The organism is Pseudoalteromonas sp. Angola-30 (assembly GCF_028599215.1).
Lineage (GTDB): Bacteria > Pseudomonadota > Gammaproteobacteria > Enterobacterales > Alteromonadaceae > Pseudoalteromonas > Pseudoalteromonas atlantica.
Map to the genome: position 1 here is coordinate 1 of NZ_JAQREI010000017.1, position 100,795 is coordinate 100,795.

Genomic DNA, 100,795 nt, shown 5'->3' on the forward strand with positions numbered 1-100,795 from the left:
ACGTTGCGATTAAAGCGTTAAACTTTATCTCGCTAGGGCTGCGCATCTTACGCTTTCCTATTTTTTTGTCAACACTTAATTTTGTTAAACTTGAAAGTTTTTAAAACTAAGTTTTACTCGACTCACTGATTAGCTCGTGCCTCGCTATGCGTTGCGCTCTGCCGTCTCAGTGGGGTCGCATTATAGGGAGATCCGAAAACGGATCAACCCTTTTTTGAAGAAAACTTGAAATAAATGACTGTTCGCGTGAAATTGAAGCAAAGTGGTTACTTTAAACACTAAAAAGGCCCTTACGGGCCTTTTATATTAGTTTACGATGAGTTTCCAACCGAGTTTACTTTGCAATTTAGACTCTTGTTGTAGCTCACTAGCCATAAGAGGGTGTTCTTTTAACCAGTTATTGGCAAACTTTAAGTCTAAGGTGTCTTTTTCTACAGATAACTCTATTTTAGGAAGTACGTCGTCTTGTCGGCGCATCGATAATATTACGGCAATTCTTAATAACCTAACTAAGTATTGGGTAAGTGTACTATGTGCACCTAGAGCGTCGAAGCTGCCTTTTTGAATATCGGAGCGATGTGCATTAGCAACAGCTGCAATCACTTTATGTTCAGATTGTGAAAAACCTGGCATATCGGTGTTTTCTATAATGTAGGCTGTGTGCTTGTGATATTGCTTGTACTCTATTAATAAACCAATTTCGTGTAGTTGTGCTGCGGCTTTTAAAAGCGGCAACGCATTTTCACTAACAAGCGGCCAGCTTTCACCTACTTGTTCTGCCAGTTGAATAACTAAGCTCGATACACGATTAGCTTGCTTTTGATCAACATGGTAACGGTCCATAAACCCATCAACGGTGCGTTTACGAATGTCGTTGTTATGAAGCTCGGGCACCATACTGTAAAGCACACCTTCGCGAAGTGCACCGCCAGCTAATCCCATTTTTTCAATTTCAAGCGATTCAAATAGCGCAATTAAGATAGCTAGGCCAGATACAAAAACTAATCTACGCTCTTCGCTTAGACCAGGTAAGTCTAGTGCAGCGATAGTGCTAAACGTTATTGATTGCTCTTTTATTTTATTTAGCTTTTCTAGGGTGAGTAGTTCATCTAAGTGTTGCGCAACCATTATTTCTTGAATGGCTTGCACTGTGCCAGAAGCACCCGATGCAATTTGCCAACCTGCTTGTTTATACTCAGGGGCAATTTCATCAATAACTTCGTGGGCAGCTTTGATGGCAGCGTTAAAGTTTGCTTCACTTAATTGGCAATCTTTAAAATAGCGTTCTAAATAAGTAACGCACCCCATATTTAAGCTTTTATAGTGCAGTGCCTCAAAACCCTTACCTATAACGACTTCGGTACTTGCACCACCAATATCAATAACTAGCTGCTTGCCAGTGCATGATGAAGTGTGTGCTACGCCTTTATAAATAGTGCGTGCTTCTAGCTCACCACTTATTACATTAATAGTATGGCCTAAGATTTTTTCGGCTTGTGCTTTGAAAACATCGGCATTCGTCGCAAGACGTAATGTGGCCGTTGCTACTATGGTTATATTTTGTTTTGGAATGTCTTGTAGGCGCTCAGCAAAAAGTGCAAGGCACTCCCAGCCTCGCTGCATTGCCTCAGTGCTTAATACGTTATCTTTATCAAGCCCTGCGGCTAATCTTACTTTGCGTTTAACGCGGCCTATAGTTTGTAGGCCGCCAGCAATTGATTTAGCAATTAGCATATGAAAGCTATTTGAGCCTAAATCAATGACTGCATACACATTTTTTTGCGGTTTAAATTGCCCCACCGTTCAAAAACCTCTAGTTACTACTACGTACAGTAACGGCCGAGTTACGACCGTCCTTTTTGGTAACTATTATTTGGGCGACGTCCGTTATTATTACTACGATTACGTGGGCCTGTAGAATAGTTGCGCTTTCTTTGAATAGTAGGCTTTGTTAAATCATCTAGCAATGCGGTTTTATCATAATGTGATAAAGGAATGCTGTGCTCTATATACTCTTCTATTTCATGCAGGTTATAAGCGTACTGCTCACATGCAAAGCTAATTGCATGACCTGATGCGCCCGCACGACCTGTACGGCCTATACGGTGAACGTAATCTTCACAATCATCTGGCAGGTCAAAGTTAAATACATGACTTACCTCAGGGATATGTAGCCCACGTGCTGCCACATCGGTTGCCACTAAAAAGTCTAATTCGCCTTTGGTGAATTGCGCTAATATAGATTGGCGTTTTTTCTGGTTTACATCGCCAGTGAGCATACCTACTCGGTGGCCATCGGCTTTTAACCAGGCATACACTGTTTCACAGCTGTGCTTTGTATTGGCAAACACAATGGCTTTGTCTGGCCATTCTTCCTCAATTAAAGTTAATAGCAGCTTAATTTTATCTTCTTGAGAAGGATGAAATAGCTCTTCTTTAATTCGCTTACCTGTTTTAACGTCTGGCTCGATTTGAACGTGCTCAGGGTTGGTCATATGTTCAAAGGCAAGTTCTTGCACGCGATAAGAAAGCGTGGCAGAAAATAATAGGTTTAATCTATCTGCTGTATCTGGCATACGGCGGAACATGTAACGAATGTCTTTTATAAAGCCTAAATCGAACATACGATCGGCTTCATCAAGCACAACTACCTCAATTTCATTAAGGGTGTAACAGCCTTGCTTGTACAAATCGATTAGTCGACCTGTAGTACCAATTAAAATATCAACGCCTTTTTCTAATTGTGCACGTTGTTTTTCGTAATCTTCGCCACCATATACTAAACCTAAGTTAAGATTACAGTGCGGCGCTAAAATTTTAGCATCTTTGTGTATCTGAATCGCAAGCTCCCGAGTCGGGGCCATGATCAGGGCTCTTGGATGTTTACTAGGTGCTTTGCTAGATTGTAATAACCGATGGCACGTGGCAGTTAAAAACGCCAACGTTTTGCCCGTACCTGTTTGTGCTTGGCCCGCGATATCGCGTCCGTCACAAATAAAAGGTAGGCATTTTGCTTGAATGGGTGTGCAATATTCAAACCCACTTTCGGTTAAACCGGCAACCACTTCCGGTGCGATAGCAAAGTCTGAAAACTTTTTATCGGTCAAATGTGTCTTAGTCATAGCGTTTAAGCATAACGTTTAAACTTGCAATAAGAAACAAGAGTGTTTAAATACGCACTAAATATTTCGCCTAACTAAATCGGAGAGCGCAATGAGCGAGAAAATAATCCAAATTACTGACGATAGCTTTGAAGCTGACGTATTACAATCAGACAAGCCTGTACTAGTAGATTTTTGGGCTGAGTGGTGCGGACCTTGTAAAATGATCGCCCCTATCCTTAATGAAGTAGCTGATGAATACGAAAGCCGTGTAACAGTTGCTAAATTAAACATCGACCAAAACGCGGGTACACCGCCTAAATTTGGTATTCGTGGTATTCCTACTCTGCTTCTTTTTAAAGACGGCCAAGTAGCTGCAACGAAAGTTGGTGCGCTTTCTAAAACTCAACTTATTGAGTTCTTAGAAAACAATATCTAAGTAAAAATTAAAAAAAAGGGCGTTTTTGCCCTTTTTTTGTGTTTATTTTGTATAAAGACTGGACGCTATGCCAGTGAACTGCTAGTTTATAAAGCCAACTAATCCTTAGTTATATTCAACAAACCTCACTCAACTATCAAAGCGATTTTGAGTATGACAATTGTAATAAAGAACCCACCAATATGCATTTACGCGAATTAAAAGACAAGTCTATAAAAGAACTTGTAAACTTAGCTGAGTCCATGGGGCTCGAAAACGTAGCCCGCTTAAGAAAGCAAGATATCATTTTTGCCATTCTTAAAGCACACGCCAAAGGCGGAGAGAACATCTTCGGTGGCGGTGTACTAGAGATTTTACAAGATGGTTTTGGTTTTTTAAGATCATCAGAAGCATCTTACTTAGCTGGCCCAGATGATATTTATGTATCTCCAAGCCAAATTCGCCGTTTCAGCATGCGTACTGGCGATTCTATTTCAGGGCTTATTCGTCCACCTAAAGATGGCGAACGCTACTTTGCTTTATTAAAAGTAAATGAAGTTAACTTCGATAAACCTGAAAACTCTCGCACTAAAATTCTTTTTGAAAACCTTACCCCACTACATGCAAACGAACGTTTTCGTATGGAACGCGGTAACGGCAGTAAAGAAGACATTACCGCTCGTGTACTTGATTTAGCATCTCCAATTGGCCGTGGCCAACGTGGTTTGTTAGTAGCACCGCCTAAAGCGGGTAAAACAATGCTATTGCAAAACATTGCACAATCAATTACTCACAATCACCCAGATGTTACATTAATGGTTTTACTTATTGATGAGCGTCCGGAGGAAGTAACCGAGATGCAACGCCTCGTTAAAGGTGAAGTTATTGCATCAACGTTTGATGAGCCAGCTTCTCGCCACGTACAAGTTGCAGAAATGGTTATTGAAAAAGCAAAACGTTTAGTTGAGCACAAAAAAGATGTGGTTATCTTGCTTGATTCAATCACCCGTTTAGCGCGTGCTTACAACACTGTTATTCCTTCATCAGGTAAAGTACTTACCGGTGGTGTTGATGCTAACGCATTGCACAAGCCTAAGCGCTTCTTTGGTGCTGCACGTAATGTTGAAGAAGGCGGTAGCTTAACGATTATAGCTACAGCTCTTATCGACACGGGCTCTAAAATGGATGAAGTTATCTACGAAGAGTTTAAAGGTACCGGTAACATGGAACTACACTTAAATCGTAAGATTGCTGAAAAGCGTGTATTCCCTGCCATCGACTTTAACCGCTCTGGTACGCGTCGTGAAGAACTACTTACTAAGCCAGATGAGCTACAAAAGCTGTGGATTTTACGTAAGATTGTTCATGAAATGTCAGAGATTGATGCAATGGAATTCTTAATTGATAAGCTTTCTATGAGCAAAACGAACGATGAATTCTTCGATTCAATGAAACGCCAATAAGCGCGTTTTCGTTACATAAAAAAAGCGCCTAGGGCGCTTTTTTTATGTGTAAACGACTAATACCAATCGGCTTAGATATTTAGCCTTTCTAGCATGCGAAATAAAGCGTTAATGGCGTTATAAATTTCTTATGTAGAGCAACTTCGTGTCAAAATTCATGCCTTCTTACCACTCTATTTATCTGTCGCTATAAATGTCTAATAACCTAACACGATTGGTATAATTAACTCTCGTTATATTTTTTAAGTACACGCTGTAATTCATCTACAAGCTTTTGAATGTGTTCTTTACTTTGGCTTTGTTTATTGAGTAAAGCCATATCGAGATTTTTAGCGGCTTTGGCAATATCGTCTAACGCAAACATTTGCGCAGCGCCTAATATACGATGGCTGTCTTTTTGTAGTGCTTCTAGGTCATTACTATTATGGTGCTGACTTATGGTTTCGCTTTCAAACGTGAAGCTTTGCTTAAAACTTGTTACTAAGTCGCTCATGTCTATCTTAGCTGTATAGGCTGCCTCTTGTTTAGCTTCACCTAAATGCTGGGCAAGGGTGTTATAAAACGCGTTTTTATCTAATGGCTTACCTAAATACCCTGTAAAGCCTAGGGCAAGATAATCATCAACTTCATGGCTCATTGCATTGGCCGTTAAAGCAAAAATAGGCGCTTGAAAGCCGCACTGTTGCAACAACGAAAACGCAGCACGCCCGTCCATAATAGGCATTTGTATATCAAGCAGCACGAGGTCTGGGTATATTTGTAGGCACTTCTCAACCGCTTGCTCGCCATTTTCTACCGCAATAACTTCAAGCCCCATAGAACGTAAATAACGACTTATGAGTCTGCGATTGTCGGGATGATCCTCAGCCAGTACTACACGCCCGGTTAACTGCTTAACCTGTTCAGCGGCGCTTACATGTTCGTACTCATCTAGCTCTTTTTCAACTTCTATACAGGGTAAAAACAGCGAAAACTGACTTCCGCGTTTAAACTCACTTTGTACGCTAATGTAGCCGCCCATCATAGAAGCTAGCTGTTGAGACAAACTAAGCCCTAATCCGGTGCCACCAAAGCGGCGACTAATACTGTTATCGGCTTGGCTAAAGCATTCAAATATTTGTTTTAGCTGTGATGAATTCATGCCAATACCGGTGTCTTTCACTATAAAAACAAGCCCTTGCTCGGTTTTGTTTAAAGACACAACAACCTGCCCCGCCTGCGTAAACTTAACGGCATTAGCACATAAATTAATGAGTATTTGCTTCACCCGCATTAAATCGAGCTTGGTATAAAACGCATTGCCTACATGGTTATCAAAACGAATTTGTAAATGCTTCGCCTTAGCCTGCGTAATAAACATGGCATGTACATCGCTAACTAGCTGCACTATGTCGAAGCACGAAATATTAAGCTCTAATCTGTTTGCTTCTATTTTACTTAAATCGAGTACGTCATTAATTAAACTTTTTAAGTGATCGCTATGTCGTTGAATTATTTTTAATTCATCTTGTAGGTTTTCAGGCTCGTACAAACCATTAATTAAATCATCTGTTTGGCCTAAAATAGCGGTGAGCGGGGTTCTAATTTCATGGCTAATATTTGCCAAAAACTGGCTTTTAACATCATTTGCTTCTCGCAACTCTTGGGCAATAGCTTGTAGCTCTGCTGTACGCTGCGCAACTTGTTCTTTTAATAACTGCTTAGCACGCTTTTCGGCGCCCCGACGATAAAGCGCGGTGCCCGTTACAATTACTAAAAATAATAAAACAAAAATAAAAACCGTAAGCTGCGAACGTTGGCTCATTTTTAACTTTTGTACTTTTCGTTCTTGCTTCAGCTTTTGAATTTCTTGATTTAACTGAGTAGCTTTAAATTGATTTTGTAATACAGCTAAGGCGCTGGTAATTGTTTCGCTATTTATACCGCGCTGCTCTGCTACAAACTTTTCGTGCAGAGTTAATGCCTCAGCGTAGTTGCCTTTGCTTGCCTCTAGGAGCGAGCGTGTACCAAAAGCATCGCGCTTTATACGCACACTATTATATTGTGTGGCCAAATCGGTTGCTTTATCTAAGCTTTTTTGCGAATCAGCAAGCTCGCCTCTCACAAATTGTATTTTAGCCAGTGCATGTAAGGCGTTGAGCTCTAAACTGTGATTAGCAATTTTAAGGGCATTTTGTACCCCCAATTTAGCTTGCTCGTAGGCAACATCCACGTTATTAAGAATTAAATTGATGTTTGCTAAATTAGTATATTGGGTAGATAACTTATTATAATCATTGGTAGAAATATAATAGCGCAGTGCCATTTGATAATAATGCAGCGCTAAATCAAATTGCGAACTTTCGTAGTAAGCAACCCCTAAATTATTGTTAACTTGCGCTATACCGCTGGTATCAGCTAATTTTTGATAAACTTTAAGTACTTCTTTATAAAATAAAATGGCGCTTTCGTAACGCGATAACCTAATGTACACCCCTGCTATATTTAGCAAAATATCAGCTTGGTCTTGAGCACTGCCCTTTTTCTCATAAATCTCTTTTGCTTTTAAATAATATTCGAGCGTTAGCTCCATATTATTCATTTCGAAGTACGCTAAACCAATATTACTTAGCAGGTTTGCAAGCTCTACTTGCTTATTGTTTTTTTCAACAATCACCATGGCGCGGCTATATTCAACAATAGCTTGCTGAAAATACCCCTGAAAATAAAACACAACGCCTTGCATTTTAATGGCTCTAAAATGCATATCTGGTAGGTAGTTTAAGGAGGTGTGCTGTTCTAATTTTTTAAAATACAGCAGGGCATTTTCAAAATCATCTGAGGAGAAGGCTAAATCGGCAAGTTCAGAATACACACTGACCTTTTGGGATTCTGTAATATTTTTTGCTTCAAGCAGTGCATTACCGAGCGTGAGTTTTACGTCCCACTGCTGCTCTTTTTTAAATTCATCAAATAAAGATACACTATTTTGAGCAAAGCTTGGCAGTATGAACACACAACATAAAACAAATAAAAGGCACTTCAATTTGCCTTGCATAATATTATTCCTTCAAACTTTAGCTTTAGTCAGTGTAATCTTTATTGAAGATACACAACAAAACGAGTGCAAACAATGCTTAACCCCCTGATTGATGAGATTTTTGAGCTACTTTTAACTCAGCGTGTTTGGAAAGTTCATACCTTAGCTGCAACGCTCGCTCACCAAGGGGTGTTACCACCTTTAGATGCAAACCCTGAGCAAAATTTATTTAAAAAGAATTTTTTAATTATGAATGCTTTATTTGAGCTACAAACACAGCTATTACCCAAGCACTTAATTATATCGTCATTACATATTGAACTTACAGAGCCAAGTAGCAATATAACAACGCAATCCCATTTAAAAAGTTACTATTTAAACTGGGAAAACTACGACACCAGTGCCAAAGACATAGAGGCATTATTAGATAGTTTTTGGCAGCAATTTAACCCACTAATTAAGCAACCAGTTGAGCAAATTGAGCCATTACTTAAGGCTTGGCAACTACCGCCAAACTTTAGCCTGGCTATGCTACAAAAGCGCTGGCGGCAATTGGCATTAAAACATCATCCCGATAAGCAAACTGGGAGTGCATGTCAATTTAGACAAATAAGAGCCGAGTATGAGCAGCTAAAGCTAGCTGCTCAAAACAGGTAATTAACGGGTAAGGCGACGGGCACGAATTTTACGCCCTTTAATATTGCCCTCGGTTAATTTACGTAGCGCAGGTTTTGATGCATTGCGCTCAACGGCTACAAAGGCAACGTTATCGAGTACATTTATTTTACCTACTTGGCGTCCTGCAACACCATCTTTGCCAGTAAGTGCACCTAAAATATCACCAGCGCGCACTTTTTGCTTTTTGCCCGAGTCAATCATTAGGGTAACCATTTCAGGCTTGTAAGGCGGCTTTTCTAACAAGCTAAAAGCAGGCATTGGCTCTGGCAAAAAGTCTCGTTCGTAATGGTCGCCTATTTGCGCCACTTTAAACTGCTCAGCCTCACCGTAAATAGAACACGCAATGCCTTTTTTACCCGCTCGGCCTGTGCGCCCTACACGGTGCACATGGGTTTGTGGGTCGTGTGCTAAGTGGTAATTTATTACCATGTCCATGTCGTCAATATCTAAGCCACGCGCGGCAACATCGGTAGCAACTAATATTGAGGCACTTTTATTAGCAAAATGAATTAACGTACGTTCGCGATCACGCTGCTCTAAATCACCGTGCAACGCCACTGCACTAAAGCCTTCACTTGCTAAATCATCACAAACTTGTTGTGTTTCTACCTTGGTATTACAAAAAACAACACAGCTTAGTGGTGTAAATTTAAGTAGTAATAATTTAAGTGTTGAGTAACGCTGTTTGTTGTTATCCATTTTGTAAAAGTATTGCTTTATTGTGCTTTTTTCTTGCTCTTCTTCTACTTTTATCATCTCTGGATTTTTTAATACGCGCTTTGCAATAGCTTCAATTGCACGCGGAAAGGTTGCACTAAATAACAACGTTTGACGATTTTGCGGTATGCGCTCAATAATGGCATCAAGGGTATCTTGAAAACCCATATCAAGCATTTGATCTGCCTCATCAAGTACCAGCGTTTCAACATCGTCTAAACGCAGTGTACCTTTACGAATATGATCGTCCACTCGCCCAGGTGTACCCACAATAATGTGCGCGCCATGCTCAAGCGAGCCTATTTGTGGGCCAATAGAAACCCCGCCACACAAGGTTAAAATTTTAATATTGTGAATACCGCGGGCAAGTTTGCGCATTTCTACCGCCACTTGCTCGGCCAGCTCGCGCGTAGGACAAAGTACAAGCGATTGAATACGAAAACGTTTTACATTTAATTTAGCTAACACACCTAAACTAAAAGCAGCTGTTTTACCTGAGCCCGTTTTTGCTTGCGCAATTATATCTTTACCTGCCAAAACCGGCGGTAAGCTTTGCGCTTGTACAGGCGTCATTTGCGAGTAGCCAAGTGTTGATAAATTATCAACTAAACCAGCAGGTAAAGCCAAAGATGAAAATGCAGTAGAAGTCACAATTAATTCCAAAATAATAAAAACAACACAGGGCTTAGCCCCAAAATATGAGCTGTATAATAGCAGAATTCAGATAAGGCAACCATTAATACCCGATGACCATTATTTTACGATGCGTCAATCCTTGTTAATAAAAAAGTTGCAAATGATACTAGTTTTCATTAAGATCCCCAAAAATTTTAACACCCTAACACTGGATGTAATTGATGAAACTAAACTCACTGTACGTAGCACTTGTTGGTGCCATTAGCACAAGCGCCTTTGCCGCCCCTACTGACTTAGAGCGAATTGAAGTTAAAGGTAGTTATTTTAACGACTACAAAGTCGACAACGCCAACGGAGCAATGAGAACATCAGCGTCATTGTTAGAAACAGCGCAATCAGTCACTGTTATTAGCGATACAATCATTAGCGAGCAATTAGCAACGACCCTTGGCGAAGTACTTACTAACGATGCAAGTTTAACTGCCGGCTCTCAACAACGTAACCGTGAAGTATTTAACTTACGCGGCTTTGAGCTTAGCTCTTCAACAGGCTACTTACGTGACGGACACCAACATTGGTCTCACTACCAGCAACCGATTGAAATTCTACAACAAGTAGAAGTTATTAAAGGCCCATCAAGTATTTTATACGGACAATCAGGTCCAGGTGGCTTGATAAACATGGTGACAAAAAAGCCTACGGCAACCACATTATTTAACGCCAGCGCAGATGTAGACCAACACGGCTCTACCCGCTTTATGCTAGACGCAGCTGGTGCACTTACCGACGCTGAAGATTTACGCGCACGCGGTATTTTAGTAAAACAAGATGTTGATTACTGGCGCGAATACCAAAACGGCGAAAACCGTGAACGCGACCGTTTTTTAGGTGCTGTAATTGTTGATTACGATTTAAGCGACAACGCATTAGTACGTGTACATTACGACCGCACAGACGACGAAGCAGGCCTTGATACAGGTGCTTGGATAGATGACAACGCCAATGTGATTGGCGATGACAAAACCATTCGCGATATGTCTTGGGCGTTTACCGACATAACGGTAGAAAACTTAGGCGTAGATTTTGAAGTGTACTTAAACGATCACTGGCAAGTTAAGCTTGGTTACAACGAGCAAACATTTGAGCGCCAGCGTTTTGAGTCATCTCCTAGTCGAAATTCTTACATCTCACAAACGAATACATACACTTCGAACCCATACGATCGTTTTGATGATTGGCAATTCACCACTGCATTTATTGATTTTATTGGTGAATTTGAAACGGCTGGCATACAACACCAATTTCTAATCGGTGCGAACTCGCTTGACTACTATTATGGTCAACTACGCACATCTGCTGATTCATTTAGTTTTACAGCAGGCCAAAATGAACCTGCCCGCCCAGATGTCAGCTATAAAACTGATCTCACTAAAAGCGAAACTGAATATGACTACTACGGTGTATACGCCCAAGATTTAATTACTTTTTCACCACAATGGCAAGTGTCTGTTGGCGGTCGCTTTGATAAGCAAACACGTGAAGGACAAAATAACGAGTCGTTTTTGCCTAAATTCGGCGTACTTTATCACCCGAATGCATCTGCAACTATTTATGCCAGTTATACAGAAGGTTTTGAGCCACAAAACGAAACCATTACTAACGAAGAAGATATCAACTTTGGTATGAAAATAGATGCTGTCACCTCTAAACAAAGAGAGCTTGGTATTAAATGGCAGCTATTTGATGAGCGTTTAATGCTTAGCGGTGCTATTTTCGATATAAGTAAAAATGGAACCTTAGTTACAGAACAACTTGAAACACCTATCGGCTCAATTACCACTGAAACAAACCAAGTTGGTGAACAGCGTCATAAAGGTTTTGAAATGGCAGCACAAGGTGCAGCAACTGACCGTTTATTTGTTATGGCATCTGCAATGTATTTAGATGCTAACTATGAAAGAGCGAACGAAAATCTACAAGGTAAACGACCTACCGATGCCCCTAAATGGTCTGCATCACTTTGGACACGCTATGAGTTAAACGACACCATTGCGTTTAATGCCGGTGCTTTTTATGAAGGTGAACGCTTTGCAGATAGCGATAATTCTATTACCAAAGATGCCTATACACGTATAGATGTTGGTGCAACTTATAAGTTTAACATGAGTAACACCGATATAAATCTTCGCCTTAACGTTGAAAATCTATTTGATACTGATTACTTAGGTGGCGGCGGTAATGGTAATGTAACTATTGGCGAAGGCACCAATGTACGCCTAGCAGCTCAATTTAGCTTTTAAGTTATAAAACTTATACTTATAAAGCCCGCACAATAATAATTGTGCGGGCTTTTTACTGCCTATTAAAAACACCACTGCATTCATCTCATCTATTTTTTAAAGCCTTTAAAAAGTGCTCTAATGCACTTAATTATAAAAAGGCTTACTCTATATGAAAAAAATTATTACAGCGCTACTAATGACTAGCAGCCTCAGCGTTAGCGCAAACAATGCAGAATTCACCACAACGCAATTACAACAGGTTGATGAGGTGCGCACGGCTGCACTTAAAAGCCATTTAAGCTACGAGCTACTCGAGTCACTCACAACAGAAGTTGGCCCTCGCTTACCCGGCACTGAAAACGATAAAAAAGCAGTAGCATGGGCTAAAGCAAAATTTAACGAACTTGGTTTTGATAAAGTATGGCTTGAAAAAGCAACATTTCCAAAATGGCGCCGTTATAGCGAAAGCGGAAAAATACTCACCCCAAGTGAGCAACCTCTGCATTTAACTGCGCTGGGTAATAGTGTAAGCACACCTGATGATGGCATTAGTGCACCGGTTGTGTTGTTTGAAACATTGGATGAGCTAATTGCAGCACCAGCAAATAGCTTGGAAGGTAAAATTGCCTATATTAATTACCGCATGAACCGCGACATAGACGGCAACGGTTACGGCCCTGCAGTAAAAGCACGTGCCACAGGCGCAATTGAAGCTGCAAAAAAAGGCGCGGTTGCTTACATGATGCGCTCAGTGAGCACAGCTCACCATCGCTTTGCTCACACTGGCGGTAGTTACTATAAAGAAGGGGTTAAAAAAATACCTAACGTAACTATTGCCAACCCTGATGCGGATCAAATAGCGCGCTTAGTGGCTTTAAACAAAAAGGTAACGGTTAATATAAATGTACAAACACAAAGCCTAGGAGAAGGCACAAGCTATAACGTTATAGGCCAATTTAATGGCACCGAAAATCCAGAACAATACGTGTTAATTGGTGGCCACCTAGACTCGTGGGATTTAGGCACTGGCGCATTAGATGATGGTGCAGGTGTTGCGTTAACAATGGCTGCGGCTAAACACATTAGCGATGTTAAACGCCCTAAGCGCAGTATTCGTGTTGTACTGTTTGCAGCAGAAGAGCTTGGGCTTTGGGGTGCAAAAGCTTACTTTGCACAACACAAAAGTGACTTTCACAATATAGTTGCAGCTGCTGAGTCGGACTTTGGCGCCGATGTAGTATATGGTTTTGAGTCAAATGTTAATGCGGCTTCTCTGCCAGTAGTGCGTGCCATAGCAAAAGAGCTGGCTGCGTTAAACATTGAGTACATTGGTAAAAACCAGGCTAACGGCGGGCCGGATTTAATCCCCTTAAAAAAAGCGGTGTCGGCACCTATATTTGAGTTGGCCCAAGATGGCACTGATTACTTTGATTACCATCACACAGCTGATGACACACTCGATAAAGTAACGCCTGCTAAACTGCGCCAAAATACCGCTGCGTATGCTGTATTTGCGTTAATGGCAGCAGATGCCAAAACAACAATTCAACCGAAAGCGCAGGCTAACTAATAACTGACATACTTACTTACAGTTTGTCGCTTTGATAAACGCACTCCTTGTTTTACCTTTATATAAATTAAATAAAACAAGGAGTGTGCGGGCATGTTGCTTTTCAATACGAGTCACTCGTTTCCTCATTTTGCACAAACACAGTGCTGCCCTAACTGCCATAGCCGCGCCTATCACCTAATAAACCAAAGTCGTTTTTTACGCTTTACGGTTATTCCGGTTCTACCTTTAGCACTAAACTATAAATACGAATGCTATCAATGCGGCCATAATGCGCCTGTAAAGTTAAAGCAGTTACCGATGTTTGAAATTTTCACTCTACCTAAATACTTTATAGGGGTATTTTTAGCGTTATGGGTGGGGCTATTTTTTTACCAACAACACGCTGCAGCGCAAGCGCAAAAGCAAAGCTACTTAACTAACCCTAAAGCCTACGATACGTATTTAGTACACGCTGATAAATTTACTCATGAGCCATGGACACTCACCAACTTAAAAGTTGCGCAAGTTTTAAGTTTTGACGAGCAGTTTATTACGTTTCAAGTAAGTAACTACAGCTATAAGCGCAACAAAGGCATTACTACTGCAATGCGTACCAGCTTATTAGTACAAAGAGGTTACTTCTCAGATGACAAAATTACTTTGCCTCGTAGCGAAGTAAAAAGACTTTACAACGACGGGGTGATTTACGACGTACTGCGCCCCTCAGCAAATAGTTTATATGGTGGGTTTGTTATGTTTCCGCCAAAACCAAAACCGCTATATAAAGGCTTAAAGCTCGACAAAAATAACCAACAGGGCATTACGTATTTTAAAAACGGACAGTATAGCGATGCGCTTGAGAGTTTTACTCTAGCCGCAAATACCGGCTCGCAATGGGGGCAGCTCAATCTTGCGCAAATGTACCGAGATGGACAAGGCGTGACTCAAAATGTACAAACAGCAAAACATTGGTATGAGCAGGCAATAGCGCAAGGTAATAGCAAAGCTAAAATAGAATTAGAGGAAATGTGCGATAAAGCAAACTGCAAATAAAAAATGGCCAGTTTAACTGGCCATTTTCAATCTTCATTCATACTTATAATTAGAAAGTCATATGCTCATCTAAAAAGTTAAGTACTTGCTTGTAGTAGCGCGTTCTGTGCTCTGCTTTATAAAAGCCATGCCCTTCATCTTCAAGTAACTCGTATATGTAAGGATGGTTTTCTTTTTTTAGCGCTGCAACTAAAGACTCAGCTTGCTCAATTGGTGCTCTTTCATCCTGCCCACCATGTACAATTAAAACTGGCGCTTTAAGCTTGTCTATGTTGTAGCTAGGTGAAAAACGCTTTAACAGTGCCTCATCAGTACCAAGCGCGCTTTTAAGATAGCGCTGTCCACGGTCACGTTCAGAGATATCGCCTTCTTCGAACATTAGCGGTAAATCGTACACCCCAACTACACCAATAGCACACTGAAACATATCAGGTTCTAAAATTGCACTTTGTAGTGCCGAATAGCCACCAAAACTTGCGCCCATTATACAAATATTATCTTTATTTACAGTGCCTTGCTCTATTAAGTATTTTACACCGTCAATAATGTCGTATTGTATTTCAGCACCCCATTTTTTATGTCCGGCATGTTCAAAGTTGCGACCAAAGCCACCAGAGCCTCTAAAGTTAACTTTTAGTACTGCAATGCCTCTACTGGCTAATAGCTGAGCTTCGCTCTCATAGCCCCACCAATCTCTTGGTCCATGAGGCCCACCATGAGGCATAACAACTAAAGGTAAGTTTTTCTCATCAGTATTATTAGGGATGGTTAAATATCCGTATATTGTTAAGCCATCACGCGCTTTATAATTTACAGGTTTGGTTATAGCCATTTCACTTGGCTTGATCCAGCTTTTAGTCGCAAACAAAAAGCGTAAGCTATTCTTTTTGGCATCGAACAAGTAGTAACTGCCAGGGTTAGTATCGCTTGACGCAAAAATAATACTCTTCTCACCATCTTCAGTACTACTAACAAGCTGAACTTGCTGCCCTTGAAGGGATTGTATTAATGCCTTTAAGCGCTCACTTTTATGTGAATTATTTATAAAAGAATAGGCTGGATAGCCAAGCTCATTTTCAATTGCGAATAATTCTTTAGAAACTTCATCTACCCACACTTTTTTTGGAGAGACCTGTGGTTCTTTATGCAAAAGCTCAAACTTTTTGCTCTCTAAATTTAGTTTATAAAGCCCCTTTGCTTCGCCATTTTCTGACGCTGTAACATAAACAGAAGCACCCGTCCTATCAAACGCATGGAGGCTAACATCAGTGTATTTTAGCTCTCCTAAATCAAGCTGTTGCCATTCACCACCTGACTTCTCACGGGTATAAATTTTTTGATTAATATAATCATCGTTTGAAACAGCAACACGCACATTACCATCATGATCTGTTAAAAAGCCTGCCATTCTTGATGGTGAGCGAGTGACTCTTTTTCGCTTTCCGCTGTAAATATCAACTTCATAAACTATTGTATTCGGCTCATTTGAAGCGCTCCATGGGTAGGTCAGAATCAGCATTTTACGCCTATCATGAATAAGCGGGTCTAGTACATAAGAAGTACCAAGTATGGGTGTCGCTTTTTTTATACGGGTTCCTGTTTGCATTTCACCTTGGTAACCCACTAGGTATTTGCCTTGGCTACCATCAGCATTTACACCAAAAAGCTCACCATGAAATTCGGGATGGTCTTTCCAACCTTTAATGTACTCTTTGGCCAATACAATTCTTTCATTGTTTACCCAGTAATAATTGCCAACTTGGGCATTATTAGGAAACCTAATTGCATGACTTACTTTAAATGTATCAGTGCTTAGCACCATTAATACATTTTTTCCTTCAGGGCGAGTAATTACAGCTAAGTATTTTCCATCAGGTGAAATTTTCACACCTGCAAACTCTATATCTTTACTAAAGCTTTCTATCGGTACCAAGGCGTTACTTGCTGTAGTATGTGAGCTAAAAATACTAGCCAGTAATAAAGACAGACAAGCCAAAAACTTATTCATTAAAGTTCCTTTTATTTATTTTTGATTGAGCTTTTATGTTACATACTTTTAACAAAAATATACACCATACTTCTTCCCTTTATGTAAACAGGCGTAAATTAATAGGGTTATAAATCTAATGCTTAGGGTTAGTAAGCTTACTCCAAACTAAATGCAGAATAACAATGCATAGCCCTGCTACTACTCCTAGTAATCCGTCAAATATAAGGGGAGCTAGTGTTTCGCCGGTGCCATTTAATAACGACTTACCTATGGCTATTACTTCTAATTGCCAATGATGTAGTAGCTCAATACCATGGGATAAAATGCCGCCACCGACTAAAAACATGGCTACTGTGCCGGCAAAGGCTAAAAATTGCATAAGCCTTGGTGCTGCAGCTAATAGCCCCTTACCAAGCATCTCTTTAAATTTATTAGCCGACACCTTTGATTGATTAAGCAAATACAACCCCGCGTCATCAAGCTTTACAATACCGGCTACAAGGCCGTATACACCTATGGTCATTAATACGGCTATAACACACAGTACAAGCGCCTGATTTACAAGTGTGGCACCTGCAACCGTTCCTAAGGTGATCACTATAATTTCGGCTGAGAGAATAAAGTCGGTGCGTATGGCTCCTTTTACTTTTTGCTTTTCATACTCAGCTGGGTCTAATTGTAGCGACTCATCAGCCTCTTTTTCGGGGTGAGGTAAAAACCGAGCAAATACTTTCTCAGCGCCTTCAAAACATAAAAATAAGCCACCGATTATTAGCAGCGGGGTTATTAACCAAGGCAGCCATACACTTATGAGCAATGCACCAGGCACCAAAATGGCTTTATTTAAAAATGAGCCCTTTGCCACAGCCCAAACTACGGGTAATTCGCGGTCGGCTGTAACCCCTGTAACTTGCTGAGCATTAAGTGCTAAGTCGTCACCAAGTACACCGGCTGTTTTTTTAGTGGCGACTTTACTCATTGTGGCAATGTCATCAAGTAAAGTGGTTATATCATCAAGTAATGTTAAAAGGTTAATGCCTGCCATGTTGCTTCCTAGCTAAAAAATAATGCTATCAACATAGCGTAATCCGTAATTTTCACCAACGGTTAATTTTGCTTTGTTATGCTGATTAAACGCACTGATTTTTATCAATGGCAAACTTACTTAGGGGATATAAATGAAAGCATTGGTGGTTATTTTTACAAGCATGCTGGTTTTATCAGCCTGTAGTAATGAGTCTAAAAGTACCCACTACTTATGCAACGAGCGCGTAGTAGAATTAGCCCACCAAGGAGCGGGGGCAACACTTACTTTAAATGAGCAAACATATACGCTTAATAAAGAGCCGAGCGCATCAGGGGTAAAGTATATTAATGAGCGAGTGCTATTTTGGTCTAAAGCCGATGAAGCGATGTTGATTGTTTCAGGTAATAAATACCACTGCCAACTTCAACAAGCAGACGCCTTATAATTTTGTCGTTCGCGATTTAAACTTTTTCTTTTTTCTCATCGTAATAAATAGCCTGTTTTTACGCTAAACAACTGCACATGCATTTGTTGTTTAGTTGGGTATAATACTTTCACTTTTTGCTTAGTAGCGGCCTACCATGAAATATAAAGATTTACGTGATTTTATCGATTTGCTTGAAAAAAAAGGCGAACTTAAACGTATTACTCAAGAAATCGACCCGTATCTTGAAATGACCGAAATAGCCGATCGTACATTACGTGCTAAAGGCCCCGCATTATTGTTCGAAAACCCAAAAGGTCACAGTATGCCTGTGCTTGCAAACTTATTTGGTACTCCTAAGCGCGTTGCTATGGGCATGGGCCAAGAAGATGTAAGCGAGCTGCGTGAAGTTGGCAAGCTACTCGCTTTTTTAAAAGAGCCCGAGCCACCAAAAGGGATTAAAGAAGCACTAGGGCAAATCCCGGTATTTAAACAAGTACTCAATATGCCGGCTAAAGAAGTTAAAAAAGCACCGTGCCAACAGGTTGTTCTAGAAGGTGACGAGGTAGATTTAGCTAAGTTACCAATACAGCACTGCTGGCCTGGAGATGCCGCCCCCCTTATTACTTGGGGTTTAACTGTTACCAAAGGGCCTTATAAAAAGCGCCAAAATTTGGGTATTTACCGCCAGCAGCTATTAGGTAAAAATAAAATAATTATGCGTTGGTTATCGCATCGCGGTGGCGCACTCGATTTTCAAGAATGGTGTAAAGAAAACCCCGGCGAACCGTACCCAGTTTCGGTTGCATTAGGGGCTGATCCTGCCACTATTTTAGGTGCGGTGACACCTGTGCCAGACACGTTAAGCGAATATGCCTTTGCTGGCTTACTGCGCGGTAGTAAAACAGAAGTGGTTAAGTCTATTTCAAATGACTTACAGGTCCCTGCCAGTGCCGAAATAGTACTTGAAGGCTACATTATGCCTGGCGAAATGGCTCCCGAGGGGCCGTATGGCGACCACACGGGTTATTACAATGAAGTTGATGACTTTCCTGTGATGACAGTGACCCATTTAACACACCGTAAAAACCCAATTTACCATAGTACATTTACCGGCCGTCCACCTGATGAGCCAGCTATTTTAGGTGTGGCATTAAACGAAGTGTTTGTGCCTATATTGCAAAAGCAGTTTCCAGAAATCGTCGACTTTTATTTGCCACCCGAAGGCTGCTCTTACCGTATGGCCGTGGTAACCATGAAAAAACAATACCCAGGCCATGCTAAGCGCGTAATGATGGGCGTATGGTCGTTTTTACGTCAGTTTATGTACACTAAGTTTGTTATTGTTTGCGATGATGATGTAAATGCCCGTGACTGGAACGATGTTATTTGGGCCATCACTACCCGTATGGACCCTGCGCGCGACACCACATTAATTGAAAACACGCCAATAGATTACCTCGATTTTGCATCGCCTGTATCTGGGCTTGGCTCAAAAATGGGCATGGATGCAACAAATAAGTGGCCAGGTGAAACCGACCGCGAATGGGGCGAGCCAATTGTCATGGATAAAGCGACAAAAGATCGTGTTGACGAAATTTGGCAAAGTCTCGATATACTTTAAGCACGCTTAGTGAATATAAACAGGCTATAAAATAACCCCGCAGATATGTTAATATTGCTCCACTTAACTGCATATCTGCGTAAACGCTGCTAAAAGGTAAAAAATGCAAACATTAAAAGCTGAAGTTGTTGCCATCAGCCCACTTACAGAATTTGTTCATAAAGTAATTTTAAAGCCTCAACAACCTGTTACGTTTGAAGCTGGCCAATACATGCAACTTGTACTTGGCGAAAAAGACAAGCGCGCATTTTCGATTGCAAGTCGTCCATCGCAATGTGATGAAATAGAGCTTCATATTGGCGCATCTAAAGCCGATTCATACGCAATGCAATCGCTTGAGCATTTGCGTAATGCGCATCAAAATAATACACCGGTAGATATAGAAGCCGGCCTTGGTGTATCGCAACTACGCCTACAATGCGAGCGCCCTATTATTTTATTGGCTGGCGGCACTGGTTTTTCTTATGCAAAATCAATGGCTGATCACTTAGCTGAAATTAACTGCGACCGCCCGGTATTATTTTACTGGGGTGTTAAAGAAGAGTCTGCATTGTATGCTCACAGCGAAATGCAAGCATGGGCAGAGAGTAACGAGCACTTTAAATTTATTCCTGTTGTAGAAAACCCATCTGCTAATTGGCAAGGCCACACCGGGTTTGTACACAAAGCAGTCATGCAAGATATTGTGTCGTTAGAACCTTACGACATTTATATGGCTGGTCGCTTTGACATGATTGGCATTGTCCGTGATGACTTTATTGCTCACGGTGCTGTTCGCGAAAACATGTACGCCGATGCATTCGCGTTTATAAAATAAATTTTTATTTATAATACAAAGGCGCCCCATGGCGCCTTTGTTATTTCTATCAAATTTAAGCTATTAATTGGTATAACCTATTACTTTAATCAGTATAAACAATTTCCTAAATTCCTATCTATAAACCATACTTTGTATAGAACATCAGCGGGAGAGACCCAAATGTTAAATACAAAAGTAAAAGATTTTATGCAACGTAAGTTGCCACACATTACCCCAAATACCGAAATGACCACCGCCATTAGTGAGCTGCAAAAGTTTAACTTATTAGGTGCACCAGTATTTGATGACAATAAATCGCTGGTTGGCTTTATATCTGAGCAAGAGCTGTTAAAACCATTAATGCGAAGCAGCTATTTTTGCGATGGCGTTGTAAAAGTTTCGCAGCTTATGCAAACCGATGTTGTAACCGTTAATGCCGATACCAACATTATCGAGCTTGCTGAGCAAATGAAAACAGGAAAGCCAAAAAACTACCCCGTTGTTGAGGGTGATACCGTGATAGGGCTGATTGGCCGAAGCGATGTATTAAAAGCACTGTTTGATAATTACGTGAGCTGCCAAACAAAAGTAAGCTAACATAAAAAATGCCGCTAATAAGCGGCATTTTTTGTATTAAGCGTGTTTAACGTGCTGCAGCAAGCGCAGTTAATGCGTTTTTATCGCTGTCGCTTAAAAATGCAATCTCTAAGGCATTAGCTTGTGCCTTATGCATATCGGCTTGTGTTAAACCCGCCTTTGGCGCAGCCACTAAATATTCATGCTCAATTTCAATGCCCTCTACAGCCGGATCGTCGGTATTAATACACGCTAAAATACCGTGATCTAAAAACTGTTTAAGAGGGTGTTTAGCTAAATCGTTTACGGTACTGGTTTGAATATTACTGGTTAAGCACGACTCAATACCAATGCGGTTATCGCGCAGGTAGTCCATTAATTTAGGGTCTTCAATTGCTTTTACCCCATGACCTATACGGCTTGCACCTAATTCATTAATGGCTTGCCAAATACTCGCTGCGCCCAGCGCTTCACCGGCATGAATGGTAGCGGCCAGGTAAGCGTCTCTTACTTGCTTAAATTGTTCGACAAAAAGCTCTCCCGGAAAACCAATTTCATCTCCGGCTAAATCAATCGCCACTAAATCATTTTTAAAGGCAAGTAATGCGTCAAGCTCCTGCTGGCAGGTTTTAACACCGTAAGTACGCGACATAATACCAATTAAGTTTGCTTTAATATTGGCGCCTTGAGTAGCCGATTTAATACCATCAACCACGGCCTCAACCACCCCTTGCGGGTGTAAGCCTTGGCTTTGTGCCATATAATACGGGCTAAAGCGAAGCTCTACATAATCAAGTCCCTGCGCTTGAGCATCTTCTATGTTTTCAACTGCAATGCGTCTACAGGCGTCGTAGTCGCCCAGTACCGTTACACCCCAGTCGAGCTTTTGCAAAAATGCCATTAAATCAGGCTCAGGATCAATAACTTGCACATGAGGGATAAGCGCCTCTACGTTATCAGCAGGTAGCGTAATATTAAACTGTCGACCAAGCTCTAGTATGGTTTGCGCACGTACATTGCCATCTAAATGACGATGAATATCTAGCAGAGGTAATTTTTTATTTATCATAATAGCGACTCGGTTAGGTTAAAATTGCGCGCATGATACGCAGGTACAGTTATTTTTCAAGTGTAGAGCAGTTAAAGTAAATATTAGCGGTCATATGTCTGCTTTTTACTCAAAAAGTGAACAAAATTAGGTTTTTGTTCACTTATTTTGATGAGCTAAGTGATGCCAGAGTGTTTTGAATAAGGTATTTGCTTCAATGGGTTTAGTAATATAATTATCCATACCGCTGGCAACTGCTTTTTTAACATCGTCATCGTGGGCATTAGCAGATAAGCCAATAATAGGTAGGTCAAACAAACCAAGTTCATTACGAATAACTCGCGTGGCTTCAAGGCCATCCATTTTTGGCATTTGTATATCCATAAGCACAATGTCGTAGGTATGCTCTGTCAGCTTTTCAATCGCCTCAAAACCATCATTAGCAATATCAGCAACGCACCCTTTGGTTTTTAAAATAGCGCTCGCGACGTGCTGATTTAATGGGTTATCTTCAACAAGCAATAATTTATAATCTGCAAAAGAAAGCGTACTAACATCTATCTCATCATATTGTTGCTTTATTTGCTCAGCCTTTGGTAGCGGCGAATAAATTGGCAGGCTAAAAGTAAACGTAGAACCGTGCCCTTCGTGGCTTATTAAATCAATTTCTCCGCCCATCAACTCTACAAGCTTTTTGCATATACTTAAACCTAAGCCCGTGCCGCCATATTGACGCGAGGTAGAGCTATCTGCTTGTGCAAACGGTTTAAATAGCTGTTTTTGCGCCTCTTTACTAATACCAATACCGGTATCATTAACGCTAAAGTAAGTCATTTTTTTAGATTGCCACACTTTAAGCGTGATGCTGCCTTTGGCTGTAAACTTAATGGCATTATTGATTAGATTTAGCAAAACTTGTTTTAAGCGTATTGGGTCGGTGTTGATAACCAAGTTACTTGATTTATCGTAATCAAGCATAAATTCTAGCGACTTTGCTTCTATATCAAACTGCAGTAAATTAGCCACTTCTTCACTGAGTGTGCCTACATCAATTGGCTCTTGAATTAAATCAAGTTTGCCTGCTTCCATTTTAGAAAAATCGAGCACATCATTTAATACTCTTAGCAATACGCCCAGTGCCCCATCCGCTTGTTCAATATAACTGCGAGCTTGCTGCCAATCGTTTTGCTGTAGGGCTAAATAATGCAGCCCTTTAATACCATTAATAGGCGTGCGAACTTCGTGGCTCATATTTGCTAAAAACTGGCTTTTTATTTCATTGGCTTCATCGGCCTTTTGCTTTTCTAAGCGTAAAATTTTTGTTTGTTTTGCTACCTGCTCACGTATACGAATATTGGTACCCGTTACCGATATTAAAAAGGTAATAAGCAGCCAAACAAATAACATGCCTGCTATTTGTGCAAGCCAGTAAACTAACCATGACTCTCGTTGCATTGGCTGATGCAGCTCCACCTGCCACACCCGCTTACCTACCAATAACTTATAGTCTTTTAACGGCAATAGTTGTTGATGATCGGCAATAAAAATAGGCTGTGCATTATTCTCTGTTGTGGTGTCTGTAAAGCTCACTGCAACGCCGTTGTTTTGATCAAATAACACCGCGTTTGATAGTCTTTCTAAACTAACAACGGCTACCACAAAACCTTTAAAATCGTCTTCGGTAATATTGTTGCCAAACACCGGATGAAAAAACAACACGCCGCGCTCAGCTTCGTTTTGTACTAAATTTATTGGCTCACTGATCACCAACTCATTTAACACTTTTGCTTTTATTAATGCAGATCGCCTTACCTCATTTGAGGCAAGATCAAAGCCAATTACATCTTCATTTCCCGACAAAGGATGTGCGTATTGTACGGGGTAGTAAAAATCTCGTGGGGGTGCGGCCTGCCAACTGCCATCTTTTGCTCTTTCTTTTAAGCTATATTTAGCCAGCTCTGTGTTGTTATTAGCCTCTATATACTGAGCTAGGTTTTCACTTGGTAAGTAGGGCACCCACTCAAATGCTAAAATTTCTTCGCTGTAACTAAGCTGCTTAGAAGTAAACTGCTTAAATTCAGTAAAGCTCACATCGTCACTACTAGAAAAAAAGGTCGCCAGTAAGGCGAGGTGTGCTGTTATTTCGTTAATTTTATTGTTGATAGCATCTTGAGTGGCTAATATTTTCAGCTCTTCTTTTTGAATGTTTTTTTCTTTTTTTACACTGGCCGCGCCATAAAAGCTAATACTTATAACCATATAAATTAACAGTGAGGGCAGTATAACTTGTAGGCGATAATTTACCTGTGAATAGTTAAATGCCGCTAGCATAAGCGGAGTAAAAACAAGCACTCCAATACTGTCGCCTATCCACCACGCTATAAACGTATCCCAACCGGCTTGAGACACAATAACGCCATTAAAAATTAATAAGCTGGTGCCTACACCTGCAGCTATAACACAGCACAATGGGCCGGCAACAACGAGGCTTTGAATACAGTGCTTTAAAGAAGATAAGTCGAGTGGTGCTTTAATCACTTTAGTGACCAATTGGCTACCTACCCATGCTTGTAAAGTAGCAGCAAAGGTAACAGCCGCAGCATGCATAAATACACTTAATTGAAATATCGCTGAGGCGCTTTCTAAATGAATGAGGTTAGTAAAAAAAGCCCCTAAAACAATACCTAGTAAGCTCTTTCTGCCCCAAATTAAAAAGCCAGCAAGCGCAATTCCCGAAGGCGGCCACACAGCCACTGCGTAGCCATCTATCGCTAATAGTAAATTACTAAAATATCCGGTAAAAAAGTAAGCGCACGCTAAACTTACAGTGACAATAAAAAAGTGTTTCAACCCAATGCTCCCGAATATCAAAGCTGCAAAAGTATAAGTGTAGCCTTTATTGATACAAAACGAGTGCTTTATCGGCTTGTGCGGTATTTTTATAGCTAAGCGCTGCTTGCTGAGCAAATTGCTTTTTGTTTTCGATATTCAAGGCTTTATCAAAAACCTTTGCGGCTAACTCATAATCGCCTTGGGCATTAGCTAAACACGCAAGCGAGAGTAATAATGCGTTGTTTGCATCATCTTTTTTCAGGCGCTCTTGAATACTACTTTGAAGCTTTACAGCCTCTGCCGAGGTGGCGTTACTTAATATATTAGCCAGCTGAGCATGTTGCTCGTCGTGCTTCACCATTTTAATTAAGTCACTTTCAATCGCACTTAATTGGCCCACTTTAGCCATTTGCATTAAGTAAGCTGTATTAGCATGAGCTTGTAGCTTTTTAGGAAGTTGTTTATATTTTTCAGTGATTTTATCGCTAGCTTGTGCATTAAAATAGGCATTAAACAGCTGTGTCCACTGCGCATCGTTAAGGACTTTTTTACGAAGTAAACGCGGTAAAAAGTCTTCAAGCGCACTAAAGTGCTGTTGCTGTACAAGTATTTCGGCGTATAGCTTAAGCTCAAGTGGTGTCGCTTTTTTTGAATCGCTGTTAGCACGCATTTGCGATTCTATTGCACTGCTATCGCCACTGGCTATCCAAAGTTTAGCAACGTTAAGTTGCTGCTCTGGGCTAATTTCAAATAAACGCTCTAGAGCTTTGTCAGTTTGGTTATTAGCAAGCGCTGCTTTTGCTAATAGCGCTAAGCGTATATCTTCAAACTTACTGGGTACACTATTACCTGATAACGTTTGCTCTACAAGCTCGTAATCATCGTTTATCGCACTCCATAAGGCTTGCTCTATAGCTGCTTGCTTTCGCTCTTCGCTACGCGCAAAAAAACCATGTTTAGTATTATGATAAATCGACAATAAATAGCGCACTAATTTGTAAGTTAAAAACAAAATAGTTGCACTAATTACCGCCATAATACAAAACGATACAATCGTGCCTTCAATCGTGGTGTTGTTAAACGAGATCAGCACATAGCCTTTTTCATCCAGTACAAATGGCGTAATCGCTAAAACTAAAACAATCGCAACAATTAATACTATAAGCCCTATCATTGCGCCCACTCCTTAACCTGCTGCGTACTTTGTAGGTTTACTTCAGGGTTAAAGTTTAATGGCTCTTTTTCTAGGCTAGTTAGTGCATTTATAACCACTTTTGTCGCCTCGTCATCTTGTTTAAAGTACTCATTAACAAGACGCTTTGCCTCACTTATGGCACTAAAATAAATGCTCGCTTGTTTGCTCATTAATGCATCTTGAGCTTGCGTCACATTTAATTTAATACGTTGATTAATTAAGTGGCGCTCCTGATCGGTTAGCAGTGGCTCTATAGCAACCCCTTCGTGCTGGCGAATAGTAATAAAGCTATCAACTAGCTTATTCCAGCTATTACTTAGGTTTTGCTGCCAATCGCTTACATCTTCACTCAAGGCATTTTTTTCAATTTCTGTTGCTTCTTGCGGTATGTTAACGGCATTAAATGCAAGGTTATCTATGTTTGATAACACGCTATTAAGTTTTAAGTAAATGGCTTCTGTTGGGATAGGTTTTAAGCTATCTAATGTTTGAATGTCTTGTGTTATTGCTTGGCGAACTGCAACAGTACCTGGGTGTTCACTCAATAAGGCATCTAAGCGTTTAAGTACAGCGCTGGCACCTTGGTAATCTTTTTCAGCCCACAGTTTAAACTCAGCCATACGTTGTAAGCTGGTTACTTCTTGCGGGTTTAGTGAAGCGCCTTGCTGCTGAGCTTGTTGCAATGCAGCTTTTAATTGTTGCTGGTTACTCTCTGCACTTTCATTAAGCGCAGCAGCCACTTTTTGTTCACTATTGAACAATGCTTGCTGAAGATTAGATTGTGCCGATTTGAGCGCCTGTAACTCTTGTGACAATAACGCGTTTTCTTCTTTTAGTTCATTAACAGCTACATTTTGGGCTTTACCTGCATTGAGTTTTTGGTAAAACTCATACCCCACACCGCACGCTACAGTAAGCGAGATGATCAGCGCAAGGACTGCCACTTTACTTATTTTTTGCTTATTATTCGTCACACTTGGTGCTTTTTCAGCTGCTTTTTTATCTGAAGACATTGTTGGCTTTGCTGAGGTTTTATTATCTGCCGTTACTGGCTTTGACTGTTCGCTCATCTTGCTACCTTGCTGTTTTATGCAGGAAAACATAGCGGTATCGCTTGCCCCTGCGGCAATGTGTATATTAGCCGAGCTTACCTGTTGCTGTTGTAAATAAGCGGCTATACGCTCGCTAGCAACATAAAATCGGCACTGTTGTAACCACTGTAACTGTTGTTCAGTCAGGTTATTAAATATTGCATCAACTGCTGCATTACTGGTTATGACTATACCTTGTACTTTCAGGCTTTGCCAGTGGTCTGTCCAGTTGGTTTTTTCAGCGCTTATTGGCTCGCGCTTGTATACCACACAGTTATTTAAAAATGCCCCACGCACCTTTAAGGTTTTGGCAATATCAGGGCGCCCCGCTTGGCCTTTTACTAATACAATATTGCTACCATCAACCTCAGCTAACGAGTTTAGCGCCAATAACCCTTCAGAATCATGCAGTTTAGGCACTGCTGCGCGCACGCCAAATAACGCATAAATAGTATCTGCAGTTTGCTGACCTACTGCGTAAAATTGCGCTTTGGTATTTATTGTTGGCTTTAATTGCGCAAGGGCAGTAACGGCATCTTGAGAGATAAAAATAATTTTATCGGCATTAATTAGCGGGCTTAGCTCGGCAGTAGAAGGCGTAAGGTAGGATATTTTTAAAACAGGAAATAATGACGCCTGATAACCCGCTTGCTCAAGTTGCTGAGCAAGGGCTGCGCCTTTTCCTTCGGGCCGAGTTATCAGGATATGTGTCATTTATGCGTCTCTATATACTTCTGCTAATATTTTGTCGGCGCCTTGCGCTAATAACTTTTTAGCTAGCTGCACACCGATAGCTTCGGCATCATTTATATGACCGGTTACTTCGTCATGTAAAATTTCACTACCATCTACTGCACCCACTAGGCCACGTAAGTGCACTTGCTCGCCATCAACTAATGCGTAGGCACCAATTGGTACTTGGCAGCCACCTTCTAAATGACGATTCATAGCACGCTCTGCATTTACACGAATACGTGTTTGGGTATGCTCAAGCGGGGCCAGTAAGGCTTTTGTTACTTCATCGTCAATACGACATTCAATGCCGACAGCACCTTGTCCGTTAGCAGGTAGAGATACCTCAGGCTCAATATAATCAGCAATACGCTCGTCCATTTTTAAACGTAGCAGTCCGGCTGCAGCTAAAATAATCGCATCGTACTGGCCATCATCTAGCTTAGCTAAACGGGTATTAACATTACCACGTAAGTCTTTAATGACTAAATCAGGGCGCAAAGCTCTAATTTGGCACTGACGACGAAGGCTAGAAGTGCCTACTACAGCGCCTTTTGGTAATTCGCTTAAATTGGCAAAGTTATTTGATACAAACGCGTCGCGCGGGTCTTCACGCTCACAAATTGTGTGCAGTGCTAAGCCTTCTGGAAATTCAACGGGTACATCTTTCATTGAATGCACTGCTATATCCGCGCGGCCATCTAACATTGCTTGCTCAAGTTCTTTAACAAACAAGCCTTTACCACCAATTTTAGCAAGCGGTGTATCTAAAATAATATCCCCTTGAGTAGACATAGGGACTAATTCTACGCGCACATCAGCATGAAAATGCTCAAGCTGTGCTTTTACAAATTCAGCCTGCCAAAGCGCTAAAGCACTTTTACGGGTTGCAATGCGTACTAACTTTGTTTTTTCTGTCATAGGGGTATCCAAATAGTTACAGCTAATAGCCAAGCTTAATTAGCTAAAATTCTAAATTCTTTTTGAGCAATTAAATTACCTTGCTCATCAACAACATCTACACGCCAATGGCCTGTTTGTGTATTCATAATATTTTTGGTTGAGTACGTTCTGTAGCGCGGCGAGGTAACATTAAGTGAAATCTCAGCCATGGTTTCACCCTCATAAGACCATACATGCTTTACTTGTTGGCCTTGTAGGTTTTTAAGCTCACTAAAAAACGAAAGTGCCTCTTCAAACTGATTTAAGCGGATATCTGCAGCAAATACATTAGTGGGCTCGCGCTTACTTACTTTGCGAGTAAGCACTGCACGGCTAATTTTACCTGTATCAATTTGTGCGCCTAACGCAACACTGGCAATGTGCGCATTAGATGAAAAACCTTCACTGCTAGTTAGCGATCCGTCGTCGTTTTCAATATCTGGGAACTGTTCATTGGGTGATGCGCTTAACTGCGTGCTTGTAAGCGGCTGATTAGCGATAGGCTCAGCGAGTTCAGTATCTGATTGCTCAATAACAGAAACTTGATTGCTTTGAACGTTAGCAATTGGCTCTCTATCCGTTTGCTCATTATTGCTTTGCGCTAACGAAGTATTATTAACGCTTTCATCTTCAAGCACCGCTGGCGCAACATCTGCTATATCATTTGTAAGCTCATTTGGGCGCGTTTGCTCGTCATTTACACTCACCGTGGGCTCGACATTATCTGCTGTGTTGTCGCTTAAATGTGAATACGGCGATTGCTCATTAGGTTGCTCGCCCTGCTCGGCATTTACCGAGCTAGTTAAGCCATACACAACCGCTGCCGAGGTCATTGCTACCAACATAGAAACACTCGCAATACGACGCCAATGCCACTCGTAGCTTACATTAGGTACACTATTTTGTGGTTCGCGTTTTACATTTGCTTTAATAACTATTTTTTGACTCATATTGACCTCAGCGGCTCCAAATTAGCTTAAACGGGCAATTAACCATTGGCGAATAGCTTGCAGTTCTTCTGCGCAAACCTGATGAGCCATAGGGTATTCTTGCCAGCTTACATCCATGTTATGTGCTGTTAATACTTCAAACGCACTTCTACCCGCGCTATGCGGCACTACATTATCTTGGCTACCATGAGCCATAAATACATTTAAATCAGTATGCTTTGCTTCTTGCGCTAGCTTTTCAGGCACGCACATATAAGTAGACAGCGCCATAACACCTGCAAGTTTGTGCTCAAATCGCGGCGCTAAATGTAAAGACACCACGCCCCCTTGCGAAAAGCCCGCCAAAATAATTTTATCGGCAGGTATACCATTTTCAATTTCTTGATTGATCAGGGCTTGCACTTTTTCGGCTGAATCTCTCACGCCTTGTTCATCGGCACGTTTGTCTAATTCTATAGATTTAATGTCGTACCACGAGCGCATTTCCATGCCACCATTTATGGTGACCGGTTGAATAGGCGCATGCGGAAAAATAAATCGTATACCAAGCTCACTGGGTAAGTTAAGTTGCGGTGCAACCGGAGCAAAGCCATCGCCCGAGTCGCCTAAACCATGTAACCAAATAACAGTGGCTTTGTGCTCACCTTGCGCTGGATATTGTGCAAACTCTAAACTCATAAGCTTGATTGCCACTTAATTTCTTGGCCAGCTTGGCGAGTAGACGCTTGGTTCATAAACTCCCAAAACTCTGCGCCAGAGCGGTTATCAATCCACTGGCCGTCACGCATTTCAAAATGGTGGCCATTAAATTTAGTCGCAACCCACACTTGATGCAAAGGCGCTTGTTTGTTAATTACAATTTTACTTTTATCAGGGAAAATTATTTCTAAAATACCCTCTGCCGATTCGTAGTCTAAATCTGCTTCGCAATCATCAACTTGCTCTTCAATTGTGAACATAAGAGCTTCGGCTAATTGGTGATATTCGTGTTCAGTCATTGTAATTTTCCTTTGCAGGCGAGCTGCCTAATATTGGGTACGGTTTATATACAGCTAGTGTAACAGGAATAAAATCATCCGCGAATAGCTGCATTTTTTAGATATTCTGTTACTCTGCGATTATAAAGCCAGCAACCGTATTAATCTAATGAAAGCGACACATACCTTACAATTAAAACGACTATATATAAGTACTTTACTGCTAAGTGCATTAGCTGGCTGCGGCCAAAGCGGGCCTTTGTATTTACCAGAGCAACAGGCTGAGCAAACCCCCCCCCCTAATACGGCACAGCCAACGCCCGTAAAAAAAACCAACACAGAGCAAGTGCAGGAGCAATAAATGGATTATTTTAACTATCAAAACAATCAATTATTTGCCGAAGATGTCAGCATTGCCACAATTGCTCAGCACTATGGTACGCCGTGTTATGTGTACTCGCGTGCTACTTTTGAGCGCCATTATTTAGCCTTTGCAAATGCCACTAAAAATCATAAAAGTTTGGTGTGCTACGCAGTTAAAGCCAATTCTAATATTGCAGTATTAAATATATTAGCGCGTTTAGGCTCAGGGTTTGACATAGTGTCTAAAGGTGAGCTGGCGCGTGTAATAAAAGCTGGCGGTGATGCCAGTAAAGTGGTGTTTTCAGGTGTGGCTAAAACCGCCGACGAAATTGCTTATGCACTAAAGTTAGGTATTAAATGTTTTAACGTTGAGTCGGCCTCAGAGCTTGAGCGTATTTCTGAGGTAGCGTGCGAGTTAAATTTAGAAGCCCCTATTTCTATTCGTGTAAACCCTGATATAGATGCCAAAACACACCCGTATATTTCTACCGGTTTAAAAGAAAACAAATTTGGTATCGATATTCAAACGGCTGTGAGCGTTTATCAGCATGCGGCGTCTTTACCTGGTCTAAAAGTCACTGGTGTAGATTGCCACATAGGCTCGCAATTAACTGAGGTTAAACCTTTTTTAGAAGCGCTTGATAAGCTAATGGCATTAATAGATGAGCTTAAAGCAAATGGTATTGAGCTTACTCATTTAGATATTGGCGGCGGGTTAGGCGTTCCTTACAATGATGAACAGCCTCCTCACCCAAGTGAATATGCTGCGCAAGTTACCGAGCGCTTAGCCAATTACAAACACCTTGAACTTATTTTTGAGCCAGGGCGCGCTATAGCCGCTAATGCTGGAATTTTAGTAACGCAAGTTGAGTTTATTAAGCAAAACCAAGATAAATTTTTTGCCATTGTCGATGCAGGTATGAACGACATGCTTCGCCCTTCGCTTTATCAGGCATGGCAAAAAATCATTCCTGTATCGGTGCGCGATGACGACACCCCAATACATAACTTTGATATTGTGGGCCCAGTGTGCGAAACCGGCGACTTTTTAGGAAAAGACCGCGAACTAGCCCTTAAACAAGGCGACTTATTGGCGCAGCGAAGTGCTGGTGCCTATGGTTTTACAATGAGTTCAAACTACAACTCTCGCCCACGCGTGGCCGAAATAATGGTAGATGGTGAGCAACACCACCTTATTCGCCAACGCGAAACCATCGAGAGCCTTTATCAAGGTGAGAAAATTTTACCATAAACGTTTTTGTTAAGGCGCTGCTCTGTGGCATGATTAGCGCAGAGCAAACCCGAATTAGAGCGCTATGTTAGTTAATTTTTCCAAAATGCACGGCTTAGGCAACGACTTTGTTGTAATTGATAACATTACACAAAATGTATTTTTGTCTCGCGATCAAATCAAAAAACTGGCTGATCGCCACTTTGGTATTGGCTTTGACCAATTACTTATGGTTGAAGCCCCTTACTCCCCTGATCTCGACTTCCATTACCGTATATTTAATGCCGATGGCAATGAAGTAGAACAATGCGGAAATGGCGCACGCTGTTTTGCCCGCTTTGTGCGCATGAAAGGCTTAACTAACAAGCACAAAATTAGTGTCTCGACTAAGTCGGGCAACCTCACGCTATACATAGAAAAAGACGGCCAAGTGACGGTAAACATGGGCCATCCTAATTTTGAGCCAGCTAAAATCCCGCTTAAAGCCAGCAAGCGAGAACTTACTTATATAATAAGAGCTCAAGAGCACACAGTATTTAGTGGCGCTGTGTCTATGGGTAACCCGCATTGTGTGTTAGAAGTTGACGATATAGCTACCGCACAAGTTGAGGTACTTGGTCCGCTGCTTGAAAACCACGAACGTTTTCCAAATCGTGCCAATATTGGCTTTATGCAAGTGGTATCGCAAGATCATATTAAACTTAGAGTGTGGGAACGCGGCGTTAGTGAAACCCTAGCGTGTGGCACGGGTGCCTGCGCAGCAATGGTAATTGGCCACATTCAAAGCAAACTTAACACCACGGTACAAGTTGATTTACCCGGCGGCACTTTACAAGTACGTTGGAGCGGCGAAGGTCACCCTGTCCGCATGACCGGCCCAGCCGAGCATGTATTTGATGGGCAAGTTGCCTTATGAGCGAGCTAACAAAAGAGCAAGTCGCTGAGTATTTAGCGCGCCACCCTGATTTTTTAATAGAACAGCCAGAGCTGCTTGCACAACTTGAGTTACACCACAAAACGCAAGGTGCCACCTCGCTTGTGCACATACAACAGCGCCAATTGCGCGAGCACAATACTCAGTTAAAAAATCAAATACACAGTATGAGCGAACACGCTACGCAAAATGAGCTAGTGTATCGCTTGTTTAGCCAATGCCATCGCCAACTGTGGACAAACTACGACTTTAATACGCTTGCCGCAAATTTGCGCAATATTATTTGTACCAGCCCACACATTAGCGAGTGTAGGTTGGTTAAATACAACAACACTTTAGATGGGCTTATTGAGCACCGCCTTAGCCAATTTGGGCACTACTTAGGACGCGTTAATCAGCAAGAGCGTGAGCTATTATTTTGCGAAAACACGCAATCTTCTGCTATTTACCTTATTGGTTACGCTGAAAAACCGGTCGCTATATTGGCCTTTGGCAGCCATGATGAAAACCATTTTGAACCCGCACAAGATAACCTATTCGTGCTTGATTTTGTTCATGCATTGCAACTTAGGCTGTTGGAATTGGCATGAGCGACGAGACGCCTAACACTGAGCAATTAAGTGAGCATTGGCGTACACCCATTCATTTATTTAGTGACTATTTAAAATACGAAAGACAGTACTCAGAGCACACTGTAAATCAATATGTTAGCCAACTAAACTTTGCCGCCCTGTATTTTAGTAAATTATGTGATGACTGGTTTGGCGTACAAGGCGAGCATATTCGCCGCTACAGCATGGCGCTTCGTTCAAAGCAATTAAGTGGGCGCACCATTAGTTTAAAATTAAGCTGCATTCGTAGTTTGTATAAATTTTTAAAAGCCAAAAACATTGCTCAGCACGCGCATTATCATAATCCGGCACAAGGTATTAAAGGGCCTAAATTTTCTAAGCCTTTGCCTAAAAATCTTGATGTAGATCAGATGGCAAGCCTACTAGAGATTAACGATGACGACCCATTAGCCATACGAGACAAAGCTATGATGGAGCTTATGTATTCATCTGGGCTGCGTATTAGCGAGTTAGTTGGCACCAACTTACGCGATATAAACGCCGCAAGCGGCGAAATATTAGTCAAAGGTAAAGGTAACAAAGAGCGCCTCATTCCCGTAGGTCGTAAAGCGCTCACAGCGTTAAAAAATTGGCTCAACATACGGGGGCAATTTGCAAAGCCTGACGAAATGGCGGTGTTTTTAAGCAGTAAAAAAAATCGTATTTCGGTTCGCCAAGTTCGCTTACGCATGCAAGAGTGGGGAATAAAACAAGGCATTAGCTCACAAGTGCACCCGCATAAACTTCGCCACTCGTTTGCCTCTCATATTTTAGAATCATCTGGCGATTTACGCGCTGTGCAAGAATTATTAGGGCACAGTAGTTTATCGGCTACGCAAGTATATACGCATTTAGATTTTCAGCATTTAGCAAAAGTGTACGACAACACTCATCCGCGTGCTAAAAAACAAACCGATTAGGAATGTAATTATGATCCGATTTAATCGTGCTCCTCGCCCTTTTTCAGTTATGAGCTTTGATTTAGACGACACCCTGTATAACAACCACCCTATAATAAAAGCCGCGGTTAAAGCCCAGCAAGATTATTTAAACGCGCTACCCAGCTACTTACAACAAGGCCCAAAATACTGGCAACAATGCCGCAACGAGGCTGTATTACAGTTACCAGAGCTTGCTGATAATGTAACTAAATGGCGCCAACATACGCTTCGCTTAGCCCTTTCAAAGCTAGATTTAAACGAGCAAGAGGTAGAGCATCATGCCGATGCTGCCTATAACGCCTTTGCCGATGCGCGCAGTAAAATAGTGGTAACCGACGACGTACTAAAGCTGCTAGATAACTTAGCCCAGCACTTTACGCTGGTTGCAATAACCAATGGCAATGTTGAAATTGAGCGCTTTAACTTACGCGATAAATTTGCGCTAGTATTGCAAGCTGGTATGCACGGTAAAGCCAAGCCCCACGGTACACTGTTTGATAAAGCCGCCGCGCATTTAAACGTGGCTAAAAGTGAAATTTTACATATTGGCGATAGCCTAGATACCGACGTACAAGGCGCTAATAATGCAGGCTGCCAATCGGTTTGGTTAAACGACCAAGGCGCGGCTTATCACTACAAAGGCCTTGCCGATGTTGAAATTGCGAATATTCATGCCTTAGCGCACTTTATCAAATAGCCTAAATAGAACGAAGAGGTTGCAATGAGCCATTATACCAAGCTAATTACCTTGCTATTAATAGGCTCGCTTAGCCTAAACGCTTACTTATTGTGGCCACAAAAACAGCCTGTAGTTGGCACACAAAAAATCCACAGCGGCAAGAGCATCAAAGCGCCAAAAAGTAACCTGCTCAGCCAAGCTCAACAGCAATTTACACAACACAAATTTGATGATGCTCTAAATACGTATCAGCAACTAAATCTAAGCGCTCCAAAAAAAGCACATACTTTATACGCTTCGTGGGTAGCACAACTAAAGCAATGGCTAAACACAAACCTACCGCTTAGCCAGTCATTGTTAAATGCACTTTTAAATAAAGACCCTTACAATACCGAGTTACTCACTTTACACGTAGATTACCTAGTAAAAAGCGGGCAACGGCAAAACGCAATTATTGCGCTATTTGAGCTCTACCCATTGTTAAATAAGCACCAACAAGGCCCTGTAGATAGGCGCCTTGTGCATTTAACGACTAACGAACTGCATAGTTTGAGTGAGCAGCAAAATTGGCAAACAATTATTGAACAAACTCAAATTTGGCTCGACTATCAAAACGACAATAGCCATTTTTTATACGCACTCGCGCATGCTTATTATCAACTAGAGGACTTTATTAGCGCCTTAACAACTATTGAGCGCATGCCATCAAATCACCCACTACAAGCCGAAGTAACAGCCTTACACGCAATGATAGAGAAAGCTCAATCGCAAGATGACTTTATTGCGCTTACCCCCTACGGCGCACATTACTTAATTAGCACCGAGCTAAATAGCTCAATCCAAACAGAGCTAATGATAGATACCGGCGCAAGTATTACTTCTCTTTCGAGTGACGTGCTTAACCAACTTTCACCCAGACCCCTGTATTTAGGCGATGTAACCGTAAACACGGCGAATGGGCAAATTAGAGTAAAACGCTACCAAATTGAGTCGTTTAAAGTAGGGATGCAAACTATTTACGGTTTTGAAGTGCTCAGTATTGAAAACACCCGCGGCCAAGGTTTGTTAGGAATGAACTTTTTATCTAGATATAAATTTAATATAAATCAACAAACAGATGAGTTAGAGTTGAGTGCTAAATAAACAAAAAATAATAAAAGGAAGTTTATGCGTACTCTACTATTTACACTACTTTGTTTTTGGCAATGTACTGCTCAGGCAACAAATTATTTTGTAAAAGACAAAAGTTGTGAGGCTATTTCACCCGAAATAGAAATAAGCCTTAGCGCTACACTGAGAGATTTAGATAACCATCAAAGAAAAAGACAAAACCTTAGACAAAAAGCGCTGAATAAGTATAGCGAACAGTACAATCAACAGCATGAGCAACTATATGTAGAGGAACGCTTTACTACAAATAGCAGCCACTCTGCTGAAACTCCTACAATAAGCAGAGCCCAAAAAAAATTACATTACCTTATTAAGCTCACCCCCTCAAAAAACTGCAATCAACAAGTCGCTATGACTAGCGAGCTATTTATTTCTGGAATGCACAAGCACAGCCTCTCAAATACCATTGAGGGGAATGCAATTGATGTCACTTTAGACATAAACAGTTCCCCTAAGTTTACTCAGTTTAACAACCCCCTCATCACCCCCACTAACTTTTTTGGACTCCAATTTGGCAGTAGCTATGAGCAGGTATTAACGTCTCTCGGACTTGCTAGTTTATCGCTAAGCGATAACAATAACGCAATACTTGTATATGGAAGGAATCATGCTTTTCACTTTAAAAACAATGTATTTATAGGTTATCAGTTCCATGAAACGCTACTACCTATGGTGATAAATAATGAGCTTTCTTTGGCAAATGAAAAATTACAAATAAGCACCGGTACAGATCAGGCTATTTTCTTAGATACAGATTTAACCCAACCAGCAATTAATAAATTAAAAAACAGTTTTGATGAAGTGGAAACCGCATCTTATAAAGTATCCATTAACAAGTCAGAGCAAAGAGTTGTTGGTATATCGCACGGTGAATTAGTTGAACATATAAAAAGCAACACTCAATGCTATAACGGCACAATATTGGCCGATGAATACTTAAAAAAACACAAAAATAGTAAAACGCTTAAAGTGGTTAATGAAGATCATGACAATATAATCATTACTCCTTGTTATGAGTTTATATATGAAGGCAACGGCTACATTTCTAAATTAAAGCTTGTGGAGCCCTTTTCAACCGCTAAAATTAAGCTCGCCGCATTAGCTGGCTATATTAACCAAAGTACACAGTGGAACTTATCAGGCGTAAAATACAACGACCCTGTTGCAAGCCTTGCTAAGTTAGGCGATTACGACGAGTTCTTTGACTCAGCAGAATTTACTTCTCAACACTGGGATGGCTATTTTTATATTTATGACGGAAAGCTTTTAAGCGCAGAGCTTACAAGCAATGACTATTAATTTTTCTCTTTGAATCTTCTGTTAGAAAAGGACAAACATGTTATTAAACGATTTTTTACAGCAACTTGCAGACAACCCTAAAAGCATACAATTTAGCGATACCATGGCGGTAATAGAAGCTAATTACGATTTTACCGCGTGTGGATTTAATAACCACGGCTTACTTAGCTCTGCAAGCGAGAACAATGGCTCGTGTAAAATTTTTGCGTTTGCTAAATTAAACGATTTAAGCAAGCAAAATACATTGGATTGCTTTGGTAAGTTTTACCGCGAAGACGTACTACAAAACCCTAAAGGCGATGATCACATGAACATTCGCACGTTTATGTTAGCGCCAGAAGCGACTCCATTTTTAGGCCTGAGCTTTGATGGTGAGCCACTAAAAGAGAAATAACACTAAGCTACTAAATTAAAGCGTTTTTTCCATAAAGTAACGCGTACCAGAGCGCGGATAGTTGTTAAGCTGATACTTAACCACGTATCCGCGCTTTTCATAAAAAGGCTTGGCCTGAAAATCGAGTGTATCAAGCTGAGCGGTCGTTGCACCTAGTTCAGCAGCTGATTGTTCAAGTGCCGTTAGTAACTTATCTGCAAGCCCTTGACCTCGCGCTACATCGCTACACCAAAGCCAACTAATCATCAGCCAATTTCCAAACACACACCCACTAATACCTGCAACAAGCTCACCTTGCTCATCAACAAATTTATAGCCTAATGGCACTCTTTGCGCATCAAAGTGCTGTGCGTTAAATTCAACTATTTTAGTGCGAAGCGCTGAGTTTAACGCATCGGTATTATCTGCTTTTAATTGATACATGTACCGCCCTTAAAGAAGCAGATACTAGCAAACAAACTTAATTAAAAAAGGTTATTTTTTCCATAAGGTACTTCTAGCAAATTGCTGCTTGTTTTTTCGGGTTGGCCGCACATTTCATCGTAAGCGCTAGTATGTCGTAGTACCATTTCGGCGTAGGCTATTTTTTCAAAACGTTTTTGAATATGCAGCGGGCTGAGCGCTTTAACAAACTCACCATTTTCCTCAGTAACGTAATACTCTACGTTATTTATAATGACAGACACCTGATATAGCGCCATTTCAAGGGAGTGCGCGACCACTTTTTGTAATGGTTCGTGCTTTTTTAACTCAGAAAATTTCATACCCATAACAATCGCCTTTTAATAAAAAGTAACTTTATAGATACGCACCTTTGCTATAATCGCGATCAAATTATTACATCACTGCCTTTTAAGCTTATGAGCAATAAAATTCGACTCGCTAAATACATTGCTCACGCTGGTGTGTGCTCACGAAAACAGGCATCGCGCTTAATAGATGAAGGGAGAGTAACGGTAAATAATCGCCCAGCGAATCATATTGATCACGTTAATGAGCAAGACGAGGTAATAGTTAATGGCCAAGCAGTTAAAGGGGCTGCCGATTTGGTTTATTTTGCGTACCACAAGCCTGTAGGTATTGACTGCAAATTAAATGAAAATGACCCTGCCAGCCTTATTCACCATTTACCTACCCTCACTCGGGTTTACCCCATTGGCCGATTAGATAAAGACTCTCGTGGCTTGCTTATTTTGACCAACGACGGAGATTTTTGTAATCAACTTATTCACCCTGACTTCCACCAGCCTAAACGTTATTTAGTCACGGTAGATAAACCTATTAATAACGCGTTTTGCGAAAAAATGGCCGCAGGAATCCCCGTAGATAAACAAGTAACCTTACCGTGTGAAGTAACAAAAATAGCTGACAACCAGTTTAGTATTATTTTAAAGCAAGGGCTTAACAGACAAATACGTAAAATGGCGCAGTACTGCGGCTTTAAAGTAATTGATTTATATCGGGCACAATTTAGCGAACTTGCTCTTTCAAGACTAAACCTACCTGAAAACCACTATATACAAATTAATAAAACAGATATTTCAAAAATCTAACCTTCGTTTAAATAGCGCACAAAAAAGTTAAAAAATAACCTTGCAAAAATAGATTACAGGTGTAGTCTTAATTTAAAGATTACATTTGTAGGCAATAAAATGATTGAGTTATCAAAAGCAGAATTCGACGTGCTTGATGCGCTTTGGATTAATTACCCAGCAACCGCCAGCCAAATTATTGAGCGCTTAAGCGATGACAAACAATGGCACGAAAAAACCATTAAAACCCTACTGGGTCGATTAGTTAAAAAAGGCGCACTGACCTTTGAAAAAGACGGCCGCCAATATATTTATACTCCTTGTATGGAGCGCGCCGACTACACATTAAAAGAAAGCAAAAACTTTATTGAGCGCTTTTTTAGTGGCCGCATAGCGCCGCTGGTAAGCGGGTTTGCTAAATCAGAGCAGCTTTCGCAGCAAGATATAAACGAGTTAAAAAAGGTCATTGATGACTGGGAAAAAAACCAAAAGTAAGGAGTGGCTATGGATATTCAAACCCTGTTTAACTGGTTACTAGAGCAGCAATTATTACTCAGCATAATGCTTGGCGGGTTTATTATATGTGAGCGTTTTAGTTTAAGGCTGCTTGGCCCAGGCTTTGTGTATAAATTAGTATGCCTAATCCCCGTATCGTTACTGGTTGCAAACTTACCAAGTAATATTAAGCCACTACAAAACAGCGCCATTAGCCATTATTTAATAACGCCTAACCAGCCCCATATTAATAACTTAGGCCTAAATTGGGCCGTGCTTTATGTAGTGGTTAGCCTAGTGCTGTTTAGCGTAGCGTTTGTTGTGCATATTCGCTTTATAAAAAACCTGCAGCTCAATTATTTAATTAATAGCGAACACACTCTAACCTCACACATTAAAACCTATACCAGTAACCATATTGCATCGCCAATGGTGGTAGGTATTTTGCAAAGTAAGCTCATACTGCCTAGTAATTACAAAACCCAGTTTGATAAAGCCACTTTGGCACTTATTTTAGAGCATGAGGCTGTGCACATAAAACGCAAAGATAACCTAATAAATGCCCTGCTGTTACTGACTACTATTTTAATGTGGTTTAACCCGCTCGCGTGGATGGCTTACGCAAGCTTTAGACGCTTGCAGGAGCTAACTTGTGACCAGCGGGTACTTGCCAATAAAACCACACAGCAACACATTTTATACAGCAAAGCCTTAGTTAACTGCGCGGCAGCAACGCCCGCAGGCCTAATGGCTTATTCACACTACGGAGATAAAAAAACCATGTTACAACGACTTACCAATATAAAGCACAGTGGCAATCACTCTCGCCTAGCCAAAGGTGGCTTACTGCTAATAGCAACAAGCATGCTTAGCGGCTTAGCCATAGCAAAACAGCCCCAAGCTGAAATAACGAAAGAGGATCATATTTCACCAACAATACGCATTGAACCTGTCTACCCAGCCCAAGCCGCTAAGCAAGGCATTAGCGGCTCGGTTGTATTAAAGTACGATATAGCCGCCAATGGCAGAACAAAAAACATTAGTGTCACTCAATCTAAGCCGTCAGACGTTTTTGATAAATCAGCTAAAGAAGCGCTGGCAAAGTGGGAGTATAAAATCTCTGAGTCAGGCTTTAATGATGTACTTGTACAGCTCGATTTTGCTATAAACAGTGAGGTTGCTAATACCGATTTAATAGAGCGAATTAAAGTATCGCATTAAGGCTAATGAGTGATGCAAGAGCACAAAGCAAGCGCCCTTTTAGGCCGCTTGCTTTGTGGTTTTAACAATAAAATTAAATACTCACTACAATCATGGCAATGGCAGTGCCTAAGCCAATAAACCATACAAGCGAACGTATAATATCTAAGTTCAACCAATAAAAAATGCAATACAAAGTACGCGAAACTATATGAGTAACCGCTAAGGTTTCGGTTACTGCATTTACCGAGTTAGTTCCTAGTACCACCGCAATAGCAACGGCAAACACTGCAAGTGATTCAAAACAATTTTGATGAGCAGCGAGCGTTCGCGCACCAAAGCCCGTTAATTTTGCTTGTTGAGAACGCGGGTGTTTATTGTCGTATTGGCCAAGCTTTGCCATTGCAATGGCCACTGGTATTTTTGCAAAATAAGGCATTAATACAGCAAGTAATGCGCATACTACTAATGTTGTCATAATTTATTCTCTTATTTTAAAACCTAGTTATTTAACCAATACATATAACACACATACACAAAAAAGCCGCCAACACGTTTTATGACATACGCAGGCGGCTAAACAATAACATCATACTTACTATAGCTAAGTTTACCTATAAAGCAGTGCGGCATAATGTCGCAGGTGATGAATATTCACTATCACCCTTAATGCATCGCATTAATAACTAAAGATTGTTAACTTATAGACCTTATTTTTTACCGACGACCCCTATGACCTGGATCTTTTTCACTTTTTTAGCCGCCTTTATGCAAGCATGGCGAAATGCCCTACAAAGTAAATTAAGCGCACATGCAAGTGTGGCTGGCGTAACCCTCTCGCGCTTTATTTTAGCCGGCCCTATTGCTGCAGTGTATTTGTATGGTCTTTATCAATATAAAGACACAGCCATGCCTACGTTTAATAATGCCTTTTGGGGGTTTGTTATTGGCGCAAGTGTTATGCAAATACTCGCCACCGGCTTAATGGTAAAACTGTTTAAAATGAATAATTACGCCATAGGTGCAGGGCTTGCTAAAAGTGAGGCGTTAGTAGCGGCTATTTTAGGGGTATTGTTTTTTGGCTCTGCGCTTAGCCTTCTTGGTTGGCTGGGTGTATTTTTAGGCGCTATTGCGGTGCTTTTACTTAGCGGCATAACCAGCGTAAAACACTTTGATGCTAAAACAGCGTTACTTGGCCTTGCCTGTGGTACCAGCTTTGCCCTTACATCGCTGTGGGTGCGTGAAGCGAGCTTAAATTCAGGGTTATTGTTTCCACACTCAGCTGCATGGGTTTTACTATTTGTAATAAGCCTACAAACGCTTATATTACTTGGCTATTTATTACTAAAAGAGCCACACACTGTTGGCAAACTTTGGCAATATAAAGGCACCACTGCCGCAATTAGTACTTTTAGCTGTGTAGGCTCTATTGGCTGGTTTAGCGCGATGAGTTTACAGCACGTAGCGTATGTTAAAACGCTGGGTCAGGTAGAGGTATTTTTTACCATGCTAATTGCTGTACTTTGGCTCAAACAGCCACTTAAAAAGCAAGATACCGCGGGCTTAATACTTATAGCCATTGCTGCTATTTTAGTAATGCTGCCCAATTGAGAACATAAAAAAGCGCAGGCTTTTAAACCTGCGCTACTATAGGCTGCTTATAACTTTTAAAGCGAGTATTAAGCGCTCCTTTTAAGAGCTAATTTTTAGCGTTATCACACCGCAAATGATCATGAGTACACCAGCAATACGGCCAAACGTGGCTGCATCACCGTAAAGTAATATACCCACTAAAAACGTACCCGCAGCACCTATTCCGGTCCATACGGCGTAGGACGTCCCCATTGATATTTGCTTTTGTGCAAGCCACAACATAAAACCACTGGCTGTTAAAAATGCAATTGCCATTACTATACCCTGCCAGCGTGTGTCGGGGTTTTGTGAAATTTTTAAACCAATTGGCCAGCCTATTTCAAGCAAGCCGGCAATGACTAAATAAACCCATGCCATTAAACATCTCTCTTTTTCAAAATTACGTCGTATAAATCTTCGCGGCGATCTTTTAAATTGCGCACCGTACCTTCGCTATGAAGAATTTTTAGCTTATCCATATCAAGGTCGCTAAATAGTAACATTTCAGTATTAGGTGTGGCTTCATTTAATGTTGCATCGTGCGGAAAAGAAAAGTCAGACGGGGTCAATACTGCCGATTGCGAGTACTGTACGTCTAGGCTTTCTACCTCAGGTAAGTTACCCACTGAGCCTGCAATAACCACATAACATTCGTTTTCGATTGCGCGCGCTTGCGCACAGTGACGAACCCGTAAATAACTATTTTTAGTATCGGTCCAAAACGGCACAAAGAGTATATCAAGCCCCTGCTTGGCTAATATGCGCGAAAGCTCTGGGAACTCTACATCGTAACAAATTTGAATACCTACACGCCCAGCATCGGTGTCAAACACGGCAATTTTGTCACCGCCTTGAATCACCCAATCATTTTGCTCATGCGGGGTTATGTGTATTTTTCGCTGCTCGTCTATTTTACCGCTACGGTGGCATAAGTAACTTACGTTATAAATTTTATCGTCTTCGGCAAGCGGCATAGAGCCGGTAATAATATTGGCGTTATATTCTATTGCCATACGCGACATCGCGTTTTTAAATGTTTCGGTATATTCGGCTAAATAGCGGATAGCTTCGGTTTGATTATTCTGATCGCCTAAACCCATAAGTGGCGCGTTAAAAAATTCCGGAAATAATATAAAATCGCTTTTGTAGTCAGATACCGTATCTACAAAGTATTCTACCTGCTTTAGCATTTCGTCAACCGACTCTACACAGCGCATTTGCCATTGCACCGCACCTATACGCACTATCGATTTAGTTGATTCGAGCACGGTATCGGTTGGCTCGTACATTATGTTATTCCACTCAAGCAAGGTGGCGTAACCTACAGACTCTTGATCCTCCGGCAGGTACTTTTTAAGTAACCGTTTTACCTGAAAGTCGTTAGAAAGCTGAAAACTTAAAATTGGGTCGTAAAGCTCTTTTTGGTCAACCTTTTCAATGTATTCCATTGGCGTCATTTCACTGCTGTGATTGTAATAACGCGGAATACGGCCACCGGCTAAAATAGCGCGTAAGTTATATTGGCGGCACAACTCCTTACGGGCATCGTATAATCTGCGCCCTAAGCGCATGCCTCGGTGGGTTTCGCTAATTGCTACATCTAAACCGTATAGCGCATCGCCGTCGGAGTCACTAAATACACGGTCGTGCCCATCGGCTATGTCTTCGTATGTGTGAGGATTTGAAAAACGCGCGTAGTCTACTTGCACGCTTAGTGCTAAACCCACCAGCACGCCATCATCTACAATGCCTATTTGCCCTTCAGGGAACTGATCTATCAATCTAAAAATAGTATGGCTTGGCCACGCGCCACCTAAATCAGGATAAGCCTGATCCATTAAGGTTTTAATTTGCGGATACTGCTCTTTTGTTAAGTTACAAATTTCTAGGTGGGTTTTTTCTGCCGACATACACAACTCCTTTGGGCATAATAAAATAAAAGCCGAATGTACGCTAAAGTACACTCAGCTTTGTATCATGTTTTTTACGTTACGCGTACTACTTTAAGCTGCGATAAAAAAGTGTAGTCACTTTCTCTTTTGGCAACCAGCCTGCGTATTCAAGGCCAAGATCTGCCAATGGATCGGCTTTTAGTACTTGCTCTAAGCTTGCGTTATTTTGCATTGCTTTTAGCATTAAATCTTTGGCTTTTTTAACAAGCTTAGCATACGTTTCCAGTCCTGAACGGTCACTTACCGGCCCATGCCCGGGTATCACTATGGTGCGCTCATCTATTTGCTTAATAACGTCATTTACGGCTGCTAATATTCCGTCAACACTGCCGCCGCTATCTACATCAACAAACGGCAAGCTGTCAAAGTTAAAGTAAATATCGCCCATGTGCACTATGTTATCGTTATTAAAAAATATCACCGAATCACCGTCGGTATGTGCATAGGCGTAGTGCACTACATGGGCGTGTTCGTTATTAAAATGCAGTTTTAAATCGTGGCCAAAGCTAATGCGTGGCAGGTAATCTGAGTTTGCACCGTGTTTTTCTTCTAATCGCTTATGTACGTTGTCGTGCGCAATGACATGCGCACCGGCTTTGGCAAAGTTTTCGTTGCCGCCAGTGTGGTCGCCATGATGATGCGTATTAATTACAAACTCTGCACTACCGGGTTTTAAATCGCTAATGGTTTTTTTAATGTCGTCTGAAAGCTTGGCAAATTGGTCATCAATAATGTAAATGCCATCTTCCCCTACACTTGCGGCAATGTTACCGCCTTGGCCAAACAGTACATACACACTGTCGCTTAGTTTTTCTGCCGTTACCGGATTTTCATCTGCATGTGTTGCACTGCTAAGTAATAAGCCTGTTATTAATGCGGGTAGTATTTTTTTCATTTTAGTTCTCTGTTGATTTATTAATGATTATATAGAACGTGATTAACTGTAATTTAGTTCATCGTGCTGGCTCTATCACTATTTGATGTATTAGCGTTTGTGGTAGTAAAGGCGTGTGCTTACCTTCAATGTAGTCACTAAAGCCTGCACGGTAAAACGCGGATAGCGGATGCCCCGACTGCCCACCGGGCACTGCCATAATGGCGTTTTCTAAATGCCCAGGTTGGGCAATAAAGCGCTGCGATGCACCAAAGCTTTTGCCTTGTACGGCGGGCATGTAGCTATCGCCAAAAGCTGGCGCTATAGGCATATTTAAAAGCTTAGCCAGTATGGGCATTTGTTTAGCAAACGGGTGCTCAATATTAAGCGCATTTACTTTACCCCACTGCCAATTTTGCAAGTTATCCCCATACTCAGCCCCAAGTGCTGTCACTGTTTGGCTAAATGCACCTAATAACTGCTCGTCCCAATTTTTATACTCAGGGTTTACCCATGAGCCCGGCCTATCCTTAATAAGCTGCCATATAGCTGGTTCTAGATCGCGTTTTACATATTTAAGCGTGGCGTCTTGCTCATTGAGTTTGTTCTCCATGCTTGCAAATACGGTATTAATTAATGTGCTGCGGTAGTGTTTAACTAAGGTATAACCTACCGAGCTTGCACATGCGCATTGCTGCCAGTTTTCAAGTGCACTTATGTACTGTGCGTTTTTGGCTTTGTCTTTTTTAAGCTGATTAAGTAGCAATGTGTGCCATGGCGTTAAAAAGCGGGCTTGGTTATCAAGCTGTAGCGCGTAAAAGTCGCTCTCTGCAAAGCTTTGTTTTTCAAATAACCTATCACGAATTTGGCTCGAGCGAGCGCCTAGCGCGTACCCGCCATTGCCAAAGCGTGCATTATCAGTGGCCGACACAACGCGCGAATTACCTGTCCATAATCGCCCATTTTGCGGGTTCTTAACATAAGGGCGCTGATGCTCATTTTGCTGCCAGTCGGGTGAGTATTCGTTTGCATTAACACTTAGCTCACTCGGTGTTTTACGCGCCGGTATAGCGCCAATATGTTGCCATGCGGCACTGCCTTGGCCATCTACCACCATTAAATTTTGTACCGGAATACCCACATCGCTTGCTATTGCTAATGCATCATCAACCGTATTTGCTTGTTCAAGTTTTACTAATTCCATATCAACGGCATAAGGCTTATGTGCAGCCCAGCTAAGTGCGTAGGGTTTTTTATTAATGTATTTTACTGGGCCATATTCGCTTAACGTTAATGGGTAGTTTTCTACCTCATCATTTGGCAGCGCTATTGGCTCATTTACTTGCCATGTTTTACTGTCATCATTTAGCGCTATCCAATCAGCGGTATCTATGTAGCCATTAGTAAAGCCCCAGGCAATTTTATTATTTGTACCCACCACAATAGCAGGGGCGCCGGGTAGCGATACGCCAGTTACCTGAGCTTGCTCGCCATTTTGTGTGTAATTAAGCTGCGCCCTGTACCAAATAACCGGCACCGCCATAGATAAATGCATATCATCAGAGAGCATGGCTGCTCCCGTTTGGGTATGCGCACCGGTTACTGCCCAGTTATTGCTGCCGCGCTCTTGGTTTGCCTGAATATTTTTAACCGTGTGCTGTGCTTGCTCTGGAAGTTGAGGAATGGTGCCTGTAAACGGGGCAAGTTTACTGCCATCAAGCGCCGCTTGGTATTGGCTAGGTTGTGTTAAAAAATCAACCATGTGTTGCCCGTATGCTTGCTCGATATGTATGAGAGCTTCATCTCGCTCAAAGGTGGCACTTTGCAAATCAAGGTACATGCTAAATATAACTAATAGGCTATCTTCACTTTGCCATGGTTTTTGCGCTCCGCCTGTAAGTAAATACTCAAAGCTTGCAAAGCCAACTTGTGCCAGCCCTTCGTTTACACCTTGGGCGTAGCTGTTTAATAGTTGTTTATCACTTTCGGGTAAGGTGTTTAATATAGCGTGGCTGCGTTTTCGCAATTGATGAAAGCGCATTTTTTTATCAAGCCCAAGGGCCGCTTTACCAAATAACTCACTAAGCTCACCGGCGGCGTTACGTCTTAATAAATCCATTTGAAAAAAACGGTCTTGCCCATGCGCATAGCCTAACCCGTATGCGGCGCTATTGCGGTTTTCTGCCTTTATAACCGCCTGTCCTAGTGCATCACGCGAAATAGTAACCGGCTTATTAATTGCTGTACTTTGGCCTTTACCATCAAGTGTGGGCATACTTAAACTTAATACGCCATACACAAGCGCTGTGCCAGCTAACCCTAAAACCACAACGAGTAATACTAGCCATTTGATTACTTTAAACATTAATTTGTCCTTTGCACCATTTGTTGCACATATAATAACCATAGTTTTATTAAATAATAATGTTCTTACTCGCAAAGGGTGAAATAAACATCAAAATCCACGATAATAGCCATTCCACATTTTGTGCAGATCTAGTTGAGACTCATATGACTGAAAAAACATTTATCAAAGGTAAAGACCGCGACCTAGAATCGTCTATCTCTACCATGCAAAACAAGCTAAAAGCGCTAAACATTAATGTTGAAGAAGCACTTTGGCTTAACCCTGTAGCTAACTGTTATTCAGTTCATATAAAAGACAGCGACTGCGGTGTTATGTTTACCAATGGTAAAGGCGCAACCGATAAAGCATCTATCGCCTCGGCGTTAGGTGAATACTTTGAACGATTAAGCTGTAATTACTTTTTTGCCGACTTTTACTTAGGTGAAGAATTTGCAAACAGCGACTTTACTCATTATCCAAATGAGAAATGGTTTAAAGTTGAAGGCAATGAAGTGCCAGAAGGCATTATGGACGAAAGCCTTTGGGATTACTTTGACCCAGAGCGTGAGCTTAATGCCTCACACCTTTTTGACTTTAACTCAGGTAATAACGAGCGCGGCATTTGTACATTGCCATACACACGCCAACGCGATAACCAAGACGTATACATTCCGGTAAACGTAATTGGTAATATTTTTGTTTCTAACGGCATGAGCGCAGGTAACACTAAATTTGAAGCACGCGTACAAGGGCTATCAGAAGTATTTGAGCGTGCCATTAAAAACCGTATTATCGCAGAAGGTATTTGTTTACCTATCGTCCCTGAAGAGGTTGTAAAGCAATACCCTAAAATTCACGAAGCGTGTGAAGAGCTACGCAGCCATGGTTTTCATTTACGTATTGCCGATGCATCACTTGGCGGTAAATACCCTGTAATGAGCGTAACGCTTATTAATCCTGTTGATGGCTCTGTGTTTGCCTCATTTGGTGCTCACCCATCATTTGAAGTTGCACTTGAGCGTACGGTTACTGAGTTACTACAAGGTCGTCGCCTTGATCAACTTGATGTGTTCCAACCGGCTACTTTTGATAACGATGAAGTTGCAACGCCTGAAAACATTGAGCTGCACTTTATCGACTCAAGCGGTTTAATCTCGCATGACTTTTTCCGTGCTAACGCCGACTTTGACTTTGTTCATTGGGACTTTAGCGGTACAACAGAGCAAGAATACAACTTCTGTACTGACTTAATTCACAGCATGGGCCACGACATTTACATTATGGATTACACACACTTAAACGTGTATGCATGTCGTATTTTAGTACCAGGTATGTCAGACATTTACCCAGTAGATGAACTAATTTGGCGTAACAACAACGAAGGCGCTAAATTCCGTGAAGCATTCCTATCGCTTGATCAGTACGATGCGCAGCAGTGGATGGACATTTACGACAGCCTAGAAGAAGCAGGCCACAGCGATATTATTCGTGCTGCTGAATTTATTGGCCTTGCCACCGATGCCGACACACCTTGGCATACACTGCGTATTGGTGAGCTTAAAGCGCACTTATGTTTAGCCGCAGGCAACGAAGAAGCCATTGATTGGGTAGACTGGATACTACACACAGGCCAAGTAAACGAAGATGCAATGCGCCACTTCCGCTGTTTAAAAGCTATTCTTGAAATTAAATACGATGACGAGCGCGACTACGCCGACTACCAAGATGCACTGGGTTTAATGTTTGGCAGCGATAACGTAACGCTGGCTATTGAAATAGCAGAAGGCCGTAAATTATTTAATGGTTTAACCTTCCCAGGTTTATCGCTTGAAGGCTTTAAAAAGCATGCAGCACTACTTGATGGTTACCGTAAGTTACATGTCGCTAAGCAAAACCATTGGGCACGTGAAGTAACCGATGCTTAATAGTTAAACTACTAATTATAAAAATAAAACGGCGCTAATTTATCAGCGCCGTTTTTATTTATACAATAAATTAGCTATAGTTAAATTGCCTAAAATAACAGCATGACTTAGCCAATGCCGCCAAAAAATAACAACAAAAAAAACACTACCAGCAACTATAAGCTGACCTTTTGGTTATCGCTTACGCTAATAATACTAGTGAGCATTGTATTAGATAGAATTAACTACAATCGCGCAAAAGACGCCCACCGCCTACAAATTTTATCTCAAGTAAGTACATACCGTGCACAACTAGAGGCCACCTTGGTATCAAACATTCAGCTTGTTCGTGGATTAGCGGTTGCTGTATCAGCTGAACCTGAGTTACAACAAGCACGGTTTGAACAAATTGCCGCGCCTTTGTTTAAAACCTCCAGTGAGCTGCGCCATATTGGTGGTGCACCCGACATGATAATTCGTATGTCTTATCCACTAAAAGGTAACGAAAAAGCCATTGGCTTAAACTTTTTAGAAAACAAAAACCAACGCCTAGATGCTATTAGAGCCCGTGATACCAATACTATTGTTATGGCAGGGCCACTTAAACTAGTGCAAGGCGACATTGCCCTCATTGCCAGAGTGCCTGTTTATATTCCGCCCGAAAACCGCTTTTGGGGGTTATTATCGGTAGTGCTCGACATTGAAAAAGTATACAAAAACTCAGGCATAAAAGAGCTTGAAAAAAACTACAACATTGCTATTCAAGGGCGTCATGGTTTAGGCAAAAAAGGCGAGTTTTTTTATGGCAATAACAATATAACCTCACAAGAGCCGCTTGATTTTACGCTTAATTTTCAAGGGGGAAGCTGGCAATTATACGTAGCCCCTAAAGAAGGTTGGAGCCCCGCACCTTCAACTATATGGCCGCTTAGAATTGCCATTATAATTATTTGCGGATTACTAATATGGGCGTTCTTATTCTTTTTAAAAATGCTAAACCGCCAGCAACAAAACGAAAAAATGCTGGAGGCAATGAGCGATCTTGCCCAAATTGGGGCGTGGTCATTTAATTTAGAAACCAAACAAGTGTATTGGTCAGATATGACCAAAAAAATCTTTAAATACCCGCTAAATAAAGAGCCTACCTGGCCTACAAACTTAAATTACTTTAAAGCAGGCGAAAGCAGAGAACGTATCACTCAGCTGGTTGAATCTGCAATTAAAGAAGGCAAAAGTTATGAAGCCGAACTTGAAGTAATTGACTCTGAAGGGCGCGAAATGTGGGTGCTTATTCATGGTGAAGCTGAGCGCAAAAACGAGCGCTGTGTAAGAATATTTGGCTCATTGCAAAATATTGATACCCGTAAGCGTATTGAGCTTGAAAACAGCAAAATTGCCCTACATAACGAAATTTTAGCGTCGCTTACAGCCAACGACCTTATTTTAAGTGGCCAATTAAGCCAATCTAAACAAGTTATTACTGAATCTATTTGCCATGCTTTAAACATTGAGCAAGCCAGTATTTGGTTTTTTAATAGCTCAAAAACCTCATTGAGTCCTATAGCAGCCCATAATATTGAAAACAGAATGGGTAATAATAATGCGGTATGGCTTAAAAAAGAGGCGCCAGATTTTTTTGAAGCCATAGAAAAACACGCAGTGTTTAGCACCAGTGATGCCCAAAATCACCCACTACTAAAACCCCTTAAAGCGCATTACTTTGCGCCGCTCAATATTAATGCCATGCTGTGCGCAATCATACCGGCGGGAAGTGGCTCCATTGGCATAGTATGCGCTGAGCAATGTGCTTCAATGCGCCCGTGGTCACGTAACGAAGAAAGCTTTTTAATTGCTGTAGCCGCCCTTGTGGGCAGCTTGCATTCAAGTCAGCAACGTATTGAAACAGAGCAGCAGCTAGTCACCGCCAAAGAAGCTGCAGAGCAAGCAGTAATGGCTAAAAGTGAATTTTTAGCCAGTATGAGCCACGAAATAAGAACCCCCATGAACGGCGTACTGGGCATGCTAAATATTATCAAGCGCACCCAGCTCAACCAACAGCAAGAGCACCATATTGAGCTTGCACAATCTTCAGCTCAGTCGCTGTTAAATATAATTAACGACATTTTAGACTTTTCTAAAATTGAAGCAGGTAAACTTGATATAGAAAATGTGCAATTTAACTTACCTAAATTACTTGGTGAAGTTGTTGAGTCGTTTGCGCTTAAAGTGGAGCAAAATAATACCAATCTCATTTTAGATGCCACCCAAATTACTATCAGCGAAATAATTAGCGATCCGAATAGGTTGCGTCAAATTTTAAATAACCTGATAGGCAATGCCGTGAAGTTTACTATTGATGGGCAAATTCTGGTGACCGCGCAGATAGATGAAACCACCGATGGCAGTTTTTTACATTGCTCTATTATTGATACCGGCATAGGAATAGACGCAGAAAAACAAAAAACTTTATTCGACTCATTCACTCAGGCCGATGCCTCAACCACCCGCCAGTTTGGCGGCACAGGCCTTGGCCTAGCTATTGTTAAGCAGCTTTGTGAACTAATGGAAGGCGAAGTAAGCGTAACCAGCATGCTAAATGAAGGCAGCACTTTTTCGTTTTCTATAAAAATACAGCCCCGTTTAACTAAAGCGCAAGATTTACCCAGCCACTTAATTAATAACAAACATATTTTAATTATTGATGCCTGCACACTTAACGCCAATATTGCCGCCAAACAATTACGCGTATGGGGCGCACACGTTAATATTTTAAATGACTATAGCGGCATCATTAATTATTTTGATAACTGCGATACCCAGCCAGATGCATTGCTAGTCGATTATCATTTTTTTGAGCAAGCTGCACATCCACAAATAAATACATTAAAAAACCGAGTAACCACCAAGCAAAGCAAGCTCGTTGTTATGGCACCAATGAGTTATTCGCAAGAGCATAACAACATTGGCATAAATATAGACTGCCTGATATTTAAACCGCTTACTCCGTCAGATTTATTTGATTCACTCACTAACGATAAATACATTGAGCAACAACAGCGCCAAGCACAACTGCAAAATGAGTTAACCGAAAAGCCCAAAGAAATATCAGCGCACGCGCAAGTGCTTTTAGTAGAAGATAACAAAGTAAATCAGGTGGTGGCCTCAGCGTTGTTAAAACAAGTTGGGCTTACCTTTGATATTGCACAAAACGGTCAAGATGCACTAGATAAGCTAAACAGCAGCCAAGACAAAAAATACCAGTTAGTTTTAATGGACTGCCAAATGCCCGTGATGGATGGCTACCAAGCCACGCAAGCTATACGCGAAGGCAAAGCGGGTAAGCATAATAAACATATTACAATCATTGCTTTAACGGCAAACGCAATGCAGGGCGATAGAGAGAAGTGCCTCGATGCAGGAATGAACGATTATTTAACCAAACCTTTAGATTCCGCAGCACTAGAGCCTAAATTACAACAATGGCTTGGTACACAATAAAGGTGTAAGCTAAAAATACTGTTTACTAATAAAGAAAAGCCATGCATTTATCAGCAAATCAGCAGCGCGTTATTGGCTGCCTTTTAGAAAAACAAAGCACTACACCCGAGCATTATCCACTGTCGTTGAACGCACTGACGAATGCGTGTAACCAAAAATCAAATCGAGACCCGGTTGTAAACTTGAGCGAAAGTGAGGTGCAACAAACACTTGATGAGCTTATAAGTCAGCGCCTTGTAACGCTAGACGAAGGGCTTTCGGGACGAGTTAATAAATACGATCACCGTTTTTGTAATACAGAATTTAGTAGCTTACAGTTGAGCACGCAGCAACGGGCAATTATATGTTTACTGCTGTTACGCGGTGCACAAACACCCGGTGAGCTAAGAACGCGCAGCGCTCGCCTAGCTGACTTTACAAACGTTAGCGAAGTAGAAACTGCCCTGAGCGCGTTAGCAAAAGATGACTACGTAACAAAGCTTGAGCGCGAGCCCGGCAAACGAGAAAGTCGCTACATGCACCTTTTTGCTGACCCAGCAGTAGCGCCAAGCCCAGTGCCAGCTACAGAAGTCGCAGAAGTTAAAAACGATGAAATTAACGAGTTACTTGCAGAAATTGAGGAACTAAAAGCCGAGCTTAGCCGTATAAAAGCACATTTAGGACTTTAATTAATAACCACTAAACCAGATAATGTAAGCCTATTTAAAAACAACTTATTAAATAACGAGGAGCTGGCCATGCGCGCCGAAATTATGGCTGAAATGAAAGTTCAGCCAACTATTGATGTAAACGCCGAAATTACCCGTCGAGTTAACTTTATAAAAGCACGTTTAGTGGCAGCCCATAGTGTATCGCTAGTGCTTGGAATTAGCGGCGGTGTTGACTCATCGACCTGCGGGCGCTTGTGCCAATTAGCCGTAGATGAACTAAACGCAGAGCAAAACACTAATAAGTACCAATTTATTGCGGTTCGTTTGCCATACGGTGTACAAGCAGATGAAGACGAAGCGCAAATGGCCGTTGATTTTATCAAGCCAAGTAAACGCATGACCGTTAACGTAAAACCTGCTGCCGATGCATTACACGAGCAAGCTATGGCGGCAGTAGTAGGCAGTGGTGAAGATCTACCAGAGCAAGCTAAAGTTGACTTTGTAAAAGGTAATGTAAAAGCACGTCAACGCATGGTAGCGCAATACGAAATAGCTGGCTTTTGCCAAGGTCTCGTTGTGGGTACCGATCACAGCGCTGAAAACATTACTGGTTTTTACACCAAATTTGGTGATGGCGCATGCGATTTAGCCCCGTTATTTGGCTTATCAAAACGTCAAGTTCGCGCACTTGCAACTGCCTTAGGTGCGCCTGAGCTATTAGTAACAAAAGCCCCAACAGCTGATTTAGAAAGTGACCGCCCAGGCCTCACCGATGAAGAAGCATTAGGACTGAGCTATGATCAAATTGACGACTTTTTAGAAGGCAAACCGGTGGCTGCAGAGGTTGAGCAAAAGCTAACTGATATTTATGTTCGCACTCAGCATAAGCGCCAACCCATTCCGACTATTTACGATGATTTATAACGGCTAAACAGCTAGTGCTGCGTATGCACTAGCTGATCTATTCGCCGTAATGTTACGTAAAACAAAAAAACTGATTTATAGTTAATTTTAACGCCTGCCAAAGAGAAAACTGCATTACATGACATCTCCTATTTTAATAACAGGCGCTGGTCAACGTATTGGCCTTGCGCTTGCCAAGCACTTTTTATCGCAAGGCCAAGCTATTATTATTACCTATCGTACGCGCCACGATGCAGTCGACGACTTAGAACAACAAGGCGCCGTATGCATACACGCCGACTTTAGCAGCGATGCCGGTATAGCTAGCTTTATTGAAACACTAAAACAGCAAACTCACTCTTTACGTGCCATTGTGCACAATGCCTCTAGCTGGGACTGCGAAGCCAGTAACCCTGATTTTTCGAGTTTGTTTGATAACATGATGCGCATTCATGCCAAAACACCGTATTTAATTAATAATGCCTGTACACAGCTATTAATGGCATACCAAGCTGATGCTTGCACACCGGCTGACATTATTCATCTTACCGATTACGTTGTTGAAACAGGTAGCCCAAAGCACATTGCCTATGCCGCAAGTAAGGCTGCACTTGATAACTTAACCAAGTCGTTTAGCGCTAAGTACGCACCAAACATAAAGGTGAATTCGGTTGCGCCATCGTTGATTATTTTTAATCAGCACGATGACGAGGCTTACCGTGCTAAAACCCTTAAAAAATCTCTTATGGGTATAGAGCCAGGTTGCCAAGAAATTATTAATAGTATTGATTTATTACTGCGCAGCCACTACATCACAGGCCGCGCTTTGCCTGTTGATGGCGGCCGCCATTTAAAGTAGAACACACATTAAACTGAGAAATTTATGCATGACGATTTAAAACAAAGCTACCAAAACATTATTACCGCTGTGGGTGAAGATGCAGGCCGAGAAGGTCTTCTCGATACACCAAAACGTGCAGCAAAAGCCATGGAGTATTTAACCAAAGGGTATCGTCAAACGCTTGATGAAATTACCAATAATGCGGTATTTAGCTCAGACGCTGACGATATGGTACTTGTCCAAGATATAGAGCTTTACTCTATGTGTGAGCATCATTTATTGCCATTTATTGGTCGTTGCCATATTGCTTACATTCCCGATGGCAAAGTACTAGGCTTATCTAAATTTGCGCGTATTGTTGATATGTTTGCTCGTCGCTTTCAGATACAAGAGCAACTTACTCATCAAATTGCTAAAGCCGTTGAAGAAGTAACCGGCGCAAAAGGCGTGGGCGTTATTGTTGAAGCTAAACACATGTGTATGATGATGCGCGGTGTAGAAAAGCAAAACTCAAGCATGCGTACCTCTGTAATGCTAGGTAACTTTAGAAGTGACTCTAAAACGCGTAACGAGTTTTTACAGCTTATTAAGGGTTAATTATGGCCAACGCAATTATTAACGTAACCAACTTACGCTTACGTACATTTATTGGTTTTAACCCAGAAGAACGGGAAAAAAAGCAAGATGTAGTGATTAATTTAGAAATTCACTACCCTGCTGATGACGCCTGTAAAACAGACGAAGTGGACCAAGCGCTTAACTATAAAGTGATCACCAAAGAGGTGATAAACCTAGTAGAGCAAGGGCACTTTTTGTTGCTTGAAAAGCTGGTTGCCGAAATACTTGCAGTATGCCATACACATCCAAGCGTGCATTACGCAAAAGCCAGAGTAGATAAACCGCATGCACTGCGCTTTGCCGACTCAGTTTCGCTCACGCTTGATTGGTCAAAGTAACTTTACAAAACCGCTTGTGCACCACTGGCAAGGGCAATAACGGCTAAATACCGCGCGCCTTTGCCAATGCTCACTAATAATAAAAACAGGCTAAAACGCACTTTAAATATGCCGCCAATTACCGTTAGTGGGTCGCCAACAATCGGCAGCCAAGCAAACAGTAAGCTATATACCCCATATTTTTTAAATTGAGATTGCGCTTTTTCAAGCCCCTTGGCCGATACCGGAAACCATTTTTTGTGCTTAAAACGTAGCACATGAGTTCCCAACCAATAATTAACACAACTTCCTAGCACATTACCTGAAGTAGCGGCTAACCACAGCAGCCACAGATTAGCTTTTGCTTGGCTTATCATGGTTACAAGTACCACTTCTGAAGAACTTGGTAATAAAGTAGCGGACACAAACGCACTAAAAAATAAGGTGATATAAAGCATTAAGTACTTAAAATAAAAACCCAGCATACAGCTGGGTTTATTAAAGGGTCGTCATTTATTTTATCAAATTTAGACTCAGTGGGTAATTAAACTCTTTCCCTTCGTTGGCTTTAATACTGGCTAACACCACCATGATAAAAGAAAAAATAGCCACTAAAGGCAGCAAAACGAGGCCGATTACGGCAAATACCAGTAAAAAACATACAAAGTAAGCTATAGCCATAGTAATTTGAAAATTAAGCGATTTTTTACCGTGTAAATCGACAATTGGCATTTCATCTTTTTTAATAAGCCATACCACTAATGGCCCAAGTATAGAGCCAAACGGAATAACAAAACCGGCTACAGCGCTTAAATGGCAAAGCATAGCCCATGTTTTTTCGTCTTTTGATAACGGCTCAAGCTGTTGATTTTCTTCCATTACGCTCTCCTTATTAGTTAATACATACTGCCTTTTTATTGAGCAGGTGTCTATATAGAGGCAGCTATATTGTTAAATAACACGCCCTAACCCGCTGTGATAAAAAAGTGATAACTTTGTGAGAGTTTCTTGAGGTGGTTATTCAATACTTAGCCTGAATCATCACTTACAGGAAATAATAATGAAAGCTTCAGCATTTACAGTTGCAACCCTTTTAGCAGTAGCTAGCCAATCAACATTGGCAGCAGAGCTAGAAGTAGAAATTACTAACCTTACTAAAGGCCTTTACTTTACACCGGTACTAATAACAGCACACGATAGCGAAGATAAACTTTTTGAAGTCGCAACCGAAGCCTCTGCTGCACTGCAAGCAATGGCTGAAGGCGGCGATATATCAGCACTTGTTACTCAAGCGTCAGCATCGAGTAGCGATATTGCAGAAAACCCAGCGGCAGGCCTTTTAGCACCCGCGGCATCTGCAACAGCAGAGCTCACAACTACCGATGGCAACGAATACCTATCTGTAGCGGCTATGTTACTGCCAACCAATGATGGCTTTGTAGGCCTTGATAGCTGGAAAGTTCCAACAGAAGCAGGCACCTACACTGTTTACCTCAATGGTTATGATGCAGGTACAGAAGCAAATAACGAACTTGTAGTAGAAGGCTCGGGTGCACCTGGTGTATTAGGTATCCCTGCTGCGCCGGGCGGCCAAGCAGGCACTAACGGTACAGGTATTACAACTGGCGATACAAATACGATGGTGCACATTCACCCGGGTGCCCTTGGCGATGATGACCTAGAAGGTGGAAACAGTGATTTGAATAACACTGTACATAGATGGTTAAACCCCGTTGCAAAATTAACTGTGACGGTTAAATAGGAGAGTTAATTATGTCATCTCTTTCTAATTTTAAAAAAAGTGCGCTTATTTTACTGTTAGCCAGCTCACTAGCCGCATGTGGCGATAACGATAATAACGACTCTATTGAAGAGCAAGAACCTGTGGTTGTTGTAGAGCCCGAACCTGTTGTTTATGAGTTTACTATCACTTTTAGTAACTTAACGGCTGGACAACCACTATCACCACTCTCGGTCATTGCATTTGATGAAACCCCACCATGGAAATTTGGTGAGACGGCTTCTGTTGGTTTAGAAATGATTGCTGAAAGCGGCGCTAATGAAGAGTACCTTAGCGATGAAAATGCACTTGCTTCAGCCTCGGCTGAAGGCGGCATTGGCCCTGGCGAAACAACCTCTGTAACCCTTTTAGTTGATGCACAAGATGTTCTTAATTTATCTTTTGCTGCCATGCTTGGGAATACAAATGACGCTTTTACCGGTCTTAGTTCTGTAGATGTATCAACATTGGAAGTAGGCAGTTCAATATCACGAACGACGCCCGTTTACGATGCAGGTACGGAAGCAAATACAGAAACAGCTGACACTGTGCCTGGTCCCGCTGCTGGCGGCGAAGGGTTTAACGAAATACGCGACGATATTGCCGATATAATCACAATGCACCCAGGTGTTGTGTCTAATCAAGATGGCTTATCAACCTCTGCACTAGGTGCTGAACATAAGTTTGATAACCCAGTATCAAAAATCGTGATCACTCGTACACAGTAAAACAGCTTGTAATGGGGATGTGAGGCGACACGGATGTCCCTTTTTTACGAGGTTAACCATGCGGCACGAAAAAATACTGGTAGTAGAAGACGACAGAGAAATAGGGCAATTAATAACAACTCAACTTGCTGCGTTAAATTTGCATGTTGACCATGTTGTAAGCGCTGAGCTCGCACTAAAAAAAATAGCAAAACAACCTTACGGGCTTATATTACTGGATATAAACCTGCCACAAATGGATGGCTTGAGTTTATGCCGTAAAATTAAAGAGCACTACCCTACCATTTCCGTTATTTTACTTACCGCGCTCAGTAGCGATATGGACCGTGTAATTGGCCTTGAAATGGGTGCAGATGACTATATTTGTAAACCCTTTTTTGCTCGCGAATTACAAGCCCGCGTTAAAACACAACTACGCCACCGCTCACAGCTTCTAGCGATTCAAAATAACGAAAACGACAGCCCGTGCAACGAACAAAGGCTAAATATCGGCTCACTCAATATTGAATTTAGCTCACATCAAGTTTATTTAGACGAACAAGCACTTAACCTCACCGCCACTGAATTTGATTTACTGGTATATTTTGCTCGCCACCCAAACCATGTTTTTAGCCGCCAGCAATTGCTCGACAAAGTATGGGGGTATCAGCACAGCGGGTACGAGCATACCGTTAACTCACATATAAATAGGTTACGCGCCAAACTTGAGCTACATCATCAAGCGCCTATTATCGAAACCGTTTGGGGCGTTGGCTACAAACTAAATCCAAGCCAACTTACTTAAGAGCCTTATTATGAACCTATCTTTGTATCAAAAATTAGCGGTGTCGTTGGTGGTTATATTTTGCTTTATTTGTGCACTCGTATACAGCTGGAGTAAACAACTAGAGCTCACCTCAAAACATCATGGCGAGCAAAACCTGCACTTAGCCCTTGCTGAGCATTTAGTACAAGATAACCCATTAATAAAAGAGGGTGTATACGACTACGCAGCCCTAGAAAACCTATTTCATACCTTAATGTTATTAGGCCCCGCATTTGAGTTTTATTTTGTGGATGAAAACGGAAAAATCCTCACTTACTCAGCAAAGCCTGGTAAAGTTAAACGCACTCATATTAATTTAGCCCCCTTAAAAAAGCTGATTAACACCCCAGCTGCAGCGCCAATTTATGGTGATGATCCAAGAAATAAAGCGCAGCAAAAAATATTCTCTGTAGCGCCTGTTTTTAATAACGATAAGCTGCAAGGGTACTTGTATGTAATTATTGGCGGTGAAGCTTACGATACCTCCTTAAACACAATTAAAAATAATGACAAACTATGGCTTGCCGCATTATGGCTTGGAGCTGCACTTGCATTTTTACTGATTGCGATGCTTATTTTACTGCGCTTTTTTACCAATCCTATTCAGCGATTAGCCCGTGATGTAAGCAATATTGAAGCAGCTAATTACAGCCTTACCGATACCAAGCTCAGTAACTATTCAACCCAAAAAAGTAACGAAGTGCACAGTTTAGGCCGTAACATTCAAGCCATGGTTACCCGGATTGACGAGCAATTTAAAGCACTTGAGCAAAGCGATAAACAGCGTAAAGAGCTACTTACCCATTTATCGCACGACTTACGTACGCCTCTTGCCTCTTTGCAGGGGTTTTTAGAGGTGCTTAACCAATCGAGGTCGCAATTAAGCGCTCAAGAACAACAAGAATACTTACATGTATCCCTTAATAACTGCGCGCAGCTTAAACAGCTTATTGAACAAATTTTTGAATTAGCCCATTTAGAAAACGGCGAAATAAGCATTCACAAAGAAACCTTTAATTTAGGTGAGCTTATTTACGATTGTATTGCTAAGTTTTCTCTAACCGCCGAGAAAAAAGGCCTTAACTTAACGGTAGAGCCCGCAATTTGCGATTTTCCTGTAGTAGCCGATATTGCAAAACTTGAGCGTGTTTTAAGTAATTTAATTGATAACGCAATAAGGCACACACCTAAAGGCGGCAGCATAGCTGTAAACGTTAAGCGTATTGATGAAAAGCAATTATTTGTGCAGGTTTCTGATACCGGCGTGGGTATTAAGCATGATGAGCTAAACGCGATTTTTAATCCGCATTATCAGGCTTCAAATTCAAATAATGAAGGGCGCCAACAAGGTGGCTTAGGGCTGGCTATTTGTAAGGGGTTACTAAAACTTATGGACAGTGAAATAAATGTACAAAGTGAGCTGGGCAAAGGCACTATGTTTAGCTTTAACTTGCCGCAAAAAATAAAGGTATAGCCAACGGCTATACCTTTAGAACATTACTTAATTTTGATTTTGTTAGTTTTTAATACCGGCTAAATCAAGCATAAATGCATAGTTTAGCGCAGTATCTTCTAGGCGTTTAAAGCGACCAGACGCCCCGCCATGGCCGGCTTCCATATCTATTTTAAACAGCAGTTTATTATCATCTGTTTTATAGTCACGCAGCTTTGCAACCCACTTAGCTGGCTCAAAATATTGAACTTGTGAGTCATGTAAACCGGTAGTCACTAACATATTAGGATACGCTTGCTTTGAGACTTGATCATACGGCGAGTACGACAGCATGTAATCGTAATATTCTTTTTCATTTGGGTTACCCCACTCACCATACTCATTGGTGGTAAGAGGTATGCTTGCATCAAGCATGGTGGTAACTACATCAACAAAAGGCACTGCTGCGACCACCCCTTTATATAGCTCTGGTGCTTGGTTTACCACCGCGCCCATTAATAAACCACCAGCACTACCACCGTAGGCAAATATTTCGTCTTTTGCGCCATAACCTTGTGCCGCTAATGATTTGGTTACATCAACAAAGTCGTTAAAAGTGTTCTTTTTAGTTAATAACTTTCCGTCTTCATACCATGGGCGTCCTAACATTTGCGAACCACGCACATGCGCTATAGCAAACACAAAGCCACGGTCTAATAAGCTTAAACGTGAGCTTGAAAAAGTAGGGTCCATAGTGGCGCCGTACGAGCCATAACCATATTGCAGTAACGGGTTTGTGCCATCCTTTTTAAATGCATCTTTACGGTACACTAAGCTTACGGGGACTTTTATACCATCGCGCGCACCTACAAAAATACGCTCCGAGGCATAGTTATCTGCGTTAAAATCACCTAACACGGCTTGCTGTTTAAGTAGGGTTTTATCACCCGATTTAAGGTCTATATCGTACGACGAAACCGGTGTCGTCATACTGGTATAATAAACGCGTAATTTGTCGCTGTTTATATCGTTGTTGCCATAGCTTGCAATGGTATAGGCACTGTCGTTAAAGCTTAGCGTGTGCTCATCTCCTGTCGATAAATGGCGAACAATAAGGCGCGACTGACCCAACTCTCGCTCTTGATATACAAGGTAGTCTTTAAATAAATCAACGCCTTCTATCTTAATATCATCGCGCGGCGCAATTACCGTTTGCCAATTTGCTTTATCATGCGCTTTATCTACATCCACCTTCATAAGCTGAAAGTTAACCGCATTTAAGTTAGTGACGATGTAATACGTATTGCCAAGCTTTGAAATACTGTATTCTAGATCGTCCTCACGCTCAATTAAGCGCTTAGGTTTTGCTTTATTATCATCTGCGCTGAGTACCGACATACCAGAGGCATTGGTGCTGCTGTGCCAAATATATATTTCTGAGCCATCTTTGCTCTTACTAATACCCGTGTAATAACTTGTATCAGCTTCTTCGTAAATAAGTTCATCATCGCTTTGCGGTGTACCTAAAGTATGGCGAAAAACTTGATAGCCAAGTAAGGTTTGTGCATCTTTTTTAATGTAGTAAAAGGTTTTATTATCGTTTGCCCAAGTAACGCCGCCGTTTGTTCCCTCAAGCGTGTCTTCGAGTAATTGGCCTGTGGTTAAATCTTTTACCTTTATGGTGTAAATTCTACGGCTAACGGTGTCTTCCCCGTACGCCATTAAATTTCCGTTAGTACTTACAGATAAGCCACTTACAGCAAAGTAGTCGTGATCTTTGGCCAACGCATTTACATCTAAAATAACTTGCTGATCAGTGCCTTTAAAATCGCTACTGCGAACATAGGTAGGGTATTCGTTTTCGCCACGCGTTTGCGATGAATAAAAATAGTCGCCTTTTTTAACAGGCACCGAGTCATCGTCTTTTTTAATACGCCCTTTTAACTCTTCAAATAACTTATCTTGCAATGTTTGAGTATGCGCAAGCATTGCCTCGGTATAAGCGTTTTCAGCATTTAAGTAACTTATAACGTCTGGCGCTTTACGCTCGTCATCACGCAACCAGTAGTAATCATCAATACGCGTATCGCCATGAATCGTCATTTCATGAGGTACTTTTTTAGCAATTGGCGCCACGGCGCTCACTGGTTTTTCTGTTTGTTGTGTTTGCATAGTAGTTGCTGTATCTGAAGGTGTACTTTTTGGCGCATTATCACACCCGGCTAGCACAGCGAGTGATAACGCGGCTAGCGTGAATGAAGAACGAATCATTATGAAATCTCTATGGTTTTTATTATTGGTGCTATTAAATATACCTAATAATAAAGCGTGGTGTAATTTAGTTTGTGAAGCTATGTAAAAAGGGAGCCGAGGCTCCCTTTAAAATAACGTGCTAGTTATAAAATTACTTTTGTTTACGACGACGCATAAATGCAAACGGCGCAGCAAGTAATGTTAACCAAGCTAGTGAGCCCGATGAACCATTGCTTTCAGGCTCTGGTGTTGGCGTCACTGGCTGAGGGTCTGCAATGGTATCGTTAACAACGATTGATACCATAGTTTCTTCGGCGCTAGTGCCTGATGCTTCACGCACTGTGTATGTAAAGCTATCTTCACCAGAGAACTGTGCATTTGGCGTATAATCAATCGTGCCATCTTCATTCACGGTTGTAGAGCCATTTGCAGGTGCAGAAACCACCTCAACAGTTGATGCCACTAAGCTGCCTTTAATTCTTACACCTTTATGGGCAGAGAATTCTGCGTTTTCTGTTTCTGAAGAGGCTACTGCGTCAAATACAAAACGCGACTCAGCCATATCATTAGCTAATACATCAATAGTCACTGTTTGCTCTTCATCAACTTCTACTGCATCTGCAGCTGTGTAATGGCTACGATCTTTTGCAAAAGCTTGATATTGAATATCAACAACACCGCCTTTGATTTGATCGACTAAGTAGCCACTACCTATAGCATTACCCGTTGGAACTGTGTCCAGCATTGCACCTACGTTGCCATCAGCAGACTCTACACCCGCTGAGTAAGGTGCAGGTAAAGCAGGCACATCAATGTAGTTCATACGAACTTCATCAGTCCCTTCTTTTAAGATCACTTGGAACGTGTACTTATCACCTAAAGAACTACCCCAAAGCTCAACGTCATGCCATTCTACAACTACATAGCCGCTATCAAATTTAGCCACATAAAGATCACCGCCACCGCTCGTGCCACCAGCTAAATCAAAGTCAGCCCAAAGCGGCGCAATAACACCATTAGGTGTACGTGCATTAGGCATTGCTTGAGGGCTCCAAGAGTTAGTTGTATTTACATCTGCACCAACAGCAATAAAGCCGTTATCTGAGATAGTAAATGCTGAGTACTCTTTCCCATCAAAAATAAAGTCAGCTTCAACCGTAATGGTTATCTCATCACACCCGTCAGGACACGCTTGTGGTTCAATGCCTTCATCAGCCAATGAGAAGGTACCTAAGAAATCACTGCTGTTAATAGCAAATTCTTTTGGCCCTAATGTGCCCGTCCAAGTTAGTTCTTTATTGTCTTCACTTAATGTTACTTCACCTGCACCATTAGTCACTTCAACAACAGGGGCTGCACCTTTAAGAAGTTCTGCATTTTCATCAAGTTTAACATTTACTGATAGCTCGTCAGTGAACAGAGTATTATTAAATTGCACGCCCACTTTTGCAGGAGTAGAAGAATTTAAAGAATCGGCATCGACTGTTGCACTAAACACACTGCTATTTGTTGCTTCGTTATCGTAAATAGCAAATGGTAAGTGAGCGATTTGACCTGTCTCAGTATGAGTCCACACTACGTGGCCAAAGTTCCAACCTTTTACATCGTTAAATGTTGAATCAATATCTAAGTTAAATTCAGCCATGTCAGTGCTTGTTTCTGTACCTTCTGCATCCGTTGAAGTAGAACCATGCGCGCCAAGCATAACGGTGCTAGGCGAAACTGTAATTTCAGCGCCTTGCATATCAGTTACTACTTTTGCAGTCCACTCACCAGCAACATCAGTCATATTTTGCACGGTATTTGAGAAACTACAAACACTTAAACAACTAGGGTCAGCGTAAGAGCCATGATCAAATGTAAGTGCTGCCTCTAACGCATTAGGCATATCTAATCGACCGGCACCTACATCAAATGCATCAGCTTTGGTTACTAAGTCTTCTTTATGTAGGCCATCCATTTTAGATGAGCTCATAAGCGCCGTTTTGATTTGTACCGCATTCCACTCTGGGTGAGCTTGCTTCATCAATGCTGCTGCACCAGCAACATGAGGGCTTGCCATACTTGTACCTGTAATCGCATTAAAGGTAATACCATTACCTTCATCTGGCGAGTACGCAGATAAAATATCTGTACCTGGCGCTGCAATATCAGGTTTTAAGAAGCTAGGCTCACCATTAGGACCACGCGAACTTGAAGAGTTTACTGCATCAGTAAATTTCTCTTGAATTGTTCTTTTAACACTAGGGTCGAGTGAAGCAATAACCGGCTCTTCAGCTGCAGTTAACAGCTCAACCAAGCTTAAACCATCTTCTTGGCTAATCGCTGAGGCTGGAATTGTGGCGTCATCCATAGACATGCCCATTGCACCGCCAGCAACATTGTTGTGGATAATTACCGCTGTTGCACCTGCTTTCGCCGCATTTTCAGCTTTGGCTGAAAACGCACAGCTACCACGAGAGATTAATGCTACAGAGTCTGCAAATGAGATATCTTCAGCAAACTCTTCACACCCTTCAAAATTATCAGGAGCAATCACTTGCGCCGAAATAATAGGAAGTGAAATAGGGTCTGTTAATAAACCATTGCTTCCTTCAATGCTTAAATAGGTTTCACCTGCCACTTCAATTTGTTGAGAGAAGAAACGCCCTGTTTGCGTATTGGCAACTGTTAAACCAGACTCAATACAGCTAGGGCAACCAATTGTTTGTGCGCCGTTACCATCGTTACCCGCTGCAGTTACAACCACTACACCCGCTTCTTCTGCAGCTGTGAATAAATCACTGTATGCACTGCTTGATGGATTACCACCTGCACCACCGCCCCACGAGTTATTAATTACGTCTGCGCCATCTTTAATGGCCGCTTCTAATGCCCCCATTAGTGCAACGGTAGTACCGCTGCCTCGTCCATCGGCTGTGTGCCAAAGCGCTTTATAAGCCATTAACTGTGCCGCTGGTGCAACACCTGAAATTGACACGTTATTGTCTTGGTAAGTAATTTCAATTGGGTTACCTACAGCAGTACCAGCAACATGCGTTCCGTGACCGTCGTAACCGAGTGGAGAACCAATATATTCGTCAGGGTGAACATCACTTGGCGTTGGGCCAAATGCACGCGCCACAATTAATTTATTATTACAAAAATCGGCTTCACCACCCTCTATACGACAGTAATCGGGGTTTTCTGCGATGTAAGCCGCTTCTTCTTCACTAAACTCTGCAGCTGCAAAACCCACATCTGAAAACATAGGGTTTTCTGGGCGAATACCCGAGTCAATAATAGCAACTTTAACGCCTTTACCAGCTTCAGATTGACCACCAAGCGCCTGCCATGCCTCAACGCCTCTAATCACATCAATAGAAGCATCCATTAATGTGTGGTACTCAGTATCTAAAAATACTTTTTTTACACCCGCAAGTTTAGCGAGTTTTTCACGTTGTCCTTGCTCACCTTCTACCACGATACCGTTGAATAACGTACTAAATGAATGTGAAACTGAGCCACCGCTAACAGATGCGGCTACTTGCGCTACACTTTTTTGTTTTGCTTTTAAGTAGCTGCTGTACTTTAACGCAGGTGCTGAAGATAGATTAACTTTACTATCCCCAGTTACTGCTGCAGAGGTTGCTTCAAGCCCTGCAATGCCGCCTTTGTAGGTTGCTAGCGGCTCGTCTTCAAGCTGGATAATATAGCGTGCTTTAGTAGAAATGGTTTTATCTTGAGAGTATGTTTTTACACTTGATGTTTCTGGGACATATCCTTTAGATAAATCAGGTGCGGCGGCTGCACCGTATGACATCATAGCTAAACCTATAGCTGATGAAATAGCGGTTCTTTTCAGTGTTATATTAGACATTATTTCCCCTGGAGTGAGTTTTATATTATTGTATTTACTCAATTCAATGTGATTAGAATTGTGATTTTAATATAGAACTACAGCCCTCAGGCTAGCAACAACTCAATTACAAGTGGATTACAAAACTGCAGGAATAGCATCGCAAAAACATCACAACAAACTAATTTTAAATAAGTTTTTCCATTTCTGTGATTTGTAAATCACTGTAAACAAAACCTAACTTCTCTATGGAAAATGAATGAGTAACGACGTTATAAATATTTTAACCATGGCTAAAGTAATTCAGACTGCCGTCGCCCCTGTCTTTTTAATTACGGGTATTGCTGCCACGCTCGGGGTTTTATCTAATCGCTTAGCCCGCATTACTGACCGTGCGCGACAACTTGAGCGAAAACTCAAGGTAAGCACCGATGAAGACTTTAATAAAACCCTAGCCACAGAGCTGCGAGCCCTGTTAAAGCGCTCTCGATGTATTCACATTGCTTTTAGTATGAGCGTGCTAAGCGCCTTGCTAGTATGCGCTGTGGTTATGCTGTTGTTTTTATCACACATTCAGTCTATTAATTTAGGGGTAACAATTGCCAGCTGTTTTGTGGCTGCAATGGCCTTATTAATATGTGGTTTTATGTCGTTACTTGGCGAGGTATTTTTGGCCACACGTAGTATGCGCCGAGGGATGATATTTGCTGATATTAACGATTAGCAATAAAAAAGCCCGAGATTTTCTCGGGCTTTTATCACAACATTTTAATTTTATTGTGCAGTATAAATAGTCTCTAACACTTCAATTCGCGCTTCTTTAGTATAATCAGATGACTTTAATTGCTCTGCAGCAGCTAAAATATCTTGACCCTCATTAACAGCTAAAACCGCTATTTTAGTACCTGGGAAAACAGACACTACCTTTAAGCCAGACAGCTGAGCTACCTCTGTTGCGTTCATGCCATCTTTAAGCAAAACAGTAATATTGCCAGAAAGCGACGTTAAGTTGTTTGTTAGGACATTACGTACCAGTGTACCTTTTGTTACTAACGATGAAGCCTCAGAAGACTCAACAACCGCCATCTCACCTTTAGTAGAAACAACATACTCATCAGCAGCAACACTTGTTGGTACTAAACGTAAGTTTTTTTCTACAACGTAAGAGCCAAAGTCGGTTTTGCTGTATTTCACACTATTTACCGGCTTTTTTGGAAGTTGCAGCTCTTTATCTGCTACTGAACTCGCTGTTGCACTTAGAGAAATACACGCAGCAGCACCTAAAATAACTAATTTATTCATTTTCATATCTATATTCCTTACTCTTGACCTGCGTGACCAAATGCTCTCAACGAAACGCCTTCTAAAACGCTTGCGGCACGGTTATTTGAAATACCTACGGCACCAAGTCCGTTATCCCCGCCATCGCTGAATGCAAAGCTATCTGCTGCAGCATCAAGAACACGAATAGTCCAAGTACCTTTTGTTGTCTCGCCATAGAAAGCATTAGACAGTAGTACCGCATCTTTTAAAACATAGCCTGTGTTCCAACCGTTAGTAAAGCTATAAGCTGGGTAAAATAGAGCTTGCTTAGACGCTAGTAATACACTGCGTGTGCCTGATGGAGACGTCACTTCAATTGCTAAATCGGTACCAGCAGATGTTTGCGTACCATCCGCTAAACCAAAGCCCATTTCAGTATTGCTCACATCAAACTTAAACTGCATTGCTTCAATGTTTAGCTCTTCTTCAACAGTGATTTGCTGTGTAACACCCGCGGCACTGTTATCTGGGATTTCTAGCGTAAGGGCATCTTCTTCAACAACAGAGCCAACACCACTCCAATCTGTAATAACTTGCTCACCTAATGCTACGTCGTACTCTTTTGCCATCGCAACTGCAGCACCAGCATCTACACGTCCAAAACCGTATAAGTTATTAAAGTTATAACCTGCTGCATTTTCAACCCAGCCGTCATGCGCTACAAATTCACCTTCACCAACGCTAAGCGTTACAACTTCATCTTCTGCATCGTTGACTGTGCTTGTAGTAGCTAAGATATGACGAACATCACGCCATGTTAGCTCTGAATTAGCTGATAAAATCAGTGATACTACACCTGACGCATTAGGTGCTGCCGAAGAAGTACCATTAAACGTTGAGGTATAGTTACAGCTAGCGTTATCTTCATGTCCTGGGTAGTTGAATGGGTATTGCGATGCAGCAAAGTCTTCGCCATATGCTGCAGCCCATGCCGTAATCGAGCTACCATTAAAGCCTGAGTACCCATTAATACAGGTCATTTGATCAGTTGTTACCATGGCAGGCGCCCAGCGCCCATATTCACCCGCAGGGGCTGAAACCATTAAGTTAGCACCACCGCTTGAGTAGCTTGTATGCGTACCATCAGCATTTACAGCTGCAACGCTTAAGTAATATGGATGACCTTGGCTTGGCTCAAACGCGCCGTTATAACAAGTAAGGCCTAGCTCATTTGCGCCGTTATCAGCACATAATGACCCTTCACCGCTACCATCGACAAACGAGTTACCGCTCGATTTCATGTTTAGGGCACCTTTACCATCACGAAGGTTAAGGTTAGGGTAAGACTCGATAGCTTCATCTAGCTCTGAGTAGCCAATAAACGTTGGGAAGGTAATACCGTAGCTGCGGTTAAACGCAGAAATATTTTCTGACGTGCTAATACCGCTACCTGGGAAACCATGCGCGAGTAAATCAGTTTGCTCAATTTTATCGCCACCTAGGTAGTTCATGCCAATTAGACCAGCATCTGGTGCAACACCGCGCCCACCCTTACCATTCCAACCTTTCGCTGCAATTAAGCCTGCAACACTGGTACCGTGGTCGCCACTGTTTGACAGACTTGTAGGGTCGGTGCGATCCAACACATCAACATCTAAATTTAAAGAACGGTTTGGTAAAACGTTATCAACTAAGTCTTCGTGACGAATTTCCATACCAGAGTCAACAACAACCGCCGTTACGCCAGCACCTGTAACACCTTGAGCGTACGCAGCTGCTACGTTCATATCTTCGCCAGCAACCAATTCTTCTGCTTCTGATTCAGCAAAATCCTCGTCAAAAATAGTTTGCGCTTCTTCTTCGCTGTAACCTAATTGGTTGACATATAAATCAATTAGGCCTTGTTTCATATCATCGCTTAAAGCATACGACTTTTGACCTGTGTTACGTAGGTGCCATTGCTGATTAGCTAACGGGTCAGTTGCAATATCACTAATTGTTAATTGCGCAGACGCCGACTTACCATTTGCATTAGCGGTGTAATCAATTACCGCGTCTTCGCCTGAAACAGGAACGTAAGTAAAGGTATCGCCTTCAACTGTTAGTAAGCCATGGCTAAAAGTATATACGCCATCTTGCGCTTCAACCGCTTCACCATTTTCAGTAAATGTATAACTAAGTGTATCGCCATCGTTATCACTTGCATTAAACTCAGCAGTTACAGGTACCCATTGCTTTAAACCGGCAACGGCTACATCGCTTGCTTTTGGTGCAACATCAGTTACTACAGCAACTTGGCTATTATTGTCATTGTCGCTGCCGCCACACCCTGCAAGGGTCATAACTACTGCGGCAGAAAGTGCCGACATTTTAAAAATATTATGCTTCATAAACTTCCTTCGTTAATTATTTTTATGATGACTCAAGGTACACAACAGGGCACTTAATAACAACGCGCTGTTTACAGTTGTTAACAATAAACTGACAAGCTGTAATGATATATTCAGAAAACAAGCTATGGGATATTAAAGTTTCACTTGAATAAAATAAGCAATCGATTCAAGATGTCTAATTAGTAGATATAATTTCTTACAGGGGCAAAACATGAAATTAAAACAATTTTTAGCAGGGGTTGCTTTAGCAACATGTACACTTAGCGTATCTGCAAATACTGCATTTAAAGAGCCAAGTGATGCTATTGAATACCGTCAAGCTGCGTTTTCTATGATTTCAGTGCAAATTAGCGATATGGGCGCAATGCTAAAAGGTAAAATTCCTTTTGATGCAGAGCAATTTAAAATGCGCGCTAATAACGCAGCAGCCCTTTCTAAAATGCCATGGGAAGCGTTTTACGAAGGCACTGATAAAGGTGATACGGCAGCATTAGCTGATGTATGGTCTGATAATGCAACCTTTGTTAAAAAAGCCAATGCCTTTGCTGCCAATGCAGATAAGCTAGCTTTAGCAGCCCAATCTGGCGATAAGGCGGTAATTGGTAAAGCATTTGGCGCATGGGCCAAAGGCTGTAAAGATTGCCACAAGCAATTTAAAGACTAATTACAATTAAAACAATGCACACTAAAACGGCGCTTTATGCGCCGTTTTGTTTTTTTGTTAGCTATTAACTTAGCAAATAACTAAGTGGTTCTTTGCCCCACGTAACAGCCAGTAGCACTAATAATCCAACAAAAATAGCCCACGCCAACCAAGGAGCTTTCGTGTTATCTATATTAGTTTGAGTGGCTTGCTCGCTGTTAGCCTGTTTACCGGTGATCATTGCTTTGACAAGTGGTTTTCCTTTTATTTTATACACAACAATGGCAGTAACATGCAGGCAAATGGCATAAAATAAAATATCGAAATTAAGGCGGTGCAGCCAATTTGCAAAATCAACCGTTGAGCTCGACACATACTCAACCAAAGGCCCATCAGTCAAAATGCCATCACTGCTCATTAGCCCGGTCACTAACTGCACTATAATAAGTACAAAAAACAACAAAACCATGTAGCTACCTGGCGCCGAATGACCCATACCTTTACTGGGGTTTTTAAACTCTTTAAATACTGCTATTGGCGAGTGCAGTAACGCGCTTAACTTTGCCGTTTTACTGCCCACCAGCCCCCAAACTAAACGGGTCACTATTAATGCTATTGCGAAAAAGCCAGCCACAAAATGAAGCTCAATCATGCCCTCGTCAATGCTAAAGTAAAGCACAGCAATATTAATCACTAATAACCAATGAAAGCTTCTTATAAAGCCATCCCATACTTTTATACTTTGCATATAAATCCTCAACTTGTTGCCAAGCTCTGGCACATTATTTTGATACTAAAGCCATTATTCCAAAGTTTTACTACCGCTGCATTAATGATATTACATAAAGCACTATTTATGGCACACTAAACGCACAAACTTATTACTTACTTGTATTAATGAATATAACTAAACGCGCAGTATTAAAAGGTTTTTTTGATATGCTCCCGCTTTGCCTGGCGGTCGTTCCTTGGGGAATATTATGTGGCTCTTTAGCGATTCAAAATGGCTTTAGTGCCTTTGAAACACAAGCAATGTCATTACTTGTATTCGCGGGTTCTGCACAATTAGTTGCAATTGAACTAATGGCCGGTAACACCCCTTTACTGACTATTTTATTTACCACATTTATTGTTAGCTCTCGGCATTTTTTATACGGTTTAGCCGTACGCCATAAAGTTATTTCACAGCCATTTCGGTGGCGCTTACCAATAAGTTTTGTACTAACCGACGAGCTGTTTGCCTTTTCGCATCACCGCAAAGCCTATAAAACAAAAGCGCGCCTAATATACGCTTTAAGCGCGGGTTTTAGTTTTTATATTGCATGGAACCTTTGGACACTCATAGGCATAGTTGCAGGAAGTGTGCTTCCTGATTTAACAAATTTAGGGCTCGACTTTGCTATTGCAGCTACATTTATTGCGCTTGTGGTACCGGGCATAAAAAATTTAGCCTCGCTGGTTACTGTGATTGTTGCGGGTATTAGCGCCACAGTTTTAAAAAGCACGGGGTTTGAGTTGTGGTTGGTTTGTGCTGCTCTACTTGCAATGAGTGCAGGCTACTTTACTGCAAGGCTTACACAAAAAAAGGACAGCCCATTATGATGCTCACTATATTATTAATGGCGTGTATTACCTTTTTTACTCGTTACTTATTTTTACATCAACGCCTTGGTTTTAAAGTGGGCCCTAAAATGCAGCAGTTTTTAAGCTTTAGCGCACCCGCTGTACTAACCGCTATTTGGGTACCCATTATTTTTATAAATGAAGACGGGCTCAACCTAAACTGGCACAACCCTTATTTAAGCGCAGCCATCGTTGCCATTATTGTTGCCTATAAAACACATAATATTTATTACACAACGCTTGCCAGTATGGGGTTATTTTTAATTTTAAACTAGGGCGTGTTGACCTTTGGCGTTTGAATTTGCAGCAGTATGTTTGGTTTTTAGGCAAGGCAGAGCCTGTGAAGTGTGGTTATTCCCCATAAATAGGCGATAACGTAGCATAAATGCCAAACATGCGCTGCCCTTTGGGTTCTGCCTAGGGGCGATAAACTCTTTGTTGCTCGGTTTTTACTTAGCCCACTAGGTTACAAACCTCGCGCCGCGATTTGATCGCCCCTAGGTTGAACAAATTTCAATCCGCAAAGTTCAACACGCCCTAAATAACAGCCAACCCATTAGCGCATAGTTAAGCGCGGTATTAACACGCCTAAATTTTATACTTTTAGTAACGCGCTACAGCGGGTAGAATGTAGCTAACAACAATAAAAAAGCATCCATCATGCATGAATTTCATCAATTAACGGCTACTGCGTTAGACGGTAAAACAATTAATTTTAGCGACTTTGAAGGCAAGGTTGTGCTTATTGTTAATACCGCAAGTGAGTGTGGTTTTACTAAGCAGTACGAGTCGCTACAAACTCTTCATAGTAAGTACGCGAAAAGCGGATTGGTTATTATTGGTTTTCCATGTAATCAATTTGGTCAGCAAGAGCCAGGCGACGCAACGCAAATACAACAAGGTTGCTTAATCAATTACGGGGTAAGCTTTTTAATGGCCGCTAAAGTGGATGTAAACGGTCGTCACGCCCACCCTGTATTTAGGTATTTAAAATCGGCCTTACCCGGCTTTTTAACACGCAAAATAAAGTGGAACTTCACTAAGTTTTTGATAGCGCCCGATGGCACACCTATCAAGCGCTATGCGCCTTTTACAAAACCAGAAAAGCTAGAAACCACTATTCAACAAGCACTCGCTAAATTAAGTACACAATAAGTAATAAAGAGGCATAAAGCCTCTTTATTGCCAATATTTAGCCTTTAAACATGCGTAAACGCACATTCAAACCCTAATAAAAAGGCGCATTATTTTAACTAGCACAATTTAGTCTATGTAATCGTTTAAGTCGTCTTCACCTAGATTTTTACGCAAACGTTTTTGCTCAAGGTAATCTTCCAACTTCTTTTTCACCTTTTGCTTTTTTTTGTCATGCTGATTACGCCCGACCATTTCGTACTCGTCTTCAACAAAATCATCATCTAGCGCATCGTAACTAAATGTCTTACCCACAACCCACTCCATAAAGTGTTTGAGACCAACTCAGGTTTATTCCTGCACTTGGTAAATTAAAAAAATGTTTAGCGCTAAAATACGAACAAATTAGCACCAAAATAAAGCCACGTGACTATCGTAAATAGCCTTCATGTCAATATTGTGAATAAATAGCGCTAAATTAAGAAAGTGGAAAGTGAGAGTTTTTTATCGTTTCGACAAATAAAATTTATCATTTATTTATTTTTAGTGTTTTTGACTAAAAAGTAGTTTATTTATCAAAATTAAAAATCATTAAAAACACACAAATTTCATAACCTACTGTTTTAAAATAAAAATAAATAATGGCACCAAACTTGTTAATACTTAGCTGTCATCAACAATTATTAGAGAATAAACATGAAAAATTTACTATTAGTAAGCGCTTTAATTTGTACACCCGCTGCAATGGCACATAACGATAACAATGCGGGCATTTCGTTTAGCAATGAGCAGTGTAATGTAGAGTTTAAAAACGATGTACGCATTAAACCTAGCGAATTAGAAATTTTTACCGCATCTAATCAATTCATGCGCTTTAACAGCAATGGCAACTTAACTATAAATGGCGAACAAGTATCTATTAACAGCGAGCAACGCCAAGCGCTTACCCAGTATTCTGACAACTTACGTACGCAGCTACCTGAGGTCGCTAATATTGCCCTAGACGGAGTAAAAATAGCCGGTGTAGCATTAGAGGAAGTAGCCAACGCATTTAATATTGATGGCCTTGATGACTTATCTGGCCTGATGGACGATATAAGACTTGAAGTAGAAAACACCTTTTATCAACAAGGTACGTTTGTAATGGGCCAACAAAGCTTTAATCAATTTGGTGAAAACTTTGAACACCAATTTGAGGAGCAAATAGAAACCGTGGTTGAGTCTGCCGTTATGCAATCAATGGGCAGTATTTTAGTTGCTTTAGGCTCTGAGCTGCTTGGTTCGGGTGGAGATATGGATGCATTTGAGCAACGCATGGAAAATATGGGCGCGCAAATAGAAGAAAAAGTAGAGCTACATGCCAGTGCGCTTGAAAAGCGTGCCAACTCTTTATGCGACAGCTTTGCCAACATAGCACAGCAAGAAGAGCAATTAGTAGCGCAGTTACCACAGCTAAAAGGCTACGAGTTATTTACCATTAAACAAAATTAATACACCGCACCGTATTTAACATCCCTTTAGCAGCACTTGTATATTAGGTGCTGCTTTTTTATTCTTTTAGCGTGTGAGCCAACGCACCTAACGTGGTAATAGCCTGCTCTATTTTTTCGCTCCACTGCACTCCGTAACTTAGCCTAATACAGCTTTTATACTTATTACTTGCTGAAAAAATAAGTCCGGGGGTTATGCTAATACCAGCTTCTAACGCCAGTAAAAATAACTTTTGACTGTCTACCCCTTGGCCTAAATCAAGCCAAATAACACACCCACCTTTAGGGTCACTAATACGTGTATTGTTAGGCATCGCGTTTAATAAGCACCACCGCATGCGCTCTTTGTTATTACGTAAGCGCTGCCTAAGTACTTTTAAATTACGGTCATACTCACCACTGGCTATAAATTCAGAAAGCGTCCACTGATTTATAAGTGAGGCAGAGCAACTTAATGCACGCTTATGCCGGCGCGCTTGTCCAGCAAACTTGCCTGCTATTAACCAACCAACTCGATAACTTGGTGCAGCCGTTTTTGAAAACGAGGCGCAGCTGATCACAAGCCCCTTTTTTGAATACGCTAAAGCGGGCGTGCCACGCTTGGCAGTAAAGTGCAGATCACCGTACACATCATCTTCTATAAGCACAACATTATGTGACTCTATTAAGTCCACCATTTGCATGCGGCTTTCATCGCTCATAAAGCTGCCAACCGGGTTATTTATGGCGGTCGAAAACAAGCATGCTTTTATATCATGTTGTTCAAGCGCTTGAGCTAAGTCGTTAAGCCAAATACCATTGTCGGGGCATAGCGGAATTTCAAGCGCCTTTAATCCTAAGCTCTCTATTAGTTCAATAATGCCGTGATAACAGGGGGTTTCAATTGCAACCACATCGCCGGGCTTAGTAACACACTTAAGTGCGATAGCCAGCGCCTCTTGCGCGCCATTGGTGATCACCAGTTCATCTATATTTACACCAATACCAAAGCCTAAGTATCTATGCACTAATTGCTTTTTAAGCGCAGCAAAACCATCAATAGGGCCATAATTAATAACACTCGCCCCAGCAATTGTCATAACCCGACGCATGGTACGGGCTAAAGCTTTATCGGTAGGCGCGGCAGCAACGGGATTGGCAATACCAAAGGCAATTACATTAGGTTGATGAATAGCGCTGTATACCTGCTCTATTAATGCTTGTTTATTTACAGTGACAGGCTCGCGGCTTAGTTTTACACGCTTTGGCAAACTGTAAACCGTATTAAGCACCGTTAAAAAGTAGCCCGATTTTTCACGTGCCTCTACTACCCCTTGATCTTCTAACGCTTGATACGCTTGCTTAACCGTCGGAATGCTAATATTTAAGTTACTGGCCATTTTACGAAGCGAAGGAAGCTTTTCCCCTGGTAGTAATACCTTTTGCGCTTGCATGTCTTTAATTAGCTCAATAACTTGTTGGTATAAAAACTCGGCTTTTTGCTTATTGGCAGCTGGCTGCATATCTCGCCTCAAATCTGTATAGGTTACATTTATACTTTTCTGTATATGGTAAGTATACAGATAGACTCTAAAATAACCACTCAATCGGTTTTTTTAGAGGTTTGCCATGAAAAGCGCAGCGCTATATCTCACAACAGTGTTAATTTGGGGCTCTACGTGGCTCGCGATTTCGTTTCAGCTAGGCGATATTGCTGTGGAGCTTTCTTTGTTTTATCGCTTTGCCATAGCAGCTGCATGTATGTGGCTATTTGTGGCCTACAAAAAGCCTAATATGCGATTTTCGTTAGTCGATCATGGCTTTTTTGCTTTATTGGCCATTTCTAACTTTGGCTTAAATTATTTGCTTTTGTATTGGGCACAAAACTACCTCTCATCGGCAATGGCCTCTATTGCATTTTCAATGTTGCTAATAATGAACATAGTCAACACCCGTTTATTTTTTGCAAAGCCCATTGCCAAACGTATTTACTGCGGCGCGCTAATCGGCGTGGTGGGTATTATTTGTCTGTTTTGGCCGCATTTACAGCAATTCGACTTGAGTAATGGGGCGTTGGTCGGGTTACTACTTGCCCTTGGGGGTACCTTTGTGGCTTCATTGGGCAATATGATTAGTGTACGTAATTCTAATCGTCAAATAGGTGTGCTGCAGGGTAACGCATGGGGCATGTTATATAGCGCAGTAGGTTTAGCCGTTTATGTATTAATAAATGGTATAACGGTTAGTTTTAGTGCCCCTACCAGCTATTGGTTGTCGCTATTGTATTTATCGGTTTTTGGCACTGTGATTGCGTTTGGCTGCTATTTTGCCTTGTTAAAAAACATTGGCCCCGAAAAAGCAAGCTACGCCATAGTGCTGTTTCCGCTAGTGGCCGTTGCATTAAGCAGCTTTTTTGAAGGCTTTGAATGGCATGCAAACACCTTTACCGGCTTTAGTTTAGTACTACTGGGTAATGCAATTGTACTTACCCCCACAAAAAGAATTAACGCCTTTTTAGCAAGCCGCAGCGTTGCTAAAAATGGCTCCGTCCCCAGTTAGAGGCGTTTTTAACGCACTAACACAAAAGCGCCTACCCTACTGTAGGCGCTTTTTTATTGGTATATGAAAATTAATAGCCTGCTCCTGGATAGCAATAACCGCGGGCGTAACACCTACTAGCTCGCCATCGGCCTCAATTAATAAATCTCTAGTATTAATACGCGCCTGTTTGAGTTGGCTATAAGTAAGCTTTTTTAAAGTATGGTGGCGCTTAAAAATTAATTTAATAAAGCTATATAAATGATCAACAAGACTACCCGCTTGCATTTGGTAGCAATCAAGCAGTCCATCATCAATTTTAGCCCTAGGTGCTATTTTAATGCCGCCACCAAAATACTGAGAGTTCGCAAATACAGTTATTAAATTTTGATAGCTACATTGCTTATTTAAAAATGCTCCATTTAGTGTGCTTGCTTTGTAAGTAAAGAGCGATTTAAAACTCGTCCACTTATAGCGCCAAGCTGACATGCTTTGTAAATGACCCAACTGCTTAATTACATGAGCATCAAAACCAACACCAGCCACATTAATAAAGTAACGAGTATTAATTTTACCTACATCAATTAAGTGTGTGGGGGCATTAAAAATAGCGTTTTGCCACTGTTTAGCTGTGCAATGAAAGCGACGCGCAAAATCGTTGCCCGTACCACAAGGTAATATTGCCAAACTACATGCACTGTTAATCACGCCATTAAGTGCCAAATTAAGCGTGCCATCGCCACCAATAGCCACTGCTATTTGGCTTTTTTGTGCATTCAATTTAACGTTTGCTAAGTCGTACTCAAAATTGCCTGTCGTTTTAACCGTAATATAGAGAATATTTTTCTTCTGGCATGTTTTTTTAAGCCAATCGAGGTGATCTAACACCACACTTTTTACGCTCGGTTTAACTATTATTAACAACTGCAAGTAATTTACCTCCTATTAGCCAGTACGCCAGCATAAATAAGAATTAAGTTAAAATTAATTATCTGAATAATTAATCATAAAAGTGCGTAAAAATTTACTAAAAACATTAAAAAACACAAAAAACACTTATAAAACAAATTAAAAGCTAGTTCCCCCTAGTTGAATAACTATGCAAAATGGGCACTTAGTAGTTTTAATTAAAAACAAAACAATGCAAATTCAGATAAAAATAACTAATAGCCAAGCCTTAGTTTATATTGTTGTATTTTTAAACAAAAAAGAGTCAAAATGCTCGCGATTTAAACACATACACCTTGGAGCAAAGACATGAACCCAATAAACACCCTAAACCAAAATGCAGCAGCCCACGTTGGCGTAAAACCAACTAACCGTAAAGCTAAAATGCTTGCTAAATTAAACCGTATGGGCAAAAAGTTAGCATTAAACAGCGCCGCGCAATACAAATAATCAATCTTGTTATGATTATTAAGCAGGGGCAGTAAACAACTAACCACTATTGAAAGCGCTTCTTTAGCTCCCTTAGTTTGCTGCCACCCTTTAATTTTTAGTTTAAATCCTTCTAATTTCCCTCTATTTACAAAAAAAACCGCAATTACGCCTACTTTTTAAGCAAACAGTTTATTTGCTATTTACACGACGGTATCACCTAAGTATTATTCTGCGTCACGGAGAGATGGCAGAGTGGTCGAATGCACCGGTCTTGAAAACCGGCATAGGTTTGTAGCCTATCTAGGGTTCAAATCCCTATCTCTCCACCACTATTTAATTAATGGTATGAATAAACTACCGTTAATACAATCTGTTATGCGTTGGAGAGGTGTCCGAGTGGCCGAAGGAGCTCCCCTGCTAAGGGAGTATAGAGTTTGTAGCTCTATCGAGGGTTCGAATCCCTCCTTCTCCACCATTTCTTTTTAAAAACCGCTTAGTTGCGGTTTTTTTGTGCCTAAAATTTAACAACCAATGTATCCAAGGAGGGTGAGAATCCTCGCTAGGGTTCGATAAAATGTCTGGAACAGTTTAAACCGCCGCAGGCGTCGCGAAGCAATTAATTACATGGATGTAATTAAGCTAATCCCTCCTTCTCCACCATTTTTTATTAAAAGAGGTGAATCAAAACACATTGAATACACTGGGTAGTTACGGCATTATTAATAACAACTCCACTAACGTAAGTTTAATTATGTTTCGTTTAATTGCACCTTTAATAGGCCTTGTGGCTTTAAGTACACACGCAGCCCAAGACATTACGGTTTATAAATGTACAATTAAAGGAGTCGCTACATTTAGCCAAACACCCTGTGCTGACAATGCAGAAGTTATTAAGCTAAAACAGCCACTAGTTGCCGATAAGTACGGCAATAATGCAAACTCACCCGCAATGCCTGGTGCCTCTGTAGATAACTACATTGAGATTAAAAAAATTGATCGTGAAATTAAACGCCACCAGCTTACTATCAAAAACTATAAAGAAGACTTAGCCGACGCCAAACAACAAGCCAGCTATGTTACTCAAGATCAAGCTAATAGAATGGGCGCCGAATCAATAGCCGATGCGATAGCCACTAAAACTTCAGCGATTCAAAACCGCTATAACACCTTAATTAGCGCTGTAGAGCAACAAATCTCTATTTTACAGCAGCAAAAACAGCAGCTGAGCAAACAACCTTAACTGCTAAATAAACAGTTTACACATTGCGCAAGGTACACTTTTTACAACATATATTAAAAAATACCGCAAATAACATACTGTTCGCTATACTGATATTTAAAATTAAGTACTTTTAAAAAGTCAGGGAGCTATGTGAAAAATTTTAACTCAAAATATCATTCAGTTATCTTTTACATAATTTTTTCATTAGCGTACTTTTTAATTGGTATTTCACTCACTAAACTCGCCTTTAATACTCAAATTATCCCGGTATGGTTGCCTGCAGGCATTGCCTTAGTTGGATGCTATATGTGGTGGTGGCGCTTCATTCCAGCGCTTTTTATAGCAGCCTTTGCTTTTAACTTTAATATTTTTGACAGCACAGCTCACGATATGGTGTTGGTTGGCAATACCTTCAGCCAAGCCATGTATATTGCTATTGGCATTGTATTGCAGGCAATGGTGGGGGCTGGTTTACTTAAATATTGGCTTGGACACCCGCTGTATTTTAAAAAACGCGCAAGTATCATTTATTTTATTTTTGTTGTGGGCATTGCGGTTAGTTTAATTTCAGCAAATTTTGGGGTTTTTGCGCTGAGCCAATTTAACTCCGCATACGATATTAAAGATCATTGGCAAAATGTGTTATTTTGGTGGCTAGGAGACTCATTAGGCGTAATTATTGCCACTCCTCTGCTATTGGTGCTTACTCAGTTTAAGGGGCAAAATAGGCCTATATCGCCGCTGCCTACGTTAGCGGTATGTAGTATTTTATTTGTATCTGTTGCAGTAACTACTCAGCTTTATAACCAAGAAAACAGACAAAATACCGTTAAAGTCGCCGAGCGAGAAGCTCACATTATTGAAAATAGCTTATATCGCTACATCAACCAAAGTTTAATAGCGGTGCAAAGCTTAGCCAGCCAAGTACAATCTAACCCTGATTTAAACCAACAAGACTTTTACGCCTACGCCAGCGAGTTACTGGCACAGCATTCGTTTATTAAAGCGCTTTCGTGGAATCAAAAAATAGCGCAAAGTGAGCGAGCTTCGTTTACCCAAGAAGTTGCCGATATATACCACCTAGACTTTGAAATTGTCGGCGAGCCCCTTGAGCCAGACGATCCTATGGTCATCGTTAAATACATTGCTCCTTTTAATGGCAACCAAAAAGCGGTTGGTTTTAATGTGTATTCAAACCCAGACAGAAAAGCATCGCTAGTAAACCCTGCAATTAGGTATCAGCCAGTCAGCACTAAAATTATTCAGTTAGTGCAAACAGCTGAGCCTGAGCCTGCCTATCTGCTATTTGCCCCCGTGTACGAACAACAACAGCAAAAAGCTATTATAAAGGGGTACGCAACAGGTGTGTTTTTAGTGCGTAATATTATTGAGCAAGCGATTAACGAGCAACAATCAGAGATGTTTTCTATTGCGCTCTATGAAGATGTAAATAAGCCCGCATTTTATAGTAACTACGGCAAAAGTTTAAATATTGCTCAGGGCAGCCGTGTTATGAAACTAAAACTCAGCTTTGGTGGGCAAATATGGAATGCACATTTAGCCTTAAAAGAAAAATACCTTGCCCCCCATAATAACCAATTAACACTGTATTTAATGGCCTTGCAATTGGTGGTATGCGCTTTAATTTTAATTGTTTTACTGCTTTTTAATCAGCAACAAATTGCCCTTACCCGAAAAGTCGCAGAGCGCACCCATTCGCTTGCGCAAGCTAAAAAGCAATCTGACTTAGCTAATCAGGCTAAAAGCCGATTTTTAGCCAATATGAGCCATGAAATACGCACACCATTAAATGCAGTTATTGGCTTTTCATCATTAGCGCGCAAAGAAGACAACGCACACACTCTTATTGGTTACTTAGACAAAATAAACTCTTCATCTAAAAGCTTACTAAACCTGATTAACGACATACTTGATATTTCAAAAATTGAATCACATAAGCTTAAGCTAGAAAGCACAGCGTTTGACCTTCATGCAATTATAAAGCGTATTAACACAATGTTTGAGGCCAGTGCAGCCAATAAAGGCATTGGCTGGCAGGTTAGCAGTCATCTTCCGGTAGATACTTGGTATGTAGGCGACCCTTTACGCTTTGAGCAAGTAGTGCTAAACCTTTGCAGCAACGCAATAAAATTTACAGAGCAAGGCAAAGTAAATGTAGACTTTGGCGGAGAGTTTATCAGTACTGACAAAGTTAAAATTACCGTAACCGTTACAGATACGGGTATTGGCATAAAGCCTACCCAGCAGTCCAAGCTATTTAGTGCCTTTACCCAAGCAGACGACTCAACATCAAGGCGATACGGTGGCACAGGCCTGGGCTTAACTGTCGTAAAAGAGCTCAGTAAATTAATGGGCGGTAACGTCACATTACAGAGCGAACCAAACGTTGGCTCTACGTTTAAATTTGACGTTGAGCTTCGCACCAGCCCAGTACAAGAGCAAGCCGAGCTTGTATACTCGGGTACTAAATTGGCGGCCTTAAAAGTGCTAGTAGCAGAAGATAACCCGGTAAACCAAATGGTAATTAAAGCCATGCTAGGCTCATTAGGTATTGTTGCCCATCTTGTCGAAAATGGTGAAGCGGCAGTAGATATAGCAAAAGAGCAACACTTTGACTTAATTTTAATGGACTGCCAAATGCCAATAATGGATGGTTACAGAGCCACCGCCCTAATTAGGCAATTTAAAAGTGAGGTAGAGTTGCCCATTATTGCGCTGACCGCCGATGTTATGCCTGAGGATAAAGCCCATGCTCAAGCCGTTGGTTTTAATCAGCATCTTGCAAAACCGCTAGAACTGGTTAAGCTAACCGCGTGCTTAGCCCAATATGCCGAAATTGAAGAGCCCTAATACAATAATGCGCTAAATAAATGCACTTGTGTTAACTTAGTTTAAAACGCCACCACCCACGATAAAGCAGCCCAAGGTAAGCAGTAATGGCCACTTTTACCCACCAATGGTTTAGTGATATTAACCAAATAGACGTACACGAATGGACTCGTTTATTCGGTAATGAACCTTTTACCCGCCATGCATTTTTATATGCATTAGAGCAAAGCCACTGTGTAAACAAAGAGACAGGCTGGCAGCCTCAGCACTTAGCGGTTTATGAAGCTGATAAACTAATCGCACTCGCCCCTGGGTATTTAAAAAGCCACTCTTACGGAGAGTATGTTTTTGATTGGGCATGGGCAGAAGCCTACGAGCAACACGGATTAGCCTATTATCCTAAATGGCTAAGCGGTGTACCTTTTAGCCCCATTGAAGGCCAGCGTATTGCCATTGCACATACGAATACACAAAGCGTATACGAGTACATAAAAAAGCAATTAAATTTAACGAGTGTGGAGCAAGGTTGGTCTGGCTGGCATGTTAACTTTTGCCCAAAGGTTCAAGCTCAAGCCCTGTGTACTGACGATATAATGCAGCGCGTAGGCGTGCAGTTTCAATGGTTTAATAAAGGCTTTAAAACCTTTGACGATTTTTTAAATACACTCACCGCACGCAAACGAAAAACGCTAAAAAAAGAGCGAGCTAAAATAGCACAGCAAAATATTACCATTGAATGGCTGCAAGGCTCGCACCTAAGCCCTGAAACAATGCAGCTATTTTGTGAGTTTTATCAGCGTACTTATTTAAAACGTTCTGGGCATTTAGGGTATTTAAATATTGAGTTTTTTACTTTATTACAGGCGCTAATGGGCGATCAGCTAATTATTATGCTTGCCAAAAAAGACAACAAAATAGTGGCAGCAACGCTAAGCTTACAAGGTGAAAACACCTTGTATGGCCGCTATTGGGGCGCCAGCGAAGAAATAGACTCCCTTCATTTTGAGCTGTGTTACTACCAAGGGATTGAATTTGCGATTAAGCATAACTTACATTGCTTTCACTCAGGCGCTCAAGGTGAGCATAAAATACCTCGTGGGTTTGAGCCTGTTTTTACCTACTCTAGCCACTATATTGTTGAACCCGACTTCAGAGCAGCAATAAACGACTACCTAAAGCGAGAACGCCAACATATGACAATTTATAAAACTCAGTGCGCTGATTTACTGCCGTTTAAAAACCAATAACTGATTGTTAGCTGGCATAGCTGTATCACTTATGAGTGTAAGGCCAGCATGCCTTGCTAATTGCTCTATGGCCTCAAAATCACGAATACCGCTAAATGGGTCACGCTGTGTTAAAAAGCGATCGAACTCTTCATTACTTGCACTTGTAAACTGCCCTTGGTATTTGAAAGGGCCATAAATACACACGACTCCCTGGCTTGCTAAGTGCGTTGAAACCCCTTTAAAAAATTGCTCAACCAACTGCCAACTTACAATATGAAACGTATTTGCTGTGTAAATGGCATCTACGTTATTTATCGGCCATGCATAATTCAAATCAAGCTCAAGAGGGCCGTGTAAATTAGTTAAATTTGCCTCCTTATGCCATAAATTTATGCCCTCATGGTTTATACGGCGATCACTTGTATACCACTGTAAATGCGGTAATTGCTCAGCAAAAAACACACTATGCTGCCCCGTACCCGAGCCTACTTCGAGTACCGATTCTGTCTTATTAAAAACCGTTTTAAGCACTTCTAAAATAGGACCCTTATTGTTTTCACACGCTTGTGAGAAAGGTTTGATCATGACCTGCACCAATATTGAAACTTATTGCACAACATTAACGCAAAAAAATGGCACTGAACAATTAAAGTTTTATAGATAATTTATAAAAGTGAGTTAATTCATGGCACTAAAACAAAAATAAGACGATGGTATGTATTATGCTTTAATTAAATCAACCCTAAGTAGGGTGTATTACCAATATTAAATACGAGGATAAAATTATGCATACTCCCCCTTACACCGCTGTAGACGCTGTGGTCTCAGTGACAGAAAAAAGCACCGAAAAACCAAGTAGCACCTGTGATAGTAGAGCCACTGTAATCGACTTACTTTCTCACTGTAACCAAAATCAACAGGCGCTAAAAAAACATGAAACAGACCAAATATTCATTCTTGGCTATAATTGATACTCAATTAAACGCTGCAAATAATTTTTATAATAACTGTTTACACTGAAACCGATTAAATGTAATGATAACTATTATCGTTAACTTGAGTCGGTTTTTTTATGTCTCCCTTTCAGGCATTACAGCCTTATCATCATGAACTTGCTTGTAACTGCTTACGCCCAGGCTTACATGCGCCTATGGTGGTAGCTCACTACATAGAAACCGCTTTAAACGTTGCTAAAAGCTTTGAAAAACAGCGTAACCCCTTACTACAAGAGTTATATTTATTACGCACTCACCATGAAATTATCAATAAAATGTGCGACCCTCTAATACACAATGCCATTCGTAAGCAGTGCCTTGAGCAATTATATAAACCCTTATTGGCATTAAAACGCTTTTACTATGCACATAACGATACTGAAAAATTTTTAAAACTTGAGCGCGAAGCTCGCGTACTCAGTCACGAATTTAACCCTTTTTAAGGAGCGACTTATGAGCAATTTTAGAACCGAATCCGACAGCATGGGTGAATTACAGGTCCCTAGTGATGCGCTATACCAAGCGCAAACCCAGCGTGCAGTTAACAACTTTGCTATTAGCGGTTTAACTATGCCAAAACAGTTTGTAACAGCGCTTGCATACATTAAGCAAGCTGCAGCACAAAGTAACTTTGAGCTAAATCACTTAAGTAAAAGTAAAGCCAACGCTATTGAGCAAGCATGCCAACAAATTATTGATGGCGAGCATTACGAGCACTTCCCGGTTGATATTTTCCAAACTGGCTCAGGCACCAGCTCGAACATGAACGCTAATGAAGTTATCGCAACGCTTGCAACCCGCATTGGTAATGAGCCAGTTCACCCCAACGATGATGTAAATATGGGGCAAAGCTCTAACGATGTAGTGCCTACAGCCATTGCACTAAGTAGTGCTATTAACGTGGTTTATGAATTACTGCCATCTCTTGAAAAACTATCGCAGAGTTTAGAGCAAAAAAAGGCAGACGTTGGCAAAATAGTTAAAACAGGCCGTACGCATTTAATGGATGCCATGCCCGTTACGTTTGAGCAAACGCTAAGCGCGTGGCAATCACAAGTAAATAATGCAGCTTCCGGTATTCGCCATAGCTTAGAGCGAGTATGTGAGCTTGCCCAAGGCGGGACAGCTGTTGGCACGGGTATTAATGCTGATGGCGAATTTGCCTCAAAGTTTGCTAAAAACTTAAGCGCTAATGTGGGTATAAGCTTTAAGCCAAGCAGTAACTTTTTTTACAATATTGGCTCGCAAGATGCCATTGTAGCGCTCTCAGGTCAGTTAAAAGTACTCGCTGTAGCGCAAATGAAAATAGCCAATGACTTACGCTGGATGAACTCAGGCCCACTCGCCGGGCTTGGCGAAATAGAGCTTGAAGCACTGCAACCAGGCTCATCGATTATGCCGGGTAAAGTAAACCCGGTGATCCCAGAAGCGGCAGCCATGGTAAGCGCTCAAGTTATAGGTAACGATGCAACCATCACTGTGGCAGGCCAAGCCGGTAATTTTGAGCTAAACGTAATGCTACCTGTTATTGCGCACAATATTTTACAAAGCATTGAGCTACTTGCTAATAGCGCCCAAGCATTGGCAGATAAAGCCATTGCGAGTTTTAAAGTAAACCAAACCAATATTGATAAAGCACTGGCCAAAAATCCTATTTTAGTGACTGCGCTTAACCCGGTGATCGGTTACGAAAAAGCAGCCAAAATAGCTAAGCAAGCCTACAAAGAAGCCCGCCCAATAATTGATGTCGCAGAGCAAGAAACCGACCTTCCACGCAGTGAATTAGAAACACTGCTTAACCCCACTAAACTTACCCAAGGCGGTTTATAAAGATAAATCTAAAACGGCTTTAATTACTTGATAATATAGTTTTTATTGCCGTTAAAAATGCACCGTGTATGATAGTGATGAATAATTCATCACTATCAAGGTTTGTTATGCGTACTCCACTGTTAGCCCTACTTTTACCACTTTGTTTAACTGCATGCCTCGAAACAACATCGCAAGATGCACCAACTAACTCGGTGAACGAGCTTAAAGAAGTACCGCATAAAGAAGTACCTCAACAAACCAGCAGTGAAAACAAGCACAAAAACCCTACTGATGCATCGCAACCCATAAAAACCGCTTTAAAAGCAGTATCACTTAACGACATTAAAACCGCAAAAAGCGAGCTTAATACGTTAATTGCCAATACACAGTGCGATACCTCTGCACAATGTAAGGTTATGCCTGTAGGAAGCAAAGCTTGCGGCGGACCAAGTGATTATGTTGTTTACTCAACAAAATCAGCTAAAGAGGGGCAAGTCAGTTCGCTTGCAAAGCAAATAACAACGCTTGAAAAAGCCTACAACACACAAAATGAAATGATGAGCACGTGCCAGCATTTAACTTCGCCAAGCACGCAGTGTGTTGAAAATAAATGTGTTAAACTTGAAGGTTCAGCGGTAAGTGTATTTTAAGGACAAGGTTATGAGTTGTTTACCATCAGCAATTAAATTATCAATTGTGAGTGTTGCCACCAGCGCTATGCTATTACTTAGCGGCTGTGCAAGCACATCATCAAGTACTGAGCAAAATCAGAATTTGTCTGACTTGAACTACGATCTTAATAACATTGTTAGTGATAATAGTTGCACCGCAAGCTTTCAATGTAAGGTACTCGAAGTAGGTGCACGAGCATGTGGTGGGCCAAGTAAGTATGTTGTGTATTCAACACTTAATACCTCTCAAGAGCACGCCGAAGAAGTTGCCCAAAAAATTACACAACAACAAAAAGCGCAAAACAAAGCGCAAGGTTTAACCGATTGCTCGCCGGTACTTGAGGTACAAACCCTGTGTATTAATCAGCAATGCCAGGCATTTGATATAAAATAGCGCAAACGCCAATTTCAGCGTTAACCTATAAAAGGTATTAACGCTGAAATAACCACCACCAACACCACACAAATTCCTGCTTTAACAATGTATTTCATTGGCATTTCTTTTTTTACCCAGTACGCATAAATAAATCGCACAAAGTAACTTGCAGCTGTGCCAAACAAAGCAAAAATAATTAAGTAAGCAATTAAAATAATATTCATATAAATCTAAATTAACTACTTAGTGTTTTTAGTATGAGCAATTAATAACTCTGCTACTTGTTGCTTTACGGCTCGCTTATCATCACTTTGGACATTAAATCGTGTTGCAAGTTGGGCTATTTCATCATCGTTTAAATTAAACGATAGGCGCTGACGTGTTTTTTTAGATTTCACATCTAAGCCTAAAATTTTACGGATCATATCTGAGGGCGTAAGCTCTTGGTCAATGGCCTGCTTTTTTATCGACTTTTGTACTTCGCTGCTTAAATCAAATGCCATTTGTGTGGCACGCACGGCTTGCTCTTGACGTAACCACTTGTCTTTAGCATCACTCACTTCGCATCTCCTGGAAACAAGTCGACTATATCGGTAATTGGGCGTGTTAGCGTTAGTGACACTTCGGTCTCACCGCCATCCCATATTTCAATATTTAAGCCATGCCCTTCGTCTGGCGATGCTAAGCAAATCATTTCACAAGGTTCGCCACCCTCTTGCTCATAGCGCGGTAATGACTGGCCACGAAAATCTTTGTTATGGAAGTAGCACACATAAGGCGATTCACTTTGCTGATAGCTTTTAGCTAAAAACTGCATAAACTGCTCTGGCGTATTTTGCACCTGTATATGAGTTAACGACTCTTCATCAAAAATACGTGCAAATTCGTCTAGCCCAAATATTTGCTCTACGTCGTCACGCTGAATTTTGATTGAAAAATTAGCCCACTGCTCGCCATCATCTTGCTCAATTTGTAAAAATACCACCTGTCCGCTGTTCGTCTCAAGCACAAACTCAGTATCACTACTGTGCTGATATTGATAGGTTTGAATATCAATAACACGCAGCGTTTGCCCTTTTAACCACGACGGATACGCAAATGAATCGATAACGCTAAACATGTCACCTTTTTTAAGCTCACTTGCATGGTTAAGCTGACGTTCTGGCTCTTTTTTTGATTTGAAAAAATTAAACATAGTGAGGCATCCCTTAAGCAAAAAAGGTAACTAAGCCACGCTTAATTACCTTTTATTATAAATGTACGAACTATTAGCCGTTTTGCTTGGCTTTAATGCGCGCTAAAATATCAGCACTTTTTGGGCTTGTATCGCCAATACCGGCTTCAGCCATTTTTGCTTTTAAATCGTCGCCATTTGTATCTGACTCAAGTTGCTTAGCAGCGCCTAACTGGTCACTACGATCTTGCTGGCGCTGCTTAATACGCTCAAGCGACTGACGAGCCGATGTCATAGACGAGCTATTGGTATTAAGCGTGCTGTTAACCGCCATTGTTGCTTGCTGTACGCTTTCTGTGGTTTTAACCATAGTAAGCTGACGTTGGTTTTCTTTAATCGACTTTTCAGCGTCTTTAACTTGTTGTTTAAGCGCTACAATATGATTGCTAAAACCTGCTAATACTTGCTCATTTTCAGCTTTTTCAGCTTCAAAGTCGCCAATTTTTTCGGCAATTTCTAATGCTAAGGCTTCGTTACCTTTTTCCAGTGCTTGACCTGCATATGCTTCGTGCTCAGCAATTGATGCATCAACTGCGCTAATTTTACGCTTAGTTTGCATTTCTTTAGCCATTACTTCTGTAAGGCTCTTTTTAGCACGATTAAGTGCATTTTGCGCATCTGCTATTTCTTGTTCAAAAATACGAATGCCGTTTGCATCTACAATTGCTTCGCCCGCTTCACGCGCGCCGCCACGTACTGCTGTAAATAATTTTTTTAATATACTCATAATCTTAACTCCACTAACTAGTTACTAATCGTTTAAATACAAGGTCACGGCTTCTAGTGCGTCAATAGCGTTGTCAGCTAGTGTCACTAGTTCGTGGGTAATATCATCTAATGATGAATTTACCGACAGTGCACCAAAAATCGCGTATTTGTTATCGATTTTAGCAAATGCACTCAGTGGAATTGGCACGTTTAAACGTAGTAGTGTTTCGTTTAACTCGTTGCGTAATTCACTTTTTACTTCATCTTCGCCAAACAAGTAGCTAATACATAACAACTGCTCTTGTGTTTGCGTAACAAAAATTGGAAGCTCATCGTTTCCATCAACTATGACTTGTAAAACATCTTGTTCACCAGGGTTGGCAATCAAGAAAGACTCAAAGTTAGCGCCTTCTGTTTCAAAAGAAGCTAATTTTATTGAAAGTTCATTTAATTCCATGTCTCTGCCTTTTTGCTGTTTGACATATTATGTCTGAGTTAAGATTCGCATGGCCGACATATTATGTCAACCATGTTTTATTAATTTTTATACAATTCGCTTTCTATCTGCCACGCATTACGGTAGTAATCATATAGCTGGCCCGAACCTAACCTATTGACCTCAATACTTTTAACTTGTTCAAAATACTGGTTAGGAAATACAAAGCTGGCTAATAAATATTCTTTACTTACCCACCTTGATGGCACCGGCATAGCGCTTATATTTTTAATTCGCCCACTGGCTGGTTGACCCATTTTAGTGGCTATTGTCCACCCCCATTGCCCAAACGAAGGAATATTTTGCTGGTACTGCTCAACATAATCAAAACCCGCCGCTTTTACCGTTTTAGCAATACTTAAAAATGCTTTTTTGGCATGATAAGGCGAGGTAGACTGCACAGCCATTGCGCCATCGGAAGCTAACAATTGACGTACATGGTTATAAAAATAGTCGCTGTACATTTTGTTTAAATCGGGATGATTAGGGTCCGGCAAGTCAATTAAAATAGTGTCAAATTGCTTACCTTGATCAAGGAGCCTTTCAACCTCTAAAAACGCATCTCCCACAATAATATTGGCGCGTGGGTCTAACATCGATTGTTTATTTAGCGCTAATAACCGCTTACTTATAGACTCAGGCGCTGTAAAATCACCGTCTTTATGGCCAAATAAATTAAGCAGCTGTGCATCTAAATCAATTAACGTTACGTCGTTCACTGGCCACTTTAAAACATCTCTAAGGGCAAGCCCGTCGCCACCACCAATAATTAATACGCTATCGTGCCGGTTTGATGCGAGCATTGCCGGATACACCAGCATTGAATGATATATTTGCTCATCAATACTCGAGAACTGTAAACGCCCATTTAAATACAAGTCGGTAATAGGCGCTGGCTGGTTTTTACTTAAGCGCTCGGTTAATACTACATGCTGGTATTTAGTTGCTTGTGAGTAAATAACTTTATCTTTATAAAGTACATTACTTAAGCTGTTCATCCAGCTACTTCCCATCACTAAAATAAACCCAAACAGTGCCAGTAACACTATATGGCAGATCAGAAGTGCCTTAGCAAAGCGCACATGAGCATGGTAGCGCCATAAAAAGGCGAGCCCTGCCAGTATATTAAAAAGAGCTGTCCACGCTGCAGCTTGCATTATAGGCATCGCCAGCATAATGCTTACCCAAATAGCCGCACCAATACCCGCGCCAATATAATCGGCACCATAAATAGTGCCTGCATTGTTTTCTAAAAAACGCCCGTACACATGTTGGCGAATACGCGCAATAAGCGGTATTTCCATACCAATAAATAAACCCAGTACTAAACCAAACACATAAGGTAAAAAGCGTGACCACTCTTGCAGCTTTTGAAATACATAGCCATTGAGCACAACATCTGGAGGTAAATTAAAAATACTAGAAAACAAATGAGGAAGTGAATAACTTACAGCAATTACACCGGCTATTGCCAGAATACAGCCCATGCCAACCAGGGCAATAATACTTTCAAGCCAAGCAAAGGCGGTAAAGGCATCTTTAAACCAACGGGCTAAAAATGCGCCTAAGCCCATGGCAACTATCATTGTGCCAATCATGGCATAGATAGCACTCTCTACAGAGCCCAGTACCCGCCCTGCGTAATGCGAAAGTAAGTATTCATAAATAAGGCCGCACCCAGCGAGTACGGCCATAACAGTTATTAGTAAAATATCGTGCCCAAGTAAACGTGATTTACTTGGGCTAGTTGTAGTTGATGACACTGATTATGCGCCTAGTAAGGTTGCCATAGTAATACCGACAGCAAACGACACTGCAGCAGAAATAGCACCTACACCTACATTTTTCTGACGGTTAACTTCATCTGAAATATCACAACCTGATAAAATTATTTTGATGGTGATTAAATGCAAAATGATGAATGCCACTAAACTTACAATCGCGCTAATAGCCCAATAAAGCAGGCTAGCATTAATGTTATCGGCCGCATACGGTGCAATACCTGATGCCGCTGTAATAGCTAAGGCACTTCCTACTAAAAAGCCTGCGTAGCGTATACCTACAGCTAAATTGCCATCAATAATGGCTTGTTGTAAACAATCACCGCTTTTATTGGTACGCTTAAATAATTGTACGCGGTATTGGCTTACAAGCAGTAGTGCAACACTGCCAATAATAAAGGCAGCAATAACGATAGGCAGCCCGTGCCAACCCTCTGTTGCTACCCATAAAAGTGCAGAGCGAATCACAATAGCCACACTCACTACATGACCAAAGTCGATAATAGAGGCTGTTACATTACCTTTTACAATTTCGTCGTGCAGGCTGACTTTGCGAAGCGCGACCTTGTCTTGAAAAAAGTGGCCTAATTTAATCAGTACAATGGCTAATACACCATAGCCTAGCATTTGCAGGGCTTCTTGTTGTAACGACGCAGCAAAGGCGCCACTACTCACACCCGTTAATACAATGGCAAGTGCAACTAAGCCTGCCGCAAAGCTAATACCAAAAGCAAAGTTATCGCGTTCTGTTATTTCGTCATTTGCATGAAGGTTTGAAACCCAGCCCTTAATGTATTTCAGGCTTACAAATAACAACACGATAATTGCAAAATCAATCGCCAAAGCTTGTAGCGACCACGTAGTTATTCCATTAAATTCGTACATATTTCTAACTCCAACTTATTCTTTACTTACCACGGCTCACGCCACGAGAGGTTCTGCTACCGCTATTGCGTACCGATCCAGAGCTGTTGCTATAACTACTCGAACGCGAGTAACTACTGCGGCTTTTAGGCGGTGTATAACTACTGCGGCTTAAACCCGAGGCACCCGTTTTTTTGCTCGCATAAGGGCTAGTAAACTGTTTGCCTTGGCGTTGGTACGATTGACGCGTACGCGTTTCTAAAGCACTTTGCGTTTTAATTTGTTTAGGGCTTGAGTAACGATAGCGGCCGTAATCGTTGTAATAGCTATATTTACGGCGGCTGCTCCAACGTCCGTATTCAACACGGTCAAATACATCGCCTAAAATACGGTACATGCCATACCACTGCCAAAAGCTAATACCATTACTATTAGTTTGCCAGTTACCGTAATTAGGGTTGCCCACCAATTGATTACCCTCGCCTGCGCCCTCTGCCTCTTTACTAATAGCACCAACGCGCGCAAGGCTGCCCTTAGACATATCCGCTAGCATATTAATCGGGTCCGTTAACGCATCAGAAAACAGCGTAGGCTTAGCCGCCTCACGTAGTAAATCAATACTGTGTAGCGTATCTTCGTAAGGAGGGATTAAATAAGTGCCTTTAATATCTTTAAGTCGTTGTGTTAAACCACTGTAAAGGGCACCCTGCCTTGTAGCATCAAGGGTAATTACATCAACAACCTGACTAAGTTCTGGCTGTTGCTGTTTAAGGAGTTTGCCATATTCTTTAAGCAATACAGCATTACGTATAGTCCCATTATCAAGCGCGGTACCAAGCTGTGCAAGCTCAACATCTGCCTTTTTAATAGACTCTTGAATTGTTTGTTGTAGTTGCTCTTCTTTAGATTGACAACCCATAAGCACTGCAAACAAACAAAACAGGCTCATAAGTTTCCAAGCTTTTATATTCGACATTCATGTCACCTGATTTAATAAATAACCGCATTAGTCTTACACAGGTCACTTATTAAGCCAAGAATGAAATTGCAACAAAGTAAGTCTGCCTAAAATAAAATAACCAGCTATAGTTACTCTATGAATTTAAACACATTCTTTTACTTACAAATTTAGTAAGTAACATCAGCGCTACGCGTAAGCCTTCTATTAATAAATAACAACAATAAGTAATAACTCTTTTAGTGAAAGAGCATGACAGTAAGAAGGGATTTGGCTAAATGTTTCATAGTATTCGTAACAAATTTATTATTATTACGACTTGTCTAATCGTACTAAGCGCTAGTTTTGTTTTTTATTTAGCTATTAATGAGCACGAGGATTTATACCGCCAATCAGTTGAAGAAAACCTCGATGCTATGTCATCAAATATTTCAGATAATTTGTTACGTGTTATGTCGCAAGAGATAGATTTATTTTCTATTACAACTGAGCTTTTGGGGTTAGATAGGTACGAGCACATAAAGTTTGTAAATGTATTTGATAGTAATTGGCAGCTAATACAGTCCTACGTGCACCCTAATTACTTAAAGTTCGAGGATTTTTCTCCACAGCTAAAGGGTATCAAACCGCAAAGTTTGCCCCGTACCGTCAGTGTTACTAATCAAGGCTTAGTTGCCTTAAAAACAATTGGTGAGGAGCAGTTCCCTATAGGCTACCTATTAATTGTTCAGGATTTTAATAAGCCCCTCAATGAAAGCAAAGCGAGCTTATTTTATAGTGCAGCCCCTATCGTTATTTTTAGTATCGTGATCACCATCATCATCTCTTTTTGGATATACCAACATTTATTAAGCCCGCTATTAAAACTTTCTAAATTCACACAAAAAGTAGAAAAAACAACTAACTATCAACTCCAATACCAGGGCTCAGGCAACGACGAAGTATCGCAACTTGGCAAAGATATTAATAACTTACTTAACACTATTAATGCCCAAGTGCTCACTAATCAAAAAAACACCGCACAACTATTAAAGCAAAAGCAATCAATGGAGCACTTAGCTAACTTCGATATATTAACTGGCTTACCTAATCGCATGTTTATTATGGGCTTACTAAAAGAAGAATTAACGCGCTGTAAAAATAATCATCAAGATATAGCAATTATGTTTTTTGACGTAGATAGCTTTAAAGGTGTTAACGATACACTTGGCCATGAAACGGGCGACCTACTTTTAAAGGCGGTAGCCAGTAATATTAAAAAGCACTTACGCGAAAACGATGTTATTGCACGCTTAGGGGGTGATGAGTTTTTAATAATGCTGCGTAATATAAATAATTACACCGACGTTATTAATATTGCGGAGCAAATTATCAGCTCAATGCTAACGCCTTTTACTATTAACCAGTGGGATATACCCACCGGGGTAAGTATTGGTATTGCCCATGCTAAAGAGGCCGAGTTTGACATTAATACATTGATTAGTAATGCAGACATCGCAATGTATGCCTCAAAAGAAAAAGGTAAAGGGTCGTACACTGTTTTCCATAGAAAAATGTTAGAAAACAGCAAGCGAATGGCTCAAGTGGCTAATTTAATTAGTCATGCAATTGCGCAAAATGAGTTTGAAGTTGTGTATCAGTTAAAAATAGCTGCCAATGGTGAGGCTAATGGCCTTGAAGCCCTTATTAGGTGGCACAGTGAAGAGCTTGGCTTTATTTCACCAGGCGAATTCATACCCATTGCAGAGCAAGCAGGTAAAATAAAAGCAATCACGCAGTGGGTTGTCTCCAGGGTATTTCAAGATTTACCCACACTAAAGCAAACTATAGGTAACCATGTACTCGTTTCTTTAAATCTATCGAGCCATGATCTTAAAGATAATCACTTTATTGATGTTGTAAAAAATAAACTGGTTAAATACAACGTCGACATTGGAAATATCCAGTTTGAAATAACCGAATCAAGCTATCTCGATAATTTTGAAAACTCCAATGAATTCTTTAATCAAATAAAACAAATGGGCGGGTCTATAGCCCTTGATGATTTTGGAACGGGTTATTCATCGCTAAGCTACCTGACAAAAATAGATATCGATACCATCAAAATTGACCGTATGTTCGTTAATCAATTTGACAGCTCAGAAAAGGATGCGGCGGTATTAAAGGCCATACTCGATTTAAGTAAACGCCTAGGTTTAAAAGTATGTAGTGAGGGTATAGAAACAGCCAGCCAAGCTAACTACCTAATTAAAAATGGCAGTGATGAAATGCAAGGGTATTATTTTGCAAAGCCTGTAGCCATAGCACACATTCCAGCAGCTAAAGCCCAAGCAAAAGAGGCATTTAAAGCGCTAACTTTAAAATAAATCAGCGCTACTAGTTAACCATAAATTAAGGCGTTAGCGTTACAACAGTTAGCTCGTCCGGAATTTTTGTATCAGCAGGTAAATAAGCAACTGCATTTTCTTCTTTCAATAAATACGCAATAATTTCTTTAGTCGAGCTAAACTCTAAGGGTGGCTTGCTACGCCCTGTAAATCTCATCTGAGCCCAATAAGCCTGAATTCTGGATTCGGTTAAGCCAACCAATTTCGTATTAAAGTCGATTCGTAACGGGTTTCCGGCGGGTAAATTTACTGCTTTAAATTGACGACTCATCGCGCCGCCCATATAAATATGGCGAACTTGCTGCTTACTCAAAGCTAAGTTTTTATTGGCCGTATTAACAACAATGATCACTTTAGTGGTGTGGCTATTATCCGCGTAGGCTTGTACGCTAATAAACAATAATGACCAAGTAAAAATACACAGCAGTATTATATGTCTAATCACGTAAGTTAACTTAGAGTACATCATCAAAATACCCAATCTAAGCCAATAAGGTAAAGATTCGTTTTTCTATTAAAGCTAACATCCTCAGGGATAACAAAAAAAGAATTACTAACCTCATCGCCCTCTAAAGCAGATACTTCCGCCTTTAATGCCAGATTAGGTAGCACATCCCATCGTATACCAAGTGTCCATGTTTTTAGTGAGTCGGGTGCCGACTCTGCAAACACGCTGTTATAAGCCTGTGCCAGCTGATCAAGCTCTACATTAGCACCAATAGGGATTTCATTCTGATTGGCATTAATTTCTACATCGCTGTCTGCAAAGGTTAAATGATAAGTAAAAGGTGCATTGTTATAGCCTACGGTTAAGTAATAGCTTCGTATAGTCGGAATTATATCTAACTGTGTTTTAATCTTTACCCATTCACCTCTAAAAAAATAATCTAAATTATCATAAATAACACCAAATTGATCTGCATGCGCACTGCCCTGCGTTGTCAGCGACGCCGCACTTTGGCTAAAATTAAAATTCTCTAAAACATCTTGTAGTTGGTTAATCGATTTAAGATCTAACGCTATGTTACCGTTATACCTTGAAGCCCTAAATTCTATATTTTCAATATTCAACCTCCCTATCACACCCACTAAATTATCCACCTCAAAACCTGTTTTAAAAGTGCCTATGCCAATACTTCCCGACTCTTCTCCATAGTACCCTTCAATACTGATATCAAAGTCATCTGAGCCAAATTTGTAAATAGCATCAATACCATTAAATGTTTTAAATAAGTACGTGTCGTATACTTGTTGTGGCGGATTGATCCATGGATATGCAAACCCTACATCAGAGAAGTCGCTCATTGTAAAAAATGGGGTTCGCAGCTTACCGATTTTTATCTGTAGGTTTGTTGTGGGCGTATAAGTTAAATACAGCCATTCAAGTCCACTCTCACCAGATACCGTTGTGCTATCAGATCTAAATAACCCTTGTGCTGTCACTGACCAGTTTGTATTAAACTGATACTCAGCTTGAAGACCTATTAAACTTGATGGTGAAAAGTTAAGACTGTCGTCGTAGCCTCTATATTCGACATCTTTTTCATCTAAATAACCACCAATAACACGCGCGTAGCCTGAAAAATCAAACTCACCCGATTTAGCCGGTAAATGGTGTAGGCTGACGATTAAAACGAATATCTGAAATATTTTATTTCGCATAGACACTCAGCAACCTATATAAAAAAGCGCTGAATATTAAAAAGTAACGACATTTTATAATTCTGCAGAATAATTATTATGAGGTATAACTATAGTCAAAGTTAAAGAGTGTGGATCAAAATACTCTGAACTATAAGCTATTATTTTTATACATCTTAATAGATTAGTTAAGTAAAGAGACTTACTTGTACTGTAATACCAATTCGCTTAATTATGTGATCTATTTGAGGGTGGAAAAACGTGTTGATAGCTAGGCAAAATGATTAAGTATTATTGCGTATTGGTATTACTACAAAGAGTTTGAGCTCTGTGTTGTGTTTTATCCGCGGGTTTCGTGATACTCAACCCACGCTACGGTGGTGCTAGACTGTGCGAATAATATCTGGAATGTATTTTTACTTTTCTGCAGACGAAAAAAAGCCCGGCTCTTTCGAGTCGGGCTTTCTTGTATTTGGAGCCTGGCAATGTCGTAGTGCCCACAGCGGTAGAGAGTCACATAGCAAATGCTACACTATCGTTGGCCGGGCTCGCCTTCGAGCTGTTTTACTTCTCTGGTGAGTTAGCCATGGGTCTGGCTATTTATTAAATCCCAGACAGCAAAAAACCCGTTACATTTCTGTAACGGGTTTCTCTTATTTGGAGCCTGGCAATGTCCTACTTTCACATAGCAAATGCTACACTATCATCGGCGCTGTTTCGTTTCACTACTGAGTTCGGCATGGGGTCAGGTGGGTCCAAAACGCTATGGTTACCAAGCAAA

The 100,795-nt window shown here is 41.1% G+C and carries 93 protein-coding genes, 2 tRNA genes and 1 rRNA gene; 53 read left to right on the plus strand and 43 right to left on the minus strand.

Annotation, left to right across the window (positions count from 1 at the left end; translation table 11 throughout):
• Positions 1-306: 306 nt before the first annotated feature.
• On the minus strand, positions 307-1,800 hold the full coding sequence (gppA, locus tag PSH54_RS16790; RefSeq protein WP_004588955.1) for a guanosine-5'-triphosphate,3'-diphosphate diphosphatase: 1,494 nt from the start codon (positions 1,798-1,800) through the stop codon (positions 307-309).
• A gap of 44 nt (positions 1,801-1,844) precedes the next feature.
• Positions 1,845-3,122: an ATP-dependent RNA helicase RhlB gene (gene rhlB, locus PSH54_RS16795; protein ID WP_054983731.1), complete on the minus strand. Its 1,278-nt coding sequence runs from the start codon at positions 3,120-3,122 to the stop codon at positions 1,845-1,847.
• Positions 3,123-3,213: 91 nt separating this feature from the next.
• Here rhlB and trxA point away from each other — a divergent pair, with 91 nt between their 5' ends.
• Both trxA and rho read left to right on the plus strand, forming a co-directional pair.
• Positions 3,214-3,540: a thioredoxin TrxA gene (gene trxA / locus PSH54_RS16800; RefSeq protein WP_004588957.1), complete on the plus strand. Its 327-nt coding sequence runs from the start codon at positions 3,214-3,216 to the stop codon at positions 3,538-3,540.
• Between the two features lie 182 nt (positions 3,541-3,722).
• Entirely contained in the window at positions 3,723-4,982 is a 1,260-nt protein-coding gene (rho, locus tag PSH54_RS16805) for a transcription termination factor Rho (RefSeq protein WP_004588958.1), read from the plus strand.
• Positions 4,983-5,205: 223 nt separating this feature from the next.
• On the opposite strand, the gene PSH54_RS16810 is transcribed toward rho, so the two are convergent.
• Positions 5,206-8,019, minus strand: a complete 2,814-nt coding sequence (locus PSH54_RS16810) for a tetratricopeptide repeat-containing hybrid sensor histidine kinase/response regulator (protein WP_096040974.1) — start codon at positions 8,017-8,019, stop codon at positions 5,206-5,208.
• 75 nt (positions 8,020-8,094) lie between these two features.
• Here PSH54_RS16810 and PSH54_RS16815 point away from each other — a divergent pair, with 75 nt between their 5' ends.
• Positions 8,095-8,658, plus strand: a complete 564-nt coding sequence (locus tag PSH54_RS16815; RefSeq protein WP_273606656.1) for a DNA-J related domain-containing protein — start codon at positions 8,095-8,097, stop codon at positions 8,656-8,658.
• On the opposite strand, the gene dbpA is transcribed toward PSH54_RS16815, so the two are convergent.
• On the minus strand, positions 8,659-10,047 hold the full coding sequence (gene dbpA / locus PSH54_RS16820; RefSeq protein WP_273606657.1) for an ATP-dependent RNA helicase DbpA: 1,389 nt from the start codon (positions 10,045-10,047) through the stop codon (positions 8,659-8,661).
• A gap of 206 nt (positions 10,048-10,253) precedes the next feature.
• On the opposite strand from dbpA, the gene PSH54_RS16825 reads away from it, so the two are divergent.
• From PSH54_RS16825 to PSH54_RS16835, 3 genes are all read left to right on the plus strand, one after another.
• Positions 10,254-12,332 (plus strand): TonB-dependent siderophore receptor, encoded by a 2,079-nt coding sequence (locus PSH54_RS16825; protein ID WP_273606658.1) that lies wholly within the window; start codon positions 10,254-10,256, stop codon positions 12,330-12,332.
• Between the two features lie 151 nt (positions 12,333-12,483).
• Positions 12,484-13,884, plus strand: coding sequence for a M20/M25/M40 family metallo-hydrolase (locus tag PSH54_RS16830; RefSeq protein ID WP_273606659.1), 1,401 nt, complete (start codon positions 12,484-12,486; stop codon positions 13,882-13,884).
• A gap of 93 nt (positions 13,885-13,977) precedes the next feature.
• Positions 13,978-14,919, plus strand: a complete 942-nt coding sequence (locus PSH54_RS16835) for a tetratricopeptide repeat protein (protein WP_273606660.1) — start codon at positions 13,978-13,980, stop codon at positions 14,917-14,919.
• Between the two features lie 49 nt (positions 14,920-14,968).
• Here PSH54_RS16835 and PSH54_RS16840 read toward each other — a convergent pair whose 3' ends face one another.
• On the minus strand, positions 14,969-16,927 hold the full coding sequence (locus PSH54_RS16840; RefSeq protein ID WP_273606661.1) for a S9 family peptidase: 1,959 nt from the start codon (positions 16,925-16,927) through the stop codon (positions 14,969-14,971).
• 115 nt (positions 16,928-17,042) lie between these two features.
• Entirely contained in the window at positions 17,043-17,954 is a 912-nt protein-coding gene (locus tag PSH54_RS16845) for a DUF808 domain-containing protein (RefSeq protein ID WP_273606662.1), read from the minus strand.
• A 133-nt stretch (positions 17,955-18,087) separates the two neighbouring features.
• On the opposite strand from PSH54_RS16845, the gene PSH54_RS16850 reads away from it, so the two are divergent.
• From PSH54_RS16850 to PSH54_RS16865, 4 genes are all read left to right on the plus strand, one after another.
• Positions 18,088-18,381 (plus strand): MliC family protein, encoded by a 294-nt coding sequence (locus PSH54_RS16850; RefSeq protein ID WP_024032060.1) that lies wholly within the window; start codon positions 18,088-18,090, stop codon positions 18,379-18,381.
• 136 nt (positions 18,382-18,517) lie between these two features.
• Positions 18,518-19,984, plus strand: a complete 1,467-nt coding sequence (ubiD, locus tag PSH54_RS16855) for a 4-hydroxy-3-polyprenylbenzoate decarboxylase (RefSeq protein ID WP_055255406.1) — start codon at positions 18,518-18,520, stop codon at positions 19,982-19,984.
• A gap of 103 nt (positions 19,985-20,087) precedes the next feature.
• Positions 20,088-20,801, plus strand: coding sequence for an NAD(P)H-flavin reductase (gene fre / locus PSH54_RS16860; RefSeq protein ID WP_004588968.1), 714 nt, complete (start codon positions 20,088-20,090; stop codon positions 20,799-20,801).
• 162 nt (positions 20,802-20,963) lie between these two features.
• Positions 20,964-21,380: a CBS domain-containing protein gene (locus PSH54_RS16865; RefSeq protein ID WP_055255405.1), complete on the plus strand. Its 417-nt coding sequence runs from the start codon at positions 20,964-20,966 to the stop codon at positions 21,378-21,380.
• Positions 21,381-21,426: 46 nt separating this feature from the next.
• Here the strand turns inward: PSH54_RS16865 and add are convergent, their stop codons facing one another.
• The 8 genes from add to cyaY all read right to left on the minus strand — a co-directional run bounded on the left by add (position 21,427) and on the right by cyaY (position 31,147).
• Entirely contained in the window at positions 21,427-22,428 is a 1,002-nt protein-coding gene (gene add / locus PSH54_RS16870) for an adenosine deaminase (RefSeq protein WP_055019972.1), read from the minus strand.
• 138 nt (positions 22,429-22,566) lie between these two features.
• A complete protein-coding gene (locus PSH54_RS16875; RefSeq protein WP_248463225.1) occupies positions 22,567-25,257 on the minus strand; it encodes a CHASE domain-containing protein in 2,691 nt (896 codons plus the stop codon).
• Positions 25,258-25,303: 46 nt separating this feature from the next.
• A complete protein-coding gene (locus tag PSH54_RS16880) occupies positions 25,304-26,413 on the minus strand; it encodes a heme biosynthesis HemY N-terminal domain-containing protein (RefSeq protein WP_024032065.1) in 1,110 nt (369 codons plus the stop codon).
• A complete protein-coding gene (locus PSH54_RS16885; RefSeq protein WP_273606663.1) occupies positions 26,410-28,239 on the minus strand; it encodes a uroporphyrinogen-III synthase in 1,830 nt (609 codons plus the stop codon). The genes PSH54_RS16880 and PSH54_RS16885 overlap by 4 nt, the downstream gene beginning before the upstream one ends.
• A complete protein-coding gene (gene hemC / locus PSH54_RS16890; RefSeq protein WP_024032067.1) occupies positions 28,240-29,178 on the minus strand; it encodes a hydroxymethylbilane synthase in 939 nt (312 codons plus the stop codon).
• Between the two features lie 35 nt (positions 29,179-29,213).
• Positions 29,214-30,149, minus strand: a complete 936-nt coding sequence (locus tag PSH54_RS16895; RefSeq protein WP_273606664.1) for a DUF2914 domain-containing protein — start codon at positions 30,147-30,149, stop codon at positions 29,214-29,216.
• 21 nt (positions 30,150-30,170) lie between these two features.
• Positions 30,171-30,827, minus strand: coding sequence for an alpha/beta hydrolase (locus PSH54_RS16900; protein ID WP_024032069.1), 657 nt, complete (start codon positions 30,825-30,827; stop codon positions 30,171-30,173).
• Positions 30,824-31,147, minus strand: a complete 324-nt coding sequence (cyaY, locus tag PSH54_RS16905) for an iron donor protein CyaY (protein ID WP_004588977.1) — start codon at positions 31,145-31,147, stop codon at positions 30,824-30,826. Before cyaY ends, PSH54_RS16900 begins: the two co-directional genes overlap by 4 nt.
• Positions 31,148-31,295: 148 nt before the next feature.
• Between cyaY and lptM the strand changes: the two genes are divergently transcribed.
• The 9 genes from lptM (at position 31,296) to PSH54_RS16950 (ending at position 38,748) form a co-directional block, all read left to right on the plus strand.
• On the plus strand, positions 31,296-31,487 hold the full coding sequence (gene lptM, locus PSH54_RS16910; protein WP_273606665.1) for an LPS translocon maturation chaperone LptM: 192 nt from the start codon (positions 31,296-31,298) through the stop codon (positions 31,485-31,487).
• Positions 31,488-32,741 (plus strand): diaminopimelate decarboxylase, encoded by a 1,254-nt coding sequence (lysA, locus tag PSH54_RS16915; protein WP_273606666.1) that lies wholly within the window; start codon positions 31,488-31,490, stop codon positions 32,739-32,741.
• A gap of 64 nt (positions 32,742-32,805) precedes the next feature.
• Positions 32,806-33,636: a diaminopimelate epimerase gene (gene dapF / locus PSH54_RS16920; RefSeq protein ID WP_004588980.1), complete on the plus strand. Its 831-nt coding sequence runs from the start codon at positions 32,806-32,808 to the stop codon at positions 33,634-33,636.
• Positions 33,633-34,244: a DUF484 family protein gene (locus PSH54_RS16925; RefSeq protein ID WP_273606667.1), complete on the plus strand. Its 612-nt coding sequence runs from the start codon at positions 33,633-33,635 to the stop codon at positions 34,242-34,244. Before dapF ends, PSH54_RS16925 begins: the two co-directional genes overlap by 4 nt.
• Complete coding sequence (locus tag PSH54_RS16930; protein WP_004588982.1) at positions 34,241-35,185, plus strand: tyrosine recombinase XerC; 945 nt, start codon at positions 34,241-34,243, stop codon at positions 35,183-35,185. The genes PSH54_RS16925 and PSH54_RS16930 overlap by 4 nt, the downstream gene beginning before the upstream one ends.
• Positions 35,186-35,195: 10 nt before the next feature.
• A complete protein-coding gene (locus PSH54_RS16935) occupies positions 35,196-35,903 on the plus strand; it encodes an HAD-IA family hydrolase (RefSeq protein ID WP_004588983.1) in 708 nt (235 codons plus the stop codon).
• A gap of 24 nt (positions 35,904-35,927) precedes the next feature.
• Positions 35,928-37,028 carry a retropepsin-like aspartic protease gene (locus tag PSH54_RS16940; protein ID WP_273606668.1) on the plus strand — a complete coding sequence of 367 codons (1,101 nt, stop codon included), beginning with the start codon at positions 35,928-35,930 and terminating at the stop codon, positions 37,026-37,028.
• A gap of 24 nt (positions 37,029-37,052) precedes the next feature.
• Positions 37,053-38,354, plus strand: coding sequence for a hypothetical protein (locus PSH54_RS16945; RefSeq protein WP_054983712.1), 1,302 nt, complete (start codon positions 37,053-37,055; stop codon positions 38,352-38,354).
• Positions 38,355-38,391: 37 nt separating this feature from the next.
• Positions 38,392-38,748, plus strand: a complete 357-nt coding sequence (locus PSH54_RS16950; RefSeq protein ID WP_029773753.1) for a HopJ type III effector protein — start codon at positions 38,392-38,394, stop codon at positions 38,746-38,748.
• Positions 38,749-38,763: 15 nt separating this feature from the next.
• Here PSH54_RS16950 and PSH54_RS16955 read toward each other — a convergent pair whose 3' ends face one another.
• Together PSH54_RS16955 and PSH54_RS16960 are read right to left on the minus strand one after the other, a co-directional pair.
• A complete protein-coding gene (locus PSH54_RS16955) occupies positions 38,764-39,171 on the minus strand; it encodes a GNAT family N-acetyltransferase (protein ID WP_024032077.1) in 408 nt (135 codons plus the stop codon).
• 41 nt (positions 39,172-39,212) lie between these two features.
• Positions 39,213-39,518 (minus strand): DUF6482 family protein, encoded by a 306-nt coding sequence (locus PSH54_RS16960; RefSeq protein ID WP_004588987.1) that lies wholly within the window; start codon positions 39,516-39,518, stop codon positions 39,213-39,215.
• Between the two features lie 90 nt (positions 39,519-39,608).
• Here PSH54_RS16960 and PSH54_RS16965 point away from each other — a divergent pair, with 90 nt between their 5' ends.
• The 3 genes from PSH54_RS16965 to PSH54_RS16975 all read left to right on the plus strand — a co-directional run bounded on the left by PSH54_RS16965 (position 39,609) and on the right by PSH54_RS16975 (position 41,996).
• On the plus strand, positions 39,609-40,301 hold the full coding sequence (locus PSH54_RS16965) for a pseudouridine synthase (RefSeq protein WP_273606669.1): 693 nt from the start codon (positions 39,609-39,611) through the stop codon (positions 40,299-40,301).
• 99 nt (positions 40,302-40,400) lie between these two features.
• Positions 40,401-40,775 carry a BlaI/MecI/CopY family transcriptional regulator gene (locus PSH54_RS16970; protein WP_004588989.1) on the plus strand — a complete coding sequence of 125 codons (375 nt, stop codon included), beginning with the start codon at positions 40,401-40,403 and terminating at the stop codon, positions 40,773-40,775.
• Between the two features lie 9 nt (positions 40,776-40,784).
• A complete protein-coding gene (locus PSH54_RS16975) occupies positions 40,785-41,996 on the plus strand; it encodes a M56 family metallopeptidase (protein ID WP_273606670.1) in 1,212 nt (403 codons plus the stop codon).
• A 73-nt stretch (positions 41,997-42,069) separates the two neighbouring features.
• Here PSH54_RS16975 and PSH54_RS16980 read toward each other — a convergent pair whose 3' ends face one another.
• Positions 42,070-42,453: an MAPEG family protein gene (locus tag PSH54_RS16980; RefSeq protein WP_121636797.1), complete on the minus strand. Its 384-nt coding sequence runs from the start codon at positions 42,451-42,453 to the stop codon at positions 42,070-42,072.
• Positions 42,454-42,707: 254 nt separating this feature from the next.
• Here PSH54_RS16980 and PSH54_RS16985 point away from each other — a divergent pair, with 254 nt between their 5' ends.
• Entirely contained in the window at positions 42,708-43,586 is an 879-nt protein-coding gene (locus tag PSH54_RS16985; protein ID WP_273604329.1) for a DMT family transporter, read from the plus strand.
• Positions 43,587-43,667: 81 nt separating this feature from the next.
• Here PSH54_RS16985 and PSH54_RS16990 read toward each other — a convergent pair whose 3' ends face one another.
• From PSH54_RS16990 to PSH54_RS17005, 4 genes are all read right to left on the minus strand, one after another.
• On the minus strand, positions 43,668-43,985 hold the full coding sequence (locus PSH54_RS16990; protein WP_004588993.1) for a DMT family transporter: 318 nt from the start codon (positions 43,983-43,985) through the stop codon (positions 43,668-43,670).
• The gene (locus PSH54_RS16995) at positions 43,985-45,517 is read right to left on the minus strand and encodes a bifunctional GNAT family N-acetyltransferase/carbon-nitrogen hydrolase family protein (RefSeq protein WP_029773759.1); all 1,533 of its coding nucleotides are present in this window, start codon (positions 45,515-45,517) and stop codon (positions 43,985-43,987) included. Before PSH54_RS16995 ends, PSH54_RS16990 begins: the two co-directional genes overlap by 1 nt.
• 88 nt (positions 45,518-45,605) lie before the next feature.
• Entirely contained in the window at positions 45,606-46,454 is an 849-nt protein-coding gene (locus tag PSH54_RS17000; RefSeq protein WP_273606671.1) for an MBL fold metallo-hydrolase, read from the minus strand.
• Between the two features lie 58 nt (positions 46,455-46,512).
• Positions 46,513-48,798, minus strand: coding sequence for a penicillin acylase family protein (locus PSH54_RS17005; RefSeq protein ID WP_273606672.1), 2,286 nt, complete (start codon positions 48,796-48,798; stop codon positions 46,513-46,515).
• A 146-nt stretch (positions 48,799-48,944) separates the two neighbouring features.
• On the opposite strand from PSH54_RS17005, the gene ycaO reads away from it, so the two are divergent.
• From ycaO to folX, 7 genes are all read left to right on the plus strand, one after another.
• Entirely contained in the window at positions 48,945-50,705 is a 1,761-nt protein-coding gene (ycaO, locus tag PSH54_RS17010) for a 30S ribosomal protein S12 methylthiotransferase accessory factor YcaO (protein WP_273606673.1), read from the plus strand.
• Positions 50,706-50,819: 114 nt separating this feature from the next.
• Positions 50,820-54,182 carry an ATP-binding protein gene (locus PSH54_RS17015; protein WP_273606674.1) on the plus strand — a complete coding sequence of 1,121 codons (3,363 nt, stop codon included), beginning with the start codon at positions 50,820-50,822 and terminating at the stop codon, positions 54,180-54,182.
• 41 nt (positions 54,183-54,223) lie between these two features.
• The gene (locus PSH54_RS17020; protein ID WP_121636792.1) at positions 54,224-54,850 is read left to right on the plus strand and encodes a YceH family protein; all 627 of its coding nucleotides are present in this window, start codon (positions 54,224-54,226) and stop codon (positions 54,848-54,850) included.
• A 69-nt stretch (positions 54,851-54,919) separates the two neighbouring features.
• A complete protein-coding gene (gene nadE, locus PSH54_RS17025) occupies positions 54,920-55,756 on the plus strand; it encodes an ammonia-dependent NAD(+) synthetase (RefSeq protein ID WP_273606675.1) in 837 nt (278 codons plus the stop codon).
• A gap of 118 nt (positions 55,757-55,874) precedes the next feature.
• Positions 55,875-56,594 carry a dihydromonapterin reductase gene (gene folM / locus PSH54_RS17030; RefSeq protein WP_273606676.1) on the plus strand — a complete coding sequence of 240 codons (720 nt, stop codon included), beginning with the start codon at positions 55,875-55,877 and terminating at the stop codon, positions 56,592-56,594.
• A 24-nt stretch (positions 56,595-56,618) separates the two neighbouring features.
• The gene (gene folE, locus PSH54_RS17035) at positions 56,619-57,173 is read left to right on the plus strand and encodes a GTP cyclohydrolase I FolE (RefSeq protein ID WP_004589001.1); all 555 of its coding nucleotides are present in this window, start codon (positions 56,619-56,621) and stop codon (positions 57,171-57,173) included.
• A 2-nt stretch (positions 57,174-57,175) separates the two neighbouring features.
• Positions 57,176-57,532, plus strand: a complete 357-nt coding sequence (gene folX, locus PSH54_RS17040; protein WP_024032091.1) for a dihydroneopterin triphosphate 2'-epimerase — start codon at positions 57,176-57,178, stop codon at positions 57,530-57,532.
• Positions 57,533-57,534: 2 nt separating this feature from the next.
• On the opposite strand, the gene PSH54_RS17045 is transcribed toward folX, so the two are convergent.
• Positions 57,535-57,969 carry a YqaA family protein gene (locus PSH54_RS17045; protein ID WP_024032092.1) on the minus strand — a complete coding sequence of 145 codons (435 nt, stop codon included), beginning with the start codon at positions 57,967-57,969 and terminating at the stop codon, positions 57,535-57,537.
• A 55-nt stretch (positions 57,970-58,024) separates the two neighbouring features.
• Entirely contained in the window at positions 58,025-58,390 is a 366-nt protein-coding gene (locus PSH54_RS17050; protein ID WP_024032093.1) for a DUF4870 domain-containing protein, read from the minus strand.
• A gap of 181 nt (positions 58,391-58,571) precedes the next feature.
• Between PSH54_RS17050 and PSH54_RS17055 the strand changes: the two genes are divergently transcribed.
• Genes PSH54_RS17055 through PSH54_RS17070 form a run of 4 tightly spaced genes read left to right on the plus strand, consistent with a single transcriptional unit; the run spans position 58,572 to position 62,298 of the window.
• Complete coding sequence (locus PSH54_RS17055; protein ID WP_024032094.1) at positions 58,572-59,273, plus strand: spondin domain-containing protein; 702 nt, start codon at positions 58,572-58,574, stop codon at positions 59,271-59,273.
• Between the two features lie 11 nt (positions 59,274-59,284).
• Positions 59,285-60,019, plus strand: a complete 735-nt coding sequence (locus tag PSH54_RS17060; RefSeq protein WP_138685488.1) for a spondin domain-containing protein — start codon at positions 59,285-59,287, stop codon at positions 60,017-60,019.
• 58 nt (positions 60,020-60,077) lie between these two features.
• On the plus strand, positions 60,078-60,803 hold the full coding sequence (locus PSH54_RS17065) for a response regulator transcription factor (protein ID WP_054983697.1): 726 nt from the start codon (positions 60,078-60,080) through the stop codon (positions 60,801-60,803).
• 10 nt (positions 60,804-60,813) lie between these two features.
• The gene (locus PSH54_RS17070; protein WP_273606677.1) at positions 60,814-62,298 is read left to right on the plus strand and encodes a sensor histidine kinase; all 1,485 of its coding nucleotides are present in this window, start codon (positions 60,814-60,816) and stop codon (positions 62,296-62,298) included.
• 42 nt (positions 62,299-62,340) lie between these two features.
• On the opposite strand, the gene PSH54_RS17075 is transcribed toward PSH54_RS17070, so the two are convergent.
• Positions 62,341-64,527, minus strand: coding sequence for a S9 family peptidase (locus PSH54_RS17075; protein ID WP_273606678.1), 2,187 nt, complete (start codon positions 64,525-64,527; stop codon positions 62,341-62,343).
• Between the two features lie 133 nt (positions 64,528-64,660).
• Positions 64,661-68,368 (minus strand): S8 family serine peptidase, encoded by a 3,708-nt coding sequence (locus tag PSH54_RS17080; RefSeq protein ID WP_273606679.1) that lies wholly within the window; start codon positions 68,366-68,368, stop codon positions 64,661-64,663.
• A 238-nt stretch (positions 68,369-68,606) separates the two neighbouring features.
• On the opposite strand from PSH54_RS17080, the gene PSH54_RS17085 reads away from it, so the two are divergent.
• Positions 68,607-69,071, plus strand: coding sequence for a DUF2721 domain-containing protein (locus PSH54_RS17085; RefSeq protein WP_004589012.1), 465 nt, complete (start codon positions 68,607-68,609; stop codon positions 69,069-69,071).
• 50 nt (positions 69,072-69,121) lie between these two features.
• Here PSH54_RS17085 and PSH54_RS17090 read toward each other — a convergent pair whose 3' ends face one another.
• Together PSH54_RS17090 and PSH54_RS17095 are read right to left on the minus strand one after the other, a co-directional pair.
• Entirely contained in the window at positions 69,122-69,655 is a 534-nt protein-coding gene (locus PSH54_RS17090; RefSeq protein ID WP_004589013.1) for a S8 family serine peptidase, read from the minus strand.
• Between the two features lie 11 nt (positions 69,656-69,666).
• Entirely contained in the window at positions 69,667-72,000 is a 2,334-nt protein-coding gene (locus PSH54_RS17095; RefSeq protein WP_248463254.1) for a S8 family serine peptidase, read from the minus strand.
• A gap of 214 nt (positions 72,001-72,214) precedes the next feature.
• On the opposite strand from PSH54_RS17095, the gene PSH54_RS17100 reads away from it, so the two are divergent.
• Positions 72,215-72,667, plus strand: a complete 453-nt coding sequence (locus tag PSH54_RS17100) for a c-type cytochrome (RefSeq protein ID WP_024032101.1) — start codon at positions 72,215-72,217, stop codon at positions 72,665-72,667.
• Between the two features lie 64 nt (positions 72,668-72,731).
• On the opposite strand, the gene PSH54_RS17105 is transcribed toward PSH54_RS17100, so the two are convergent.
• Positions 72,732-73,394 carry a cytochrome b/b6 domain-containing protein gene (locus PSH54_RS17105; RefSeq protein WP_273606680.1) on the minus strand — a complete coding sequence of 221 codons (663 nt, stop codon included), beginning with the start codon at positions 73,392-73,394 and terminating at the stop codon, positions 72,732-72,734.
• A 149-nt stretch (positions 73,395-73,543) separates the two neighbouring features.
• On the opposite strand from PSH54_RS17105, the gene PSH54_RS17110 reads away from it, so the two are divergent.
• From PSH54_RS17110 to PSH54_RS17120, 3 genes are all read left to right on the plus strand, one after another.
• Positions 73,544-74,248, plus strand: coding sequence for an AzlC family ABC transporter permease (locus tag PSH54_RS17110; protein WP_273606681.1), 705 nt, complete (start codon positions 73,544-73,546; stop codon positions 74,246-74,248).
• A complete protein-coding gene (locus PSH54_RS17115) occupies positions 74,245-74,544 on the plus strand; it encodes an AzlD domain-containing protein (protein ID WP_004589018.1) in 300 nt (99 codons plus the stop codon). Before PSH54_RS17110 ends, PSH54_RS17115 begins: the two co-directional genes overlap by 4 nt.
• A gap of 385 nt (positions 74,545-74,929) precedes the next feature.
• Complete coding sequence (locus tag PSH54_RS17120) at positions 74,930-75,424, plus strand: glutathione peroxidase (protein ID WP_248463256.1); 495 nt, start codon at positions 74,930-74,932, stop codon at positions 75,422-75,424.
• Between the two features lie 108 nt (positions 75,425-75,532).
• On the opposite strand, the gene PSH54_RS17125 is transcribed toward PSH54_RS17120, so the two are convergent.
• Positions 75,533-75,718: a PA3496 family putative envelope integrity protein gene (locus tag PSH54_RS17125; RefSeq protein WP_004589020.1), complete on the minus strand. Its 186-nt coding sequence runs from the start codon at positions 75,716-75,718 to the stop codon at positions 75,533-75,535.
• A gap of 381 nt (positions 75,719-76,099) precedes the next feature.
• Here PSH54_RS17125 and PSH54_RS17130 point away from each other — a divergent pair, with 381 nt between their 5' ends.
• Positions 76,100-76,894: a YggN family protein gene (locus PSH54_RS17130; protein WP_004589021.1), complete on the plus strand. Its 795-nt coding sequence runs from the start codon at positions 76,100-76,102 to the stop codon at positions 76,892-76,894.
• Positions 76,895-76,952: 58 nt separating this feature from the next.
• On the opposite strand, the gene PSH54_RS17135 is transcribed toward PSH54_RS17130, so the two are convergent.
• Positions 76,953-78,395: an aminotransferase-like domain-containing protein gene (locus tag PSH54_RS17135; RefSeq protein ID WP_273606682.1), complete on the minus strand. Its 1,443-nt coding sequence runs from the start codon at positions 78,393-78,395 to the stop codon at positions 76,953-76,955.
• Between the two features lie 106 nt (positions 78,396-78,501).
• Between PSH54_RS17135 and PSH54_RS17140 the strand changes: the two genes are divergently transcribed.
• Positions 78,502-79,431 carry a DMT family transporter gene (locus tag PSH54_RS17140; RefSeq protein ID WP_273606683.1) on the plus strand — a complete coding sequence of 310 codons (930 nt, stop codon included), beginning with the start codon at positions 78,502-78,504 and terminating at the stop codon, positions 79,429-79,431.
• Positions 79,432-79,467: 36 nt separating this feature from the next.
• Here the strand turns inward: PSH54_RS17140 and PSH54_RS17145 are convergent, their stop codons facing one another.
• A complete protein-coding gene (locus PSH54_RS17145) occupies positions 79,468-80,340 on the minus strand; it encodes a diacylglycerol/lipid kinase family protein (RefSeq protein WP_273606684.1) in 873 nt (290 codons plus the stop codon).
• Between the two features lie 327 nt (positions 80,341-80,667).
• Here PSH54_RS17145 and PSH54_RS17150 point away from each other — a divergent pair, with 327 nt between their 5' ends.
• The 6 genes from PSH54_RS17150 to PSH54_RS17175 all read left to right on the plus strand — a co-directional run bounded on the left by PSH54_RS17150 (position 80,668) and on the right by PSH54_RS17175 (position 86,109).
• Positions 80,668-80,808 (plus strand): hypothetical protein, encoded by a 141-nt coding sequence (locus tag PSH54_RS17150; protein WP_004589025.1) that lies wholly within the window; start codon positions 80,668-80,670, stop codon positions 80,806-80,808.
• A gap of 220 nt (positions 80,809-81,028) precedes the next feature.
• Positions 81,029-81,119: transfer RNA gene (locus PSH54_RS17155), tRNA-Ser, on the plus strand.
• A 53-nt stretch (positions 81,120-81,172) separates the two neighbouring features.
• Positions 81,173-81,265: transfer RNA gene (locus PSH54_RS17160), tRNA-Ser, on the plus strand.
• 276 nt (positions 81,266-81,541) lie between these two features.
• Positions 81,542-82,030, plus strand: a complete 489-nt coding sequence (locus tag PSH54_RS17165; protein ID WP_273606685.1) for an RNA-binding protein — start codon at positions 81,542-81,544, stop codon at positions 82,028-82,030.
• Between the two features lie 132 nt (positions 82,031-82,162).
• Entirely contained in the window at positions 82,163-84,883 is a 2,721-nt protein-coding gene (locus PSH54_RS17170) for an ATP-binding protein (RefSeq protein ID WP_029772230.1), read from the plus strand.
• 86 nt (positions 84,884-84,969) lie between these two features.
• Complete coding sequence (locus PSH54_RS17175; RefSeq protein WP_273606686.1) at positions 84,970-86,109, plus strand: GNAT family N-acetyltransferase; 1,140 nt, start codon at positions 84,970-84,972, stop codon at positions 86,107-86,109.
• Here the strand turns inward: PSH54_RS17175 and PSH54_RS17180 are convergent.
• Entirely contained in the window at positions 86,086-86,676 is a 591-nt protein-coding gene (locus PSH54_RS17180; protein WP_273606687.1) for a DUF938 domain-containing protein, read from the minus strand. The two genes, PSH54_RS17175 and PSH54_RS17180, sit on opposite strands and share 24 nt — an antisense overlap.
• A gap of 200 nt (positions 86,677-86,876) precedes the next feature.
• Between PSH54_RS17180 and PSH54_RS17185 the strand changes: the two genes are divergently transcribed.
• The 5 genes from PSH54_RS17185 (at position 86,877) to PSH54_RS17205 (ending at position 89,963) form a co-directional block, all read left to right on the plus strand.
• Positions 86,877-87,062, plus strand: a complete 186-nt coding sequence (locus tag PSH54_RS17185) for a hypothetical protein (protein WP_004589148.1) — start codon at positions 86,877-86,879, stop codon at positions 87,060-87,062.
• 101 nt (positions 87,063-87,163) lie between these two features.
• The gene (locus tag PSH54_RS17190) at positions 87,164-87,529 is read left to right on the plus strand and encodes a hypothetical protein (RefSeq protein ID WP_004589147.1); all 366 of its coding nucleotides are present in this window, start codon (positions 87,164-87,166) and stop codon (positions 87,527-87,529) included.
• Between the two features lie 10 nt (positions 87,530-87,539).
• Positions 87,540-88,916 (plus strand): class II fumarate hydratase, encoded by a 1,377-nt coding sequence (locus PSH54_RS17195; RefSeq protein WP_273606688.1) that lies wholly within the window; start codon positions 87,540-87,542, stop codon positions 88,914-88,916.
• 68 nt (positions 88,917-88,984) lie between these two features.
• Positions 88,985-89,548 carry a hypothetical protein gene (locus PSH54_RS17200; protein ID WP_164835534.1) on the plus strand — a complete coding sequence of 188 codons (564 nt, stop codon included), beginning with the start codon at positions 88,985-88,987 and terminating at the stop codon, positions 89,546-89,548.
• A gap of 10 nt (positions 89,549-89,558) precedes the next feature.
• A complete protein-coding gene (locus PSH54_RS17205) occupies positions 89,559-89,963 on the plus strand; it encodes a hypothetical protein (RefSeq protein ID WP_029772226.1) in 405 nt (134 codons plus the stop codon).
• A 20-nt stretch (positions 89,964-89,983) separates the two neighbouring features.
• Here PSH54_RS17205 and PSH54_RS17210 read toward each other — a convergent pair whose 3' ends face one another.
• From PSH54_RS17210 to PSH54_RS17245, 8 genes are all read right to left on the minus strand, one after another.
• Entirely contained in the window at positions 89,984-90,169 is a 186-nt protein-coding gene (locus PSH54_RS17210) for a hypothetical protein (RefSeq protein ID WP_004589143.1), read from the minus strand.
• Positions 90,170-90,184: 15 nt separating this feature from the next.
• Positions 90,185-90,505 (minus strand): hypothetical protein, encoded by a 321-nt coding sequence (locus PSH54_RS17215; protein ID WP_004589142.1) that lies wholly within the window; start codon positions 90,503-90,505, stop codon positions 90,185-90,187.
• Positions 90,502-91,140 carry a DUF4178 domain-containing protein gene (locus tag PSH54_RS17220; protein WP_024032119.1) on the minus strand — a complete coding sequence of 213 codons (639 nt, stop codon included), beginning with the start codon at positions 91,138-91,140 and terminating at the stop codon, positions 90,502-90,504. The genes PSH54_RS17215 and PSH54_RS17220 overlap by 4 nt, the downstream gene beginning before the upstream one ends.
• A 73-nt stretch (positions 91,141-91,213) precedes the next feature.
• Positions 91,214-91,906: a PspA/IM30 family protein gene (locus PSH54_RS17225; RefSeq protein WP_029772224.1), complete on the minus strand. Its 693-nt coding sequence runs from the start codon at positions 91,904-91,906 to the stop codon at positions 91,214-91,216.
• 24 nt (positions 91,907-91,930) lie between these two features.
• Entirely contained in the window at positions 91,931-92,344 is a 414-nt protein-coding gene (locus tag PSH54_RS17230) for a YjfI family protein (RefSeq protein WP_004589139.1), read from the minus strand.
• 80 nt (positions 92,345-92,424) lie between these two features.
• Positions 92,425-94,146: a polyamine aminopropyltransferase gene (locus PSH54_RS17235; RefSeq protein ID WP_121636773.1), complete on the minus strand. Its 1,722-nt coding sequence runs from the start codon at positions 94,144-94,146 to the stop codon at positions 92,425-92,427.
• 3 nt (positions 94,147-94,149) lie between these two features.
• Positions 94,150-95,049: a DUF350 domain-containing protein gene (locus PSH54_RS17240; protein ID WP_004589137.1), complete on the minus strand. Its 900-nt coding sequence runs from the start codon at positions 95,047-95,049 to the stop codon at positions 94,150-94,152.
• Positions 95,050-95,071: 22 nt separating this feature from the next.
• Entirely contained in the window at positions 95,072-96,004 is a 933-nt protein-coding gene (locus PSH54_RS17245) for a hypothetical protein (RefSeq protein WP_004589136.1), read from the minus strand.
• A gap of 260 nt (positions 96,005-96,264) precedes the next feature.
• On the opposite strand from PSH54_RS17245, the gene PSH54_RS17250 reads away from it, so the two are divergent.
• Positions 96,265-98,352 carry a putative bifunctional diguanylate cyclase/phosphodiesterase gene (locus PSH54_RS17250; protein ID WP_273606689.1) on the plus strand — a complete coding sequence of 696 codons (2,088 nt, stop codon included), beginning with the start codon at positions 96,265-96,267 and terminating at the stop codon, positions 98,350-98,352.
• Positions 98,353-98,377: 25 nt separating this feature from the next.
• On the opposite strand, the gene PSH54_RS17255 is transcribed toward PSH54_RS17250, so the two are convergent.
• The 3 genes from PSH54_RS17255 to rrf all read right to left on the minus strand — a co-directional run bounded on the left by PSH54_RS17255 (position 98,378) and on the right by rrf (position 100,791).
• A complete protein-coding gene (locus PSH54_RS17255) occupies positions 98,378-98,842 on the minus strand; it encodes a hypothetical protein (protein WP_443197780.1) in 465 nt (154 codons plus the stop codon).
• Positions 98,842-100,035, minus strand: coding sequence for a hypothetical protein (locus PSH54_RS17260; RefSeq protein WP_273606691.1), 1,194 nt, complete (start codon positions 100,033-100,035; stop codon positions 98,842-98,844). The genes PSH54_RS17255 and PSH54_RS17260 overlap by 1 nt, the downstream gene beginning before the upstream one ends.
• Before the next feature lie 641 nt (positions 100,036-100,676).
• Positions 100,677-100,791, minus strand: a 5S ribosomal RNA gene (gene rrf / locus PSH54_RS17265).
• Positions 100,792-100,795 lie beyond the last annotated feature (4 nt).

What these genes read in the sequence shown, in the direction of transcription:
- PSH54_RS16835 (WP_273606660.1), top strand. Translation starts at nt 13,978, where the DNA reads ATGTTGCTTTTCAATACGAGTCACTCGTTTCCTCATTTTGCACAAACA.
- PSH54_RS17250 (WP_273606689.1), top strand. Translation starts at nt 96,265, where the DNA reads ATGTTTCATAGTATTCGTAACAAATTTATTATTATTACGACTTGTCTA.
- PSH54_RS16935 (WP_004588983.1), top strand. Translation starts at nt 35,196, where the DNA reads ATGATCCGATTTAATCGTGCTCCTCGCCCTTTTTCAGTTATGAGCTTT.
- PSH54_RS16840 (WP_273606661.1), bottom strand. Translation starts at nt 16,927, where the DNA reads ATGAATAAGTTTTTGGCTTGTCTGTCTTTATTACTGGCTAGTATTTTT.
- PSH54_RS16940 (WP_273606668.1), top strand. Translation starts at nt 35,928, where the DNA reads ATGAGCCATTATACCAAGCTAATTACCTTGCTATTAATAGGCTCGCTT.
- nadE (WP_273606675.1), top strand. Translation starts at nt 54,920, where the DNA reads ATGCGCGCCGAAATTATGGCTGAAATGAAAGTTCAGCCAACTATTGAT.
- PSH54_RS17130 (WP_004589021.1), top strand. Translation starts at nt 76,100, where the DNA reads ATGAAAAATTTACTATTAGTAAGCGCTTTAATTTGTACACCCGCTGCA.
- PSH54_RS16965 (WP_273606669.1), top strand. Translation starts at nt 39,609, where the DNA reads ATGAGCAATAAAATTCGACTCGCTAAATACATTGCTCACGCTGGTGTG.
- PSH54_RS16975 (WP_273606670.1), top strand. Translation starts at nt 40,785, where the DNA reads ATGGATATTCAAACCCTGTTTAACTGGTTACTAGAGCAGCAATTATTA.
- PSH54_RS17015 (WP_273606674.1), top strand. Translation starts at nt 50,820, where the DNA reads ATGCCGCCAAAAAATAACAACAAAAAAAACACTACCAGCAACTATAAG.
- rho (WP_004588958.1), top strand. Translation starts at nt 3,723, where the DNA reads ATGCATTTACGCGAATTAAAAGACAAGTCTATAAAAGAACTTGTAAAC.
- PSH54_RS17150 (WP_004589025.1), top strand. Translation starts at nt 80,668, where the DNA reads ATGAACCCAATAAACACCCTAAACCAAAATGCAGCAGCCCACGTTGGC.
- PSH54_RS17205 (WP_029772226.1), top strand. Translation starts at nt 89,559, where the DNA reads ATGAGTTGTTTACCATCAGCAATTAAATTATCAATTGTGAGTGTTGCC.
- PSH54_RS16880 (WP_024032065.1), bottom strand. Translation starts at nt 26,413, where the DNA reads ATGATAGGGCTTATAGTATTAATTGTTGCGATTGTTTTAGTTTTAGCG.
- PSH54_RS17110 (WP_273606681.1), top strand. Translation starts at nt 73,544, where the DNA reads ATGAATATAACTAAACGCGCAGTATTAAAAGGTTTTTTTGATATGCTC.
- PSH54_RS16810 (WP_096040974.1), bottom strand. Translation starts at nt 8,019, where the DNA reads ATGCAAGGCAAATTGAAGTGCCTTTTATTTGTTTTATGTTGTGTGTTC.
- PSH54_RS17220 (WP_024032119.1), bottom strand. Translation starts at nt 91,140, where the DNA reads ATGTTTAATTTTTTCAAATCAAAAAAAGAGCCAGAACGTCAGCTTAAC.
- PSH54_RS17230 (WP_004589139.1), bottom strand. Translation starts at nt 92,344, where the DNA reads ATGGAATTAAATGAACTTTCAATAAAATTAGCTTCTTTTGAAACAGAA.
- PSH54_RS17200 (WP_164835534.1), top strand. Translation starts at nt 88,985, where the DNA reads ATGATAGTGATGAATAATTCATCACTATCAAGGTTTGTTATGCGTACT.
- PSH54_RS17165 (WP_273606685.1), top strand. Translation starts at nt 81,542, where the DNA reads ATGTTTCGTTTAATTGCACCTTTAATAGGCCTTGTGGCTTTAAGTACA.
- PSH54_RS17225 (WP_029772224.1), bottom strand. Translation starts at nt 91,906, where the DNA reads ATGAGTATATTAAAAAAATTATTTACAGCAGTACGTGGCGGCGCGCGT.
- PSH54_RS16925 (WP_273606667.1), top strand. Translation starts at nt 33,633, where the DNA reads ATGAGCGAGCTAACAAAAGAGCAAGTCGCTGAGTATTTAGCGCGCCAC.
- PSH54_RS16885 (WP_273606663.1), bottom strand. Translation starts at nt 28,239, where the DNA reads ATGACACATATCCTGATAACTCGGCCCGAAGGAAAAGGCGCAGCCCTT.
- rhlB (WP_054983731.1), bottom strand. Translation starts at nt 3,122, where the DNA reads ATGACTAAGACACATTTGACCGATAAAAAGTTTTCAGACTTTGCTATC.
- PSH54_RS17045 (WP_024032092.1), bottom strand. Translation starts at nt 57,969, where the DNA reads ATGCTTTATATCACCTTATTTTTTAGTGCGTTTGTGTCCGCTACTTTA.
- PSH54_RS17085 (WP_004589012.1), top strand. Translation starts at nt 68,607, where the DNA reads ATGAGTAACGACGTTATAAATATTTTAACCATGGCTAAAGTAATTCAG.
- PSH54_RS17260 (WP_273606691.1), bottom strand. Translation starts at nt 100,035, where the DNA reads ATGCGAAATAAAATATTTCAGATATTCGTTTTAATCGTCAGCCTACAC.
- PSH54_RS16985 (WP_273604329.1), top strand. Translation starts at nt 42,708, where the DNA reads ATGACCTGGATCTTTTTCACTTTTTTAGCCGCCTTTATGCAAGCATGG.
- PSH54_RS17080 (WP_273606679.1), bottom strand. Translation starts at nt 68,368, where the DNA reads ATGTCTAATATAACACTGAAAAGAACCGCTATTTCATCAGCTATAGGT.
- PSH54_RS17050 (WP_024032093.1), bottom strand. Translation starts at nt 58,390, where the DNA reads ATGGAAGAAAATCAACAGCTTGAGCCGTTATCAAAAGACGAAAAAACA.
- PSH54_RS17070 (WP_273606677.1), top strand. Translation starts at nt 60,814, where the DNA reads ATGAACCTATCTTTGTATCAAAAATTAGCGGTGTCGTTGGTGGTTATA.
- PSH54_RS17100 (WP_024032101.1), top strand. Translation starts at nt 72,215, where the DNA reads ATGAAATTAAAACAATTTTTAGCAGGGGTTGCTTTAGCAACATGTACA.
- PSH54_RS17095 (WP_248463254.1), bottom strand. Translation starts at nt 72,000, where the DNA reads ATGAAGCATAATATTTTTAAAATGTCGGCACTTTCTGCCGCAGTAGTT.
- PSH54_RS17175 (WP_273606686.1), top strand. Translation starts at nt 84,970, where the DNA reads ATGGCCACTTTTACCCACCAATGGTTTAGTGATATTAACCAAATAGAC.
- PSH54_RS16980 (WP_121636797.1), bottom strand. Translation starts at nt 42,453, where the DNA reads ATGACAACATTAGTAGTATGCGCATTACTTGCTGTATTAATGCCTTAT.
- trxA (WP_004588957.1), top strand. Translation starts at nt 3,214, where the DNA reads ATGAGCGAGAAAATAATCCAAATTACTGACGATAGCTTTGAAGCTGAC.
- PSH54_RS16945 (WP_054983712.1), top strand. Translation starts at nt 37,053, where the DNA reads ATGCGTACTCTACTATTTACACTACTTTGTTTTTGGCAATGTACTGCT.
- PSH54_RS17135 (WP_273606682.1), bottom strand. Translation starts at nt 78,395, where the DNA reads ATGCAGCCAGCTGCCAATAAGCAAAAAGCCGAGTTTTTATACCAACAA.
- PSH54_RS17210 (WP_004589143.1), bottom strand. Translation starts at nt 90,169, where the DNA reads ATGAATATTATTTTAATTGCTTACTTAATTATTTTTGCTTTGTTTGGC.
- PSH54_RS17190 (WP_004589147.1), top strand. Translation starts at nt 87,164, where the DNA reads ATGTCTCCCTTTCAGGCATTACAGCCTTATCATCATGAACTTGCTTGT.
- PSH54_RS16815 (WP_273606656.1), top strand. Translation starts at nt 8,095, where the DNA reads ATGCTTAACCCCCTGATTGATGAGATTTTTGAGCTACTTTTAACTCAG.
- PSH54_RS17120 (WP_248463256.1), top strand. Translation starts at nt 74,930, where the DNA reads ATGCATGAATTTCATCAATTAACGGCTACTGCGTTAGACGGTAAAACA.
- PSH54_RS17090 (WP_004589013.1), bottom strand. Translation starts at nt 69,655, where the DNA reads ATGAAAATGAATAAATTAGTTATTTTAGGTGCTGCTGCGTGTATTTCT.
- cyaY (WP_004588977.1), bottom strand. Translation starts at nt 31,147, where the DNA reads ATGACTGAACACGAATATCACCAATTAGCCGAAGCTCTTATGTTCACA.
- PSH54_RS16990 (WP_004588993.1), bottom strand. Translation starts at nt 43,985, where the DNA reads ATGGCATGGGTTTATTTAGTCATTGCCGGCTTGCTTGAAATAGGCTGG.
- hemC (WP_024032067.1), bottom strand. Translation starts at nt 29,178, where the DNA reads ATGACAGAAAAAACAAAGTTAGTACGCATTGCAACCCGTAAAAGTGCT.
- PSH54_RS16825 (WP_273606658.1), top strand. Translation starts at nt 10,254, where the DNA reads ATGAAACTAAACTCACTGTACGTAGCACTTGTTGGTGCCATTAGCACA.
- PSH54_RS17065 (WP_054983697.1), top strand. Translation starts at nt 60,078, where the DNA reads ATGCGGCACGAAAAAATACTGGTAGTAGAAGACGACAGAGAAATAGGG.
- folX (WP_024032091.1), top strand. Translation starts at nt 57,176, where the DNA reads ATGGCCAACGCAATTATTAACGTAACCAACTTACGCTTACGTACATTT.
- PSH54_RS17020 (WP_121636792.1), top strand. Translation starts at nt 54,224, where the DNA reads ATGCATTTATCAGCAAATCAGCAGCGCGTTATTGGCTGCCTTTTAGAA.
- folE (WP_004589001.1), top strand. Translation starts at nt 56,619, where the DNA reads ATGCATGACGATTTAAAACAAAGCTACCAAAACATTATTACCGCTGTG.
- PSH54_RS17240 (WP_004589137.1), bottom strand. Translation starts at nt 95,049, where the DNA reads ATGTACGAATTTAATGGAATAACTACGTGGTCGCTACAAGCTTTGGCG.
- PSH54_RS17060 (WP_138685488.1), top strand. Translation starts at nt 59,285, where the DNA reads ATGTCATCTCTTTCTAATTTTAAAAAAAGTGCGCTTATTTTACTGTTA.
- PSH54_RS17185 (WP_004589148.1), top strand. Translation starts at nt 86,877, where the DNA reads ATGCATACTCCCCCTTACACCGCTGTAGACGCTGTGGTCTCAGTGACA.
- PSH54_RS16865 (WP_055255405.1), top strand. Translation starts at nt 20,964, where the DNA reads ATGTTAAATACAAAAGTAAAAGATTTTATGCAACGTAAGTTGCCACAC.
- PSH54_RS16950 (WP_029773753.1), top strand. Translation starts at nt 38,392, where the DNA reads ATGTTATTAAACGATTTTTTACAGCAACTTGCAGACAACCCTAAAAGC.
- PSH54_RS17105 (WP_273606680.1), bottom strand. Translation starts at nt 73,394, where the DNA reads ATGCAAAGTATAAAAGTATGGGATGGCTTTATAAGAAGCTTTCATTGG.
- dapF (WP_004588980.1), top strand. Translation starts at nt 32,806, where the DNA reads ATGTTAGTTAATTTTTCCAAAATGCACGGCTTAGGCAACGACTTTGTT.
- PSH54_RS17245 (WP_004589136.1), bottom strand. Translation starts at nt 96,004, where the DNA reads ATGTCGAATATAAAAGCTTGGAAACTTATGAGCCTGTTTTGTTTGTTT.
- PSH54_RS17075 (WP_273606678.1), bottom strand. Translation starts at nt 64,527, where the DNA reads ATGATTCGTTCTTCATTCACGCTAGCCGCGTTATCACTCGCTGTGCTA.
- PSH54_RS16955 (WP_024032077.1), bottom strand. Translation starts at nt 39,171, where the DNA reads ATGTATCAATTAAAAGCAGATAATACCGATGCGTTAAACTCAGCGCTT.
- PSH54_RS17055 (WP_024032094.1), top strand. Translation starts at nt 58,572, where the DNA reads ATGAAAGCTTCAGCATTTACAGTTGCAACCCTTTTAGCAGTAGCTAGC.
- add (WP_055019972.1), bottom strand. Translation starts at nt 22,428, where the DNA reads ATGATAAATAAAAAATTACCTCTGCTAGATATTCATCGTCATTTAGAT.
- PSH54_RS17115 (WP_004589018.1), top strand. Translation starts at nt 74,245, where the DNA reads ATGATGCTCACTATATTATTAATGGCGTGTATTACCTTTTTTACTCGT.
- PSH54_RS17255 (WP_443197780.1), bottom strand. Translation starts at nt 98,842, where the DNA reads ATGATGTACTCTAAGTTAACTTACGTGATTAGACATATAATACTGCTG.
- PSH54_RS16845 (WP_273606662.1), bottom strand. Translation starts at nt 17,954, where the DNA reads ATGGCAGGCATTAACCTTTTAACATTACTTGATGATATAACCACTTTA.
- PSH54_RS17195 (WP_273606688.1), top strand. Translation starts at nt 87,540, where the DNA reads ATGAGCAATTTTAGAACCGAATCCGACAGCATGGGTGAATTACAGGTC.
- PSH54_RS16900 (WP_024032069.1), bottom strand. Translation starts at nt 30,827, where the DNA reads ATGAGTTTAGAGTTTGCACAATATCCAGCGCAAGGTGAGCACAAAGCC.
- PSH54_RS16970 (WP_004588989.1), top strand. Translation starts at nt 40,401, where the DNA reads ATGATTGAGTTATCAAAAGCAGAATTCGACGTGCTTGATGCGCTTTGG.
- PSH54_RS16895 (WP_273606664.1), bottom strand. Translation starts at nt 30,149, where the DNA reads ATGAGTCAAAAAATAGTTATTAAAGCAAATGTAAAACGCGAACCACAA.
- PSH54_RS16830 (WP_273606659.1), top strand. Translation starts at nt 12,484, where the DNA reads ATGAAAAAAATTATTACAGCGCTACTAATGACTAGCAGCCTCAGCGTT.
- ubiD (WP_055255406.1), top strand. Translation starts at nt 18,518, where the DNA reads ATGAAATATAAAGATTTACGTGATTTTATCGATTTGCTTGAAAAAAAA.
- fre (WP_004588968.1), top strand. Translation starts at nt 20,088, where the DNA reads ATGCAAACATTAAAAGCTGAAGTTGTTGCCATCAGCCCACTTACAGAA.
- lysA (WP_273606666.1), top strand. Translation starts at nt 31,488, where the DNA reads ATGGATTATTTTAACTATCAAAACAATCAATTATTTGCCGAAGATGTC.
- PSH54_RS16930 (WP_004588982.1), top strand. Translation starts at nt 34,241, where the DNA reads ATGAGCGACGAGACGCCTAACACTGAGCAATTAAGTGAGCATTGGCGT.
- PSH54_RS16995 (WP_029773759.1), bottom strand. Translation starts at nt 45,517, where the DNA reads ATGTCGGCAGAAAAAACCCACCTAGAAATTTGTAACTTAACAAAAGAG.
- lptM (WP_273606665.1), top strand. Translation starts at nt 31,296, where the DNA reads ATGAAAGCGACACATACCTTACAATTAAAACGACTATATATAAGTACT.
- folM (WP_273606676.1), top strand. Translation starts at nt 55,875, where the DNA reads ATGACATCTCCTATTTTAATAACAGGCGCTGGTCAACGTATTGGCCTT.
- PSH54_RS17140 (WP_273606683.1), top strand. Translation starts at nt 78,502, where the DNA reads ATGAAAAGCGCAGCGCTATATCTCACAACAGTGTTAATTTGGGGCTCT.
- PSH54_RS16850 (WP_024032060.1), top strand. Translation starts at nt 18,088, where the DNA reads ATGAAAGCATTGGTGGTTATTTTTACAAGCATGCTGGTTTTATCAGCC.
- PSH54_RS17005 (WP_273606672.1), bottom strand. Translation starts at nt 48,798, where the DNA reads ATGTTTAAAGTAATCAAATGGCTAGTATTACTCGTTGTGGTTTTAGGG.
- PSH54_RS17000 (WP_273606671.1), bottom strand. Translation starts at nt 46,454, where the DNA reads ATGAAAAAAATACTACCCGCATTAATAACAGGCTTATTACTTAGCAGT.
- PSH54_RS17180 (WP_273606687.1), bottom strand. Translation starts at nt 86,676, where the DNA reads ATGATCAAACCTTTCTCACAAGCGTGTGAAAACAATAAGGGTCCTATT.
- ycaO (WP_273606673.1), top strand. Translation starts at nt 48,945, where the DNA reads ATGACTGAAAAAACATTTATCAAAGGTAAAGACCGCGACCTAGAATCG.
- PSH54_RS16960 (WP_004588987.1), bottom strand. Translation starts at nt 39,518, where the DNA reads ATGGGTATGAAATTTTCTGAGTTAAAAAAGCACGAACCATTACAAAAA.